This window comes from Streptomyces sp. BA2 (assembly GCF_009769735.1).
GTDB lineage: Bacteria > Actinomycetota > Actinomycetes > Streptomycetales > Streptomycetaceae > Streptomyces.
Genome location: NZ_WSRO01000002.1, coordinates 1,484,271 through 1,598,071, shown reverse-complemented (window position 1 = coordinate 1,598,071; position 113,801 = coordinate 1,484,271). Strand labels below are relative to the sequence as shown.

The 113,801-nt window shown below is 70.5% G+C and carries 109 protein-coding genes (1 of these 109 only partly in view); 47 read left to right on the top strand and 62 right to left on the bottom strand.

Annotated features, from left to right (window positions below; all coding sequences use genetic code 11):
- Positions 1-85: 85 nt before the first annotated feature.
- Positions 86-1,279: an acyl-CoA dehydrogenase family protein gene (locus E5671_RS09750; protein WP_160503452.1), complete on the top strand. Its 1,194-nt coding sequence runs from the start codon at positions 86-88 to the stop codon at positions 1,277-1,279.
- 55 nt (positions 1,280-1,334) lie between these two features.
- On the opposite strand, the gene E5671_RS09745 is transcribed toward E5671_RS09750, so the two are convergent.
- Positions 1,335-1,682 carry a VOC family protein gene (locus tag E5671_RS09745; RefSeq protein ID WP_160503451.1) on the bottom strand — a complete coding sequence of 116 codons (348 nt, stop codon included), beginning with the start codon at positions 1,680-1,682 and terminating at the stop codon, positions 1,335-1,337.
- A gap of 159 nt (positions 1,683-1,841) precedes the next feature.
- Between E5671_RS09745 and E5671_RS09740 the strand changes: the two genes are divergently transcribed.
- Both E5671_RS09740 and E5671_RS09735 read left to right on the top strand, forming a co-directional pair.
- A complete protein-coding gene (locus E5671_RS09740; protein ID WP_160503450.1) occupies positions 1,842-2,408 on the top strand; it encodes a tellurite resistance TerB family protein in 567 nt (188 codons plus the stop codon).
- A 120-nt stretch (positions 2,409-2,528) separates the two neighbouring features.
- Positions 2,529-4,121: an amidase family protein gene (locus E5671_RS09735; protein WP_160503449.1), complete on the top strand. Its 1,593-nt coding sequence runs from the start codon at positions 2,529-2,531 to the stop codon at positions 4,119-4,121.
- Positions 4,122-4,139: 18 nt separating this feature from the next.
- On the opposite strand, the gene E5671_RS09730 is transcribed toward E5671_RS09735, so the two are convergent.
- Genes E5671_RS09730 through E5671_RS09720 form a run of 3 tightly spaced genes read right to left on the bottom strand, consistent with a single transcriptional unit; the run spans position 4,140 to position 6,114 of the window.
- Positions 4,140-4,685: a pyridoxamine 5'-phosphate oxidase family protein gene (locus E5671_RS09730; protein WP_160503448.1), complete on the bottom strand. Its 546-nt coding sequence runs from the start codon at positions 4,683-4,685 to the stop codon at positions 4,140-4,142.
- A 34-nt stretch (positions 4,686-4,719) separates the two neighbouring features.
- Positions 4,720-4,965, bottom strand: coding sequence for a hypothetical protein (locus E5671_RS09725; protein ID WP_202121066.1), 246 nt, complete (start codon positions 4,963-4,965; stop codon positions 4,720-4,722).
- A 27-nt stretch (positions 4,966-4,992) separates the two neighbouring features.
- Positions 4,993-6,114: an amidinotransferase gene (locus tag E5671_RS09720; RefSeq protein WP_160503447.1), complete on the bottom strand. Its 1,122-nt coding sequence runs from the start codon at positions 6,112-6,114 to the stop codon at positions 4,993-4,995.
- Between the two features lie 309 nt (positions 6,115-6,423).
- Between E5671_RS09720 and E5671_RS09715 the strand changes: the two genes are divergently transcribed.
- The 7 genes from E5671_RS09715 (at position 6,424) to E5671_RS09685 (ending at position 13,359) form a co-directional block, all read left to right on the top strand.
- Positions 6,424-7,554, top strand: a complete 1,131-nt coding sequence (locus E5671_RS09715; RefSeq protein ID WP_160510086.1) for an LLM class flavin-dependent oxidoreductase — start codon at positions 6,424-6,426, stop codon at positions 7,552-7,554.
- Positions 7,554-8,561, top strand: coding sequence for an alpha/beta hydrolase (locus E5671_RS09710; RefSeq protein ID WP_160503446.1), 1,008 nt, complete (start codon positions 7,554-7,556; stop codon positions 8,559-8,561). The genes E5671_RS09715 and E5671_RS09710 overlap by 1 nt, the downstream gene beginning before the upstream one ends.
- An 81-nt stretch (positions 8,562-8,642) precedes the next feature.
- On the top strand, positions 8,643-10,058 hold the full coding sequence (locus E5671_RS09705) for a DUF6421 family protein (RefSeq protein ID WP_160503445.1): 1,416 nt from the start codon (positions 8,643-8,645) through the stop codon (positions 10,056-10,058).
- Positions 10,055-10,825 (top strand): SDR family NAD(P)-dependent oxidoreductase, encoded by a 771-nt coding sequence (locus tag E5671_RS09700; protein WP_160503444.1) that lies wholly within the window; start codon positions 10,055-10,057, stop codon positions 10,823-10,825. The genes E5671_RS09705 and E5671_RS09700 overlap by 4 nt, the downstream gene beginning before the upstream one ends.
- A gap of 47 nt (positions 10,826-10,872) precedes the next feature.
- Positions 10,873-11,943, top strand: a complete 1,071-nt coding sequence (locus E5671_RS09695) for a beta-eliminating lyase-related protein (RefSeq protein WP_160510085.1) — start codon at positions 10,873-10,875, stop codon at positions 11,941-11,943.
- 86 nt (positions 11,944-12,029) lie between these two features.
- On the top strand, positions 12,030-12,623 hold the full coding sequence (locus tag E5671_RS09690; protein ID WP_160503443.1) for a transglutaminase-like domain-containing protein: 594 nt from the start codon (positions 12,030-12,032) through the stop codon (positions 12,621-12,623).
- A 28-nt stretch (positions 12,624-12,651) separates the two neighbouring features.
- The gene (locus tag E5671_RS09685) at positions 12,652-13,359 is read left to right on the top strand and encodes a B3/B4 domain-containing protein (RefSeq protein WP_160503442.1); all 708 of its coding nucleotides are present in this window, start codon (positions 12,652-12,654) and stop codon (positions 13,357-13,359) included.
- A 5-nt stretch (positions 13,360-13,364) separates the two neighbouring features.
- Here the strand turns inward: E5671_RS09685 and E5671_RS09680 are convergent, their stop codons facing one another.
- Positions 13,365-14,093, bottom strand: coding sequence for a lysophospholipid acyltransferase family protein (locus E5671_RS09680; RefSeq protein ID WP_160503441.1), 729 nt, complete (start codon positions 14,091-14,093; stop codon positions 13,365-13,367).
- 223 nt (positions 14,094-14,316) lie between these two features.
- Between E5671_RS09680 and E5671_RS09675 the strand changes: the two genes are divergently transcribed.
- From E5671_RS09675 to E5671_RS09660, 4 genes are all read left to right on the top strand, one after another.
- Positions 14,317-14,655 (top strand): thioredoxin family protein, encoded by a 339-nt coding sequence (locus E5671_RS09675; protein ID WP_160503440.1) that lies wholly within the window; start codon positions 14,317-14,319, stop codon positions 14,653-14,655.
- 253 nt (positions 14,656-14,908) lie between these two features.
- Positions 14,909-15,418, top strand: coding sequence for a flavin reductase family protein (locus tag E5671_RS09670; RefSeq protein ID WP_160503439.1), 510 nt, complete (start codon positions 14,909-14,911; stop codon positions 15,416-15,418).
- Between the two features lie 230 nt (positions 15,419-15,648).
- A complete protein-coding gene (locus E5671_RS09665) occupies positions 15,649-16,434 on the top strand; it encodes an electron transfer flavoprotein subunit beta/FixA family protein (RefSeq protein WP_160503438.1) in 786 nt (261 codons plus the stop codon).
- A 59-nt stretch (positions 16,435-16,493) separates the two neighbouring features.
- Positions 16,494-17,456, top strand: a complete 963-nt coding sequence (locus tag E5671_RS09660) for an electron transfer flavoprotein subunit alpha/FixB family protein (protein ID WP_160503437.1) — start codon at positions 16,494-16,496, stop codon at positions 17,454-17,456.
- A 58-nt stretch (positions 17,457-17,514) separates the two neighbouring features.
- Here the strand turns inward: E5671_RS09660 and E5671_RS09655 are convergent, their stop codons facing one another.
- A complete protein-coding gene (locus E5671_RS09655) occupies positions 17,515-18,411 on the bottom strand; it encodes an endonuclease/exonuclease/phosphatase family protein (RefSeq protein WP_160503436.1) in 897 nt (298 codons plus the stop codon).
- A 228-nt stretch (positions 18,412-18,639) separates the two neighbouring features.
- On the opposite strand from E5671_RS09655, the gene E5671_RS09650 reads away from it, so the two are divergent.
- A complete protein-coding gene (locus E5671_RS09650; RefSeq protein WP_160503435.1) occupies positions 18,640-19,932 on the top strand; it encodes a DUF6986 family protein in 1,293 nt (430 codons plus the stop codon).
- Positions 19,933-20,007: 75 nt separating this feature from the next.
- Positions 20,008-21,711, top strand: coding sequence for a protein kinase domain-containing protein (locus E5671_RS09645; protein ID WP_160503434.1), 1,704 nt, complete (start codon positions 20,008-20,010; stop codon positions 21,709-21,711).
- A gap of 60 nt (positions 21,712-21,771) precedes the next feature.
- Here the strand turns inward: E5671_RS09645 and E5671_RS09640 are convergent, their stop codons facing one another.
- On the bottom strand, positions 21,772-22,818 hold the full coding sequence (locus E5671_RS09640) for a LacI family DNA-binding transcriptional regulator (protein ID WP_160503433.1): 1,047 nt from the start codon (positions 22,816-22,818) through the stop codon (positions 21,772-21,774).
- 174 nt (positions 22,819-22,992) lie between these two features.
- Here E5671_RS09640 and E5671_RS09635 point away from each other — a divergent pair, with 174 nt between their 5' ends.
- On the top strand, positions 22,993-23,958 hold the full coding sequence (locus tag E5671_RS09635) for an ROK family protein (RefSeq protein ID WP_160503432.1): 966 nt from the start codon (positions 22,993-22,995) through the stop codon (positions 23,956-23,958).
- A 67-nt stretch (positions 23,959-24,025) separates the two neighbouring features.
- Here the strand turns inward: E5671_RS09635 and E5671_RS09630 are convergent, their stop codons facing one another.
- A complete protein-coding gene (locus E5671_RS09630) occupies positions 24,026-26,185 on the bottom strand; it encodes an NPCBM/NEW2 domain-containing protein (RefSeq protein WP_237330142.1) in 2,160 nt (719 codons plus the stop codon).
- A 267-nt stretch (positions 26,186-26,452) separates the two neighbouring features.
- Here E5671_RS09630 and E5671_RS09625 point away from each other — a divergent pair, with 267 nt between their 5' ends.
- The 5 genes from E5671_RS09625 (at position 26,453) to E5671_RS09605 (ending at position 31,208) form a co-directional block, all read left to right on the top strand.
- The gene (locus E5671_RS09625; RefSeq protein ID WP_160503431.1) at positions 26,453-27,721 is read left to right on the top strand and encodes an ABC transporter substrate-binding protein; all 1,269 of its coding nucleotides are present in this window, start codon (positions 26,453-26,455) and stop codon (positions 27,719-27,721) included.
- Positions 27,722-27,785: 64 nt separating this feature from the next.
- Positions 27,786-28,700, top strand: coding sequence for an ABC transporter permease subunit (locus E5671_RS09620; protein ID WP_160510083.1), 915 nt, complete (start codon positions 27,786-27,788; stop codon positions 28,698-28,700).
- Positions 28,697-29,623 carry a carbohydrate ABC transporter permease gene (locus tag E5671_RS09615; RefSeq protein WP_160503430.1) on the top strand — a complete coding sequence of 309 codons (927 nt, stop codon included), beginning with the start codon at positions 28,697-28,699 and terminating at the stop codon, positions 29,621-29,623. Before E5671_RS09620 ends, E5671_RS09615 begins: the two co-directional genes overlap by 4 nt.
- A 111-nt stretch (positions 29,624-29,734) precedes the next feature.
- Positions 29,735-30,847, top strand: a complete 1,113-nt coding sequence (locus tag E5671_RS09610; protein ID WP_160503429.1) for a hypothetical protein — start codon at positions 29,735-29,737, stop codon at positions 30,845-30,847.
- A 184-nt stretch (positions 30,848-31,031) separates the two neighbouring features.
- Entirely contained in the window at positions 31,032-31,208 is a 177-nt protein-coding gene (locus E5671_RS09605; RefSeq protein WP_160503428.1) for a hypothetical protein, read from the top strand.
- A gap of 163 nt (positions 31,209-31,371) precedes the next feature.
- On the opposite strand, the gene E5671_RS09600 is transcribed toward E5671_RS09605, so the two are convergent.
- A complete protein-coding gene (locus E5671_RS09600) occupies positions 31,372-31,749 on the bottom strand; it encodes an anti-sigma factor antagonist (protein WP_160503427.1) in 378 nt (125 codons plus the stop codon).
- A 261-nt stretch (positions 31,750-32,010) separates the two neighbouring features.
- On the opposite strand from E5671_RS09600, the gene E5671_RS09595 reads away from it, so the two are divergent.
- A complete protein-coding gene (locus E5671_RS09595; protein ID WP_336605718.1) occupies positions 32,011-33,054 on the top strand; it encodes an NUDIX hydrolase in 1,044 nt (347 codons plus the stop codon).
- Positions 33,055-33,057: 3 nt separating this feature from the next.
- Here E5671_RS09595 and E5671_RS09590 read toward each other — a convergent pair whose 3' ends face one another.
- Positions 33,058-34,413, bottom strand: a complete 1,356-nt coding sequence (locus E5671_RS09590) for a dipeptidase (RefSeq protein WP_160503425.1) — start codon at positions 34,411-34,413, stop codon at positions 33,058-33,060.
- A gap of 135 nt (positions 34,414-34,548) precedes the next feature.
- Here E5671_RS09590 and E5671_RS09585 point away from each other — a divergent pair, with 135 nt between their 5' ends.
- Positions 34,549-35,751 carry a geranylgeranyl reductase family protein gene (locus tag E5671_RS09585; protein ID WP_160503424.1) on the top strand — a complete coding sequence of 401 codons (1,203 nt, stop codon included), beginning with the start codon at positions 34,549-34,551 and terminating at the stop codon, positions 35,749-35,751.
- 45 nt (positions 35,752-35,796) lie between these two features.
- Here the strand turns inward: E5671_RS09585 and E5671_RS09580 are convergent, their stop codons facing one another.
- On the bottom strand, positions 35,797-36,285 hold the full coding sequence (locus E5671_RS09580) for a nitroreductase family deazaflavin-dependent oxidoreductase (RefSeq protein WP_160503423.1): 489 nt from the start codon (positions 36,283-36,285) through the stop codon (positions 35,797-35,799).
- 174 nt (positions 36,286-36,459) lie between these two features.
- On the opposite strand from E5671_RS09580, the gene E5671_RS09575 reads away from it, so the two are divergent.
- The 3 genes from E5671_RS09575 to E5671_RS09565 all read left to right on the top strand — a co-directional run bounded on the left by E5671_RS09575 (position 36,460) and on the right by E5671_RS09565 (position 39,208).
- Entirely contained in the window at positions 36,460-37,158 is a 699-nt protein-coding gene (locus E5671_RS09575; RefSeq protein WP_160503422.1) for a TetR/AcrR family transcriptional regulator, read from the top strand.
- A gap of 131 nt (positions 37,159-37,289) precedes the next feature.
- The gene (locus E5671_RS09570) at positions 37,290-38,546 is read left to right on the top strand and encodes a sensor histidine kinase (protein ID WP_160503421.1); all 1,257 of its coding nucleotides are present in this window, start codon (positions 37,290-37,292) and stop codon (positions 38,544-38,546) included.
- Entirely contained in the window at positions 38,543-39,208 is a 666-nt protein-coding gene (locus E5671_RS09565) for a response regulator (RefSeq protein WP_160503420.1), read from the top strand. The genes E5671_RS09570 and E5671_RS09565 overlap by 4 nt, the downstream gene beginning before the upstream one ends.
- Here E5671_RS09565 and E5671_RS09560 read toward each other — a convergent pair.
- Positions 39,169-39,444 carry a DUF6332 family protein gene (locus E5671_RS09560; protein WP_160503419.1) on the bottom strand — a complete coding sequence of 92 codons (276 nt, stop codon included), beginning with the start codon at positions 39,442-39,444 and terminating at the stop codon, positions 39,169-39,171. The genes E5671_RS09565 and E5671_RS09560 overlap by 40 nt on opposite strands.
- A 76-nt stretch (positions 39,445-39,520) precedes the next feature.
- On the bottom strand, positions 39,521-41,011 hold the full coding sequence (locus tag E5671_RS09555) for an MFS transporter (protein WP_160503418.1): 1,491 nt from the start codon (positions 41,009-41,011) through the stop codon (positions 39,521-39,523).
- Between the two features lie 89 nt (positions 41,012-41,100).
- Here E5671_RS09555 and E5671_RS09550 point away from each other — a divergent pair, with 89 nt between their 5' ends.
- Positions 41,101-41,505: a MarR family winged helix-turn-helix transcriptional regulator gene (locus tag E5671_RS09550; RefSeq protein WP_160503417.1), complete on the top strand. Its 405-nt coding sequence runs from the start codon at positions 41,101-41,103 to the stop codon at positions 41,503-41,505.
- Positions 41,506-41,518: 13 nt separating this feature from the next.
- On the opposite strand, the gene E5671_RS09545 is transcribed toward E5671_RS09550, so the two are convergent.
- A complete protein-coding gene (locus E5671_RS09545; RefSeq protein ID WP_160503416.1) occupies positions 41,519-42,253 on the bottom strand; it encodes a maleylpyruvate isomerase family mycothiol-dependent enzyme in 735 nt (244 codons plus the stop codon).
- 48 nt (positions 42,254-42,301) lie between these two features.
- Positions 42,302-42,751: a cupin domain-containing protein gene (locus E5671_RS09540; RefSeq protein WP_160503415.1), complete on the bottom strand. Its 450-nt coding sequence runs from the start codon at positions 42,749-42,751 to the stop codon at positions 42,302-42,304.
- Positions 42,752-42,923: 172 nt separating this feature from the next.
- Here E5671_RS09540 and E5671_RS09535 point away from each other — a divergent pair, with 172 nt between their 5' ends.
- Positions 42,924-43,589, top strand: a complete 666-nt coding sequence (locus E5671_RS09535; protein WP_160503414.1) for a phosphatase PAP2 family protein — start codon at positions 42,924-42,926, stop codon at positions 43,587-43,589.
- A 39-nt stretch (positions 43,590-43,628) separates the two neighbouring features.
- Here E5671_RS09535 and E5671_RS09530 read toward each other — a convergent pair whose 3' ends face one another.
- From E5671_RS09530 to E5671_RS09430, 21 genes are all read right to left on the bottom strand, one after another.
- Positions 43,629-44,993: a glutamate-1-semialdehyde 2,1-aminomutase gene (locus E5671_RS09530; protein ID WP_160503413.1), complete on the bottom strand. Its 1,365-nt coding sequence runs from the start codon at positions 44,991-44,993 to the stop codon at positions 43,629-43,631.
- A gap of 7 nt (positions 44,994-45,000) precedes the next feature.
- Positions 45,001-45,552, bottom strand: coding sequence for a dTDP-4-dehydrorhamnose 3,5-epimerase (gene rfbC, locus E5671_RS09525; protein ID WP_160503412.1), 552 nt, complete (start codon positions 45,550-45,552; stop codon positions 45,001-45,003).
- Positions 45,549-46,742, bottom strand: coding sequence for a polysaccharide pyruvyl transferase family protein (locus tag E5671_RS09520; RefSeq protein ID WP_160503411.1), 1,194 nt, complete (start codon positions 46,740-46,742; stop codon positions 45,549-45,551). The genes rfbC and E5671_RS09520 overlap by 4 nt, the downstream gene beginning before the upstream one ends.
- Entirely contained in the window at positions 46,739-47,686 is a 948-nt protein-coding gene (locus E5671_RS09515; RefSeq protein WP_160503410.1) for a glycosyltransferase family 2 protein, read from the bottom strand. The genes E5671_RS09520 and E5671_RS09515 overlap by 4 nt, the downstream gene beginning before the upstream one ends.
- On the bottom strand, positions 47,683-48,957 hold the full coding sequence (locus tag E5671_RS09510; protein WP_443032782.1) for a hypothetical protein: 1,275 nt from the start codon (positions 48,955-48,957) through the stop codon (positions 47,683-47,685). The genes E5671_RS09515 and E5671_RS09510 overlap by 4 nt, the downstream gene beginning before the upstream one ends.
- A gap of 5 nt (positions 48,958-48,962) precedes the next feature.
- The gene (locus tag E5671_RS09505) at positions 48,963-50,252 is read right to left on the bottom strand and encodes a DUF4910 domain-containing protein (protein WP_202121062.1); all 1,290 of its coding nucleotides are present in this window, start codon (positions 50,250-50,252) and stop codon (positions 48,963-48,965) included.
- The gene (locus tag E5671_RS09500; protein WP_160503407.1) at positions 50,249-51,274 is read right to left on the bottom strand and encodes an NAD-dependent epimerase/dehydratase family protein; all 1,026 of its coding nucleotides are present in this window, start codon (positions 51,272-51,274) and stop codon (positions 50,249-50,251) included. The genes E5671_RS09505 and E5671_RS09500 overlap by 4 nt, the downstream gene beginning before the upstream one ends.
- A 3-nt stretch (positions 51,275-51,277) precedes the next feature.
- Complete coding sequence (locus E5671_RS09495) at positions 51,278-51,940, bottom strand: PIG-L family deacetylase (protein WP_160503406.1); 663 nt, start codon at positions 51,938-51,940, stop codon at positions 51,278-51,280.
- On the bottom strand, positions 51,937-52,734 hold the full coding sequence (locus tag E5671_RS09490) for a glucose-1-phosphate cytidylyltransferase (protein ID WP_160503405.1): 798 nt from the start codon (positions 52,732-52,734) through the stop codon (positions 51,937-51,939). The genes E5671_RS09495 and E5671_RS09490 overlap by 4 nt, the downstream gene beginning before the upstream one ends.
- Positions 52,731-53,975 (bottom strand): class I SAM-dependent methyltransferase, encoded by a 1,245-nt coding sequence (locus E5671_RS09485; RefSeq protein ID WP_160503404.1) that lies wholly within the window; start codon positions 53,973-53,975, stop codon positions 52,731-52,733. The genes E5671_RS09490 and E5671_RS09485 overlap by 4 nt, the downstream gene beginning before the upstream one ends.
- Positions 53,972-55,183, bottom strand: a complete 1,212-nt coding sequence (locus E5671_RS09480) for a glycosyltransferase (RefSeq protein WP_160503403.1) — start codon at positions 55,181-55,183, stop codon at positions 53,972-53,974. Before E5671_RS09480 ends, E5671_RS09485 begins: the two co-directional genes overlap by 4 nt.
- 2 nt (positions 55,184-55,185) lie before the next feature.
- Positions 55,186-56,487 carry an O-antigen ligase domain-containing protein gene (locus E5671_RS09475; protein WP_237330141.1) on the bottom strand — a complete coding sequence of 434 codons (1,302 nt, stop codon included), beginning with the start codon at positions 56,485-56,487 and terminating at the stop codon, positions 55,186-55,188.
- A gap of 1 nt (position 56,488) precedes the next feature.
- On the bottom strand, positions 56,489-58,027 hold the full coding sequence (locus E5671_RS09470) for a right-handed parallel beta-helix repeat-containing protein (protein WP_160503402.1): 1,539 nt from the start codon (positions 58,025-58,027) through the stop codon (positions 56,489-56,491).
- Between the two features lie 13 nt (positions 58,028-58,040).
- Positions 58,041-60,020, bottom strand: a complete 1,980-nt coding sequence (locus E5671_RS09465; protein WP_160503401.1) for a heparinase II/III family protein — start codon at positions 60,018-60,020, stop codon at positions 58,041-58,043.
- On the bottom strand, positions 60,020-62,218 hold the full coding sequence (locus tag E5671_RS09460; RefSeq protein WP_160503400.1) for a Gfo/Idh/MocA family oxidoreductase: 2,199 nt from the start codon (positions 62,216-62,218) through the stop codon (positions 60,020-60,022). Before E5671_RS09460 ends, E5671_RS09465 begins: the two co-directional genes overlap by 1 nt.
- Positions 62,219-62,243: 25 nt before the next feature.
- A complete protein-coding gene (asnB, locus tag E5671_RS09455) occupies positions 62,244-64,172 on the bottom strand; it encodes an asparagine synthase (glutamine-hydrolyzing) (protein WP_160503399.1) in 1,929 nt (642 codons plus the stop codon).
- Between the two features lie 3 nt (positions 64,173-64,175).
- On the bottom strand, positions 64,176-65,702 hold the full coding sequence (locus E5671_RS09450) for a Wzz/FepE/Etk N-terminal domain-containing protein (protein WP_160503398.1): 1,527 nt from the start codon (positions 65,700-65,702) through the stop codon (positions 64,176-64,178).
- Positions 65,699-67,066 (bottom strand): Wzz/FepE/Etk N-terminal domain-containing protein, encoded by a 1,368-nt coding sequence (locus E5671_RS09445; RefSeq protein WP_160503397.1) that lies wholly within the window; start codon positions 67,064-67,066, stop codon positions 65,699-65,701. Before E5671_RS09445 ends, E5671_RS09450 begins: the two co-directional genes overlap by 4 nt.
- Positions 67,063-68,283: a glycosyltransferase family 4 protein gene (locus E5671_RS09440; protein ID WP_160510081.1), complete on the bottom strand. Its 1,221-nt coding sequence runs from the start codon at positions 68,281-68,283 to the stop codon at positions 67,063-67,065. Before E5671_RS09440 ends, E5671_RS09445 begins: the two co-directional genes overlap by 4 nt.
- A gap of 79 nt (positions 68,284-68,362) precedes the next feature.
- Positions 68,363-69,694, bottom strand: a complete 1,332-nt coding sequence (locus E5671_RS09435) for a nucleotide sugar dehydrogenase (RefSeq protein ID WP_160503396.1) — start codon at positions 69,692-69,694, stop codon at positions 68,363-68,365.
- A gap of 82 nt (positions 69,695-69,776) precedes the next feature.
- Positions 69,777-71,255, bottom strand: coding sequence for an exopolysaccharide biosynthesis polyprenyl glycosylphosphotransferase (locus E5671_RS09430; protein ID WP_160503395.1), 1,479 nt, complete (start codon positions 71,253-71,255; stop codon positions 69,777-69,779).
- Between the two features lie 351 nt (positions 71,256-71,606).
- On the opposite strand from E5671_RS09430, the gene E5671_RS09425 reads away from it, so the two are divergent.
- Positions 71,607-72,020: an SsgA family sporulation/cell division regulator gene (locus tag E5671_RS09425; RefSeq protein ID WP_160503394.1), complete on the top strand. Its 414-nt coding sequence runs from the start codon at positions 71,607-71,609 to the stop codon at positions 72,018-72,020.
- Between the two features lie 27 nt (positions 72,021-72,047).
- Here the strand turns inward: E5671_RS09425 and E5671_RS09420 are convergent, their stop codons facing one another.
- On the bottom strand, positions 72,048-72,275 hold the full coding sequence (locus E5671_RS09420) for a DUF5133 domain-containing protein (protein WP_160503393.1): 228 nt from the start codon (positions 72,273-72,275) through the stop codon (positions 72,048-72,050).
- Between the two features lie 415 nt (positions 72,276-72,690).
- Between E5671_RS09420 and E5671_RS09415 the strand changes: the two genes are divergently transcribed.
- Positions 72,691-73,563 carry a short-chain dehydrogenase/reductase gene (locus E5671_RS09415; RefSeq protein ID WP_160503392.1) on the top strand — a complete coding sequence of 291 codons (873 nt, stop codon included), beginning with the start codon at positions 72,691-72,693 and terminating at the stop codon, positions 73,561-73,563.
- A gap of 2 nt (positions 73,564-73,565) precedes the next feature.
- On the opposite strand, the gene E5671_RS09410 is transcribed toward E5671_RS09415, so the two are convergent.
- The 4 genes from E5671_RS09410 to E5671_RS09395 form a co-directional block, all read right to left on the bottom strand.
- The gene (locus tag E5671_RS09410; RefSeq protein ID WP_160503391.1) at positions 73,566-75,143 is read right to left on the bottom strand and encodes a phytoene desaturase family protein; all 1,578 of its coding nucleotides are present in this window, start codon (positions 75,141-75,143) and stop codon (positions 73,566-73,568) included.
- Positions 75,144-75,208: 65 nt separating this feature from the next.
- Positions 75,209-75,664 (bottom strand): SRPBCC family protein, encoded by a 456-nt coding sequence (locus E5671_RS09405; RefSeq protein ID WP_160503390.1) that lies wholly within the window; start codon positions 75,662-75,664, stop codon positions 75,209-75,211.
- A 187-nt stretch (positions 75,665-75,851) separates the two neighbouring features.
- Positions 75,852-76,286 carry a DUF2267 domain-containing protein gene (locus E5671_RS09400; RefSeq protein ID WP_160503389.1) on the bottom strand — a complete coding sequence of 145 codons (435 nt, stop codon included), beginning with the start codon at positions 76,284-76,286 and terminating at the stop codon, positions 75,852-75,854.
- A gap of 124 nt (positions 76,287-76,410) precedes the next feature.
- The gene (locus tag E5671_RS09395) at positions 76,411-76,842 is read right to left on the bottom strand and encodes an Hsp20/alpha crystallin family protein (RefSeq protein ID WP_160503388.1); all 432 of its coding nucleotides are present in this window, start codon (positions 76,840-76,842) and stop codon (positions 76,411-76,413) included.
- Positions 76,843-76,981: 139 nt separating this feature from the next.
- Here E5671_RS09395 and E5671_RS09390 point away from each other — a divergent pair, with 139 nt between their 5' ends.
- Positions 76,982-77,635 (top strand): type III effector protein, encoded by a 654-nt coding sequence (locus tag E5671_RS09390; RefSeq protein WP_160503387.1) that lies wholly within the window; start codon positions 76,982-76,984, stop codon positions 77,633-77,635.
- 117 nt (positions 77,636-77,752) lie between these two features.
- A complete protein-coding gene (locus tag E5671_RS09385; protein ID WP_160503386.1) occupies positions 77,753-78,439 on the top strand; it encodes a UdgX family uracil-DNA binding protein in 687 nt (228 codons plus the stop codon).
- Between the two features lie 62 nt (positions 78,440-78,501).
- Here the strand turns inward: E5671_RS09385 and E5671_RS09380 are convergent, their stop codons facing one another.
- Positions 78,502-79,251: a TetR/AcrR family transcriptional regulator gene (locus tag E5671_RS09380; RefSeq protein ID WP_160503385.1), complete on the bottom strand. Its 750-nt coding sequence runs from the start codon at positions 79,249-79,251 to the stop codon at positions 78,502-78,504.
- Between the two features lie 94 nt (positions 79,252-79,345).
- Here E5671_RS09380 and E5671_RS09375 point away from each other — a divergent pair, with 94 nt between their 5' ends.
- From E5671_RS09375 to E5671_RS09360, 4 genes are read left to right on the top strand one after another with little or no spacing between them, the layout of a single operon-like run.
- Complete coding sequence (locus E5671_RS09375; RefSeq protein WP_160503384.1) at positions 79,346-80,569, top strand: oxygenase MpaB family protein; 1,224 nt, start codon at positions 79,346-79,348, stop codon at positions 80,567-80,569.
- A 48-nt stretch (positions 80,570-80,617) separates the two neighbouring features.
- On the top strand, positions 80,618-81,850 hold the full coding sequence (locus tag E5671_RS09370) for an oxygenase MpaB family protein (protein ID WP_160503383.1): 1,233 nt from the start codon (positions 80,618-80,620) through the stop codon (positions 81,848-81,850).
- 4 nt (positions 81,851-81,854) lie between these two features.
- Entirely contained in the window at positions 81,855-84,143 is a 2,289-nt protein-coding gene (locus E5671_RS09365) for a molybdopterin cofactor-binding domain-containing protein (protein ID WP_160503382.1), read from the top strand.
- Between the two features lie 15 nt (positions 84,144-84,158).
- Positions 84,159-84,632, top strand: a complete 474-nt coding sequence (locus E5671_RS09360) for a 2Fe-2S iron-sulfur cluster-binding protein (RefSeq protein ID WP_160503381.1) — start codon at positions 84,159-84,161, stop codon at positions 84,630-84,632.
- A gap of 23 nt (positions 84,633-84,655) precedes the next feature.
- On the opposite strand, the gene E5671_RS09355 is transcribed toward E5671_RS09360, so the two are convergent.
- The gene (locus tag E5671_RS09355) at positions 84,656-85,297 is read right to left on the bottom strand and encodes a transglycosylase SLT domain-containing protein (RefSeq protein ID WP_443032587.1); all 642 of its coding nucleotides are present in this window, start codon (positions 85,295-85,297) and stop codon (positions 84,656-84,658) included.
- A gap of 323 nt (positions 85,298-85,620) precedes the next feature.
- On the opposite strand from E5671_RS09355, the gene E5671_RS09350 reads away from it, so the two are divergent.
- Positions 85,621-86,073 (top strand): SRPBCC family protein, encoded by a 453-nt coding sequence (locus tag E5671_RS09350; protein ID WP_160503379.1) that lies wholly within the window; start codon positions 85,621-85,623, stop codon positions 86,071-86,073.
- A gap of 97 nt (positions 86,074-86,170) precedes the next feature.
- Here the strand turns inward: E5671_RS09350 and E5671_RS09345 are convergent, their stop codons facing one another.
- The 4 genes from E5671_RS09345 to E5671_RS09330 form a co-directional block, all read right to left on the bottom strand.
- The gene (locus E5671_RS09345) at positions 86,171-86,947 is read right to left on the bottom strand and encodes a metallophosphoesterase family protein (RefSeq protein ID WP_160503378.1); all 777 of its coding nucleotides are present in this window, start codon (positions 86,945-86,947) and stop codon (positions 86,171-86,173) included.
- Positions 86,944-87,198, bottom strand: coding sequence for a hypothetical protein (locus E5671_RS09340; RefSeq protein WP_160503377.1), 255 nt, complete (start codon positions 87,196-87,198; stop codon positions 86,944-86,946). Before E5671_RS09340 ends, E5671_RS09345 begins: the two co-directional genes overlap by 4 nt.
- Entirely contained in the window at positions 87,195-87,896 is a 702-nt protein-coding gene (locus E5671_RS09335; RefSeq protein WP_160503376.1) for a nucleotidyltransferase family protein, read from the bottom strand. Before E5671_RS09335 ends, E5671_RS09340 begins: the two co-directional genes overlap by 4 nt.
- Before the next feature lie 148 nt (positions 87,897-88,044).
- On the bottom strand, positions 88,045-88,854 hold the full coding sequence (locus E5671_RS09330; protein ID WP_160503375.1) for an SDR family oxidoreductase: 810 nt from the start codon (positions 88,852-88,854) through the stop codon (positions 88,045-88,047).
- A 189-nt stretch (positions 88,855-89,043) separates the two neighbouring features.
- Between E5671_RS09330 and E5671_RS09325 the strand changes: the two genes are divergently transcribed.
- A complete protein-coding gene (locus tag E5671_RS09325) occupies positions 89,044-89,334 on the top strand; it encodes a DUF6480 family protein (protein ID WP_202121059.1) in 291 nt (96 codons plus the stop codon).
- Between the two features lie 56 nt (positions 89,335-89,390).
- Here E5671_RS09325 and E5671_RS09320 read toward each other — a convergent pair whose 3' ends face one another.
- Complete coding sequence (locus tag E5671_RS09320; protein ID WP_336605717.1) at positions 89,391-90,581, bottom strand: MFS transporter; 1,191 nt, start codon at positions 90,579-90,581, stop codon at positions 89,391-89,393.
- A 235-nt stretch (positions 90,582-90,816) separates the two neighbouring features.
- Here E5671_RS09320 and E5671_RS09315 point away from each other — a divergent pair, with 235 nt between their 5' ends.
- Positions 90,817-92,049, top strand: coding sequence for an ROK family protein (locus E5671_RS09315; protein ID WP_160503373.1), 1,233 nt, complete (start codon positions 90,817-90,819; stop codon positions 92,047-92,049).
- Here the strand turns inward: E5671_RS09315 and E5671_RS09310 are convergent.
- Together E5671_RS09310 and E5671_RS09305 are read right to left on the bottom strand one after the other, a co-directional pair.
- A complete protein-coding gene (locus tag E5671_RS09310) occupies positions 92,046-93,314 on the bottom strand; it encodes an MFS transporter (RefSeq protein ID WP_160503372.1) in 1,269 nt (422 codons plus the stop codon). The two genes, E5671_RS09315 and E5671_RS09310, sit on opposite strands and share 4 nt — an antisense overlap.
- Positions 93,315-93,517: 203 nt before the next feature.
- The gene (locus E5671_RS09305; RefSeq protein ID WP_160503371.1) at positions 93,518-94,114 is read right to left on the bottom strand and encodes a TetR/AcrR family transcriptional regulator; all 597 of its coding nucleotides are present in this window, start codon (positions 94,112-94,114) and stop codon (positions 93,518-93,520) included.
- 116 nt (positions 94,115-94,230) lie between these two features.
- On the opposite strand from E5671_RS09305, the gene E5671_RS09300 reads away from it, so the two are divergent.
- Positions 94,231-95,058 carry an alpha/beta fold hydrolase gene (locus E5671_RS09300; protein WP_160503370.1) on the top strand — a complete coding sequence of 276 codons (828 nt, stop codon included), beginning with the start codon at positions 94,231-94,233 and terminating at the stop codon, positions 95,056-95,058.
- Between the two features lie 12 nt (positions 95,059-95,070).
- Here E5671_RS09300 and E5671_RS09295 read toward each other — a convergent pair whose 3' ends face one another.
- Genes E5671_RS09295 through E5671_RS09280 form a run of 4 tightly spaced genes read right to left on the bottom strand, consistent with a single transcriptional unit; the run spans position 95,071 to position 97,617 of the window.
- A complete protein-coding gene (locus tag E5671_RS09295) occupies positions 95,071-96,018 on the bottom strand; it encodes a phosphotriesterase (RefSeq protein ID WP_160503369.1) in 948 nt (315 codons plus the stop codon).
- A complete protein-coding gene (locus tag E5671_RS09290; protein ID WP_160503368.1) occupies positions 96,012-96,611 on the bottom strand; it encodes a DUF4865 family protein in 600 nt (199 codons plus the stop codon). The genes E5671_RS09295 and E5671_RS09290 overlap by 7 nt, the downstream gene beginning before the upstream one ends.
- A 19-nt stretch (positions 96,612-96,630) precedes the next feature.
- Positions 96,631-97,029, bottom strand: coding sequence for a (R)-mandelonitrile lyase (locus E5671_RS09285; RefSeq protein ID WP_160503367.1), 399 nt, complete (start codon positions 97,027-97,029; stop codon positions 96,631-96,633).
- A gap of 15 nt (positions 97,030-97,044) precedes the next feature.
- Positions 97,045-97,617 carry a TetR/AcrR family transcriptional regulator gene (locus E5671_RS09280; RefSeq protein WP_160503366.1) on the bottom strand — a complete coding sequence of 191 codons (573 nt, stop codon included), beginning with the start codon at positions 97,615-97,617 and terminating at the stop codon, positions 97,045-97,047.
- Positions 97,618-97,830: 213 nt separating this feature from the next.
- Between E5671_RS09280 and E5671_RS09275 the strand changes: the two genes are divergently transcribed.
- The 3 genes from E5671_RS09275 to E5671_RS09265 are packed head-to-tail and all read left to right on the top strand — an operon-like array spanning position 97,831 to position 101,536.
- Complete coding sequence (locus tag E5671_RS09275) at positions 97,831-98,130, top strand: SHOCT domain-containing protein (RefSeq protein ID WP_160503365.1); 300 nt, start codon at positions 97,831-97,833, stop codon at positions 98,128-98,130.
- Entirely contained in the window at positions 98,127-98,912 is a 786-nt protein-coding gene (locus tag E5671_RS09270; protein ID WP_160503364.1) for an ABC transporter ATP-binding protein, read from the top strand. The genes E5671_RS09275 and E5671_RS09270 overlap by 4 nt, the downstream gene beginning before the upstream one ends.
- A gap of 53 nt (positions 98,913-98,965) precedes the next feature.
- On the top strand, positions 98,966-101,536 hold the full coding sequence (locus E5671_RS09265) for an ABC transporter permease (RefSeq protein ID WP_336606041.1): 2,571 nt from the start codon (positions 98,966-98,968) through the stop codon (positions 101,534-101,536).
- Positions 101,537-101,574: 38 nt separating this feature from the next.
- Here E5671_RS09265 and E5671_RS09260 read toward each other — a convergent pair whose 3' ends face one another.
- Positions 101,575-102,114 (bottom strand): ATP-binding protein, encoded by a 540-nt coding sequence (locus tag E5671_RS09260; RefSeq protein ID WP_160503362.1) that lies wholly within the window; start codon positions 102,112-102,114, stop codon positions 101,575-101,577.
- Between the two features lie 203 nt (positions 102,115-102,317).
- Positions 102,318-102,647, bottom strand: coding sequence for a hypothetical protein (locus tag E5671_RS09255; protein ID WP_160503361.1), 330 nt, complete (start codon positions 102,645-102,647; stop codon positions 102,318-102,320).
- A 342-nt stretch (positions 102,648-102,989) separates the two neighbouring features.
- Between E5671_RS09255 and E5671_RS09250 the strand changes: the two genes are divergently transcribed.
- Positions 102,990-104,084 carry a PLP-dependent cysteine synthase family protein gene (locus tag E5671_RS09250; protein ID WP_160510079.1) on the top strand — a complete coding sequence of 365 codons (1,095 nt, stop codon included), beginning with the start codon at positions 102,990-102,992 and terminating at the stop codon, positions 104,082-104,084.
- 24 nt (positions 104,085-104,108) lie between these two features.
- Here E5671_RS09250 and E5671_RS09245 read toward each other — a convergent pair whose 3' ends face one another.
- On the bottom strand, positions 104,109-104,597 hold the full coding sequence (locus E5671_RS09245) for an SRPBCC family protein (RefSeq protein ID WP_160503360.1): 489 nt from the start codon (positions 104,595-104,597) through the stop codon (positions 104,109-104,111).
- Positions 104,598-104,660: 63 nt separating this feature from the next.
- Entirely contained in the window at positions 104,661-105,590 is a 930-nt protein-coding gene (locus E5671_RS09240) for a DeoR/GlpR family DNA-binding transcription regulator (protein WP_336605716.1), read from the bottom strand.
- Positions 105,591-105,890: 300 nt separating this feature from the next.
- Here E5671_RS09240 and E5671_RS09235 point away from each other — a divergent pair, with 300 nt between their 5' ends.
- The gene (locus tag E5671_RS09235; RefSeq protein ID WP_202121656.1) at positions 105,891-108,167 is read left to right on the top strand and encodes a hypothetical protein; all 2,277 of its coding nucleotides are present in this window, start codon (positions 105,891-105,893) and stop codon (positions 108,165-108,167) included.
- Here E5671_RS09235 and E5671_RS09230 read toward each other — a convergent pair.
- From E5671_RS09230 to E5671_RS09215, 4 genes are all read right to left on the bottom strand, one after another.
- Entirely contained in the window at positions 108,127-110,541 is a 2,415-nt protein-coding gene (locus E5671_RS09230; protein WP_160503358.1) for a right-handed parallel beta-helix repeat-containing protein, read from the bottom strand. The genes E5671_RS09235 and E5671_RS09230 overlap by 41 nt on opposite strands.
- A gap of 175 nt (positions 110,542-110,716) precedes the next feature.
- Positions 110,717-111,322, bottom strand: coding sequence for an Rv1733c family protein (locus E5671_RS09225; protein ID WP_336605715.1), 606 nt, complete (start codon positions 111,320-111,322; stop codon positions 110,717-110,719).
- 148 nt (positions 111,323-111,470) lie between these two features.
- Positions 111,471-112,295, bottom strand: a complete 825-nt coding sequence (locus E5671_RS09220; RefSeq protein WP_160503356.1) for an MOSC domain-containing protein — start codon at positions 112,293-112,295, stop codon at positions 111,471-111,473.
- Positions 112,296-112,341: 46 nt separating this feature from the next.
- Positions 112,342-112,770, bottom strand: a complete 429-nt coding sequence (locus E5671_RS09215; RefSeq protein ID WP_160503355.1) for a DUF6643 family protein — start codon at positions 112,768-112,770, stop codon at positions 112,342-112,344.
- A 319-nt stretch (positions 112,771-113,089) separates the two neighbouring features.
- Here E5671_RS09215 and E5671_RS09210 point away from each other — a divergent pair, with 319 nt between their 5' ends.
- On the top strand, positions 113,090-113,801 hold the 5' portion of the coding sequence (locus E5671_RS09210; protein ID WP_160503354.1) for a TerD family protein. 593 nt of this gene lie beyond the right edge of the window; only the first 712 of its 1,305 coding nucleotides appear in the window; it begins with the start codon at positions 113,090-113,092; its stop codon lies beyond the right edge, outside the window.

Below are 113,801 nucleotides of genomic sequence, written 5' to 3'. Positions count from 1 at the left end.
GCAAGGAGTTCGAACACTCCTTGCCTTTGTCATGTCTGGCCTTTGTCATGCCTGGCCACTGGTACGCGACGAGGAGCGTCACGGCATGAGCACTCTCGACATCCTGTCCGAGGACGAGCAGTCCGTCGTCGCCACGGTGCGGGCCTTCGTCGACAAGGAAGTGAAGCCGGTCGTCCAGGAGTTGGAGCACTCCGACACCTACCCCGAAGCCCTGATCGAGCAGATGAAGCGCCTCGGCATCTTCGGCCTCGCCGTCCCCGAGGAGTTCGGCGGCACACCGGTCTCCACGCCCTGCTACGTCCTCGTCACCGAGGAACTCGCCCGCGGCTGGATGAGCCTGGCCGGTGCGATGGGCGGCCACACCGTGGTCGCGAAGCTGCTGCTCCACTTCGGTACGGAGGAGCAGAAGCGCCGCTACCTGCCGAAGATGGCCACCGGCGAGGTTCGCGCGACCATGGCGCTCACCGAGCCGGGCGGCGGCTCGGACCTCCAGGCCATGCGCACCTCCGCCCGCAAGGACGCGGACACGCACACTGACTCGGACACGGCCGGGTACGTCGTCAACGGGACGAAGACCTGGATCACCAACTCCCGCCGGTCCGGGCTCATCGCCCTGATGTGCAAGACCGACCCGGCCGCCAGCCCCGCCCACCACGGCATCTCGATCCTGCTCGTCGAGCACGGCCCCGGCCTGACGGTCTCGCGCGACCTGCCCAAGCTCGGCTACAAGGGCGTGGAGAGCTGCGAGCTGTCGTTCGACGACTACCGGGCGCCGTACGACGCCGTACTGGGCGGGGTCGAGGGCGAGGGCTTCGCGCAGATGATGAAGGGCCTTGAGACCGGGCGGCTCCAGGTCGCGGCGCGCGCACTCGGGGTCGGCAGGGCCGCTTTCGAGGACTCCCTCGCCTACGCCCAGGAGCGCGAGACCTTCGGCGAGCCGATCTGGAAGCACCAGTCGATCGGCAACTACCTGGCCGACATGGCCACTTCGCTGACCGCGGCCCGCCAACTCACCCTGTACGCGGCCCGGGAGGCGGACGCGGGCCGCCGCGTGGACATGGAGGCCGGCATGGCCAAGCTCTTCGCCTCCGAGACGGCCATGCAGATCACCCTCAACGCCGTACGTATACACGGAGGTTATGGCTACTCCACCGAGTTCGACGTGGAGCGCTACTTCCGCGACGCCCCCCTGATGATCGTCGGCGAGGGCACCAACGAGATCCAGCGCAACGTGATCGCACGCCAGTTGGTGAAGCGCGGAGGTCTCGATTCCACGTGACTCGACGCACGCGGGGCGTCGGGATCACCCATGGCTCACCACACCACTGACCACATCACCGATGGCTCACCACATTGACGACCCGCCCGTTCGGGTCCCGCACGAAGAACCGGCGCACTCCCCATTCCTCGTCCCGCAAGGGATGCACGATCTCCGCGCCGCTCCCGCGCACCGCTGTGTAGACCGCGTCCACGTCGTCCACTTCGACACTCATGTCGGGTACGACGGGCGCGGTCTTGTCGTGGCTCATGAAGGTGATCTGGGCCGTGGGGTTGGAAGGAGAGCCGAGGGTCATCACCCAGCCGAGGTTCATGACTTCTTCGAACCCCAGAAGGCCGTAGAAGTCCCGGCTCTCCTCCATGGCTTCGGTTCGGATGTCGGGCATGGCTCGGCGAATGGACATGGGGGCTCCTGCGGGCAGACGGGATCGAACGTGTCCCTGATTCTGTCTGAGTTGCTTCTCGGCACCGCCCGTGACGGAACTTCGAGGGGCGGGGAGGCGTTGGCAGGAGGACGCGTGGATTGCGCGCGGACGAGCTAACAGGTAGCCGAGGTGGCACGGATGGCGATGTGGGACCGGATCAAGGACCAGGCCAAGGGTCTGCAGCAGTCGCAGGGGGCGCGGAGCTCCGGCGGTCAGGGACGGCCGGGATCGGGATCGGGATCGGGGTCAGGATCCGGAGGGGGGTCGAAGGCGCAGCTCGTGGGCGTGCTCAAGTCCCAGCTCGCCTCCCTCAAGACGGAGCTCAAGAGCGGCGCCTACCGTGACGCCAGCATGGCCATGTGCGCCCTGGTCGCCGCAGCGGACGGCTCCGTCGACCCGGCCGAGCGACAGCACGTGGAGTCACTGATCCTGCAGAACGACGTCCTGAAGAACTTCCCGCCCGAGCAGCTGCAGCAGCGGTTCAACAAGCACGTCGACCAGTTGACGTTCAACTTCCAGCAGGGCAAGACCGAGGCCATGCAGGAGATCGCCAAGGCGGCGAAGAAGCCGATGGAGGCCAAGGCGGTCGTCCAGACCGGCTTCGTCGTCGCAGGCGCGGACGGGTACATCGCCCCGGCCGAGGAGCAGGTCCTGCGCGAGGCATGCGCGGCGCTCAGCCTCTCCCCGCAGGAGTTCGGCCTCTGATCGAAGGCGGACTTCGCTGCCCGAGCTGGGGCCCGCACCTGAGGTGCGGGCCCCTCCAGGCAGCCGAAGGAAGCCCCGCACCCTTGCGCCGGACGATGCCCGTGTAGTCCGCTGATCCGCATGGGGAAGAGGAGCATTGCCGCAATGACCGCCGCCCTTGTCGCGGGGTCCCTTCTGACGGGCGTGACGAACGCACCGAACGCCGGTGCGCAAGCCGCCGAGCATGGCACCGGCAGCTCGGCGCCGCCGACCGGGGCACCTCTCGTGGCCGGGGTCGATCTGGACACCGTGACGATTCCGGAGTTACAGGCGCGCATGGCGGCCGGTTCGCTGAGTTCGTCGACGCTGACCCGCGCCTACCTGCGGCGCATCGAGAGCGTCGATCCCAAGATTCACTCGGTGCTTCGCACCAGCCCGACGGCCCTGCGCCAGGCGGCCGCCAGCGACGCCAGGCACCGGCGTGGCGAGGCACTCGGGCCGCTGGACGGCATCCCCGTACTGCTCAAGGACAACGTGAACACCCGTGACATGCCGACGACGGCCGGGTCGCTCGCGCTCGCCGGCAGCCCGCCCGACACCGATGCCGCGCTGGTGACCCGGCTGCGCAAGGCGGGGGCGGTGATCCTCGGCAAGACCAACCTGTCCGAGTGGGCCAACTTCCGCGCGGCCAAGCCGACATCGGGGTGGTCGGCGGTGGGCGGGCAGACCAACAACCCCTACGTCCTCGACCGGAATCCGTGCGGTTCCTCCTCCGGCTCGGCCGCCGCGCTGGCCGCGTCGCTGTCGCAGGTGGCGATCGGCACCGAGACGGACGGTTCCATCGTGTGCCCGGCCGGGATGAACGGCGTCGTCGGCCACAAGCCAAGCCTCGGCCTGGTCAGCCAGTCGGGCGTGGTGCCGATCTCCGCCGAGCAGGACACGGCCGGGCCCATGGCGCGCAGCGTGATCGACACCGCGCTCACGTTCTCCGTGCTGAGCGAGGGCAAGGCCAAGGAGGCGGCGGCAGGCCACGGCAGCAGTCTTCGCGGCAAGCGGATCGGCCTGTGGCGACTGCCTTCGCTCGGACCCGACGTGGACGCGGTGATGACCCGTACGGCGAAGAAGCTGCGCAAGGCCGGAGCCGTGGTCGTCGAGGTGACACCCCCGTACCAGGCGCGGCTCGCCGAGCTCGAATTCCCGGCGCTGCTCAGCGAGTTCCACCGGGACATCGACGCCTACCTCGGCACACGCGAAGGCCCCCGGAACCTCGCCGAGCTGATCGAGTTCAACCGCGCCAGCCCCGAGGAACAGGCCTGCTTCGCCGGCCAGGAGCTGTTCGAGCAGGCACTCGACGCGCCGTCCACCACCGACCCCAAGTACCGTGCCATGCGCGCCGAGTTGAAGGACCTCTCGCGGCGCTCCCTCGACGAGACCATGGCCGCCCATCACCTGGACGCCATCGCCGCGCCCACGAACCCGCCCGCCTGGACGAGCGACTGCGCGCGCGGCGACAACGACGTCATCCCGTCCTCCACACCAGCGGCCGTCGCCGGATACCCGTCTCTCTCGGTGCCCGCCGGGTCCGTGAACGAACTGCCGGTCGGCCTGCTCCTGATGGCCGGTGACCACCAGGACGCCAAACTCCTGTCGCTGGGCGCCGCGGTGGAGCACCGGCTGAAGGCCTGGCGAGCACCGCGCTACCTGCCGACGGCCGGGTCCGGAGCGCCGCGGTGAACACCGGCTCCGGGCGCGCTAGAAGGTGTAGCGGGTGTGGCTGAACACCTGGCCGTCGTGCCCGAAGCCGTACGCCGTGCCGGGGGCCACCGCGAACAGCAGATCGTTGCCCTTGCGGATGCTGTCGCCGAAGCCGTGGAAGAGCCCCTCCGGCGAGGTGATGTGGTCCCCGTACTGCGCCTCGAACGCGGCGATGACCTCGCCCTGGCGTGCCGGATCCGTGACCCGCTGCGCCGTGCCCTCGACCACGACGTCGAGACCTTCGGAGAATGAGTTGTGCCCTGTGGTGAGTGCGCAGTGGGCGTTGCCGGCCAGGTTCTTCGCCTTCTGCTCGCCCACCCCTGTGCTGAAGTGCAGCGCCCCGTCGTGCCAGGCGGCGATCAGCGGCGTGATGTGCAGCCGGCCGTCCGGCCGGACCGTGGTGATCCAGAAGACCTCGGCGGCCCGCAGCTGGCGCTGGGCCTCGGCCCAGTCGGTCGCGGTGACGTTCTCCGCGCCCGGTTGCGGGTTGAGCGCGGAGCTGTAGCGGGCGTCGAGCTCGGTCTTGGGCTGCTTCGGCGTCATGGGGGGCTCCTCTCCCTCTTCCCTGTAACGAAGGCTACGCAGCCCAGCGGCTCACGGCGGTCTCCCGCGCCACGCGTGACAGCTTCTCGGGGTTGCGGACATGGTAGGCACCGGTGACCCGGCCGTTCTCGACCCGCAGAGCGACGACGCCGTCGACCTCCCCTTCGACCCGGACGAGCAGCCCCGGCCCGCCGTTGATCTGAACCGGCTCGACCGACCTCTCGGCGTCGCGCTTCCACCAGCCGGCGGCCAGCAGTCGGGCGACGTTGTCCGCGCCCACGATGGGCCGCAGCAGGACCGCAAAGGGTCAGTCGAAATACGATTCGAGCGTGCCGCGGCGCCGGACATCGAGTGTCGCGCAGTGGAATGAGCCGCCGAAAGGCGCGTAGTGCAGCAGGTCGCACGGGATCGGCTCGAACCCCCATCCCTCAAGGGCGCGCAGGGTGTCGGTGTGGTGCCGCTCCGCGATGACCCGCTTGTCGTCGACCATGAGCACGTTCATGTTGAGCCACTTGCCGCACATCGAGGTCATCTTGAGCAGACGCTCGTCGAGGGGGTTGGGCTCGGGGGCGACCAGGACGTCCCATGAGTTCAGCACGTCGGGCAGGCGGTCGACGTCGATGTACTCGGGATTGACCAGCACCTTTCCCGGTGCGAGCAGGAGGAACGTCGTGTCGATGTGCATAGGCGTCCGGCAGCGGCTCTCGATCTCGTGGATGCGGTATCCACCTCCGAGATGGCGGCGCAACCAGTCGATGCCCATGCGGTTGGTGACGTTGCTCCGCGTCACGAACAGGTCGCGTCCCGCGCGGACGAAATCCGCCGCGTCGAAGACCGGCTCGAACTCGGTGAGGATGTAGCGCATGGGCTCGTCGTCCTCGGGGGCGCTGAAATCCTCGTCGAACAGCTCGTCGGTGAGCTGCGGCCTCGGCGCCGCGGTCCAGCGTGCGCCGCGCCGGAAGTAGTCCTTGAGGACCGTGCGATACGAGTGCGTCTCGAAGTACCGGCACGGCCACGCCATCGGTGTCTCGATGATCTCGTCGCCGATCACGAGCATGCTGTCGCGCGGACAGGTGTTGCAGAATCCGCGCGACGACCAATCGGGGGTGCTGAAGCGTTTCCTGTGGTCGACCTCGTCCGGGCGCGTGACCGTGATGCCGAGGGACTGCAGGAGAGCGATGAACTGATCGAGCTCCTGCTGTGCCGGCTCGATCAGCAGACTCGGGTACTCGAAGCCGCCGGCTAGCCCCTGCAGCCGCGCCGCCCACGGCGGGATGTTGCAGGCCACGACCGGATGGTTGGAGGGGATCGTGGCGCCTTCGAGACGCCCGACGATGACTTCCTCCAGCGGATCCCACTCATTGTGCGAACTGACCGGCGAAACGGGAGACCCCCCGGCGTCACCGGTCGTATCCGTCGACGTCGCCATGTTCAACCGCTTTCGATCAGGGCAATCGGCAACGGGCCGCGCCGCCCGGTGCCGATTGCCTCATCCAGGGATGGTGTGCCAGAAAAGGTGCCAGCAGGCAGGTGTGAATGCAATCGCACTGCATTGAATGGCGCTTCGCGTCTGCCGAACGAGGTACGGAGCGCCGGCACCTCGCCCTCGCGCGGCCTTGACCGAAAAGAGCCCACGCGGAAGCCCTTGCCACTTCAGCACCTGACGACTAGTCATATGACTGATCGAAACAAGGGCGCCCACACCCACACCGCAGCGGCTCAACTCCCTGGAGGGCACGTGAAGTTCTCCGTCATCTTCGAAGCGCAGCTGGCCGACCCCACCGTCGAGCGCGAGCATCAACTCATCCGTGACAGCGTCGAACAGGCCGTCCTGGCCGAGCAGGTGGGGTTCGACCGCGTCTGGGCGGTCGAGCACCACTCCCTCAAGTGGTACGCCCACATGAGCGCACCCGAGATCTTCCTGACCTGGGTAGCGGCACGCACCAGCACCATCCGCATCGGGCACGGCGTGGTCTGCATGCCGTTCAAGTTCAACCACCCGGCACGGGTGGCCGAGCGCGCCGCCATGCTCGATCTGCTGTCCGGGGGACGGCTCGACCTCGGGGCGGGGCGTGGCGGGACGCTCCAGGAGACCTCGCTCTGCGGCGTCGACAAGGAACGTACGACCCAGGAGGTGGAGGAAGCCCTGCAGATCATCGGGAAGGCCTGGGAGGGGGAGGAGCTGGAGCACCACGGTGCTCTGCTCGACATCGACCCCCATCCGATCCTGCCCAGGCCGCGGCAGACCCCCCACCCCCCGCTCTTCCTCGCCTGCAGCAGGACCGAGACCCTGACGCAGGCCGCCGAACTCGGCGTCGGCGCACTGGTGATGGGCTTCGCGGGGCCCGAGTCGATCGCCGAGATGCGCGCGGCGTACGACGCGGCGATCGCGGGCCGCGGCGACGCGCGCTTCGTGTCCGGCGTCGTCAACGACCACTTCTCCGTGCTCTGCCCGACCATCGTGCTTGACGACCGGGACGCGGCCCGGAGCGTCGGCATCCGCGGCCAGCGGTTCTTCGCGCAGTCCATCGGGCACTGGTACGGCGGCGCCGGCATTCCCGACGAGGCCGTGGTCGAAGGCGCCGACGAGGCGGCCGCGATGCGTGAGGCCGCCGAGCAGGTCGTCGCGCGGCTGCACGAGCACGACATCCCGGTACGGCCCACCTCCACGGCCACCTTCAACGCCGATCACGCCTATGGAACCGCCGACGACGCCATCGCGTACGTGGAACGGCTCCGCGACGCGGGCGCCGACGAGATCATGTGCCTGATCCAGATGGGCACCGTCCCGCAGGAGGCCTGCATGGAGACCCTGCGGCAGTGGGGCGAGAAGGTCATCCCGTACTTCCGCGCCCAGGAGGCGGGGTGATGGCGGCCGGCGGCACGTACGGCGATCGGCTCGCCCCGGAGGCGCGGCCCCTCGCCGATGCCCTCAGCGCCGCCTTCCCCGACCTCGGCGGCACGGTCACCGACGCGGCCGAGGCCCGCCGCATCCTCGCCGCGACGCCCCCTTCCGGCAAGGCCGCGCCGCCTGTGGGGACGGTCGAGGACCGGAGCATCCCTGGTCCCGCCGGGGCACCCGACCTGCCCGTACGCGTCTACCGCCCCGAGGGGCTGAGCCGCCCCCGCCCCACCGTCGTCTTCTTCCACGGCGGTGGCTACACCCTCTGCGGCCTCGACACCCATGACGCCACGGCCCGCACCCTCTGCGCGGAGTCCGGCGCGGTCGTGGTCTCCGTCGCCTACCGCCTCGCCCCCGAGCACCGCTTCCCCGCGGCCACCGAGGACGCGTACGCGGCCCTGTGCTGGGCGGCGGCCGAGACCCGGGCGGGTGCGCTCGGCGGTGACCCGGGCGCCGTGGTGACGGCCGGGGACAGCAGCGGGGGCGGCCTCGCCACCGTGGCGGCCCTGATGGCGCGGGACCGGGGCGGGCCCGCCGTGGCGCTCCAGGTGTTGATCTACCCCGTGCTCGACGCGGGGCAGGGCAGCGACTCGTATACGTCGAACGCGACCGGCTACTTCCTCACCGCCGCGCACCTGCGCTGGTTCTGGGAGCAGTACCTCGGCCCGGACGGCGACGGTACCCACCCCTACGCCTCTCCGCTGGGCGCGGACGTCACCGCGCTGCCGCCCGCGCACATCGTCACGGCGGGCTGCGATCCGCTGTGCGACGAGGGCGCCGCGTACGCGGACAAGCTGCGTCTGGCGGGGGTTCCGGTGACGCGGGGGCACCATCCGGAGATGTTCCACGGTTTCCTGGGCTTCCCGCTGCTCCTGGACGATGCGCGGGCCGCGGTGGCAGAAGTGGCAGAAGCCGTCGCCTTGACGGTGTCCGGCAGGAAAATCGGCGGTGATGTTGGGGGTATCACAGGATAATTTCCCGAACCCCCTCTTGTGGTGGAGAACCTCGCGCACATACGGTGTTCTAACGCGAGGTTCTCCCGTGGAGGTTGACAAGTGACGGAAATTCTTGTGCAGAGGGTTACGGAAGGGGCAGTTCCTCCCGCGAGTGGGGGTGCCCCAGTGGGAAGGGTCGTGGAGCACCCGGCTTGGCCGATGCTCAAGGACGCCGTGGAAGAGATCCGCCCGTGGCAGTCCGCGGACGGCTCGATCGACTTCGACGCGGAGGACGCCCCGGCGAAGTCCGTGGCCGAACTGGCCGTGGACCGCGTGATATCCGCGATCGACCAGCTCGCCCCGCTCCTGCCGCACGACGCCGCGTACCACCAGGCGCTCGGCACGGACCTGCGGCGCTGGGCCGACGGCGGCTTCGAAGTGCCGGACTTCCTCGACTCGCTGCTCGCCTTCCAGCCTGCGGCGCACCGCGAGGACGGCCTGCAGCACCTCGTGGTCTTCCCCATGTACACGCAGAACGGCAACCCGGACCGCAACCTCGAAGCGGTCGTGCTGCGCATGGTCTGGCCGGAGTGGCTGGCCGAGCTCGAGCGCACGCGCTACGACAACCCGCTGTTCTGCGGCATCACCTTCGAGGACTTCACCGCCGGGTACGACACGAACTCGGCCGTGCTCTTCCCGGAGACCATCGCCGTGCGCGAGGCCCCCGAGCGCTTCAGCTGGGGCGGCATCTTCTGCGACCGCGAGGCGGCCCGCTTCCGCCGCGTCACCGAGGCCTCCGTCGACATCCTCGGGCTCGAACTGCCCGACGACATCCGCGAGATGATCGGCGACCAGGACCGCTGCCAGCAGGCGTTCGTCCTGTGGGACATGGTCCACGACCGCACCCACAGCCACGGCGACCTGCCCTTCGACCCCTTCATGATCAAGCAGCGGCAGCCGTTCTGGATGTACGGCCTGGAGGAGCTGCGCTGCGACCTCACCGCCTTCAAGGAGGCCGTGAAGCTGGAGGGCGAGGGCATCCCGCAGGCCCGCGACGTGCAGTACGCCGTCCTCTTCGACCGGATGTTCCGCTTCCCGGTCACCGGCGACCGCGTCAAGAACTACGACGGCCTCGGCGGCCAGCTGCTCTTCGCGTACCTCCACAAGCACGACGTCGTCCGCTGGACCGACAACAAGCTCAAGATCGACTGGGAGCGCGCGCCGCAGGTCACCAACCAGCTGTGCGCCGAGATCGAGGAGCTCTACCGCGCGGGCATCGACCGCCCCAAGCTGGTCCACTGGTTCGCCGCGTACGACCTGGTGTCCCAGTACCTCGCGCCGCACCCCGGATCGCGCTGGGCCAAGGGCCCCGACGCCCTGGATGTGCAGCTTCCGCCAAGGAAACTCGTCGACGACGTGCTTCCTGACGAGTTTCCGCTCAGCATGTTCTATGAGGCGCTCTCCAAGAAGCTCAAGCACGTGATCGCCTCCACCAAGGGGATCACCGCGGCGCGCGCCGAGCAGGTCGCCGCATGAGCGACCGCACCAAGGAGGCGAGGACGATGTCCGCACTCGATGGAGCCGTGGTCGCGGTCGCGGGGGCAGCCGGTCCTGCGGGCCGTGCCACACTGCTGAGGCTCGCGGAGGCCGGTGCCACGGTCGTGGCGTCCGACGCCGACGCGGCCCGCCTGGCGGAGGCCGTGGACGCCGCGCGGTACGCGCACGGCGGGGCCACCGTCATAGGCGACACGGTCGACCTCCTGGACCTCGACGCGACCCGGGAGTGGGCCACCCGCACCGAGAAGGAGTTCGGGCGGATCGACGGCCTGGTCCACCTCGTCGGCGGCTGGCGCGGCAGCGCCACCTTCGCCGAGACCGACCTCGCCGACTGGGAGCTGCTCGAGAAGCTCCTGATCCGCACCGTGCAGCACACCTCGCTCGCCTTCCAGGACGGCCTGCAGCGCAGCGACCGCGGCCGCTATCTCCTGATCAGCGCGGCCGGCGCCTCCAAGCCGACGGCGGGCAACGCGGCGTACTCCGCCTCGAAGGCCGCCGCCGAGGCCTGGACCCTCGCCCTCGGCGATGCCTTCCGGAAGTCGGGGGGCGAGCAGGGCCCGAGGTCGGCGGCTGCCATCCTGGTGGTCAAGGCGCTGGTGCACGACGCGATGCGCGCGGAGCGGCCCAACGCGAAGTTCGCGGGCTTCACGGACGTCAAGGAGCTGGCCGAGGCCATCGCCGGAGTCTGGGAGCGGCCCGCCGGAGAAGTGAACGGAACCCGCCTGTGGCTGACCGAGAAGCCGTGACCGCTCGCGACACCCGCGACAGAGAAGCCGTGAACCCTCCGAAGACGGTGAACCCTCCGAAGACCGACGCGCGCCGTCACCACGACCCGGACGTACGGGGGTTCGCGAGCGACAACTACGCGGGCGCCCACCCGGAGGTGCTCGCCGCCATCGCCCTCGCCAACGGCGGTCACCAGATCGCGTACGGCGAGGACGACTACACGGCCAACCTCCAGCAGGTCATCCGCGGACACTTCGGCCCCACGGCCGAGGCGTTCCCGGTCTTCAACGGCACAGGGGCCAACGTCGTTGCGCTCCAGGCGATCACCGACCGCTGGGGCGCGGTGATCTGCGCCGAGTCCGCGCACATCCACGTGGACGAGGGCGGCGCCCCCGAGCGCATGGGCGGCCTGAAGCTGCTCACGGTGCCGACACCCGACGGCAAGCTCACGCCCGAGCTGATCGACAAGCAGGCGTTCGGCTGGGACGACGAGCACCGGGCGATGCCGCAGGTCGTCTCGATCGCGCAGAACACCGAACTGGGCACGCTCTACACGCCCGACGAGATCCGCGCCATCTGCGACCACGCGCATGGCCTCGGCATGAAGGTGCACCTCGACGGCTCGCGCATATCGAACGCCGCTGCCTCTCTCGACGTCCCCATGCGGACGTTCACGAACGCGGTCGGCGTGGACATCCTGTCCCTGGGCGGCACGAAGAACGGCGCGCTCTTCGGGGAGGCCGTCGTCGTCCTCAACCAGGACGCCGTCAGCCACATGAAGCACCTGCGCAAGATGTCCATGCAGCTCGCCTCCAAGATGCGTTTCGTGTCGGTGCAGTTGGAGGCCCTGCTCGCCAAGGACCTCTGGCTGCGCAACGCCCGGCACGCGAACGAGATGGCGCAGCGCCTGGCGGAGGGCGTGCGCGCCGTCCACGGCGTGGAGATCCTCTACCCGGTGCAGGCCAACGCTGTCTTCGCGCGGCTTCCGCACGACGTGAGCGAGCGGCTGCAGAAGCAGTACCGCTTCTACTTCTGGGACGAGGCGGCGGGCGACGTCCGCTGGATGTGCGCGTTCGACACGCGCGAGGAGGACGTGGACGGCTTCGTCGCGGCGCTCAAGGAGGAGATGGCGCGCTAGCCGACACCTTCATCTTGCTGCATAGGTATGCGGTCGACCGTAAAAGCATTGACGTGCGGTCGATCGCATTTCTATGCTCCCGTGGCATGCAGCTGACCCAGGAAACCCCTGACCTGTCCGCCTACTTGGCCGCCGACGACGTCATCGATCACCACCATCCGCTCGTACGCGAGACGGCCGCACGCATCGCCGCGCAGGCCGAGGATTCATACGCATACGCCCGCGCGGCCTACGAGTTCGTTCGGGACGCCATCCCGCACTCCGCCGACAGTGGCGATCTGCGCGTGACGTGGCGCGCCTCCGACGTCCTTGAACAGCGCACCGGCATCTGTCACGCCAAGGCCCACGCGCTCGCCGCGCTGCTGCGCGCCGAGGACATCCCCACCGCGCTCTGCTATCAGCGGCTGGCGTACGACGCGGGTACGGGGTACTGCGTACACGGTCTCGTCGCGGTCCGTTTCCGGGGAGCCTGGCATCGGCAGGACCCCCGTGGGAACAAACCCGGAATCGACGCCCAGTTCTCCCTCGACGGGGAACGGCTGGCCTTCGTGGCGGATGTGGAGTCCAGTGAGATGGACTATCCGGTACTCTTTGATGTACCGCACCCGGTGGTCCTCCGCGCCCTGAAAGACGCTCCGGACCGGCCGTACCTGTGGGAGCACCTCCCCGACACACTCTGAACCGCCGCACCCGAACGCAAGGCAGACGATGACCTTCCAGATCACCGTGACCGACGAAGTGCGCGCCCTCGCGCCCGGCTTCACCCACGTGGCCATCGAGGCCCACGGGCTCGTCAACGGCCCGAGCACCGACGAGACCTCGGCCCTCCTCGACGAGGCCGCGCGCCGCCTCGCGGAGCGGCTCGACGGCCGCGCCCCGCATGAGGACCCGCACATGGTGGCCTGGCGCGCGGCGTACACCGCCTTCGGCGCGAAGCCGTCCCGCACGCGCAACTCCGCAGAGGCGCTGGCCAAGCGCGCCCTCGCCGACGGCGGCCTGCCGCGGATCAACACCCTCGTCGACGTCTACAACGCGATCAGCGTCGCCCACCTGATCCCGGTCGGCGGTGAGGATCTGGACCACATCAAGGGCGGCATGCGCCTGGTGCGGGCCGACGGCACGGAGGACTTCGTCACCATGGCCGCCGGGGAGCGGGCCGTCGAGCACCCGGACGCGGGCGAGGTCGTGTGGTGCGACGACGAGGGCGTCACCTGCCGCCGCTGGAACTGGCGCCAGGGGCCGCGCACCCGCCTCACGGAGGAGTCGGTCAACGCCATCTTCCTCCTTGAGGGGATGGGGCCGGACTCCGGCGTCGAGGAGGCGGGCGCCGAACTGGCCGAGCTGCTCGCGAAGTTCAGCCCCGGCGCGCGGATCACCGTCCGCGCGCCGGAGCGGGCGTCCGAGCGCCCGGAGTAATCGATTCAGCTCGCCTCGGCGGCCTTCACCTCGGCCGGAGTCGGCGCGGTGCCGCCGAGGTGCGCCGGCATCCACCAGGTGTCGTCCGGGCCCTTGGGGCGTACGGGATAGGCGCGCTGCGCGGCTTCGAGGAGCTCCTGGCAGCGCTCACGAAGGCGCCTGGTGATCGCGCCCGCGAACTGGTCCTTGGGAGCCTCGAGCGGCTCACCGACCCGGATCGTGATCGGGATGTGGCTGCGCTTGAAGTTGCGCGGCTGCCCCTTGGTCCACAGCCGCTGCGTGCCCCACAGGGCCATCGGGATCAGCGGGACCCCGGCCTCCTGCGCCATGCGCGCGGCCCCCGACTTGAAGGACTTCAGCGTGAACGACGGAGAGATCGTCGCCTCGGGGAAGACGCCGATGATCTCCCCGGAGCGCAGCGAGTCGAGCGCGTGCTGGTAGGCCGCCTCGCCCTGCTTGCGGTCGACGGGAATGTGCTTCATCCCGCGCATCAGGGGGCCGGAGATCTTGTGCCGGAACACCGACTCCTTGGCCATGAAGCGCACCAGACGCTTCTGCGGCAGGGCCGCGAGGCCGTCGAAGATGAAGTCGAGATAGCTGATGTGGTTGCTGACCAGCACCGCGCCGCCGGTGCGAGGGATGTTCTCCGAGCCCTTGCAGTCGATCTTCAGGTCCCATGCCTTGAACAGGGTTTTCGCGGCACCGATGACCGGACGGTAGACAAGCTCTGCCATGGGTGGGGATGACCCTTCGTTTCTGCCTGGGGAGGGGGTTCCCGGCGGGAAGTTACGCCGCCGTAGGTTTTTCGGCGTTGCGCAGATCGTGCCCCAAGAACGGACGGCTGGCCACCCATCGTGCCCGGCGGGCGCGAGATTCTCGTCACGTTGGGAATGTTCGCGGGCGCCAGGACGCTGAAGCCGAGGACGGTTGGATCATGACGCGGGGCGGGAGGCTGACGTGCGGATACGCGAGACGGGAGACCGGCTCGATACACCGGCGCCGGACACATGGGCGGGGTACGGACTGGGGGAGCGCGCCACGCTCGTGCAGTTCTCCAGCGCCTTCTGCCAGCCCTGCCGTGCGACGCGTCGCGTCCTGTCCGAGGTGGCTGAAATGGTCCCCGGCGTCTCCCACGTGGAGATCGACGCCGAGGCGGAACTCGATCTCGTACGGGACCTGCGCGTCCTCAAGACGCCGACCGTGCTGGTCCTCGACGCGGACGGACGGGTCGTGCTGCGCGCGGCCGGGCAGCCACGCAAGGTCGATGTGATCGCCGCCCTCGGCAAGGCCGTGTGAGATCCAGGGGCACGGGGGAGGAGGGGCATGACCCAGGGAATGACCCAGGGACGTCTTTCGCATATTTCACATATTTCACATCGCGGAACGGACTTGACTGCGCCCCGCATCTATCGCCAGCCTGCTCCCATGCCTCCGGAGCTCCTTCTCTACGAGCGCGTCCACGTGGACCTCGCCCGTCATGCAAGTGCGCGCTGTCCGGGCTGCTGAGCAGCCACGGAACCGCTCGTACCTCCTGCAGAAGGACAATTCCATGACGGCCACGCCCGATCTCCGCACTCCCCAGCTCGCCTCCCCCGACCTCCTGCGCTCCGTCTTCCGGCAGCACGCGGCGGGGGTCGCTGTGATCACCGCTCAGGGCCGCTCCGGGCCCGTCGGCTTCACCGCCACCTCGCTGGTCTCGGTCTCCGCCGAGCCCCCGATGCTCTCGTTCGGCATCGGTACGGGGGCTTCCAGCTGGCCCGCGGTCTCCGAGGCCGAACACGTCGGCGTCCACATACTCGGCGAGCACCAGCTCGACCTCGCCACGACGTTCGCGCGCAGCGGCGCCGACCGCTTCGGCGGGGGCACGCGCTGGTACGAGGGGCCCGAGGGGGTCCCGGTGCTGGATGGCACGCTGGCCTGGCTGGTCTGCAGGGTCGCGGCGCGCGTGCCCGCCGGTGACCACCGGATCGTTCTCGCGGAGGCGGTGGTGGGCGACCCCGCGGGCGCCGGCCGGCCGCTGCTCTACCACCAAGGGCGCTTCAACGCGCTGCGCGACTGAGAGTTCCCGAATGCCCCGCTCCGCGCCCGATTACGGAGCGTTGGGAAGGTCACAGTTCAAAGCGCTTGCTTAGTGGGAATGTACTGGGTGTACTGGCGAGTAATATTCTGGTCGGAGCGCGGGCCGCCCCGACCGGGATCCGCCCCTTCAGGCGCCTATGCTGCCTGCAAGAAGGCAGTGGCCAGAGCAAGGCAGCAGCCCAGTAAAGACGATGCAGTAGGAGAGCCGGCGTGAGCTTGAGGATCGTTGTCACCGTGAAGTACGTGCCTGACGCCACCGGCGACCGGCACTTCGCCGATGACCTGACCGTCGACCGTGACGACGTGGACGGCCTGCTGTCGGAGCTCGACGAGTACGCGGTCGAGCAGGCCCTGCAGATTGCCGACGAGGCGGACGACGCGGAGATCACCGTGCTGACGGTGGGTCCTGAGGACGCCAAGGACGCGCTGCGCAAGGCGCTGTCCATGGGCGCCGACAAGGCGATCCACGTCGAGGACGACGACCTGCACGGCACCGACATCATCGGCACCTCGCTCGTCCTGGCCAAGGCGATCGAGAAGGCCGGTTACGACCTGGTGATCTCCGGTATGGCGTCCACCGACGGCACCGCCGGTGTGGTCCCCGCGCTCCTCGCCGAGCGCCTCGGCGTCCCGCAGGTCACGCTGCTCTCCGAGGTCTCCGTCGAGGACGGTGTCGTCAAGGGCCGTCGCGACGGCGACGCCGCCTCCGAGCAGCTGGAGGCCTCGCTGCCCGCCGTCGTGTCGGTCACCGACCAGTCGGGCGAGGCGCGTTACCCGTCCTTCAAGGGCATCATGGCCGCCAAGAAGAAGCCGGTGGAGTCCTGGGACCTCTCCGACCTCGGCCTGGAAGCCGAGGAAGTGGGCCTGGAGGGTGCCTGGACGAAGGTCGAATCGGCCACCGAGCGTCCCGCGCGCACCGCGGGCACGATCGTCAAGGACGAGGGCGAGGGCGGCAAGCAGCTCGCCGAGTTCCTCGCGGGCCAGAAGTTCATCTGAGCTTCAGCCACCCCTGAAATCCGCCCAACTTCTTCGTAACCGCAGGAGATTGAAGTCCCATGGCTGAAGTTCTGGTCTACGTCGACCACGTGGACGGCGCCGTCCGCAAGCCCACCCTTGAGCTGCTCACGCTGGCCCGCCGCATCGGCGAGCCCGTCGCCGTCGCCCTCGGCAACGGCGCCGCCGACACCGCCGCCGCGCTCGCCGAGCACGGTGCGGTCAAGGTCCTGACCGCCGATGCCCCGGAGTTCGCCGAGTACCTGGTGGTGCCGAAGGTGGACGCGCTGCAGGCCGCCTACGACGCGGTGTCCCCGGCCGCGGTGCTGGTGCCGTCGTCCGCCGAGGGCAAGGAGATCGCCGCCCGTCTGGCGGTGCGCATCAAGTCCGGCATCATCACCGACGCCGTCGACCTGGAGGCCTCCGACGAGGGCCCGGTCGCCACGCAGTCCGCGTTCGCCGCGTCCTACTCGACCAAGTCGCGTGTCTCCACGGGCACTCCGGTCATCACGGTCAAGCCGAACTCGGCCGCCGTGGAGGCCGCCCCGGCAGCGGGCGCCGTCGAGGCCCTCGCCGTCTCCTTCTCGGAGCAGGCCACCGGCACCAAGGTGACCGGGCGCACGCCGCGTGAGTCGACCGGGCGTCCGGAGCTGACCGAGGCCGCGATCGTGGTCTCCGGTGGGCGCGGGGTGAACGGCGCGGACAACTTCCACCTCATCGAGTCCCTGGCCGACAGCCTGGGCGCGGCCGTGGGCGCCTCGCGCGCCGCGGTGGACGCGGGCTGGTACCCGCACTCCAACCAGGTCGGCCAGACCGGCAAGAGCGTCTCGCCGCAGCTGTACATCGCCTCGGGCATCTCGGGCGCGATCCAGCACCGGGCGGGCATGCAGACCTCCAAGACGATCGTGGCGATCAACAAGGACGCCGAGGCCCCGATCTTCGACCTGGTCGACTACGGCGTGGTCGGCGACCTCTTCGACGTTGTCCCCCAGCTCACCGACGAGGTCAACACCCGCAAGGGCTGATCTCATCGATCGTACGAGGCCCTCACCCCGCACCGAGCGGGGCGAGGGCCTCGCTCGTTCACAGGGTCAGCGAGGCCTGCACCGGCAGATGGTCGCTCGGGAACTGTCCGCCCTGCGAGAAGGTGTTGATCACCGCCGAGTGGACACGCACCTCGGGCGTCGCCAGGATCCAGTCGATCCGGTCGCCGTCCGGCACCAGTGGCTTGTAGCCGTGGAAGGTGGCGTACGCCTTGCTGCGCTCGTCCGCCGCGTCCCACGTGTCGACCAGACCGGCGCCCAGCATCGTGTCGTAGACCGGGTTCTTGTGCGCCGCGACGTTGAAGTCACCCGTGACCAGAAGCGGCAGGGACGGGTCGAGGGCGGCGATCCGTTCGGAAATCAAACTCGCGGCACGCGTGCGTGCGTACTGACTCGCGTTGTCGAGGTGGGTGTTGAGGACGTACAGCTCGGTGTCCGTGCGCAGGTCGTGGAAGCGGACCCAGGTGACCATGCGGATGGAACCGCCGCCCCAGGTGTTCGAACCGATGACGTCCGGGGTGTCGGAGAGCCAGTAGTGGTCGTACTCGATCGGCGCGAGCCTGCGGGTGTCGTAGAAGACGGCCATGAACTCGTCCCGGCTGCCGCCCGCCCGGCCGGTGCCGATCCAGTCGTAGTGCGGGCCCAGGTCCTCGGCGATGTCCCTTACCTGCTGGTAGAGGCCTTCCTGGGTGCCGATGACATGAGGGCGCGCGCGGCGAAGGAGCTCCCGGGTCACCGGGCGGCGGTCGGCCCAGGTGTTGGGCGGCGTGGTGCTCGCGTAGCGGAGGTTGAACGACATGACCTCCAGGCGGCGCCCCGCGCGCTCCACCGCGTGGGCGGGCGAGGCGGCCAGCGCGGTGGTGAAGAGGGGCAGGGCCACCGCGGCGAGCGCGGTCTGCAGGCCGAAGCGGCGCGTTACTCGGGTGTCATTCGGCACGCGGTCTCCTTCAGTGGGTGGCGGTCAGGATGAGGTGCGGGCACGCGAGTGCGGAAGCAGGATCTGAGACATGGATGAACGGACGAGGTCCGGCAGACGAGAGGGTGTTGACCAGCGGGAAGGTCGACGGATAACTTCGCCATGCGGATTGTTGATTCCGTGAAGCGGAAACTCAGCAATCCAGTGTGGTCCTGAGTGTGTGGTCCTGAGTGTGTGGAGGGTGCAGGAATGGGTCAGCAAGAGAAGGTGGCAACGAGCCTCGCCGGCGCGGTCAGCGAGGGCATCAGCGCTTCCCTCGCCCCGGTGGACGCGGAGCTCGAGCGCCGCTACCCCGGAGACCCGGGCACCCGCCAGCCGGTCCACACCGTGTACGTCCCCGGTGAGCTCTTCGGCGCCGACACCATCCGCACGTGGGGCGACCAGGCCCTGAAGGCCCTCGACGAGCACGCACCGGACGCCGCCTCCTTCGCGTCCGTCCTCGGCCTCGCCGACGACCTGGCCGCGCCCGTCTACGACCGCGTGCGCGCCAAGCTGGAGCGCGAGCCGATCGAGGACCTGCGCATCGACTTCGAGGACGGCTACAAGGGCGCGGACGAGGACCAGGACGCCGCCCGCGCGGCCCGCCTGGTAGCCGAGGCCTACAAGAACGGCACCGCCGCCCCGTACATGGGCATCCGCATGAAGTGCATGGAGGAGGCGGTGCGCGACCGCGCCATCCGCACCCTCGACATCTTCCTGTCCGGCCTCATGGAGGCGGGCGGGCTGCCGGACGGCCTCGTCCTCACGCTGCCCAAGGTCACCTACCCCGAGCAGGTCACCGCGATGGTGCGCCTCCTGGAGGAGTTCGAGAAGGTACGCGGCCTGGAGGCAGGGCGGATCGGCTTCGAGATCCAGATCGAGACCAGCCAGTCCATCCTCGCCACCGACGGCACCGCCACCGTGGCCCGCATGATCGGCGCCGCCGAGGGCCGCGCCACCGGCCTGCACTACGGCACCTTCGACTACAGCGCCTGCCTCGGTGTCAGCGCCGCCTACCAGACCAGCGACCACCCGGCCGCCGACCACGCCAAGGCGATCATGCAGGTCGCCGCGGCAGGCACCGGCGTACGCGTCTCGGACGGCTCCACCAACGTCCTGCCCGTCGGCACCACCGAGAAGGTCCACGACGCCTGGCGGCTGCACTACGGCCTCACGCGCCGCGCCCTGGCCCGCGCCTACTACCAGGGCTGGGACATGCACCCCGGCCACATCCCCACGCGCTACGCCGCCGTGTTCGCGTTCTACCGCGAGGGCTTCGAGCAGGCCGCCGCGCGCCTGTCCGCGTACGCCGCCCACCGCGAGGGCGGCGACGTGGCGGACGAGCCCGCGTCGGCCAAGGCGCTCGCCGGGTACCTGCTGCGCGGCCTGGACTGCGGCGCCCTCGACGTCGGCGAGGTCACCCGGCTCACCGGTCTGACGCTGGCCCGCCTGCAGAGCTTCTCGGGCCCGCGCCGCGGGGACCTCACGCCGCACGGCAAGTAACTCCCGGCACACGCTGTCACCCCTGCCCCGTAGTCTGTGAGCCACGAAAAGTGGTGTCACAGGAACGGGGCAGCGGTGACTTCGGGGGATCAGGAACAGACGGGCGGTGCCGGCCGCCTTCTTGCCGGGCGCTATCGCGTGACCGCGCAGCTCGGGCGCGGCGGCATGGGCGTCGTCTGGCGCGCCGTCGACGAGGTGCTCGGCCGCGAGGTCGCCGTCAAGGAACTGCGGACGTACACGGACGCGGCCGGGCCCGAACTGGCCGACCTGCGCGTACGGATGCAGCGCGAGGCACGCGCCGCCGCCCGCGTGCGCCATCCCGGAGTCGTCGCCGTGCACGACGTGGCGGAGGTCGACGGGCGTCCCCTGATCGTCATGGAGCTGGTCGAAGGACCCTCCCTGGACGACGTACTGCGTGATCGCGGCACCCTCGACCCCCACGAAGCGGCGGCCATCGGCGCCAAGGTCATGGACGCGCTCGCCGCCGCCCACCGCGCCGGAGTCCTGCACCGCGACGTCAAGCCAGGCAACATCCTCCTGGAGACCGGTGGCCGCGTCGTCCTGACCGACTTCGGCATCGCCACGATGGACGACCCGGGGGACGGCTCGGCCACGCACCTCACGCGCAGCGGCGAACTCGTCGGTTCCCTGGACTACTTGGCGCCCGAGCGCGCCCAGGGCCAGGACCCGGGCCCCGCGTCCGACGTGTGGGCCCTGGGCGCCACGCTGTACGCGGCGGTCGAGGGCGCGTCCCCGTTCCGCCGTACGTCGACGTGGTCCACGCTCACCGCGATCGTCACCGACCCGCTGCCCGAACCGCAGCGAGCAGGCCCGCTGATCCCCGTGCTGCGACAGCTGATGCACAAGGACCCGCAGGCACGCCCGGCCGCGGAGCAGGCCGCGCTGATCCTCGCCGACGCGGCCGGCGGCGCCGTCACGGCCGCCCTGCGCGAGCCGGCGCCGCGGCAGAGGGAGGCCACCGAGCGGAGCATCCCGAGCGCGCCACCGCCGGGCTTCGGGCCGCCGCTCTCCAGTGGTGTGGTGCCACCCGGGCCGCCGCTCTCCAGTGGCGTGGTGCCACCCGGGGCGGTGGCGCCCGCCACGCCCCCCGAGCGGCGGCCCCGCCGCGGGCGTGCGCTGCTCGCAGCTGTGGCCGTGGTGGTCGTCCTGGCGGCGACGGGCGTCACCGTCGCCCTCCTCAACGGCCAAGGGGACAGCGGAGACCAGGCCCAGCGACCCGCCTCCTCCGGGGGCGCTGCCGAGCCGGAAGCCGACAACAGCCGCGGCGCCCTGGAGGGCACGGACGGCCCCGAGCCCTCGAAGCAGGGCGAGGAGAAGTCCCGTAAGCCTGACGCGAAGGAGTCTTCCTCCGGCAAGGAAGACGACCCCAAGTCCACGGACAGACCGGCGACCCGCCCCAAGCCCTCCGCCGAGCCCACCTCCAAGCCCACCGGGGACGGTGGTACATCGGGCGGCGGCGACGATCCGGCCCCCGAAGCCGCCTGCCACGCCGCGGGCGGCGGCAAGTACAACTGCTCGGTCTGGCGCACGGCGAAGTCGTACACCGCGGCGGGCGCCGAGGCGGGCGTACTGAACGCGGGCACGAACTACTTCTACTGCCAGCAGAACCTCGGCCGCCGCGAGACGCACGGCGAGTGGACGAACGTCTGGTGGGCCAAGACGGACGACGACAGCGGCAACAGAGACGTCTTCGTCAGCGACGTCTACATCAAGGGCGGCGACAACGACCAGCCGCTGCCCGGCCTCCCCGTCTGCTGACGGCGCTCGCACCACCGACCGCGCTCGCACCACCGACTGCCAAGCGTCGACCGCCAACCGTCAGCCCGCGGGCGGCAGTTCGCCCGACCCGCGCTTGATGAGCCGCGTCGGGAGCTCGATGCGCTCCGGGGCGTCGGACGCGCCGTCCAGCTGCCGGAACAGGCGCTCGGCGGCGGTCCTGCCCAGCTGCGCGGCGTCCTGGGCGACGACGGTCACGCCCGGCTGCAGCAGGTCGGCGAGCTCGATGTCGTCGAAGCCGACGAGAGCAACGGGGCGGGGGAGCCCGGCGAGGACGCGGACGACGGTCACGGTCACACGGTTGTTGCCCGCGAAGATCGCCGTGACGGGTTCGGAGCCGCCCAGCATCGTCCTGGTGGCCTGCTCGACGCGGTCCGGGGCGGTGGGGCCGAGGGACATCCACTCGTCCTCGACGGGGATGCCCGCGTCCTCCATGGCCGCGCGGTAGCCGCGCAGGCGCTCTATGGCGGTGTGGATGCGCGGCTGGTCACCGATGAAGCCGATGCGGCGGTGGCCGTGGGCGATGAGATGGGCGACGCCGTCGCGCGCGCCGCCGAAGCTGTCGGAGAGCACGACATCGGCGTCGATCTTCCCGGCGGGACGGTCGACGAAGACGGTAGCGACACCGGCGGCGATCTCCGGCTCCAGATAGCGGTGATCGTCACCGGCCGGGATGATCACGAGCCCGTCGACCCGGCGGGCGCACAGCGCGAGCACCAACTCCTGCTCGCGGTCCGGGTCCTCGGCGCTCGACCCGTTGATGAGGAGCGCGCCGTGGGCGCGGGCCACTTCCTCCACTGCCCGGCTGAGCGGGCCGTAGAAAGGGTCGGCGAGGTCTTCCAGGACGAGGCCGATGCTGGCCGTGCGGCCCTTGCGCAGGACGCGCGCGCTGTCGTTGCGCCGGAAGCCGAGGGCGTCGATGGCCTCCTGCACGCGGCGCTCGGTGTCCGGAGTGACGCCCGGCTCGCCGTTGACGACACGGGAGACCGTCTTGAGGCCGACTCCGGCGCGGGCGGCGACGTCCTTCATGGTCGGACGGTTGCCGTAGCGGGGTTCGGGTCGCTCGGGTCGGCTGGCGGTCTCGGCCACGGTGCGCTGTCCTGTCGTCGACGAAGGTGAGCTGAAAGTGTGCGTAAGTGATGTGGCGTCGAGCATAGAACCTGGACAACGTTGTCAGATGCAAGAGAGACTGTCCATCGCATTCTCCGGCTTGCCCTCTCACAGGGAGAGCGGCCTGCCCATTCACCAGGAGATCTGACACTGATGCACACGGACCTCGTCGCCGCACTCGACATCGGCGGCACCAAGATCGCCGGCGCCCTGGTGGACGGGCGCGGCCGGATCCTGCTGCGCGCCCAGCGGCCCACGCCCGCGCGCGAGGACGGCGACACCGTGATGCGGGCGGTCGAAGAGGTTCTCGGCGAGCTCACGCGTTCCCCGCTGTGGGGCAGGGCGCGCGCGGTCGGCATCGGCAGTGCGGGCCCCGTGGACGCGTCGGCGGGGACGGTCAGCCCCGTCAACGTCCCTGGATGGCGCGGTTACCCGCTGGTCGAGCGGGTGCGTGCGGCCACCGGCGGGCTTCCGGTCGAGCTGGTCGGGGACGGCGTCGCGATGACGGCGGCCGAGCACTGGCAGGGTGCGGCCCGTGGCCACGACAACGCGCTGTGCATGGTGGTGTCCACGGGAGTCGGGGGAGGACTGATCCTCGGCGGCAAGCTGCACCCCGGCCCCACCGGGAACGCGGGCCACATCGGCCACATCAGCGTCGATCTGGACGGTGACCCCTGCCCGTGCGGGGCGCGCGGATGCGTGGAGCGCATAGCCAGTGGCCCGAACATCGCGCGGCGTGCGCTGGAGGGCGGCTGGCGTCCGGGGGCCGACGGCGACACGTCCGCCGCCGCCGTCGCCCTCGCCGCGCGGGCCGGGGACCCGGTCGCCGTCGCCTCCTTCGAACGGGCGGCGCAGGCGCTCGCCGCGGGCATCGCGGCCACGGCGACGCTCGTCGAGATCGACGTCGCCGTGATCGGAGGCGGGGTGGCGAAGGCGGGGAACGTGCTCTTCGACCCGCTGCGGCGGTCCCTGCGGGAGTACGCCACGCTCTCGTTCGTACGTCATCTGACCGTGGGCCCAGCCTTGATGGGGACGGACGCGGGGTTGGTGGGGGCCGCGGCTGCCGCGCTCAGCCAGGAGGACAGGGCCGTGGACTTGCGTCCGGCTGTGGGGAGTTGACCGCTCTGGGGGCCGGGCCGCACGACGTCAGCCCGGCCCCCAGCTCTCGATCAACGGTTTACGCGGCTCAGCAGCTGAGGACCGGGTCCGCCCAGTCCGCGTGGTCGGAGTCCCTGCCGTCACCGCCGTCCGTGACGACGAGACGGACGACCTGGGCGCCGGTCACATCGGCCGAAAGGCCTTGCGCGGCATGGGCGTTGGTGAGGACGCCGGTCGACGCGGCCTTCTTTCCGTCCGCCCAGATCTCGAAGGCGACCGTTCCCTTCAGGCCCTTCTCGTCGTCGACGCCCACCTGCGCCGTGACCTTCTCGCAGGACGCACCGGTGTAGTACTCGACGGCGCTCTCGGCATGCACCCCGAGCCCCTTGGCGTAGACGGCCCCGCCGATGGTGATCGGATTGCCGTCGCCCGCCGCCTCCTCGCCGTTGCTGGTGTCCTTCTCGACCGGGCCCCAGCCGTTGACCGTGGACATCCACGGCAGGCCACTGACCGCCGAGTTGCCCGCGGGCGGCGCCACCACGACATGAGCCGTCAGCGGCAGCACGCTCTCGGCGCGCGTGCCCGCGGGGGAGCGGTAGCCGGCCCTGAGCGTGAGGTCGTACGCTCCCGGAGCCGCGCCCCGCGGTGCGGTCACCGACCACGACGTACTCAGCGACTTGCCCGTAGGCAGGGAGCTCGCGGTCGAGGGTGACGTCGCCTTGATCCGCCAGCCGGAGGGGCCCGTGAAGGTGGCGGACACCTTCTGCGCGGGGGTGCGGCCGAGGTTGCTGACCTTCGACGTCAGCTTCGCGGGCTTGCCCGCCTCCACCAACGGGGCACCGTCCAGGCCGAGTTCGACGGCGGGCGGGTTCTTGGCCCACTCGCCGTCCGCCGAGACGCGCAGCAGTACGGTGCCGTGCGCGGGGACGGTCGCCGAGATCTTGCCCGCCGTGTTGTAGCTCTTGTGCTTCCACAGGTCCCGCAGCGTGTATCCGTCGGCGTCCGGGAGCCCGACAGCCTTCGCCGATGTGGTGATCGACTGGGCGGTGCCCGTCTCGTTGAAGAGCGCCACCGCCCGGCTGCCGTCCTTCATCTCCTTGGCGACGACCCAGCGGCCGCCCTCCGACGACAGCACATCGCCCTGCTTGCCCAGCGGGTCCTGGTCGACGGCGATGACTTCCTTGTTGCCGATGATCTCGAAGGTCTCGGGTGAGACCTTGCGCAGGTCGGAGCCGATGAGCAGCGGCGCGGCCATGACGGACCACATTGAGAAGTGCGTGCGGTACTCGGTGTCCGTCATGCCGCCGTTGCCGACCTCCAGCATGTCCGGGTCGTTCCAGCGGCCCGGGCCCGCGTACTTCGCGAGCGGCAGGTTCTGCTTCATGATCGACAGCATCGATGACCAGTTGTCGCTGATGTCGCCCGTGGTGCGCCACAGGTGGCCCACGTCGGCTGCCCACTCCCAGGGCTTGTTCTCGCCCCACTCGCAGATGCTGTAGACGATGGGGCGCCCGGTGGCCTTCAGCGCGTCGCGCATCGCGATGTACCGCTTCTTGGCGTCGACGCCTTGGTTGTTGCAGTTGTCGTACTTGAGGTAGTCGACGCCCCAGTCGGCGAACTGCCCTGCGTCGCTGGCCTCATGGCCGAGTCCGCCGGGGAAGCCCGCGGTGTTGCAGGTCTTGGTGCCGGCGCTGGTGTAGATGCCGAACTTGAGCCCCTTGGCGTGCACGTAGTCGGCAACTGCCTTGATTCCGTTGGGGAATCGCTTGGGGTCGGGCACCAGTTTGCCGTTCGCGTCCCGTTCGGGAAGCGCCCAGCAGTCGTCGAGGTTGACGTACTGGTAGCCGGCGTCCTTGAGGCCCCTCTCGACGAAGATGTCCGCGATCCCCTTGACCATCGCCTCGTCGAAGTCGGCCCTGCAGTGGGTGGAGTTCCAGTTGTTGAAGCCCATGGGCGGGGTGAGGGCGAGACCGTCGGGGAGCTTCGTCCCGGAGGCGTCGTTGAGCTTCGCCCCATCGGTGGAGGGCCTTGCGGCCGTGCTCCGTTCGCCCGTGTCACTCGCGCCGCCCGTGTCACTCGCGCCGCCCGCGCCGTTCGCGCCGCCCGCGCCGTTCGCGCCGCCCGCGCCGTTCGCGCTGCCCGCGTCGCGTGCCGCCGCCGGGGCCGCGAGCCCCGCGGCGCACAGCAGTGCGGCGGTCAGCGATCCGACGACTCTTCGACGCGTGGAGCGGGGTGAGAGATGACGCATCGTTACATTCCTCCGTACTCGCAGAAGTTGGGGGCTGCATGTACGTGTCAGAGGTGCGCGCTTACGGTAGGCCGTGTTGGACTCTGTTGGAAGAGGAGCCGTAACGGTTCGAGCACCCGGACGCCGAAACCCTTGACTGTGGTGGCGCTTGGGAGTGGGATCGCAACCCTTGCGTTCGGTTGTGTTCGTTTGCACCCCGAGGAGGGGGACATGGCACAGTCATCGTTCATGGGTCCTACCACGCCTCGCAGCATGTCAGGACATCGGATGTCCCGGCGGAACGTCCTGCGAGGTGCCGCCGCCGGAGCCGGAGCGGTCACCCTTCCGGCCCTGCTCACGGCCTGTGGTGAAGGACCGGGCGGCAACAAGGACGAAGTCACGATGGGGTCCAATTCCTCGGACGCGGTGCCCAAGAAGGCGTTCGCCGCCGCCTTCGACGCCTATGAGAAGAAGTCGGGGAAGACCGTCAAGGTCAACACGACAGAGCACAACGAGTTCCAGCAGAACATCACGCGCTATCTCCAGGGGACGCCGGACGACGTCTTCATGTGGTTCGCCGGATACCGCATGCAGTACTTCGCCGAGAAGGGGCTGCTGATCGACATCAGCGATGTCTGGAAGGGCTTCGATGGCTTCTCGGACGCGCTGCGGGAGCAGTCCACACACGAGGGCAAGCAGTACTTCGTGCCGTATTACTACTACCCATGGGCCGTCTTCCACCGCAAGAGCCTCTTTGAGAAACAGGGCTACGAACAGGCCAAGACGTGGGACCAGTTCATCGCGCTCGCCAAGAAGATGAGCAAGGACGGCATACCGGTCGCCTTCTGCGACAAGGACGGCTGGCCCGCCATGGGCACCTTCGACTACATCAACATGCGCTTGAACGGATACGAGTTCCACAAGAGCCTGATGGCCGGCGAGGAAGCCTGGACCGACACCAAGGTCAAGAAGGTCTTCGACCTGTGGCGCGAACTCATGCCGTACTACCAGAAAGGCGCGCTCGGCCGTACCTGGGAAGAGGCAGGGCAGGGGCTCCAGCGGCGCAAGACCGCCATGGCCGTCTTCGGAATGCCGCACCCGGGCCAGCAGTTCCCGGCGAACGAACGTGACGACATCGACTTCTTCGCCTTCCCCGAGATCGATCCGGCGCACGGTCAGGACGCCGTCGAGGCGCCGATCGACGGATTCCTGGTGGCGAAGAAGTCGAAGAACCTCGACGGCGCCAAGGAACTTCTGAAGTGGCTCGGGACACCGAAGGCCGAGGACACCTACCTGGCCGGCGACCCCAACAACGTCGCGGTCAACGACGGCGCCGACACCAGTAAGTACAGCCCGCTCCAGAAGAAGTCGGCCGAACTCGTCGCCGGGGCCAAGCAGATCTCGCAGTTCCTCGACCGGGACACCAGGCCCGACTTCGCACAGACCGTCATGATCAAGGCGCTGCAGGACTTCATCGACAATCCCAACGACGTCGACGGCCTGGTCAACAGCATCGAGCGCCAGAAGAAGGACATCTTCTCCTCGGACGTCAGCTGAGTAGCGGGGGACCGCGCCCGTGCCGCAGAAAACCGTGCCGCAGAAAACCGTGCGGCAGAAACCCGTGCCGCGGAAATCCGCGCGGCGCGCCGGGCGGCGGGGACCACGGCGCTTCACACGCCGTGACATCGTCGTGCTCGGCGTGCTTCTGGGAATTCCCGTCCTCCTTGACATCTTCATCATCTGGGGCCCGACCCTGGCCTCCGTCGGCCTGTCCTTCACGTCCTGGGACGGCATAGGCGACATCGAGTGGGTGGGCGGCAAGAACTACGAGAACCTGGTCGACAACTACCCGGCGTTCTGGCCCGCCGTCCGCCACAACCTGCTGTGGATCGCGTTCCTCGGCCTGGTGGCCACGCCTTTCGGCCTGCTCCTCGCGGTGGTCATCGACCGCGGAGTCCGCTTCAGCCGTTTCTACCAGTCGGTGCTCTATATGCCGGTGGTGCTCTCGCTCGCCGTGGTCGGTTTCATGGCCCAGCTGATACTCGGCACCGACCAGGGCGTGGTCAACACCATCCTCAACAACCAGAACGACCCGATCGACTGGCTCGGGAACTCCGACATCAACATCTGGATGATGATGCTGGCCGCGAGCTGGCGGCACACGGGTTACGTCATGATCCTGTACCTGGCAGGGCTGAAATCCGTCGACCCGGCCCTGAAGGAAGCAGCACAGATAGACGGCGCGAACGCCCGCCAGACATTCTTCCGCGTCGTCTTCCCGACACTCCGCCCGGTGAATGTCATCGTCGGCGTCATCACGGTCATCGAGGCCCTGCGCGCCTTCGACATCGTCTACGCGGTCAACAAGGGCCGCAACGGCCTGGAACTGCTCTCCGTACTCATCACCGACAACATCATCGGTGAGGCGAGCCGCATCGGATTCGGCTCCGCCATCGCGGTCGTACTCCTGACCGTCTCGCTCGGATTCATCGTGACGTTCCTGGTCCAAGAGCTGCGAGGTGCGCGCGACCGATGACAGCCGACATCCACACGACGCCGCTCGACGGAAAGTCCGCACCCCTTGCAGAGAAGCCCGCGGGCCGCAGCCGTCGCCCCGGCCGTTTCGGGGTGCACATCTTTCTGATGGCGGTCACCCTCGGCTTCCTGGCGCCCCTCCTCCTGGCCGTCTACGCCTCACTGCGCCCGTACGAGGAGACAGCGCGGAACGGCTATTTCTCGTTCCCCAAGAGCCTCTCGTTCGACTACTACCGCCAGGCCTACAGCGATTCCGGCATGGGCAAGTACTTCACCAATACGTTGCTCATAGCGGTGCCCGCGGTCCTGATCACGCTCTTCCTGGCGGCGTTCGTGGCCTTCGCCGTGTCCCGCCTGCGGATCCGCGGCGGAATGATCCTCCTGATGTTCTTCACGGCGGGAAACCTGCTGCCGCCACAGGTTCTGGTCACCCCCCTCTACGTCCTCTTCCTCAAGATCCCGCTCCCCTGGTGGATGTCCGATTCCCTCACCCTGTACGACTCGTACTGGGCGATCATCATCGTCAACATCGGCTTCCAGGTCGGTTTCTGCGTCTTCGTGCTCTCGAACTTCATGCGGACGCTGCCGCAGGAAATCCTGGAGGCGGCGATCGTGGACGGCGCGGGAGTGTGGACGCAATTCTGGCGCATCACTCTCCCCCTGTGCCGCCCCGCCCTCGCGGCGCTGGGCACGCTGGAATTCACCTGGATCTACAACGACTTCCTCTGGGCCCTCATCTTCATCTCCAACCCCGACAAACTCCCGATCACGTCATCCCTTAACAACCTGCGGGGCCAGTTCTTCACGGACTACAACCTCCTGGCGGCAGGCTCGGTCCTGGTGGCGCTCCCCACGGTTCTGGTCTTCCTGCTCCTGCAGCGGCACTTCATCGCGGGGCTGACGCTGGGGTCGAGCAAGGGGTGACCTCGTCCCATCCGCCGGGATCATCGTCAGATCACCCGGGAAGACCGCCACACCTTTCGGGCACCGCCGAAATGCGGCGACTCCCAGCCGGCGAGTGCCTACCGTCGGGCCATGAATCTTCTCAGAGCGTCGACGCGACGCGGACTCAGCCCCGGGCGGCTGCTCGGACTCCTCACGCTGTTGTTGGCTCCCGCCCTCGCGGCACCGGCCCTGGCCGCGGCGCCCGCGGAGGCCGGGCCCAACGGTGACCCCGGCTTTCTCCAGGTGTACGACGCCAACGTGGAGAACCTGCCGACCTCGGACGAGCAGCCGCCCGCCACCTGTGCCGGTGACTGGCACGACCTGATGTACTACATGCGCACCCAGGAGTTGAAACCCGACGTCTACCTGGTGCAGCAGCTCAACAACAAGGCCCAGCTCGACCTGCTGCTCGACCGGATGGAGACACACTTCGGCGAACGGTACGCCGGTGTCCTCGCCGAGAACGACCCGGAGCCGTCCAAGGAGAGCGCGGGCGGCGAGTGCTGGGACTTCAAGAAGCGCCAGACCAACGCCGTGATCTGGCGGACCGACCGGCTCCAGCTCGTCAAGTCGCAGTCCCCGGGCAACCGTTGGCAGGCGCAGAACCTCGTGGACGGCCAGTGCGTGAACAACAATCAGCCACGCACCAAGGGCGTCAAGGCCCTCCTCCACGACAAGGTGTCGGGCAAGACGGTCACGGCAGCTTCGTTCCACTGGCCGACGATGGGCCACGGCGGCACGGAGTGCGCCGACGAGAACGCCGTGGAGCTGTCGAACGAACTGACCGAGGACGGATACGACAGCCACGCTCCGTACGGCGCGACCGACTTGTACATCGCGGGCGGCGACACCAACGCCCACGACCGGGAGGACGCAACCTGGCGCAAGTGGTACGCCATGGCCAACGGCGACCTGCCCGGCAGCACCCTCGGGTTCCGTGACGCGGTCTACGCCGACTGTCAGACGAAGCCGGACCCGAGCGCATGCCGCAAGGACCGGTGGACCCTGGTGACGAGCGTGAACCGGCGCGTCGACTACATCCTCGGCCGCAAGCCCGGCGGCGCGCTGCCGCGGATGACGGACGCGGTGGTGCCGACGTTCGACGAAGGGGATCTGGCCGACGAGGCGCTCTCAGGCGACGGCGACAACCGCGACCTGGACTACTCGGACCACAGGGCGGTCGGCACGCGCGTGCATTACTGAGTGCTCGGGAGGCCCCGGACGGCGGCCGTACAGACCGGCGCCGTCCGGTGTGACGAGTGGCCGTGAAGACGGCCGTCCGCATGATCCACTCTGTGTCATGGGGCGTCACATCCCTTACTGACCAGCGGGATTGAGATTGTCGGAGTGTGCACACCGACCACCTCCAGCAGACGGAGCACTCCGCATGAAAGCCCCGAAGTACGCGCGTGACATCCCTGGCCTGTGCTGGGACGAGAGGCCCGGTGATGTCCTGCACTGCACCCTCGGTCAGGACCATGCCGGCGACCACTTCCACGCCTACACGCGAACCCGGTGGCCCAACCGCGCCCGTGCTGCCCGGCCTGCGGCGAAGCCGCGGTGAGTGCGTGTTTCACACGGGGTGTGAACGGAATGCATATATGCATCGTGCGCGCCTCCTCCCGGCAACGGCGTATGCGGGGCAGGCTCTGAGTGCTGCCCGGACCCCGCAGCACCCCTGAGAGCCCACAGCACCCCTGAGAGCCCGCCGCACCCCTGGGGCGGGCTCACTTCTGACGCAGCGCCTCGTCCAGCGTGGAGACCGGTAACAGCATCGGAGCGAGGCCCGTGAGCCGCAGGACGCGCAGCGTCAGCGGGTGGGTGCAGACCACGGAGAGGCGGGCACCTCTTGACTTCGTGCGACGGCGTGCGCGAACCAGCAGGCCTAGGCCGGAGCAGTCGAAGAACGTGGTGTGGGTCAGGTCGATGATCACTGTTGTTGCTGTTCCACCGGTGATGGGGTCCAGGAGCGGGATGATCCGCTGGTAGGCCAACAGGTCGACCTCGCCGTGGAGTTCGACGACGACCGCGCCGTTGCAGCCGTACACGCGCGGCTGCGGGTCGGAGTCCTCGAAGGCGAATTCGTTCAGTGCATCGAGTTGCACGTGTCCCCCAGAGTCGGGCATCGGCCGGAGGTCACCAGGGGCTGGGGCGCCTGGCGGATCACGCTAGCGGGGGTGGGCCTGCCCCGCAGTGAGGGAACGATTCATGCAGGGGCACTGCCACTCGATGGGGTGAAGTGGAAGCAACCCGCTTGACATGTAATGGCGCCTTTCGGTCCAGGCGATGGCCGCCTCATCAGGGCCTGGTTTCCGTGGCAGGGTGTTGCGGGCAAGCCACAGGGGGCCAACAGAAGAGGGGGAACCGTGATCGTCTGGATCAACGGCGCGTTCGGTGCGGGCAAGACCAGCGCCGCACGGGAACTGATCGAGCTGATCCCGAACAGCACACTCTTCGACCCCGAGGTCATCGGCGGCGGACTGCGCGAACTCCTGCCGCCCAAGCGCCTCGCCGAGGTGAGCGACTACCAGGATCTGCCGCTCTGGCGGCGCCTTGTCGTGGACACGGCGGCGGCCCTGCTCGCCGAGGTCGGTGGCGTCCTCGTGGTGCCCATGACCCTGCTGCGGCAGGACTACCGCGACGAGATCTTCGGCGGTCTCGCCTCGCGCAGGATCGCCGTACGACACGTCGTTCTGGCCCCGGACGAAACGATCCTGCGCGAACGAATATCAGGACGCCCCGTCCCGGACCTGCCCAACGGCGAGATGCGCGTGCGGCAGTGGTCGTTCGACCACATCGATCCGTACCGCGCCGCGCTCGCGGGCTGGCTCGGCGCCGACGCCCACCGCATCGACACCGGCGCGCTCACCCCCTGCGAGACCGCCGAGCGCATCGCCGACGCCGTACGCACCGGGGCCGCGTCCGTGTGCGACATCGTGCAGACCCCGGAACCCACCGCGGAGACACTCGCGGCCGGCGTGCTGCTCTTCGACGAGCGGAACCGGGTGCTGCTCGTCGACCCGACGTACAAGGCCGGCTGGGAGTTCCCCGGCGGCGTCGTCGAACGGGGCGAGGCGCCCGCGCGCGCGGGCGTGCGCGAGGTGGCCGAGGAGACCGGCATCCAACTCGCCGACGCCCCCCGGCTCCTCGTCGTCGACTGGGAGCCGCCGAGGCCGCCCGGCTACGGAGGGATGCGGTTCCTCTTCGACGGCGGGAGCCTCGACAGCGGCGAGGCAGGGCGGATGCTGCTGCCAGGCCCGGAACTCCGCGCCTGCCGCTTCGTCACCGAGGAGGAGGCGGCCCGGCTGCTGCCCTCCGTGCGCTACGAACGGCTGCGCTGGGCCCTGCGCGCGCGGGAGCGCGGGGCCGTCCTCTACCTGGAGGCGGGGGTGCCGGTCGGCAGCCAGTGACGGTCAGCGCGTCGCGTACTTCTGGAGGAACAGTGCCTCGGCCACCGAGAGCCGCTCCAACTCCTGTGGCGACACGCTCTCGTTGACCGCGTGGATCTGCGCCTCGGGCTCGCTGAGACCGATGAGCAGGATCTCCGCCTCGGGGTAGAGCGCGGCGAGGGTGTTGCACAGCGGGATCGTGCCGCCCTGCCCCGCGTACTGCATCTCCTCGCCCGGGAACGCCTCGCCCATCGCCTCCGCCATCGCCGCGTACGCCGGGCTCGTGGTGTCAGCGCGGAACGCCTGGCCCTGCCCGATCTGCTCGGTGGTCACCCGCGCGCCCCAGGGGGTGTGCGACTCCAGGTGCGCCTGCAGGAGCTTGGTGGCCTCGGCCGCGTCCACGCCCGGCGGCACCCGCAGGCTGATCAGCGCCCGCGCTGCCGCCTGTACGGACGGGGTCGCGCCGACCACCGGCGGGCAGTCGATGCCGAGCACCGTGACCGCGGGACGCACCCAGATGCGGTCGGCGACCGTGCCCTTGCCGACGAGACGGACGCCGTCGAGGACCTTGGCGTCCTTGCGGAAAGTGTCCTCTTCGTACTGAAGCCCGTCCCACACCTCGTCGCCCGTGAGCCCGTCGACCGTCGTCGAGCCGTCCTCCGCGCGCAGTGAGTCGAGCACCCGGATCAGTGCCGCGAGCGCGTCGGGGGCCGCGCCGCCGAACTGTCCCGAGTGCAGATTGCCCTCAAGGGTGTCGATGCGGACGCGCATGAGGGTCATGCCGCGGAGCGTGGCCGTGACCGTCGGCAGGCCGACGCGGAAGTTGCCCGCGTCGCCGATGACGATGGTGTCGGCCGCGAGGAGGCCGGGGTGCTGCTCGGCGTACCGCTCGAGACCGCCCGTGCCCTGCTCCTCGGAACCCTCGGCGATCACCTTGACGGTCACCGGGACACCGCCGTTCGCCTTCAGGGCGCGCAGCGCGAGCAGGTGCATCAGGATGCCGCCCTTGCAGTCGGCGCTGCCGCGTCCGTACCAGCGCCCGTCGCGCTCGGTCAGCTCGAACGGCGGGGTGGTCCACGCCGACTCGTCGAGCGGCGGCTGCACGTCGTAGTGCGCGTAGAGCAGCACGGTGGGAGCGCCCTCGGGGCCCGGCAGCAGGCCGTACACCGACTGCGTGCCGTCCGGGGTGTCGAGCAGGGCCACGTCCTGGAACCCCTCGGCGCGCAGCGCGTCCGCCACCCAGTTCGCGGCGGCCTCGCTCTCGCTCTTGGGGAACTGATCGAAGTCCGCCACCGACTTGAAGGCCACCAGTTCGGTGAGCTCCGCCTTCGCCTCCGGCATGAGCGAGGCGACGGTCTCGGCGATCGGATTCGGCGACATGGGCACGCTCCTCGTAGGTGCGACGTTGTACGGATGTGGGTGGTGTGATCCTCCCACAGGAGGGTGGCCGAGGTGCCCGCCGTAGGATGCTTTGGAAAGCGCGGCCAACAGCTGGATCGGGAGCGGTAGACCAACGTGAGCAGCGAGAACTCAGCGGACGACGCGCAGTACGTGTGGGACGTCGTCGTGGTGGGAGCAGGGCCGGCGGGGGCGTCGGCGGCCTATGCGGCAGCCGTCGCGGGACGCAGTGTCCTCGTCCTGGAGAAAGCCGAACTGCCCCGGTACAAGACATGTGGCGGCGGCATCATCGGCCCCTCGCGTGACGCGCTCCCGCCCGGGTTCGAACTGCCCTTGAGGGACCGGGTGCACGCGGTGACGTTCTCCCTGGACGGCAAGTTCTCCCGCACCCGCCGCTCGAAGCAGATGCTCTTCGGGCTGATCAACCGCCCCGAGTTCGACCAGCAACTGGTCGAGCACGCGCAGAAGGCGGGCGCCGAGCTGCGCGTCGGCGTCACCGTCGCGCGCGTGGAGCAGCACGGCTCCGCGGTGCCCGACCGGCGGACGGTGGCGGTGGTCCTTCAGGGCGGCGAGACGGTGCTCGCCCGCGCGGTCGTCGGGGCCGACGGCAGCGCGAGCCGCATAGGTGCACATGTCGGCGTGAAGCTCGACCAGGTGGACCTGGGTCTTGAGGCCGAGATCCCGGTGCCGCAGAGCGTCGCCGAGGACTGGGCGGGCCGGGTCCTCATCGACTGGGGCCCGATGCCGGGCAGTTACGGATGGGTGTTCCCCAAGGGCGACACCCTCACCGTCGGTGTCATCTCCGCACGCGGCGAAGGCTCGGCCACCAAGCGGTACTTGGAGGACTTCATCGCCCGCCTCGGCCTCGCGGGCTTCGAGCCGAGCATCTCCTCCGGGCATCTGACGCGCTGCCGGAGCGACGATTCGCCGCTTTCGCGCGGCCGGGTCGTGGTGTGCGGTGACGCGGCGGGGCTGCTCGAACCGTGGACGCGCGAAGGCATCTCCTTCGCGCTGCGCTCGGGGCGGCTCGCGGGGGAGTGGGCGGTGCGGATCGGCGAGGCGCACGACGCGGTCGACGCCCGCCGCCAGGCCCTGAACTACGCGTTCGCCATCAAGGCGGGCCTCGGCGTCGAGATGAGCGTCGGGCGGCGCATGCTCACCGTCTTCGAGCGCCGTCCTGGCGCGCTGCACGCGGCGATCACGGGGTTCCGTCCCGCGTGGAACGCGTTCGCGCGGATCACCCGTGGCTCGACGACGCTCGGCGAGCTGGTGCGGAACCATCCGCTGGCGGGCCGGGCGCTGAGCGCGCTGGACCGGTAGGCCGGGCGGGGCTGGTGGACTGGCTCCGCTCGTGGCAGCCCGGCCTCACTTCGTGAGGGTGACGCGGAAGACGGGGTGGTCGCCCGCGGCCGCCTCGATCTCCGCGTCCGTGGACTTGGCGGTGACGCCCTTGAAGTACTGGTTGACCTCCCAGCCCCACTTCTCCAGATAGCCGCGCAGCAGCGGCAGCTTCTCGGCGTCCGGGACCTCCTCGACGGTGAACGCGCGGACCTTGCGTCCCACGCGCAGCTCACCGCCGCCCGCCACGCGCATGTTGCGCACCCACTGCGAGTGCCCGCGGGCCGAGATCAGGTACTGGGCGCCTTCGTACGTGAACGGGTTGACCGGGATGCGCTGCATCTGCCCGCTCTTGCGCCCCCGTACGGAGAGCTCGGCCGACCCCGCAAGGCTGATTCCGCGCCGCGCCAGCCAGCCGATCACGCTGTTGAGCCGCACGGCGAGCGGGCTGCCCTTGAGGTAGTAGGGGGTGGGGGAGCCGGAGGAGGACGACGCCGAGGGGGAGGAGGAAGACATGGTGACCGCCAGAGTCGGGAGGGATTCCGAGAGCACTGCTCTCGCTTAAGAGCAGTGTGCACGAGATGGGTGCTCCATTTCAAGAGCAGTGCTCTCGAAAGTGTGCGGCGCTCACATCGAGGTGCGCCGATCTCGTTTTGGTGCACCGCTCCGAACGCATGGCACACTGCCCGTATGAGCAGCGCCACCAGCGGGGCCAGGGCCCGCGCCCGAATCGAAGTCACCGCCGCCATCAAGGACGAGGCGCGCAGACAGCTGGCCGCCGACGGCGCCGCCAAGCTCTCGCTGCGCGCCGTCGCCCGCGAGCTCGGCATGGTGTCCTCCGCCCTCTACCGCTACTTCCCCAGCCGCGACGAACTCCTGACCGCGCTCATCATCGACGCCTACGACTCCCTCGGCGCCGCCGCCGAGCAGGCGCACGCCGAGGTCGCGTCGGCCGAACCTGTGCGTCGCTGGACGGTCGTGTGCGAGGCCGTGCGGTCCTGGGCGCTCGCGCATCCGCACGAGTACGCCCTCATCTACGGCTCGCCCGTCCCCGGTTACAGCGCGCCCGCCTCCACGGTCGAAGCCGCCGCCCGCGTCGGGCAGCTGCTCATCGGGATCCTGCGCGACGCCCATCAGAGACGTGGCGTCGCCGTGCGGCCGCTGCCGGGCGGGCTGCGTACCGAGGCCGAGCGGATCGCGGCCGATCTCGCGCCCGATCTGCCGCCGGCGGTGATCACGGCGATGGTCGCGGCGTGGGCCCAGCTGTTCGGGCTCGTGGGCTTCGAGGTGTTCGGGCAGTTCAACCGCGTCGTCGAGGACCGTGCGGTGTTCTTCTCGTACGCGGCCACTCAACTCGCCCACGGAGTCGGGCTGTTGGAGCAGAGCTGAGCCTTCGGTCTCAGAGCCTCGCCCCCGCGGGTGCGGGCCTCGGGTGCCTTCGAGGTACTCCCGCGGGAGTACGCGTGATCGCCCCGTCCGGCTGACGCCCGCCGCCCGCCGCGCGGTTTAGCGTGGCCGACATGGATGAGCAGCGCGAACACAGGCGCGGCGGTCCGCCCCTGCCCTGGGGCGGACCGGCGATGTGGCGGCAGGGGCCGCCGTGGTGGAACCAGCGCGACGAGACGGGGAACGTCAGCAGGCTGCCGTGGCTGACGACCCTGGCGATCACCGTGTTCGTGCAGATCGGCTCGAAGTACGCGGCGGAAGGCCAGCTCGACCGCGAGCCGCTCGACACCTACGCCCGGCTGCTCCTCCTCGCGGGCACGGTCTCGCTCCTGCTGCGCCACCGCCACCCGGTCCCGGTCGCGTACGTCACGGCAGGGACCGCCCTCGTCTACCTCGGGGCCGGGTACGCGTACGGCCCGGTCCTCATCACCGTCGCCGTCGGCTGCTTCGCCGCGGTCGTCGCTGGGCACCGGCGCGCCGCGTGGGGCGCCGTCGCGATGCTGTGGGCCGGGCATCTGCTGGTCGCGCACTGGCTCTACCGGTGGCTGCCGCCGGACGGTGACGGACCGCGGACCTGGGGCGAGGAGACCGTCGTCGCCGTCTGGGTCGTCGCCATCATCGCCGTGTCCGAGCTGGCCCGCGTACGACGCGAGCAGTGGATGAAGGAGCGTGCCGAGCGCGCGCAGGCCGCCAAGCGGCGGGCCGACGAGGAGCGTCTGCGCATGGCCCGCGAGCTGCACGACGTCCTCGCGCACAGCATCTCCGTGATCAACGTCCAGGCGGGCGTCGGCCTCGCGCTCCTCGACTCCGACCCCGAGCAGGCCCGCACCGCCCTGACCACCATCAAGGCCGCGAGCAAGGAGGCCCTTGGGGAGGTCCGTCAGGTACTCGACACGCTCCGAGCACCCGGTGACGCGCCGCGCGCCCCTGCTCCCGGGCTCGACCGGCTGCCCGAGCTCGTGCAGCAGGCCGCCAGTACGGGGCTCACGGTCGACGTCGACACGCAAGGAACCGGCAGGAAGCCGGCGCCCGGCGTCGACCTCGCCGCCTTCCGCATCATCCAGGAGGCCCTCACGAACGTCGTACGCCACTCGGGATCGCGGCACGCGCGCGTGCTTGTGCGGTACGAGGCCGCGGCGCTCACCCTGCGGGTGGACGACGACGGCCCCGCGACCGGCGCGGACGCGGGCGGCAGCGGCAACGGTCTCGCGGGAATGCGGGAGCGCGCCGCGGCCCTGAATGGCACGATCGAGGCGGGCTCGCGCCCGGACGGGGGATTCCGGGTCACCGCCGTACTGCCCACCCGCACGTCACCTCAGGAGGACCAGTGATCCGCGTACTGCTCGCCGATGACCAGTCGTTGGTCAGGGCAGGGTTCAAGGCGCTGCTCGACGCCCAGCGGGACATCGAGGTCGCCGGAGAGGCCGCGGACGGCGAGGAAGCCGTGCGCATGGTGCGGGAACTGCGGCCCGACGTCGTCCTGATGGACATCCGCATGCCGCTGCTCGACGGGCTCGCCGCGACCCGGAAGATCACCGAAGAGCCGGACCTGAACGACGTCAAGGTGGTCATGCTGACCACCTTCGAGCTGGACGAGTACGTCTTCGAGGCGATCCGTTCCGGGGCTTCGGGATTCCTCGTCAAGGACACCGAGCCCGAGGAACTGCTGCGTGCCGTCCGGGCGGTGGTCGACGGCGACGCGTTGCTCTCGCCCGGTGTGACGCGCCGCCTCATCGCCGAGTTCGCGGCCCGCTCCAAGGAACCCACGGGGCCCGAGCCGCTGGGTGAACTCACCGAGCGGGAGCGGGAGGTGATGGCGCTGGTCGGCATCGGCCTGTCGAACGAGGAGATCGCCCGCCGTCTGGTCGTCAGCCCGCTCACCGCGAAGACGCACGTCAGCAGGACCATGGTGAAGCTCGGCGCCCGGGACCGCGCCCAACTGGTCGTCCTGGCCTACGAGTCCGGCCTGGTACGCCCCGGCTGGCTCGGCTGACGCGTCGCGCGCCGGTGGCGTACGAGGATCGTCACCAGGGAGACGACGAAGACGACGGCCCCCGCGATCACGCCGGCCCGGACCAGCGTGCCCTCGCTGGGTGACGTCACGCCGAAGAAGAACGCCGGTGAGGCCACGGCCAGCGCCGTGCAGCCCGCGAAGGACGTGGCGGCGAAGAGCGCGAAGCCGATCTCCACAGTGTCCGCGTCGCGCTCGGCCTGCGTCCTTCGCCCCATCCTCAGAGTGTGCGGTGCGCGCTCCCGGCGGGCAAGCAACCGCGCGCCGGGAGCGGCCTGTTGATCGGTCGGGCAGTCAGTCGCGGGCGGCCACCGGCTCCCTCTCCGCCGCCTCCTGGGGCTGCGACTTCGCGACGACGACCGTCTCCCGCGTACGCCGCGTCCGTACTCCGGTGAGGGTGATGAGCAGCCCCGCGACCGCGATGGCCGTCACCACGATCAGGCCGGGCCGGTAGCTGTCGAGCACGGCCTGCGGCGAGGCGTCGGCTCCGTGGGAGGCCGCGGTGATCACGGCCGTGACGACGGCGAGGAAGATCGCGCCGCCCACCTGGATCGAGGTGTTCAGGAGGCCCGAGACCATGCCCTGCTCGTCGTCGTCCACGCCGTTGGTGGCCTGGATGTTGAGCGAGGGGAAGACCAGGGCGCACGCGAAGCCGAGCAGGATCATGGAGGGCAGCACCATGGACGCGTACGACGGGGTGAGGCTGACGCGCAGGAACAGCACGTACGAGGCGACGAGCAGGACGAAGCCCGCCACGATGACCCGCGGAGTGCCGAACCGGTCGATCACCGAGCCGACCTTCGTGGACGACAGGGCGACCAGAGCGCCCGCGGGCAGGAAGGCGAGCGCGGTCTCCAGGGCGGACCAGCCGAGCAGTGTCTGGAAGTACTGCGTGGCCAGGAACTGGAAGGAGACATAGCCGCCGAAGAACGTCATCGCACCGATCTGCGCCCGGAGTTGGGGCCCTGAGCGCAGGACGCCGAGGCGGATCAGGGGGCTCGCGGTGCGCAGTTCGATGCGTACGAAGACGGCGAGCAGCACGGCCGCGGCGAGGAACGACAGGAGGGTGCGGGCCGAAGCCCAGCCGGCCTCCGGTGCCTCGACGACCGTGAACACGAGGAGCAGCATCGCCGCCGTGCCGGTGACGGCGCCCGGTACGTCGTAGCCGCCGGCGTTCTTCTCGCGGGCGCTGCGCGGGATCAGCTTGAGTCCGGCGATCAGCGCGATGACGGCGATGGGTGCGGGCAGCAGCATCGTCAGGCGCCAGCTGGCCTCGGTGAGCAGTCCGGAGAGGACGAGTCCCATGGAGAAGCCGGTGGCGGCGCAGGTGGTGTAGATGGTGAGCGCGCGGTTGCGGACCGGGCCCTCGGCGAACGTCGTCGTGATGATGGACAGGCCCGCGGGCGCGGTGAACGCGGCGCTCAGGCCCTTGATGAAGCGGCTCGCGATGAGCAGCGGACCCGAGTCGACGAACCCGCCGAGCAGCGAGGCGAGGGCGAAGACGGCGAGTGCGATGAGGAAGACGCGGCGCCGGCCGAGCAGGTCGGCGGCCCGGCCGCCCAGGAGCAGGAGGCCGCCGTAGCCGAGGATGTAGCCGCTGACGACCCACTGGAGGGTCGAGGTGGAGAGGTTCAGTTCCGAGCCGATGGAGGGCAGCGCGACGCCGACCATCGATACGTCGAGTGCGTCGAGGAACATCGCGGCGCAGAGCACGAGGAGAGTGCCCCACAGACGCGGGGACCAGCGCTCCGGGGACGCGGAGGCGGCTGTGAGCGGAGAAGTCATGCGGAGCACAGTACATGCACGTGCATTGACTGCAAGTGCATTTAATTCCGATGCAACGAAGGGGGCTTTTTCTGCTACCGTGCGATGTCATGGCGGCGAAGAAGGCCGAGCAAGGGCTCGTGGACCAATGGCGCGACATCCTCGCGGTGCACGCGCGCACCCTGTGCGAACTCGACAACGCCCTGCGTGAGCACGGCCTCGGGGCGAGCGACTTCGAGGTCCTCGACGTCCTGTCCGAGGGCGCCGCGGCGGACGGCGACTGCGCCTACCGCGTGCAGGACATCGCGGGCCGGGTGCATCTGAGCCAGAGCGCGCTCTCGCGCCTCATCGGCCGTCTGGAGAAGGACGGCCTCGTGGAGCGCGCCATGTGCAGCGAGGACCGGCGCGGGGTGCGCGTCGTGCTCACCGACAGGGGGCGCCGGCTGCACGCGGAGGTGCGGCCGTTGCAGCGTGCGGTCCTTGAGCGGATGCTGGCGGAACCCAGCTCCAAGTAGCCCTCCTCGGGTCTCACACGCCCGACGTCTCGCTCCACAGCGCGCTGAGCGCGCTGTCCCCGCTGACGTGGGGGAACGGCGCGCGATTCCACAGCGCGAGATAGAGGCCCTCCGCTGGCCCCGACACCTCGCAGTCGGCCGGGCCTTCGTCGCCCCGCTCCGTGGCGGGCGGCTCCTGGGACAGGCGAACGGTCCACACGGCGTCCGCCCCGGCGTCCGTCGCCCGCACGCGCAGGACCCGCGGCTCCGGCGTACGCACCCTGCTGCGTGAGCGCGCGTGAAACCCGCGGAGCAACTCGTCGATCCCGTCCGCGGCGAACTCCGTGCCGATCGGCGACGGAGCGCCCCCGCGCGCGGACTCGGCGTCCACGCGGTGGATCGTCGTCTCGTTCGCCTGCCGCCGCGCCCAGAACGCGAGCGGGGACGGCGCGGGCAGGAACGCCCAGCACCGCACGTCGGGCGCGGCGGCCCGCAGCGTGGCGACCAGGTCGGCGTGCGCCTGCCGGTACCAGTCGACCAGCGCGGCACCGTCGAGCTCCGGCGGGTCGCTCAGCGGTCGCGGCGAGGCGTGCTCCTCGGCTACGAACGCCCCGGCCCAGCGGTGCACCGCTCCCGTGTGCCGCAGCAGATCGCGCACCACCCAGCCGGGGCAGGTGGCCACCTCGGCACCCGTCCCGGCCGCATCGGCGGCGCGGGCAAGCAACTTGCCCTCCGCGTCCAGAACTTCAAGGTGCTCGGAGATCTCCATGTGCGGGATTGTGCCCGATGGAGTGCGCTCCAGGGGGGCCGGGGTCCGCTACTCCTCCTGCGCTTCTCTCTCGTCGAGTTGATACAGCTCGGGCACGGAGACCTTGATCGGCTCCTGCGTGGTCCGGGCGATCACGACGACCGCGGGCTCGTTCGGATCCGGGTTCTCCTCCCGGTGCGGGACGAACGGGGGTACGAGGAAGAAGTCACCCGGCTCGGCGGCGAGCCGCACTTCCTCGGTGCCGTCGTGGTAGACGAACACAGGGTGACCGCTGACCACGTAGATGCCCGCCTCCGAGTCTCCGTGATGGTGGTTGTCGGTCGCGCTCAACGGCGGGTTCTCCACTATCCCCATCCAGAGCTTCTTCGAACCGACCGTGCCGCCACTGATGGCGGCGAAGCCGTCCAACTCGCCGCATCCGACGTGGTGGACGCGGTTGTTCAGCGGTGCGTTGTCACCGGAGCCCGGCGCGGTTTTGACGCTGTCGTGGATAGTCATCGTGCAGCCTCTCGGTTTCGATCTCCTTGACGTGGACCAGGCTGCGACACCAACTCCGCCTGCCGCAAACGTTGTTGCGGTTATGGCAAAGAAGTGGGTCTCGTTCGTTAGGGTGGCGGAGAGAGACTGATCCGAGGCCTTCGGCCAGGGGGAAACGGGGAGCCGCTGCGTCATGACCGCCTCTCAGCCGGCGCCCGCGGTGCTGCCCCCAACCCTGCGCGTGTGGCTCGGTCTTACCGCCGCCCTCGCCACGCTGGTGGTGGTCGTGCTCGGGGTCCTGTACGCAGGCCACAGCGAGCCCGGCACGGTGGACAGGTGGGTCATCGAGCCGACGGCGGACAGTGTGCGGCCCCCGTGGCGGCAAGTCGCCCTGGCCACGGACTTCCTGGCGGAGCCCGTGGGGGCGGCGTTGCTGGTCGTCGCCGCCGTGGCGGGCTGTCTGCTGCTGCGTCATCGCCGCGCGGCCGTGCTCGTCGTTGTCGGCGCCGGCCTCACCGTGGCAACGACGACGCTGCTCAAGCACCTCGTGGGACGCACCATCCACGGCGACGGCAACCTGTCCTATCCCAGCGGCCACACCGCCTTCCTCACCGCGCTCGCCCTCGTGGTGGCGCTGCTCGCGACCGGCCGGCTCGGCCTCGGCAGGACGGCGGGCACGCTGCTCGTGCTCGCCGCCGCGCTGGTCGCCGGTGCCGCCATGGGCTGGGCGCAGGTGGCCCTGGGCGCGCACTACCCGACCGACGTCTTCGGCGGCTGGTGCACCGCGCTGGCGGTGACACCGGCGACCGCGTGGCTGGTCGACAAGGCGGCTGACGCCAGGCGGCGGGAGCCCCGCTGACGTCACGTCACGTCACGCCACGCCCGCGCCCCCGCCGCGTCACGCCAAGGGGCGGAACACCGGCTTCACCGGCCGCCCCGCCATCCACGGCGTGGGATCAGCGGCGTCAAGTGCCTTCCGGTACACCGCACATGCCTCGGCCACCACATCGACGGTGCGGTCGATGTCGGCGGCGTCGAGCGCGCTGCTCACCACGAACGACGGGGCGAGCACCCCGCCCGCGAGGAGCCTGCGCAGGAACAGGGTGCGGTACTCCTGCGACGGCTGCCGGTTCTCGTCGAGGGTGGCGTAGACCAGATTGCTGGCCCGGCCCCGGACCACGACGTGCTCGCCGACGCCCATACCCGCCGCGGCCTCGCGGACACCGGAGGCCAACCGCTCGCCGAGAGCGTGCAGTTGCGCCGTGACGCCCTCCTCGGCGTAGGTGGCCTGCACGGCCATCGCGGCGGCCAGGGAGTGCGTTTCGGCACCGTGCGTGGTGGACAGCAGGAACACCCGGTCACCGGAGTGACGAAGCCCGCCCCGCTCCATCAGCGCGCGGCGCCCGGCGAGCGCGGAGACGGCGAATCCGTTGCCCAGCGCCTTGCCGAACGTGGAGAGGTCGGGGGTGACGCCGTACAGGCCCTGGGCTCCCGCCTCGGACCACCGGAAGCCGGTGATCATCTCGTCGAAGACCAGTACGCAGCCGTGCCGGTCGGCCAGCTCGCGGAGGCCCTGGAGGTAGCCGGGAGTGGGGTCTCCCCTGCTCGAACGAAGTTGAGAGCTTGGGGAAGGCTCGGCGTGTCCGGCGGGCTCCAGGATCAGGCAGGCGACCTCGCCCTGGTACCGGGTGAGCAGCTCCTCCGTGGCGGCCAGATCCCCGTAGGGGAAGGACACGGTGAGCTCGGTGGTCGCCGCCGGAACGCCGGCCGACATCGGCGTCGTACCGATGAACCAGTCGTCGACGGAGAAGAACGGATGGTCGGCGCAGATGGCCACCCGCTCGCGCCCGGTGGCGGCGCGGGCGAGGCGTACCGCGGCGGTGGTGGCGTCGGAGCCGTTCTTCGCGAACTTCACCATCTCGGCGGTCGGCACCGTGGACAGGAAGCGTTCCGCGGCATCGACCTCCACGATGGAAGGACGGACGAAGTTGCTGCCGCGGTCGAGCTCCCGCCGCACCGCCTCGATCACGCGGGGGTGGGCGTGGCCCAGGCTGACCGACCGCAGCCCTGACCCGTACTCGATGTAGCGGTTGCCGTCGACGTCCCAGACGTGGGCCCCGCGTCCGTGGCTGATGACCGGGGCCAGGTTCTCGGGGTACTGGTCGTCGCCCTTGGCGTAGGTGTGCGCGCCCCCGGGGACCATGGCGTGCAGCCGCTCGTTCGCCGACCGCGACATGGGCAGGGCGAACTCTTCGGTGTCCACGGTGAGTTCAGCTCTCCTTCTGCTTCAGGGCCTGCGCGAGGCTCGGCGCCTCCCGGTCCCGCTGGGACATCGATGTGGGCGGCAGCGGCCAGGGAATGGCAAGCTCCGGGTCGTCGAAGGCGATCGTCACGTCCTCGGCCGGATCGTGCGGCCGGTCGATCCGGTACGAGGTGTCGGCGGTGTCGGTCAGCGCCTGGAAGCCGTGCGCGCATCCTGCCGGGATGTACAGGCTCGTCTGCGTCTGGCCGGACAGCTCGAAGGTGGCGACGTGGCGGTACGTCGGTGAGTCCGGCCTCAAGTCCACGACAACATCGAAGATCTTCCCGTACGAGCACCGCACCAGCTTGGCCTCGCCCGCGCCGGAGCGCAGGTGCAGGCCGCGCAGCACGCCCCGCACCGAGCGGGACACGCTGTCCTGGAGGAAGGCGTACGGGTCGAGTCCCACCGAGCGGACCACGTCGGCGTCGAAGGTGCGGCAGAAGAAGCCGCGCTCGTCGGCGTACGGGGTCGGCTCGAACAGGTACGCGCCTGCGATCGCCGGGACTTCGGTCGCTTTCATGGAGTCTCCTGCCGGGCGTTCGCCTTGAACAGGGTCGTACTCAAGGCGGTGAACTGGTGGGCGAGTTGCCGCGCGACTTCCTGGTTCCGCTCGGTGAGGATCCGGCGCAACTCCGCCGATCGCTTCTCCAACTCCCGGAACTGTTCGAGGAGTGTGCCGGCGTCGACCTCGCGAGCCGGATGGCAGTACGCGCCGAGGCCCATCCTCGCCATGAGCGCGTCGCTCTTGGCGGCATAGCTGAGTGCGAGGGTGGGCGTGCCGACCTTCAGCGCGCAGATCAGGTTGTGGTAGCGGGTGGCCACCACGGCGTCGGCGGCCGCCGTCTCCTTCATCAGGCCGGCAAGGGAGCCCACTTCGGCGGCCGTGACCAGGGGCGAGTCCACCGCTTCGAGGATCGCGGCGACCACCGTCGCATCGCAGTCGTCGCCGGTGAGCAGGCGGACCTGTCTGCCCTCCTCGACCAGTGCGCGCACGAACCGGGTGGTTCCTTCGAGGTAGCGGCGGTGGATCTCGTCGGCCCTCGCGCGGTCGTCGTCGCCCCCGTGGAAGTCCATGACGCCTACGCAGACCTGGCCGGTCGGTCCTGGCGGCGGCGTCGGCAGGGCGAAGGCGAGGTCCGGGTAGACCTCGTCGCGCGCGGTGTCCACGCCCATCGCCCGCATCGCGTCGCGGGATTGGGCGTCCCGGTACGAGCGGTACGCGGCGAGGCGTGCCGACCAGCGCACCAGGGCCCGGGTCGGACGGTTGCCGATCTCGGCGGCGCCGACGCCGACCAGGGCGACCTGGGTGCGAAGCAGCTTGCCGCTCGCGCAGAGCAGGAACAGCGAGTACGGGAAGCCCCACGGCCGCAGCGGCAGCGTGGCCTCCAGGACGCCCATGCCCGGCACGATCACCACGTCGTGCCGGCGCACCCAGGCCGCGGTACGGACGGCGTCGACGAGTTTGCCCAGGCCCTTCCCCGCGATCGCGCCCGCACGTGACGCGGTCCGGTACTCCCCGCGGTACCAGTGCAGCCGCGTCGCGGGGATCCCGTACCGGGCCTCGACGACCTCGGGACCGCCGCACAGCGCGTCCACGACCGCCTCCGGGTGCTCGGCGCGGAGGTAGCCGAGCACGGCCTCGAGCGACCCGTCGTTGCCGAGGTTGCCGGAGCCGAGCAGGCCGAACACCCCGACGCGGGCCGCGGTCACCCCTGCCTCCCCTCGCGGCCCGCGACGAGGGCGTCGACGGAGACAGTGAGCAGGGCCGGGTCGACCGGGGCGCGGTCCTCGACCCGTTCGCCCGCGCCGGGCCGGACCCGGCTGGTCATCCACGAGGCGAGGTGGCGGTAGCAGGCGCGCCGGTCGGCCGCCGACAACGGCGCCCGCCGGACCGCCGCGACGAAGCCCCAGACGTACTCGGCGAGCAGCCGGGGCGTCGGGTGCAGCGGGCCCGCCCGGCGCGGGTCCAGGTTGACGCACCGGGAGCGCTTGGAGGGGTTCGCCCGCTCGGCGCGGGTGGGGTGGTCGCGGCGGAAGTACAGCAGCTCCGGCACCTGGTGGAAGGGCCCGTGCAGGGTGATCTCGGCGACGAAGGTGCGGTCCGCGTGGTGGTAGCTGTCGTGCGGCTTCACCCGGCGCAGCACGTCGGCCCGCATCACCCCGTAGAAGTCGTCGCCACCGGGCTCGAACAGCAGGCTGCGAAAGCGCTCCGGCGCGCGCGGCGCATCGGTGGCGAGCCCGTACGTGTACGGGACCTTCACCTGTCCGTCGCCGTCGATGACCGCCTGGCCGGAGTGCGCGAGGACCACGTCCGGCCGCTCGTCGAGGGCGTCCACGCAGCGCCGCAGCAGTTCCCGCGCGTACAGGTCGTCGTGCGACGCCCACTTGAACAGTTCGCCGCGGCACTCGGTGAACACGTAGTTGTGGTTCGGCGCGGCGCCGATGTTCCGGGGCAGCCGGATGTACCGGATGCGTGAGTCCCGCGCTGCGTACGTGCGGCAGATGTCCTGGGTTCCGTCGGTCGAGGCGTTGTCCGAGATGACCAGCTCGAAGTCCTCGTAGGTCTGGCCGAGCAGGGCGTCGAGCGCCTCGGCGAGGTACTCCTCGCCGTTGTAGACGGGCAGGCCGATGCTCAGCCGGGGTTGGGCGGTCATGACGTCCTCACTTCGGGGATGGAATCGCGGTGGCGCTCGCGCAGGGCGGACCGCAGCTGCAGCCACCACACGGCCGAGCCGCAGACGGTCGCGGCGGCGACGCCCCAGGCCGAGCCGACCGTGCCGGCCACGGCCGCCCCGCCGAGCCCGCCGCTGACGTAGAAGGTGGAGGCGATGAGCTGGCAGCGCAGGCTGCGCCGGGCCGCGGCGAGCGCGCGCAGGCCGGCCGCGGCGCCCGTGCCGAGTCCCGAGCCCGCGACGCCGAGCGCGGCCGGCACGATGAGCTCCGACGCGGAGCTCCAGACATCGCCGAGCACGAGCTCGCCGGCCCGGTCCGGCACAAGCAGCAGTGCCGCGCCCCAGAGCAGGGCGGCGGCGGCCTGCCCGCCGCCGAGCAGGAGGCAGAACCTGCCGAGCCGGTGCGGGGCCCGCCGCAGCACCCGGGCCGCTTCCGCGACGGTGACCAGCGACAGGCCCATCAGCACGGCGAGGAACGGTCCGAGCAGGAGCTCGGCGCCCCGGATCGCACCCACCGCGCCGACCCCGACGATCGCGCCGAGCCCGTAGGCCCGCAGCTGGCTCGCGCCGCTGAGGCTGACGTTCTCGACCAGGTACCGGTAGCCGAGGTCGCGGTGTTCGCGAAGCCACCCGCGCGCTCGGGTCACCCGGGGCCGGATGCCCGACTGGAGGCAGCCGTACCCCGCGGCCACCGTGGCGGACGCGCCCCAGGCGAGCACGAAGGCCGCCACGCTGCCCACGTGTGCCGCCACGACCATCGCCGGGACGAGCGCGACGCCCCAGACGAGGTCGTTGACGAACGCCTTGCGCCCTGCGCCCGCGGAGAAGAACGCGTACCGCCAGGCGTCCTGGAGCAGCAGCCCCGGCAGCACGACGCCGAGGCACGCGAACGCGGGCCCCACGCGGCCGCCGACCGCGAGACCGGCCACCAGGCAGGCCGCGCCGATGGCGGCGCCGACGCCGAGCGCGGTGCCCGACGACCGGGCCACCGCAGCGCGCCAGGGCGCGTCCGGCACACCGCTGAAGCGCACCACGAGCGGATCGGTCGCAAGGCCGCGGGCGACGTTGAGCACCACGCCGTAGGTCAGCCAGGCGAGGCTGAACACGCCGAACGCGGTCACCCCCAGCGAGCGGGCCACATAGATCCCCACCGCGAAGTTGGTCATGCTGGAGGCCGCCTGGTCGGCGAGCCCCCAGGACAGCCGGCCGGCCATGGCCCGTCTGGCGGTCCGCTTCTCCCCCTCGGTGGTCATCTGGGTCATGCCTTGATCAGCCCTGCGCCGTGCAGGGCGTCGGCCGCGGCGGCGACGGCGCCGAACGGCAGCCCGGACCGCTCGGCGACGTCCAGCAGACCGTGCTCGCCGTCGGACAGGTTGAGCACCCAGAGCATGGCCATCTGGGCCTGCTTGGTGTCGCTGCGGCCCCCGAGCGCGTCGTACAGCCCGCGCCGTCCCAGCTGGGGTTCGCCGTAAGGGCTGAGGTTGACGTACCGCCGGTTGCGGTCAAGGACGGCGAACGCCTCGCGGCAGACCGCGAGGGTGTCCGCCATCGCCTCCGGGGAGACGAAGTCCGGGTTGTCCGCCGAGGTGTGGTACTCGGGGTAGCCGGCGTACGGGGTCCTGCTGAGCGAGCCCACGCCGAGATCGAACCCGGGGGAGCAGTACTGCCGCTCGTCGTAGCCGTACGGAGTGAACTCCGTGACGTGGTGCGGGCGTTCGGACGCTGCAAGGACGTGCCGCATCACCCGGTCGATCTCCGCGTCGCCGCGCTTGCTCTGCTTGTACGTCAGTTGGCCCGAGTCGCCCGCGCAGGCAAGGACAAGGCCGTGCTTGACCTGCTCGATCCGCTCCTGGTTGCGGGCAAGCCAGGTGATCGCCCCGATGGTGCCGGGCGCGAAGATGAACCGGTAGGTGTAGTACGGCGTCGTCTCCGCCAGCGCCCGGGCCAGGAACGTCGCCACCGCGATGCCCGCCAGGTTGTCGTTGGCAAGCGACGGGTGGCAGACGTGACAGGAGACGATCACCTCGTCGGGGACCTGCCCGGGGACCACGTGCTCGGCGTAGGTGAGGTGGCCATCGGCGAGCGTGGAGTCGACACGCACCTCGTAGTCGCCGTCCGGCAGCGCGTCCAAGGTCTCCTGGGCCAGGCAGAACCCCCATTCCGGTTTGTAGTAGCTGGTGCGGTACGGCACCCAACTCGGGTGGTCCGGCAGCGTGTGCAGGTGTTCACGCAGCTCGGACAGCGGCAGGGTCTTCGACACCGGCACGCTGTAGCCGAGCACGTGCAGGCTGGACGCGGCGAAGTCGACGACGCGGTTGCCCGCGGCGTCGGCGACGTACGCGTCCCGGATGTTCCACTCCTGCGGCACCGTCCAGTCGAGCACCTGCGTCCCGGTCGGCACCTCGTGCACCTGCAACGGGACGTACTCGCCGACGATCTCCAGAGTGGCGCGCACACCGTCGCCGGTGATGCTCCGGCAGATCGGGTAGAGCCGCTCCACCAGCGCGTGCATCTGCTCGCCGGCGCTTCTTGTCACACGTGCGGTCATCGGCGCCACCGCAGGGTGTCGTCGACCGTGCCGGACTCGGACGCCGCGCGCAGCACGGCGAGGCGGGTGAAGCGTCGCTCGAAGTCCTCGCGGGTCAGGCCGAACTGTCGGTAGGCGTCGGCGAGTTCGAGCGCGCCTTGCTTGACCGTCCACTCGCAGTCGAAGCCGGGAATCGCGGCGCGGAACCGGGAGAAGTCCACCCGGTACGAGCGCGGGTCGGCGCCGGTCTCGCCGGTGATCACCACCTTCGAGCCGGACACCGCCGCGGCGACCTGCTCGGCGATCTCGGCCACCGTGACGTTGTTGATCTCGCTGCCGATGTTGAACGCCCGGTCGTGCACCGCTTCTTGGGGCGCGGTCAGCGCGGCAGCGAAGGCCCGTGCGATGTCGGCCGCGTGTACCAGTGGGCGCCAGGGGGTGCCGTCGGAGAGCACCAACACCTCGCCGGACAACAGCGCGTGGCCCACCAGGTTGTTCAGCACGATGTCGGCGCGCAGCCGGGGTGAGAAGCCGAAGGCGGTGGCGTTGCGCATGAACACCGGGCTGAAGTCGCCGTCGGCCAGCGCGTGCAGGTCGTCCTCCACCCGCACCTTGGACTCCGCGTACGGCGTCACCGGGCGCAGCGGGGCGTCCTCGGTCACCAGGTCGCCACCGCCCGCGGCGCCGTACACCGAGCAGGTCGACGCGTACAGGAAGCGCCGCACTCCGGCCTCGCGGGCGAGCCGGGCAAGGCGTACGGACGCATGGTGGTTGATGTCGTAGGTGAGCTCCGGCGCAAGCGATCCCAGCGGGTCGTTGGACAGCGCGGCCAGGTGGATCACGGCGTCCACCCCGGCCATGTGTTCGGCCGTGACGTCGCGCAGGTCCACCTGGTGTCCGGACGGGTCCGCGGGCGGCGGGCCGAGCACGCAGTCGGCGAACAGGCCGGCGTCAAGACCGACGACTTCGTGTCCGGCGGCCGCGAGGACCGGGGCCATCACGGTGCCCAGGTACCCCTGGTGTCCGGTGAGCAGTACGCGCAAGGTTCATTCCCCCAGATCGAAAGTGCCGAGATTGAGCGTGAGTTTCGTGGCGGCGAACGCCTCGGCGTAGCGCGCGTGGCATTCGATGCCGCGGATCCGCGCGAGACCGAGGAAGGCCTCCCGGTCGTACCAAGGGCGGTGCCGCTGCGAGGGGTAGTGCTCCTGCAGCAGCCGCACCTTCCGCTCGGCGATCTCCGGCGCCAGCGGCTGGTACGCCGACGGGCGGCCGAGATCGCCGTCCCACTTGACGATCTCGTAGCCGAGCACGAGGTGATCGCGGAACGCGGTGGGTATGAGCCGCGCCAGGCCGCGGTGGTCCTGGTGCGCGTCGTCCGTGCGCGGGGCCAGGATCAGATCCGGCTCGGTCTGCCCGCGCAGCTCCTCGACCGCGGCCTTGGCCTCGTCCCAGTGCACGGGCATCCGGCCGTCCGGCAGCTTGAGCACGGTCAGGCGCAGGTCGGCGCCCGGGCAGAAGGCTTCGAGCGCGGCCCGCTCCTCCTGCTCACGCTCGCTGCCACCGCCGGAGAGCACGAGCGCGTCGACGCGGATACCCGGCCGCGCGAGGCACAGCATGAGGAGCGTGCCGCCGGCGCCGATGGCGATGTCGTCGCAGTGCGCGCCGACCGCGACGATCCGGTTCAGGGGCCCGGCCCCGAGCCCGATCACGCGGACCCCACCGCGGCGCGGTCCCGCTCCCACACAGCCCACGGGCGGTCGCCCCGCGCGTGCGCCTCGTCGAGCGCTGCCCGCTCCTTGACGGTGTCGGTCGGCTTCCAGAAGCCGCGGTGCTGGTGCGCCACGAGGCGGCCCTGCTTGGCCAGTTGGGCGCATCCGTCGGCGACCAGATCCCCGTTCTCCGGGATGTGGTCGAAGACCTCCTGGCGGAGCACGAAGTAGCCGCCGTTCTCCCACATCGGCAGTTCGCTGACCGGGGTGATGCCCCCCACCAGGCCGTCCTCGCCCAGGTCCACGCAGTGGAACGAGGACTGCGGCGGCACCACCATCATCGACGCACCCGCGTCGCGCCGGGCGAACTTCTCGATCATCTCCGGCAGCGGGGCGTCGGTGAGCACGTCGGCGTAGTTGGCGAGGAACATCTCGTCGCCGTCCAGGTGGTGCCGCACCCGGCGCAGCCGCTCCCCGATCGGTGACTCGATGCCGGTCTGCGCGAACGTGATCGTCCAGTCGGAGATGTCGGTGGAGAGCAGCTCGGTCCGCCCGCCCCGCAGCACGAAGTCGTTGGACGTCGTCTCCTCGTAGTTGAGGAAGAAGTTCTTGATGTGGTGGGCCCCGTAGCCGAGGCACAGGATGAACTCCGTGTGCCCGAAGTGCGCGTAGTAGCGCATGACGTGCCAGATCAGCGGCCGCGGGCCGACCATCGCCATCGGCTTGGGCACATCGTCAGCGGCGCCGCTGCGCATCCGCATCCCGTAACCGCCGCAGAACAGTACGACCTTCATGATGTGCCCTCGACAATGCTCAGTTCCGGGATGGGAAAGACAAGGCGGCCGCCCCAGTCGTGCACGAAGGACAGCTGCTCGACCAGCTCGTCCCGCAGGTTCCACGGCAGGACGAGGACGTAGTCCGGCCTGTCGGCGGCTATCTGCTCGGGCGGCAGGATCGGGATGCGGGTGCCCGGGGTGAACCTGCCGTGCTTGTAGGGGTTCCGGTCGACCGTGTACGGGAGCAGGTCGGGCCGGATGCCGCAGTGGTTGAGCAGGGTGTTGCCCTTGCCCGGGGCGCCGTAGCCGACGACCGTCTCGCCGCGCTCGGCCGCTGTGATGAGGAACTTGAGGAGCTCCCGGCGCACCTTGGCCACCCGGGCGGAGAACTCGGTGTACCCGGACAGCTCCTGCAGCCCGGCGGCCTTCTCCCGGGCCAGCACGTCGGCCACCCGCTGTGCCGGCTCACCGGCCATCTCGGTGGGCCGGGCCCACAGCCTGATGGAGCCGCCGTGCGTGGGCAGCAACTCGACGTCCACGAGCGTGAGTCCGCCGCCGGCCAGAGCGCGGATCGCGGACGCCACCGTGTAGTACTGGAAGTGCTCGTGGTAGATCGTGTCGTACTGGTTCTCCTCGATCAGGGTCAGCAGGTGCTGCACCTCGATGGAGACCCAGCCGTCGTCGGCCACCAGGGCGCGCAGCCCCTGGGTGAACCCGACGACGTCGGGGATGTGCGCGTACACGTTGTTGGCCACGACCAGGTCCGCCGGGCCGTGCTCGGCGCGGACGGCCGAGCCGGTGTCCGGGCTCAGGAACTCCGTGAGCGTGGGCACACCCGCGTCCCGCGCCGCGGCACCGACGTTCACCGACGGCTCGATGCCGAGGCAGCGGATCCCCCGGTCCACCACGTGCCGTAGCAGGTATCCGTCGTTGCTCGCGACCTCGACCACGAAGGCTTCTTTTTCCGAGGGTCCGAGACCCACCCGCTCTACGGCGTCGGCGACGAACGTACGCGCGTGCTCCACCCAGGAGGTCGAGAAGGAGGAGAAGTACGCGTACTCGCTGAACGTCTCCTCCGGCGTGATCAGCGGCGGTATCTGCGCGAGCCAGCAGTCCGTGCAGACCCGCAGGTGCAGCGGGTACGCGGGCTCCGCCCGGTCCAGTTGGTCCGCGGCGAGAAAGCTCTCACATGGCGGCGTCGCCCCGAGGTCGACGACGCTCGCCATCGATTCCGAGCCGCAGAGTCGGCATCGTGTCATCTACTGTCCCCCCATAATTCCGTCCGACCCGCGATCGCGGTGCGGTACCCCTCCACCAGGCGCTCAAGGCCGACGGCCGGGCTGAAGCCCTGCTCGTAACGGCGCCGGGCCGCCCGGCCCATCTCCTGGTTGCGGGCCTGCTCGGCCGCGATCCGGCGTATGCGCTCCGCGAGCGAGGCTGCCTCGCCCGGCCGGTGAAGCAGCCCGGTCACGCCGTCCTCGACGAGTTCGACGAAGGCGCCGTGACCGGCGGCGACGGTCGGAACCCCGGCCGCCATCGCCTCCACGACCACCAGGCCGAACGCCTCAAGCCACGTCGAGGGAGCCACCACCGCGACCGAGCGCGCGATGGCCTTGCGGCACTCCGCCGCGTCGTACAGACCGACGTAGCGCACGTCGTCCCGGCCCGCGGCCCAGGCGGTCACCTCTTGCTCGAGCGGCCCCGTGCCGGCGATCACGAGCGGCACGCCCACACCGCCGTCGGCGGCTATCTCGTCCCACGCGGCCATGAGCAGCCGCACGCCCTTGGCCTCCGCGAGCCGGCCGAGATAGAGCAGATGCTCACCGGCGCCTTCACGGCGGGTGTCCGGTTCGGGCACGAAGTTGTGCTTCACCACCAGGCGTTCGGCCGGCATGCCGGACCGCACCAGGACGTCGCGCTGCGCCGCGGAGATGCAGAAGAACCGCTCCACCCCGGACCACCACCGGCGCCGGTTGACGAGAAGGCTGACCGCGAGCGGCACCGTCGCGAGCCGGGAGTTCCGGTAGCAGCCGTGCCGGACGGCGGGCAGCGGCGCCGCAGCCCCGACGCACTCGGTGCACGGCCGGCCGTCCCGCTGCAGCGTGCCGGGCGGGCAGACCTGGGTGTAGTTGTGCAGCGTGGCGACGGCGGGCACACCGGCGTCGGCGCAGGCGGCAAGCACCGCGGGGGAGAGGAGCGGGAAGACGTTGTGGACGTGCACCACGTCCGGCCGCTCGGCGCGGAGCCGGGCGGCGAGCTCCTTGCGGACCGCCGGGTTCCACGGCACGAGGAGCGCCACCGCGGCCTTGGCGGGCAGGGACCGGGCGGCGATGTCGTCGCTGCGCCGCTCGAACACCTCGACCCGGTGGCCGGCCGCGCGCAGCAGCTCCACCTCCTGGTCGACGACCTTGTTCTCGCCGCTCGGCTGCGCCGAGGCGTAGCGGTTGTGCACCACGAGGACGTGCATGCTCAACTCACCTCCGTATTCCGGGCCCATCGCGGCACACGTCGCGGGGCACGTCGTCGCGGGACCGCGGGCGCCGGCAGGTGCGAGGCCGCCGCAGGCGCCGCGAGGAGCGAGGCGGCCAGGGCCAGATGCAGCAGATAGGGCGAGGCGTCGCCGAGACCGGCCTCGGTGTACGACGCGATCGCGCAGTAGCTGATCAGGAAGATCGCGCAGGCCCTCGACAGGGACGGCGGCCGCAGCAACGCGACGCCGGCGAGCACGATGATGACCGTCGCCACCAACGCGATGCCGATCAGGCCCTGTTCGTGGTAAACGGCAAGCCAGCTGTTGTCGATCGGAAGCCCGCCGAACGACTTGTCGCCCAGGCCCGTGCCGAACACCTTCTCCGCGGTGGTGCGGGGCGCGGCGAGCAGGGCGTCCCAGACCTTGGCCCGACCGGTGAGACTGCTGAGGTTCTCCTCGTCCTGTCCGCGCAGGAACCAGACCTGCAGCGCGGAGCTGAACCCCACCGCGGCCACCGCGGCGCACAGCACCGCCCAGGTGAAGAACCGCCGGGCGGCGGCGCTGGTCAGTATGAGTGAGCCGATCGCCAGCGCAAGGCCGACGAACAGGCCGAGCGTGGCCGTACGGGTATGGGTCAGCACGAGCAGGACGAGCGACGGCACGATGACCACCGCCGCGCTTGCCCTGTCGGTCCTGCGGCCCAGTACGAGCAGCACGGTGAGCCCGATGATCACCGCGGCGTACTGACCGATCTGCGGTGGGGTGAGCGGCCACAACGCGCCGACAAGGCGCCCGCCGTAGAGCTCGGGCATGGCCGCGCCCGGTGAGATGACCAGGCCTGCGGCCACCGACCCGAGCACCGCGAAGTACATCCGGATGTGGTGCCTGACGAACGTCAGGCTGCCGTCCCACCAGCGGCCGAGCAGCCACAGCGTGCCGACGAAGAGAGCGAGCCGGGCGCAGCGGAACAGCGCGCCGAGCCCGGACTCCAGGTCCGCGCTCGCGATCACGCTCGGCACGAGCAGCAGGGTGAGCAGGAACACGAAGGCGCTGGCTCGGATGCGCAGCCGGAGATTGACCGCGAGCGCCAGCGCGAACGCGGCGACCAGCGCGCCCATGGTGACCATCTGGATGAGGGAGCGGGGCAGCGGGACGATGGTCTGCGCCCCGGCGGAGCCGAGAGTGTTGAGGATCAGCAGCCCCCAGACCGTCCCGATGACCTTCGGCGTGCGGTCCGTGATCTTCGGCGTGTGGTCCGCGTGCTCCGTGTGGTCCGCGTGCTTCGTGTGGTCCAGGCTCATCTCAACCACCGACCCGCGCGCGGAAGGTGCTGCCCGCGTCCTGCCGGTACGGCGTGCCCTGCCACTGCCCGAAGTCGAGCTGTCCGCTCGGGTCGTGGGCGATGAAGCTCCATGGCCCGCGATAGACGTTGTCGTGCCAGCGGTTGTTCTGCTTCCCGGTGATCGCCTCGGACACGCGCTCGCCCTTGTACGGCGACCAGTCCGGATAGGTGCCGTAGTTGGCGAGGACCGCCATCCGGCCGCACTTCGCCGCGCACTTGACGACGGACGGGTCGAGCACGAAGCGGTTGTGGTGGATGTCCACCCGCTGGGTCTTCCACCGGCAGTCGGCGTAGAGCGGTGCCTTCGCGATCGCCGGCTTCGCGCAGCGGTCGGTGTTCTTCACCAGCAACGTGCAGTCACCGGACGAGGTGTTGGCCGGGCTGTTGCAGAACCGGTCGGCGTTCTCCCACAGGGTGATCCCGGACCAGTTGTTCTCCAGGAGGTTCCGGTCGATCTCGATCTTGTCGGTGCGAGCCCGGACCCGTGGTTCGCCACCGGACTCGGACAGGTAGATGGTCGCGAACGGGAAGTTGTCGCCGCGGTCGGCGTACCTGCGGCCCTCGACCCAGTTGTTCTTCCTGACCGTGTTCTTCCGGATGACCGCGTTGTAGCTGGTCTCGTAGATCAGCGCGGCACCGTCGTTGGCCTCGAGCACGTTGTTCTCGATGCGGAAGTCGTTGTTGTTGGTGTCCGCCCACAGCCCGGTTCCGCGGTTGTCGTGCACCCAATTGCCGCGCACGTCGGCGCCGTTGACCGCCCAGAACTTGATGCCTCCGGTGCAGCCGCAGCCCTCCCGCTTCCGCTCCCAGTCGTCGGTGTTGTTGCCCACGATCTCGTTGCCCTCGACCACCAGGCCGGTGATACGGCCCCCGGCCTTGTACGCGTTCATGCCGTACTGACCGTTGTCGCGCAGGCAGCTGGCGCGGACCCGCTGGCGGGCACCGGCCATCAGCCCGGCACCGGAGTTGTTCTGGATCGTCGCGTGCTCGATCACCCATCCGTCGGCCGAGTCGTGGTTGACCACGCCCTCGTCCGGCGGCGCCACGAAACGCTGCACGGTCAGGTGGCGGATGGTGACGTCGCGGGCGCTGCCGCCGAACGCGTACTGGTTGGTCTTCCGGCCGTCGAACACCGCGCCCGGCGCGCCGAGGTAGCGGTTCCCCTTCTTGGGGATGACCTGGGCGTAGCGGTCCGGATCGAGCCTGTGCTTGCCCGGTCGGAGCCAGAACGTGGTGTTCGGGGGGCTGCTCTTGGTCTTCGCGGCCAGGTCACCGACCACGGCGGGATCGACCGTCACCGCCCCCTTGGGCGCCTTCGCGGGGCCGGGCGCGGGTTTGGCGCACACGCGGGCCACGGAGGTGGAAGGCGCGCCGGAGGCCGACGGCGCACCGGTCGGCTTCGCCTGGGCGTCCGGCGTGCTCGTACAGCCGGTCGCCGCGAGCAGGGCCAGCGCCAGCGGTGCCGCCGGCAACGTCAGGCGCCGCCACTTGATCCCCACGTGTCCTCCTCTCCTAGCCACGGAACTTGAGCACGGTGGTGAGCTCCCCCGACAGCGCCGTGCCGTCGGCGAAGCCGGTGCCGACCAGCGTGGTGGCGGGTTCCTTGCGTCCGAAGCCCGCGGAGTACCAGCCCAGCGGTGGCTCGGTCTCGCCGCGGTGCGCCTGCCAGGACAGCTGCCCTGGCAGGTCGAGCACCGCGGAGCGCTCCTCGCCGTCCCGGGTCCAGGTGAGCAGCGCCCAGTTCCCCACCAGGTCCGCGGCGATCGCCGGGCCGAGGTGGAACGCCAGGCGCACGGTCCGGTGCGGGCCGCGCACCTCGTCGACCACCCGCAGCTCCTGGCTCGCGGCGGTCAGCTCCACCCGGCGGCGGTGCACGGAGCGCTGGTAACCGTCGTGCTCGGCGCACCAGCGGGCCGTGCCCCCGTGGGAGGCGCCGGATGCGTCCGCGACCAGGACGCGGCTGCGGGCATGCCGGGTCCACAGGAACGGGCCGCCGGAGACCGACTGGTCACCGCCGTCCAGCTGCAGGGTGTTGTGGCCGAGGGTCGACCGGAAGTACTGCCGCCACGCGGGCTGCCCGTGGTAGCAGAACGTCCCCGGGTCGGCGAGCACGTCGACCCCGTCGTGCCGGACCTCCACGGACAGCGCGTCCGCGTGGGCGTGCGCGGCGATGGACAGGAAGCCGTGCGGCCCGCCGTCGCAGCGGCACCAGATCTCCTCCGCCGGATCGCGCAGGATGGTCATGCCCGCGTCGGCGAAGTGGCCTGGCCTGCTTGCCGGGCGGGTCACGGCCGGTGCGGACGCACTTTTCGCGTACGGCTGGATGAGCGCGGCAAGGAGCGGGGTGCGCACGTCGGTTCCGGTCACCGCCGGCCACCAGGCGAGCCGGCCGAACACGGCGTCCCCGGTGGACAGGAGCGAGGCCCAGCGGTCGGTGCCCGCGCCGTCCACGATCAGACCGTGCCCGTCGTCCGCGTCCCCCTGACGCGGGGGCCGCAGGTGACTGTCCACGACGGCCGCGAGCGCGTCGGTCATGCGCAGCAGCACGAGGCGGACCGACGCGGGAACCGGCACGCGGGCGGCGTCCGCCTCGGCCACCGCGGCCAGGCCGAGCTCAAGGACGAGTCCGTGATACTCGGTGGCCAACTCGCGGTTGAGCCCGGAGTCGAAGGTGTTGCCGCGCAGCTGCCGGTCGAGCGACCGCAGGGCGCCGGCTCGCCAACGCGCCGACGAGGGGAACCACCCGAAGGCGCAGGCCGCGGCGAACTGCCCGGCGGCCTCGGCGATGACGTGGTTGTTCGCCGAAGAGCCCCGGCTGGGGAAGGCGGCAAGCCAGCGCTGGTGGTGCCAGATCTGGTTCAGCGCCACCGGGTTGCCCTCGAAGAGGCCGGCCGCGCCCTGCCAGCCGTCGAGCAGCCGCCGTACCCATACCCAGGAAAGCAGCCGGATCCCCAGCTCGATGCCGCTGATCCAGTGCACCCCGCGCAGCGGCGGGTTGGCCGCCCACCACAACCGCAGGTGCTCGGCCACGCGTTCGGCGTACCGCTCGTTCCCGGTGATCGCGTAGGCAGCGGCGAGCACGGTGAGGTACTGGTGCCGGGACAGCTCCCAGATCTGCTTGATGTCGCCGACCGCTTCCTCGTTGCGGTACGGCACGTCGAAGGCGTAGCCCCACGGAGCCCGGCGCCCGGTCTTCGGGTCGTACCACCAGTCCGGGTCGGCCAGGTCGTCGCGGTCGACGCCGAAGTACTCGGCGTGCCCGGCCATCAGCCGGTCCGCTTCGGCGACGAGACGTTTCGCGGCGTCCGGTGGCACCGCGGCGATCGTCCCTGCGGGCAGTACCGCGGTGAACCGGGCGCCGGTCACGCTCGGACACTCCGGCCGCGCCGACCGCCATTGCCGCCTGCGCAGCGCGTCGCCCAGCCGGCCGCCGACCTCCCGCGGTCCCATCCGGGACAGCCGCCGCAGGTACCAGACGGCGCTCATGGTCATCACGCCCTCGCCAGCGTCACCGGCACGCCGCCGGCCAGGCCGGTCTGCACGGCGAGGGTGGCCGCCGTGGTGGCGACGAGCGACTCCAGCGGCACCGGCATCGGCCCTCCGCTCCGCACGGCCTTGATGAACGCGGCCAGCTCGGCGTTCTGGCCCTTGTCCCGGGCCTTGGGCAGCCGTGAACTGACCCACCGCTTGCCGCGGCCGTCGTAGACAGAGGCACGCACGAAGTCGTCGAGCCGCAGCGCACGGCCGTCCGCGACCAGGTCGAGGGTCTCCTTGGGAAAGCCGGCCGGGCCGGTGGTGACATAGCTGATGGTGGCAGTGGATCCGTCCGGGTAGCGCAGCACGACCTGGAGGTCTTCGTTGCCGGACGTGGCGACCGCGTACACCGATTCCGGGTCGGCGTCGAGCAGCCAGCTCGCCGTGTCGATGAAGTGCCCGCCCTCGCCGGCGAACCGCGAGCCCTCGGTGCCCTGTTGGAGGTACCAGCTGCCGTGCTGCAGGCGGCCCGCGTTGACCAGGTAGCGGAGGTTCGCAGGGCCGCTCCGGGTGCCGAACCGCTTCCTGGCCTCCTGGAGCAGCGGCGCGAACCGGCGGTTGAAGCCCACTTGCAGCCGGTCGTTGCCGGACTCCTCCACCGCCGCGAGCACGCCGGCCAGGTCGTCCTCGGTGAGGGCCAGGGGCTTCTCCACGAACACCGCCTTGCCCGCGAGGAGTGCCCTGCGGGTCAGTTCGGCGTGCGAGCTGTGCCGGGTGACCACGAACACCGCGTCGATGGACTTGTCGCCGAGCACGGCGTCGAGATCGGTGGTCGCGTCGGCGAAACCGAACTTCCGCTGCGCGTTGGCCGCCGACAGCGCCGTCGTGGTGACGACTGTCGACAACTCGACGCTGTCGCGCTGTGCCAGGTGCGGCAGCAGCATCGACGTCGCGTAGTTTCCCGCGCCGACGAACGCGAGCCGTACGGGCGCCTTGGCGGCCCGAGCCGGACCCCGCTTCATGTTTCTGGTGGACACAGCCACCGCGGGCACGGCCACCTGCGGGGCCTCCGTGTGCCCGGCTTCCCCCGCGTGCTCGGGGTACCGGAACAGCACGGCCACGGCCTTCAAGTCGCCGTCCTTCAGGCGCTGGTACGTCTCGACGGCGTCATCGAAGTCGGCGATGTGGGAGATCAAGGGCTCCACGTCGACGCGGTCGCGGGCCAGGAGATCGAGGAAGCACGCCAGGTTGCGGCGCTCCGTCCAGCGCACATAGCCGATCGGGTAGTCGCGCCCCTCCAGTTCGTACGCCGGGTCGTAGCGCCCGGGGCCGTAGCTGCGGGAGAACCGGACGTCGAGCTCCTTCTCGTAGTACGCGTTCCACGGCAGGTCCAGGCGGCACTTGCCGATGTCGACGACCCGGCCGCGGTCCCGGCAGAGCCGGGCGGCCAGCTCGACGGGCTGGTTGCTGCCGCCGCCTGCGGCCAGGTACACCTGATCCACGCCGTGGCCGTCCGTGAGCTCGGCGACGGCGGTCTCCACGGCCGTGGACGCCGGATCACCGCAGGCCACCGCGCCCAGGCGTTCGGCGAGCTCGCAGCGCGCCGCGTCGGGGTCGGCCCCGACGACGCGGACTCCCGAGGCGGTGAGGAGCTGCACCACCAGCTGCCCGATCAGGCCGAGGCCGATGACAAGGGCCACTTCGCCGAGCTGCGGCTCACCTTGGCGGACGCCCTGCATCGCGATCGAGCCGACGGTGCCGAAGGCCGCGTGCCGTGGCGCGAGGCCGTCCGGCACCGGGACGTAGAGGTTCTTCGGCACCCAGTTCAGCTCGGCGTGCAGCGCGTGCTCGTTGCCGGCGCAGGCCACGACGTCGCCGACCTTCACGTCGTCGATCCCGGCGCCGACCTGCTCGACCACCCCGCACAGCGAGTAGCCGAGCGGCGTGTAGGAGTCCAGCTTGCCCATCACCTTGCGGTACGTGGCGGGCACCCCGTTGGTGGCCACGCTCTGCATGACCTTGGCGACCTGGTCCGGCCGGGAGCGGGCCTTGCCCACCATCGACATGCCGGCTTCGGAGACCTTCATGAGCTCGGTTCCGGTGGATATCAGCGAGTAGGCGCTCCGGACAAGCACACCGCCCGGCTTGCACCCCGGCACCGGCACGTCGAGCAGCGCCAGTTCGCCGCTCTTGTAGTTCTGCACAACCTGTTTCACCCGAGCTCCTCTTGTTTCCACTCCGTCAAGCCGCCCGGCTCTGGCCGGAGCCAGAGGTCGCGCCGCGATACCAGTACTCGAGGGTCAGCACATGCCACAGATGCTTGGAGAAGTCCCGGTGCCCCGCGGCGTCCTCGGCGACCATCCGGGCCAGCGCGTCGCGGCGCAGGATCCCGGAGTTGACGAGCACGCCGTCGTTCACCACCTCGCGTACCAGCGGCGCCAGGTCCCGGCTCATCCAGGCGCGCAGCGGGGCGCTGAACAGGCCCTTGGGCCGGTACACGATCTCCCGGGGCAGGACCGAAGTGGCCGCCTCCTTGAGGGCGGCCTTGCCCTGCCGTCCGGCGATCTTGCGATCGCCGGGCACGGCGAACGCCGCCTTGACCACCTCGACGTCCACGTACGGCACGCGCACCTCCGTCGACGCGGCCATGCTCGACCGGTCCGTGTACGCGAGGTTCAGGCCCGGCAGGAACATCCGGGCGTCGCCCAGGCACATGCGGTTGACGAAGTCGTCCAGGTCGTTGTCCTCGTAGATGTCCGCGTGCTCGGTCAGCACGTCGTCGACCGTCCCGGCCAAGTCCGGGTTGACCAGGGCGAGCAGCTCGTCCTGGTCGTACATGGTGTAGCTGCGCCGGAACGCGGTCTCCTCCGGCAGATCGGCGAAGGACAGGAACCGCTTCGCGAAGCGCACCGACCGGTACCCCCGGCGGGCCGTGGCGACCGGCAGCCGGTCCACGGCCCTTGACAGGCCGCGCCGCAGGGGCCGCGGGACGCGCTGGTAGCGCAGTGCGAGCAGGTTGGCCAGGTGCTTGCGGTATCCGGCGAACAGCTCGTCGGCACCCATCCCCGAGAGCATCACCTTGACCCCGGCCTCCCGGGCGGCCTCGCAGATCAGGAACGTGTTGATCGCGGCGGGGTCGCCGATCGGCTCGTCCAGGTGGTACGTCATCTTCGGCAGCATGTCGAGGACGTTCGGGGCGATCTCGATCTCGTGCAGATCGACGCCGAACCGCTCGGCCACTTGCCGGGCGTAGCGCAGGTCGTCCGGCATCGCCTCGAACTTGGCGTCCTCGGCGCGGAACCCGATCGTGTAGGCGGAGATCCCGGGTTGGTGGCGGGCCGCGAGCGCGGTCAGCCAGCTGGAGTCGAGTCCGCCGGAGAGGAAGGTCGCAACGGGTACGTCGGAGAGCATGTGCTGCCGGGTCGATTCCTCGACGATGGCGGCCAAGTCCGGCTGCTCGCCGCTGCGCGCCCGCTCCTGGCCCTCGGCGGCGACGTCCTTCAGGTTCCAGTACCGGCCGCGCTCCACCCGGCCGTCGGGCCGGCACCTGAGCCAGCTCCCCGGCGGCAGCTTCTCCGCCTCACGGAACGCGCACCGCGAGTCCGGCACCCAGTAGTACAGGAGCGAGGCCACCAGCGCCCCGTGGTCCACCTGCAGCGACCCGCCGGTCACGGCGGCGAGCGCCTTGAGCTCGGAGGCGAACACCAGGCCCTCGCCGCGCCGGAGCAGGAACAGCGGCTTGATGCCCAACTGGTCGCGGGCGAGCACCAGTTCACCGGTCCGCTCGTCGAAGATCCCGAACGCGAACATGCCGCGCAACCGGGGCAGGCAGTCCGTGCCCCAGCGCCGCCAGGCCTCGAGGAGCACCTCGGTGTCGGACGTACCGCGAAAGCGCACCCCGGCGGCCGTCAACTCGGCCCGCAGTTCGGGCGCGTTGTAGAGCTCGCCGTTGTACGTGAGAGAGAGGCCGTCCGAGACCATCGGCTGGGCGCCGGTCTCGGACAGGTCGATGATGGCCAACCGGCGGTGCCCGAGGTGCACTTCGCCGTCACCGGCACGGTGGCCGTACCGGCCCGCCCCGTCCGGACCGCGGTGGGCGAGGGTGTCGGTGAGCCGGTCGGTCACGGCCTTCCCGTCCGGCCATCGATAGGTACCTGCGATGCCACACACTTCTTAGCGCGCCTCCTGGTCGGTGTCCGGGACTCGTACGGCCCGTGACGGCCGTTCCGTCCGCAGCTGGCCCATCTCGTTCTGCCGGGCGAAGCGCTCGCTGTGACCCCGCAGCGCGATGTGCAGCCCGTCCCACAGCGTGCCGTCGGTCCGGTCACGCGGATCGGGGTCGATCAGCACCACACCGATCACCGGAATGCGCTGGTCCGCGAGCTGCCGCGCCACGGTGTGCAGCCAGCCGGCGCTGCCGTGCCCGGCACGCACGACGAGCACGGTCTGTCCTCCGAGGTACTGGAGGTCGGTCCACGCCGTGCCGGGCGCGACCGAGCCGACGCCGAGCCGGCGCTCCCGGCGCTCCACGGCCGCGGCACGCTCGCCGCTGACCACGGCCGGGTCGCCCGGCTTCCGGCGGCTGTCGGCGAGCTGCGGTCCTGGCAGACCGTCGACGATGACCACCGGCCCTTCCGCCGCCAGCGCCCTGGCGACGTCCAGGGCGATCACGCTCGTGCCGCGCGCACAGCCCAGTTCGAGCAGCGACACCGGTTCCGCGCAGCCGCGCACGGTGCGGGCCAGGGTCGTGGTGAGCCGTTCGCGTGCCGCCCGGCTCCGTCGCCGCCGCCACGGCCCGGCCCGCCAACGGGGCACAGGGCGCAGCTCCGCGATGACCGAGGCGCCCAGGTGCGCCGCGATCTCCCGGCGCAGCACGGGTCGGCCCGCCACCACGGCGCCGACCGCGGCCACCGCGAGTCCGAGGACGAGCCCGAGGAGCAGCCCGATCGCGGCGTTGGTCACAGCGGCCTTGGGCAGGGAGTGCCGCACCGCGCGAGGCGCGTCCACGATCTGCGTGCCGGCGACGATCTGGGGCGTGCCGGTGCGCGCCTCCGCCGCGCGCTGGTCGAAATCGGCGATCCGCGAGTTGAGCTCGGCCCGGCGTGCGAAGAGCGACTCGACGCTCGCCGACGACTTCGGGTCGCTCTCCGGCGATCGGTCCCCGATCTCCTTGTTGACCTCGGCGAGTTCGTCCCGCATGCGGTCACGCTGGTCGATCAGGGCCTTGGACTTGGCTTTCGCGGTCTCCCGCATCCGCCTCACATGGTCATCGACGAACGCGTCGGCCAGGGCCTTGGCCCGGGCCACCGCATCCGCGTCGCTGTCACCCGTCACATCGATCTGCAGCAGGTTGTTGGTCAGGCCGGTGCCGCGGTAGTCCCGCATGAAGTCCTCCGGTTTCTCCGGGGACTTGAGGGACTGCAGGGCCTTGCCGGCGATCCGCGTCGTCCCGAGGAGTTCGACGTCGGTGCGGATCAGCGTCCCGGTGTCGTTCGGCTGGTCCTCCTCGTGCGTGACAAGCACCTTGGTCACGGCGGACGGTGGCGGCGGCAGCAGGACCGCCACCGCCGCGCCGACCAGCAGCCCGAGGAGCGCCAGGGAGCACCAGAGGCGCCTGCGCCTGCGCACCGCAGCCACCAGCGCCTGCAGGTCGAAGAGCGGAGTGGTCGTCGACGACTCCGAAGTCTCGCTCGTCGTCACGCTGAACCTCCCCTCGCGTCGTCGCCGCCCGCGAGCGCCGGTGCGGCGTGTTGCGCGGGACGGCCGGCGGTGCGCGTCGGGCGGGCCAGGACCGTTCCGGCGACGACGATGCCGGCGATCTCGTGCCCCGCGTCCGCACAAGCCTCCGCGATGCCGGTGAGCTCCGCCGCGGTCCAGCTGCCCGCGCTGAGCACGACCAGGGCACCGGACTCGGTGTCGCGGTCGGGCACCATCGGCCGCTCCGCCGAGACTTCCGCCACCCGCAGCAGCGGGTCGCTCGCGGCCTCGGTGGCCAGCTGCCCGGCGGCCCGGCGGGCGATCTCGTCGCTCTCCGGTACGACGACCAGCAGCCGCCGGGGGGACGGCAGTTGATTCCTGAGGCGAGCGCACACCCGCCGGTAGCGGATCCGCCTGCCGGCCTCGTCGCCGGACGCCTGCGGGGCCGGAACGTCCCACCGCGTGTCGACGCCGAGGAGCCGGCGGATCCGGGCGCGCGTGCCACGGTCCTTTGGCCCGTGAGCGGGCCGTTCATCAAGTACGTCGACGGTGCCGATGAGCGTGGAGCCCAGGGCCGCGGCGATCTCCGGTTCGGTGCGCAGCCGGCGATTCGTCCGTGCCGCGGCGAGATGGCCGATGACCGTGAGCAGGAAGAACAGCAGTGCCCCTGCCACGATGAGCTGCGTCCTGGTCGGCGGTGCCTCGCCGGTCGGCCGGGCGGCCGACCCCATGACGACCATGCTGGCCTTGTCGGTCGCCGGGTCGGCCTGGTCCAGCTTCTTCATGGCCTCCGCCAGCGCGGTGCGCAACTTCTCGAGCTCGGTGCGGACCTGCACGCTCTCCACGGTCTGCCCCGGATCGGCCGCATTGGCGAGGTCGGTGATGCGGCGGTTGGTCTGCACCACCTTCTCCCGCAGCGCCTCGGGCCCCGTCGCCTCTTCGGGGTCGGTGGTGTCGCCTGCGAGCCGTGCGGCGAAGGTGACGAATTCCTTGGCGACTTGGTCGGAGAGCCGCTGCGCGCGGCCCGGCGTCTCGGCCGTACCCGAGATCTTGATGATGTTCCCGTCGGCGGCCTCGGCGCTCACCTGATCCCGCAGTTCGGTGCCGCTGACGCCGGACCAGCTGAGCGTGGCGGCCGCGCGGTCGACCACCTCCGAACTGGTCGCGATCTCCGCCTGGGTCAGCAGCTCGCGCTCCTCCCACTGTCCCGGCAGGAGCACCGAAGCCGACGTCGTGTAACTCGGCGGGAACACCAAAGAGGCGCCGTAGCCGACGAGCGCGCCCAGCACGGCGACGACGGCGAGAAGCCGCCGGCGCCGACGGAAGATCCGCCCGATCGTGACCAGACGTATCGTGTCATCGCTCAACGGCGTGGCCTCCGCACTGTCCGGGCCGAGCCATCCGTGGACACCGGAGTGTGCTCGCGGCAGGCCGCGGCGTAGGCGGCGAGCAGCGACGCCTGCGAGTTCCGCCAGGAAAGCTGCCCGTTGATCCGCTCCTGGCCGATCTCGCCCATCCGGGCCCGCTGCTCCGGATCGTCCAGGAGCAGCGCGATGAGCTTGGCGAACTCGGCCTCGTCGTTGGCGGGCGCGTAGAGGGCGGCGTCACCGGCGGAGACTCTCGCCTCCCGGAGGTCGAACGAGACGATCGGCCGGCCCATCACCATGTACTCAAGGACCTTGTTCATGGTCGACACGTCGTTGAGCGGATTGCGCGGGTCGGGGGAGAGGCACACGTCAGCGGAGGACAGATAGCGCACCAGGTCGGCGTCCGGAACGCGCCCGGTGAACTGCACCTGCTCCGCCAGGCCGAGCCGCCGGGACAGCTCCACCATCGCGTCGAAGGTGTCGCCGCCGCCGACGAACACCGCGTGCCAGTCGGTACGTCCGAGCTCGTCACGCAGCTTCGCGAGGGCCCGCAAGGCGTAGTCGACGCCGTCCTGCGGGCCCATGACCCCGAGGTAGCACAGCAGATGGGGCTTGCCGCGCTTCAACTCCTGCTCGGGCGGCACCGGTTGGAACCGGTCGGTGTCGGGCGCGCTGCGCACCACGAAGACGTCCTCGGGGCGGCGGCCGCCACGGCGCACCGCGACGTCCCGGTAGCTCTCGTTCGTGGCGAGCACGACGTCCGATGCCTTGTAGGTCAGCCGTTCAAGGGCGCACACCGCGCGGTAGAGCTGGTCCTTGCCGCGGTCGAACCGGGAGAGGTACAGCTCGGGCACCAGGTCGTGCTGGTCGAAGACGAACCGCGCGCCGCGCCGCTTCATCCACAGCGCGGGCAGGAACAGCAGGTCGGGCGGATTGCAGGCGTGGACCACGTCGACCGGGCCGACCTTCCGGGCAAGGCGGACCGTGTGCCACAGCGCCGATCCGTACTCCCGCAGATAGCCGGCAGGGCCTCCGGTGGCCGCGCGCAACGGGTAGCGGTGGATCCGCACCCCGTCGATCACCGCCTCCGACTCCGTGTCCCGCTTCTCCCCCCGGGGACAGATGACGTGGACCTCCCAGCCCGCGTCGCGCAGCGTCGCGCACTCCTGCCACACCCGCCGGTCGAACGGCACGGACAGGTTCTCCACCAGGATCAGCGCGCGCCGGTTTCGCCGGTCGCCGCCGGTTGTGCCACCAGACGATGTGCCACCAAGCGATGTGTCACCAGACGATGTGTTACCAAGCAAGGCCTATGTACCCCGGTTCGGTCCGGCGCGCCTCCGCGTCGGGTAGGTGGATGAGGTCGACGATCACCGGACCCTCGCCATGGGGCAGCGCCGAGAGCACGTCCGGGTCCCTGGTTCCGACCAGGCACACCTCGGCGTGCTCGAGCACCTCCTCGACGGAGTTCGCGAGGAGCTGCGCGAGGTGCGGCAGCCGGGTCTCGATGTACTCGCGGTTCGCGCCGAGCAGCCGGGACAGGCTCACGTTGGCGTCGTAGATCTTCAGGTCGTAGCCCTTGCCGAAGAGTCTCTCCGCCAGCTCGACGAGCGGGCTCTCGCGGAGGTCGTCGGTACCGGGTTTGAAGGAGAGACCGAACAGGCCCGCCCGGCGCTTGCCGGTGCGCTCGACCAGGTCCACCGCGCGTTGCAGATGGTCGGAGTTGGAGGGCAGTACGTGGGAGAGGATGGGCACCGAGACGTCGGCCCGGCGCGCCGCGTGGACCAGGCTGCGCAGGTCCTTGGGCAGGCAGGAGCCACCGAAGGCGAAGCCGGGCCGCAGATAGGCGGGGCTGATGTTCAGCTTGCGGTCGGCCAGGAACACGTCCATCACCTGGTGCGAGTCCACCCCGAGCGCCTGGCACACCGCGCCCAGCTCGTTCGCGAAGCCGATCTTGAGGCCGTGGAACGCGTTGTCCGCGTACTTGATCGCCTCGGCCGTCGGGACCGGCACGCGGAACACCTCGCCGGGCAGGCCGTCGTACAGCGCCGCCACCACGTCGCCGCTCGCCGGGTCGAGCTCGCCGATGACGGTCTTGGGCGGATCGAAGAAGTCCTGCACGCTCGTGCCCTCGCGCAGGAACTCCGGGCTGACCGCGACCCCGAAGTCCACCCCTGCCGTACCGGCGCTCTTCTCCAGGATCGGTACCAGCAGGTTCAGACAGGTGCCCGGAAGCATGGTGCTGCGGAACACGACGGTGTGCCGGCCCCCTTGCCCGGCCCCCTCGGCCCTCTCGGCGAGCGCGGCGCCGATCTGCTCGGTGACCCGCTCCAAGTACGTGGTGCACAGGCTGCCGTTGGGCTCCGACGGCGTGCCCACGCAGATCAGCGACACGTCGCTGTTCATGACCGCCTCGCGGACGTCGCCGGTGGCACGCAATGCTCCGGTCCGCACGGCCTCGGCGACGAGCTCGCCGATCCGCTCCTCGACCACCGGGGCCTTGCCGTCGTTGACCAGGTCGACCTTCACCTGGTTCACGTCGACCCCGATGACCTCGTGACCCATCCCGGCCAGGCACGCGGCCGACACACAGCCCACGTAGCCGAGCCCTAAGACACTGACTCTCACAACCCGTTCCTCCCCCCAGGCACGCCCTTGCGGCCTGCCTTCCGTGCGTCGGCCGGACAGTTGGGCCGCAGCCCCCCGCGCATCAGTAGGCCCCCTGCCCGTGGAGCACCGCACGCAGCGTCTTCCACAAGATCACTGTGTCCAGGGCGAGCGACCAGTCCTCCACGTACCGCAGGTCGAGCCGGATCGCCTCCTCCCACGGCAGGTCGCTGCGCCCGCTGATCTGCCACAGCCCGGTGAGGCCGGGCTTGACCAGGAGCCGCCGCCGGATGTCCGGGCCGTACGCCGCGGACTCCTCCGGCAGCGGAGGCCGCGGGCCGACGAGCGACATCGACCCGATGAGTACGTTGAATAGCTGCGGGAGTTCGTCGAGCGAGTACCGGCGCAACACCGTTCCCACCCGGGTCACCCGCGGATCCCGGCGGAGCTTGAACAGCAGGCCCGCGCCCTCGTTGCGGTCGGCCAGCGCGTCACGTGCCGCGTCGGCCCCGACGACCATGGTGCGGAACTTGAAGATGGTGAACTCGCGGCCGTCCTTGCCGACTCTTCGCTGGCGGTACAGCGCCCCGCCCCGGCTGTCCATGAGCACGAGCAGCCCGACGAGCATCATCAGCGGCGCGAACAGCAGCAGCAGGACCGCCGCGCCCAACCGGTCGACGACCCCTTTGACCACCCGGCGGCCCCCGGAGAAGGTCGGCATACTGACCCGGAGCAGCGGGATCCCGAGCACCGCGTCGACGTGCAGCCGCGGTCCCGCCACCTCCATGAGCACGGGCGCCACGACCATCTCGGCATCGCTGCCTTCGAGGTTCCAGGCGAGCCGCTGCAGGCCGTCCGGTGACCAGTCAGGGTCCGATGTGACCGCGACGACACGGTAGCCGTCGCGGCGGACGTGGCCCGCGACGTCCGTCAGCCTGCCGACGACCGGCACTCCGTCCAGTTGGTCACCGTCGATCCCGAGACCGTCCGGCGTGCACACCGCCTCCACCCGCCAGCCGAGGTGCGGGAACTTGCGGGTCCGGGCGATCAGATCGCGTACGGTGGCCGGGCTCCCGGCGGCGAGCACCGGGCGCAGACACTGCCCTTCCTTCCGCTGTTTGTGCAGCCAGAGGCGCAGCAGGTACCGCTCGGTCATGGTGATGAGCGCGATCGCCGGGATCGCGACGAAGATCCAGAGCTTGATGTTGCGCGAGGTGAGGGCGATGCCTCCCAGCGCGAGTACGACGGCCGCGGTGAACAGTGAGCGTCCGAGCCGGCGGAATTCCTCGGCGCCCTGGCCGAGCGTGGGCGGAGCCCACGCCCTGCTCATCGCAAGCGCTCCCAGCACGAGCAGCTCGGTGCCGAAGGCGAGAATTCCCCACTTCTCGTGCCAGTTGGCCGCGTCCCTGGCCCCGAAGAAGCTGCCGATCGCCGCCACCACGACGGCGGTGGCCGCGGTATCGCTGACGATCACGGTACGGCGGTACCGCTGCTCCCAGTCGATCGCGGGCCGCCTGATCGCCCCGCTCGCCAGACGCCCGCGCTCCGACGGTAACGGGCTGACTAATTCCCCCTGTTGCACGGGACCCCCCAGGTCGCCAGTGGTTCGACGTGCTCGCCCAACACTGTTCTCGGGAAGCCCCCGCCCCCCGCCGCGCTGTTCCTCCCCCTCGGGAGGCCCCCCGGCCTCCCGCGTATGACAACTCCTGCTGTGTCAGCGCCACTTGAAAAAGATCATTGCTGGTCGCTTTGTGCCTGAACAGCTGAAGCACGGTCAACTTAGACCATGGGAATGAGTATGTAGAGGGGTTGTGTGTAATTTGTGCTCAAGGTTTGATGCTGGAGCCACCTATCGGCCACGGCCGACGGGGGCCTCGACGAAGACGCGCTGTTGCCCTGCATGCATGGGCGTCTGCCGGGAACCCCGTTTCCCATGGACTCCAGCCTCACCTGCCCCATCGCGTCCCACCTGTGCGTGGACGCCCTCGACCTCGTGATCGAAGCCGAGTTGAGCCTCACGTACACCACCAAGGACCCGCTGTCCGTCACCCTCACCTTTCCGCCGCCCGCGGCGGAAAGGGCCCCGACGACCTGGGTGTTCTCCAGGGATCTGCTGGCCGCGGGGCTCCGGGCGCGAACGGGCGAAGGCGATGTCGTGATCCGGCCGAACGGGCCTCACCGGGTGCTGGTGACTCTCACGTCCCCAGGCGGACGCGTCCGGGGGGAACTTGAGCGGGAGCAGGTCGAGGCGTTCGTCCGAGAGACGTACGCTCTGCTGCCCGTCGCCGAGGAGAGCGCGGCGCTGGGCCTGGACGAGCTGGTCGCAGCTCTCCTCTCGGCACCCTGAAACCCGGCCCCGGCGGCCCCCATGCCCTCACACGGGCTGCGGGGCCTCCGGCTCACCGTCAGCCATGGCCAGGCGCGCTCGGGCGGCCGCGAGCGCCGCCTCCACCTCACGGGTGCCGGTGGTGACGCAGAGGGTGTATGCGATGTCCTCGAGCCTTTGGCGGGCCTCAAGGGCGCCGTTCCTCGTATGCAGCGCACTCAGGGCCTCGTACTGCTCCAGCAGGTCGCGCAGTATCCTCGGGTCGGCCATCAGCACGGCAGGGTCTCCTTCGCTCTCGACGAGCAGTGGTGGGCTCCCTCGACAGGAGTCTCAACAGGCCGTGGCACAGGGGGACTTCGGCCCCATCCTGCGCGCGCGTGCACGCGCCACCTCACGCGTCACGGCAGGCGGAATTACGCGAGGCGCGTTTCGTGTGGATGGCGGTCGAGGAAGAACAACACTCGCTCCATGGAAGCAGGGCTTTTGGGCGCGGCCGCTTCCTGACCTCAGGTTCAGTGTGCCCACGAGAGGACGCCGGACGCCACCCGGCGCTGTGACGTGCGCCGCACGCACCCGGTGTTTGGGCCCTCCGCCGCCTGGTATGCGGCCATCGACGCCGCCTGCCACCATGACCCTGTGCGTCCTGGCGGGTGGATCGCCCGTCGCCGCTGTCCCACCCGGAGGAGTTCTCGTGACCGACCGGAAGCACGTCCTGCGCGGTCGCACAGCTGTCGTGACCGGCGCCGCACGCGGTGTGGGCGAGGCCGTCGCCAGAGAGCTCGCCGCCCGGGGAGCCGCGGTGGCACTGCTCGGCCTGGAGGAGGAGTCACTCGCCCGTGTCGCCCATGAGCTTCCTACGCCGTCGCGGCACTGGCACGTGGATGTCACCGACGCCGAGGGGATGGCGCGCGTGGCCGACGAGGTACGCGAACGTCAGGGCCCCGCATCGGTCGTCGTCGCCAATGCGGGGGTCGCCGAGGGCGGGCCGTTCGTCGACTCGGATCCCGCCGTCTGGCGACGCGTCATCGACGTCAATGTCGTGGGCAGCGCCAACACCGCGCGGGTCTTCCTGCCCCAACTGCTCCATACCCGCGGCTACTTCCTGCAGATCGCCTCGCTTGCCTCCATCGGCGCCGCACCGCTGATGAGCGCCTACTGCGCCTCCAAAGCGGCCGTGGAGTCCTTCAGCCACTCTTTGCGCGCGGAACTCGCCCCGCGGGGCGTCAGAGTGGGCGCCGCCTATCTGGGCTGGACCGACACGGGCATGGTCCGCGGCGCCGACCAGCACGCCGTGCTGCGCGAACTGCGTGCGCACATGCCTCCGGCGGCCCGCAAGGTCCATGCCCCGGACCACGTGGCCCGCTGTCTGGTGGACGCCATCGAACAGCGGGCGGCCACCGTGTACGTGCCGGGCTGGCTGCGGGCCCTGCAAGTGGTGCGGGCCGGTCTGCCGCCCCTGGTCAGCAGGTACGCACGCCAGGAGCTGACGCGCTCGGAGTTCACGTCCACGGGCCTGCTCGGGCCCGGCGGGCGTGCCGCGGGGACCTCGACGAGGCCCCGCTGAGGTCAGCCCCGTCGAAAACGCCGGGCGGTCCGGCCCCGCAGCGCGGCGCGGGCGGCGTTGGCTCCGGGAGCACCGTGGACGCCGCCACCGGGGTGAGCGGCGGCCGACGCGAGGTAGAGGCCCTTGACCGGGGTCTCCGGGCGGCCCGTGCCCGGGGTGGGGCGGAACACCAGCTGCTGGTGGGCGGAGGCCGTGCCGCCGTTGATCGCGCCCCCGTGCAGGTTGGCGTCCATGGCCTGGAGGGTGTTCGGGGCGAGGAGACGCCGGGACCTGATGCGGGAGCGGAATCCCGGCGCCCAGCGTTCCACCTCGTTCTCCATGCGGTCCGCCATCGCTTCCTGTTCCCGCCGGTCCCAGGAGCCGGTCAGGCTGTCGTCACCCGCGTCGCCCTTGATCCGCTGCGGGACATGCGTGTAGGCCCAGGCCGATTCGGTGCCCGCCGGTGAGCGTGAGGCGTCGGCGGTGGTCATCTGCCCAAAGAGCAGGAAGGGACGGTCGGGCACCTGCCCCATCGCGATCTGTGCCGCGAACCGGGTGAGGCCGTCGACGCCGTCGGCCAGATGGACCGTCCCCGCCGTGGCCGCATCCCGCGCCGTCCACGGCACCGGGCCGCTCAGCGCCCAGTCGATCTTGAAGGTCGCGAAGTCCCAATGGAACCGGCGCAGATCCCCGAGGAGCCGCGCCGGCAGGTGCCGTGCGTCGACCAGGCCGCCGAACAGCGCCGGTGCGGAAACGTCGGCGAGCACCGCACGGGACGCCGGCACGCTCTCGCCGCCGGCGGTGCGCACACCGACAGCGCGCCCGGAGCGTACGACGACCTCAGTCACGCGCTCTTTGCACCGGACCACGCCTCCGTACCGTTCGAGCCGCTGCACCAGGGCCGACGTGAGCGCGCCCGCCCCGCCGACCGGGACGGGGAAGCCGTACGTCTGGCCGAGCATGGACATCAGCCAGCCGAAGCCTCCGCTGCCGGCCGCTTCCGGGCCGAGGTCCGCGTGCAGCGCGTTGCCCGCGAGCAGCAGCCGGCCGCCCTCGCCGCGGAACTCCTCCTCGCCGAGGCGCCGGACCGGCAGCGCCAGGGTCCGGGCCATCCGCACACCGCCGGCGCCCCGGAGCTTGGCGGCGAGGCGGATCCCGGACCGTACGGGCGGGAAGGGGGTGAAGAGAGCCCCGAGGATGTCGGGGCCCACCCGGTTCCAGGTGGCGCAGAGGCTGAGCCAGGCGGCCCCGTCGCCCGCCGCGAAGGCGTCAAGGCCCGCCGCCGTGTCCGCGGCCCCGCGGGCGAGGACCGCGCACCGGCCGTCCGGCAGGGGGTGCGCCAGGACGCGGGGAGCGTGGCTCCAGCTGAGGCCCTCCTGCTGGAGCTGCAGGTCAGCGAGGACCGGGGAGGCCGCGGCCAGCGGATAGAAGGCGCTGAAGAGGTCGTTCACGTAGTCGGGATGAACCCCGCGGTCGCTGCGGACCGCACCGCCCGGCTCCTCCTGTTCCTCGAGAACCTCCACACTCCATCCGGCGTCGGCGAGCAGGTTCGCCGCGACGAGACCGTTGGGCCCCGCGCCGATGACCACCGCGTCCGGCATCCCTGACTCCTGACGTTCGCGCGAGCTGGTCGAGCGGCCACTCCGGCAACCCGCTCGACCGGCTCTCAGGCCGACTCGTACGCACGCTGCGAAGACTTCTCCACGACGTCCGCAAGGCGGGCGAGCATGGCGCGGTGCCGCAGTTGGATCAGTGCGTCCACGGCCGCGTTGTGGAGCGCCCCGCCGGGTCCGTCCAGCGGGTGTTCGTCGACGATGACCAGGGCGTACTCGCCCCAGGGCCGTACGTCGACGGCGATCCGCGCGGCGCCGAGCCAGCCGCTGTCGGCCTCGAGCTCCAGAATGCCGGGCTCCTCGCACCGCCGGACGGTCGTGGTCCCCGACAGGGTCCGCCACCCCACACGCACCGTGTACGTGATGCTGGAGCCGACCTCGGGCCAGCGGCCTTCCCCGGGCTCCGAACGGGACGTGCCGACCACCCAGTCGCCGTAGCGCGACCCGTCCGCGAGGACCGACCAGACGTCGGCCACGGACCGCTTGATCAATCGGTGTCGTACGGCCATTCGGCTCTCCAGCCCTCGGTGGACGCGGCAGTCCGCGTCGAATGCGGCGGCTTTCCGGTACCCGGCCCGCCCGTTCTCATTCCTGCTCACCCTCGCAGGCGTTCGAGAGGTTCGCCGCTTGCCGGACGCCGAACCGGGTACGTGCGCGTGAAGATCCCCCTTAGCCCCGTGCGGTGCCTTGCGCGGCCTACGCCGCCTGGATCAGTTCGGCTCGGCCGAACAGGAGGGCGTAGCCGGAGGGGAGTTGGGCCAGGATGCGCGTCAGGAGATCGGGGCCCGCAAGCACGGCGACGGCGGCCAGGACAGCGCCGGTGTCCCAGCGTGTGGTGGCGGGGCTCGCGCCGGCTCGGGTGGCGAGATCCTTGACGAAGCCCCAGCCGGTGAGGGGCTGGGTGGCGGGGATCTGGGCGGTGAGGACGCGCGCGGCCTCGAAGGGCAGGCGGGCGGCCAGTTCGACGCGTTCGTCCCCGGTCAGCTGTCTGCCCAGACCGCCGAGGACCAGCTGGACGGCTTGCTCGGCCCGCTCCCGTGTGGGGTAGGCGCCTTCGAGGCGAACCTTCTCCAGCATCTGCCGGAAGGTCATCGCGGGGTGGGGCCGGGTGGGTTCAGGCCGTTCGGACATCGCTGACATGGCTGAGTGCGCGCCTTTCTCGTCGCAGGGGTGTCGGGCCGGGTGCGGAGGACGGAGGACGGAGGCAAGGGGGGAGGTCGGCCCGTCCTCCGCACCACTCGTCCGCGGCTCAGGATCAGCCGCTGATTTGCTGGCGGGACGCTTCGTTCCCGATGGAGATCTTGCGGGGCTTGGCACGCTCGGCGATCGGGATGCGCAGGGTCAGTACTCCCGCGTCGTAGTCCGCCTGGATGCGCTCGGTGTCCAGCGCGTCGGCCAGCACGATCTGGCGGGAGAACACGCCAAGGGGCCGCTCGGACAGTTCCATCTGGACGCTCTCGGACTTGGTGACCGGCCGGCGCTCGGCCTTGACGGTCAGCATGTTCCGTTCTACGTCGATGTCGATCGCCTCGGCGGTGACGCCGGGCAGATCGAAGGCCACCACGTACTCATCGCCTTCGCGGTAGGCGTCCATGGCCATCGCGGACGGCCGTGACCACGTGCCGGGGCCGACCAGCTGCTGGGCGAGGCGGTCGAGTTCGCGGAAGGGATCGGTGCGCATCAACATCGCGAAACACCTCCTGAAGGTTCGGGCAGTACCTGCCAATGCGCTTCACCTGCTCCCCGTTGTAGCATGTCGTCCAATGGATGACAAGCAAGATGTCATCCAAGTGATGACAGCGATGGCATCGACGAGGGAGGCCCTCATGGCAGCAACCGGCCCGCCGAACCCACCCCACGCCCAAGGCCGGAATCCGGCGTCCTTCCCGGCCGCGGCCTCGGCCCTGGAGGCCATCCGCGACGCCATGCGGGTCGCCGGGCGGGAGGGCGCGGACGCGTCACCCGCCGGCGACACCGACCCGGAGCAGGCCCTGGCCTCGCTGCTGTTGCTGCGCGAGGTCCGTGAACAGCTCGCCGCGTGGGAAGCCGGCCTGATCGAGACCGCCCGCCACGCGGGAGCCAGTTGGGCCGATCTCGCCCAGCCTCTGGGGGTCGCCAGCCGCCAGGCCGCCGAACGCCGCTACCTGCGCCAGCGCCCCGGGCCGACCGGAAGCACCGGCGAGCAGCGCGTACAAGCCACCCGTCAGCGCCGTGCCGCCGACCGCACCCGCACCGCCTGGGCCCGGACCAATGCCGCCGCCCTGCGCCGCCTCGCCGGCCAGGTCACGGCTCTCAGCGGACTTCCGCCGAAAGCCCGGGTCCCGGTCGGCCATCTCGACGCGGCTCTCGCCGACGACGACCCCGCGGCCCTGATCGAGCCACTGAACGCGGCCCGTCCGTACGTGGAGCGCACCCGCCCCGACCTCGCCGCCCAGCTCGACGCCCTCGTCGGCAACCTCGACGAGAACGGCCCCGTCTGACCGCCGCCGTACCGGCCGTGGACGTCGCGGCTGCCGACGCCCGTCCTGACCAGGAACGGATTGCGGGGCCTAGCGCCCTGGGGCACCGTTGACGCAGGACGTTCTCCAGGAGGCGCTATGCCTGGCTCGCGCGACGTGGCTTCCGGCGGGGCGCTTCCCTACGTGCCCGCACGCGGCGGGATCCCGGCCCTGCGTCGCGCCGCCGCCGATTGCCGCGGCTGTTCCCTGTACGAGGACGCCACCCAGACCGTGTTCGGTGCCGGTCGCGCCCGCGCGCGCCTCATGCTCGTCGGAGAGCAGCCCGGGGACCAGGAGGACAAGGCCGGTGAGCCCTTCGTGGGCCCGGCCGGGCATCTGCTCCGTAAGGCACTCGGCGAGGCCGGCATCGATGAGGAGCAGGCCTACTTCACCAACGCCGTCAAGCACTTCAAGTTCGCGCCCGTCACCGAGGGCCGCAAGCGTCGCATTCACAAGGCGCCCAACCTCCGGGAGCTCACCGCCTGTCGCCCCTGGCTCGCCGCCGAGGTGAGACGGGTGAATCCGGAACTTCTCATCGCGCTCGGAGCGACCGCGGGCAAGTCCTTGCTGGGCAATTCCTTCAAGGTGACCGAGTCGCGGGGCGCTCTGCTCTCCCTGGCGTCGGGCCGGGACCTGCCCCTGGCTGTCGACGAGGAGGAGGGCGACGGCCACCGCCGGCTCCTCGCCACCGTGCACCCTTCGGCGGTACTCAGGGCGAAGGACAGAGAAGAGGCGTACGGGGGGCTCGTGTCGGACCTGCGGGTGGCTGCCCGATTTCTTGGCTGAGGCAGACTGACTTCTTGGCTGAGGCAGACCGCCGAGCACGCGCTGAAGACGGACCGCTCACGTCACGGATGGTCAGGTGCCTGGACCGGCGGTGAGAGCATCGGGACCAGGAACTGCCGTGCCAGCGCCCGCAGTTGATCCTCGTCGTCCAGGTCGATGAGCTGGCTCGGGACGACCAGGAAGGATGTGGAGACCCGGACCATCATCTCCGCCACGAGGTCCACGTCCACCTCGCCGGACACGTTCCCCGCGCGCTGCTCCTGGCGAAGCCTGCCCGCGACGAACTGCCGGACAACGGCCAGCGTCCGGCCCCCGTCACTGGTCATCGACGGCACGACGGCGTCCGGTTCCACGGCCAGCAAGCCGCCGATGAGCGGGTGGGAGCGGATGGCGCGCAACGAGCTCACGAATCCCAGGACGACCCGGTCGGCGACGGACCCGGCGTCCTTGATCTCGACGATGAACTGGTCGAAGTACCGGCGGAACTCACGCCGTACGACCTGTTCGACCAGCGCCTCCTTGGAAGCGAACCGGCGGTAGACCGTGATCCGGGAGAGCCCGGCGAGGCGTGCCACGTCCGCCATGGTGGAGCGCTTGATGCCCATGCGGCAGAACTGCTCGTAGGCGGCGTCGAGCAGGCGCGTGGTGACCTCGTCGTCCGGGGTGAGGCCTTCGGCGCCTCCACGGCCCTCGACGGCTTCAAGGCCCTCGATGCCTTCGACGGCCTCGGTGAAGGCGAGCTCAAGCAGCGACCGGGGGACCGTGGGGTTCATGAGGGCCTCGCCTGATTCTGTGCGGCCTCTGGCGTTCATGGTTCGACTGTGCTCCTCTGTGGATACACAGATACTCAATATGTTTCACAGTACCAGGCCGGCGACGTCAGGGCTCTAGGAGGAGTTCGGAGCAATGGACCGACTCAGCAGGCGCAACGTATTGATGGCGGGCGGAACGCTGGGCGCGCTCGGCGCTCTTGGCGCCGCGGCACCCGCGCAGGCGCGCGCACCGTGGACGTGGTCCCCCAGGGGCTCGGTGGCGGGCGCCGGTGCGGGCGAGGACCCGCGGTGGGTGTGGGACGAGGAGGCCGACCCGCTGGTCGCCTCACTGCTCGACCGGGGCGATGTCCCCAAGGTCAACGAGCTGTTACGCACCTGGACCAAGAACGGCCAGCCGCTGCCGGCCGGACTGCCCGCGGACCTGCGGGACTTCATGGAGAAGGCGCGTCAGCTGCCGTCGTGGGCCGACAAGGGCAAGCTGGCCACCGCGGTCGAGTTCAACGAGAAACGCGGACTGTACCTCGGCGTGCTGTACGGCCTGGCCAGCGGCATGATGAGCACGGTCATCCCCAAGGAGGCGCGCGCGGTCTACTACTCCAAGGGCGGCGCGGACATGAAGGACCGCATCTCCAAGACCGCCAAACTCGGGTACGACATCGGGTCCCGCAACGCCTATCAGCCCGACGGCGAAATGATCGTGACCTGCGTCAAGACCCGGCTCGTGCACGCGGCCGTGCGCCACTTGCTGCCGCAGTCCCCGCATTGGGCTGACGTCGCCGACGAGGAAATCCCCATCAGCCAGCGGGACATGATGGTCACGTGGCACAGCCTGCCCACGACGGTCATGCAGAAGCTCACCGCCTGGAAGGTGCCGATCCCCGCCGCCGAGTCCGCGGCCTTCCTGCACTCCTGGCAGCTGGGCGCGCACCTGCTCGGCATCAAGAACGAGTACATCCCCGCCTCGTGGGACGAGGCCAACTCCCAGGCCGAGCAGGTCCTCGACCCGGTCCTCGCGCCGACACCCGAGGGCATCAAGCTGGCCGACATCCTGCTCAACCTCGGCTCCGAAGTCGACGGCGGCATCGTCAGCAAGCACGCACTCGGCGCCTTCACACGCTTCATTCTCGGCGACCGGATCGCCGAATGGCTGGAGATCCCCAGAGAGTTGATCTGGGACTCGCTGCTCAAGACGGCCTGGGGCCCCTTCATCGCCGTACGCGAAGGTCTGCTGCCCCTGCCGCACGCACCGAAGGCCTACTGGACCTTCGACGAGTTCCTGCGCAAGGCGGCCCTGCTCTTCCTCTCCGAAGCGCGGCCGATCAGCATCGAGATCCCGCAGGCCAACCGCCCGTCCTGAGCAGGGACACAACTCAAGAGGGACACAACTCAAGGAGGAGTGCAGGACATGGCAGAGCTCAGCAGGCGCAGAATGCTGGCCTCGGGTGGGGCCTTGGGGGCGCTCGGAGCGCTGGGCGCGGCGACCCCGGCACAGGGGCGCGTCCCGATGAACTGGACCTGGGCGCCCAGTGGTTCGGTGGCGGGCACCGGCGCCGGCAGCGATCCGCGGTGGGTGTGGGACGAGGAGGCCGACCCGCTGCTCGCCTCACTGCTCGACCGGGGGGCCGTGCCCGAGGTCAACCGTCTGCTCTGGGACTGGAACCGGAACGACCAGCCGCTGCCGCACGGTCTGCCACAGGATCTGCGGGCGTTCATGGAGAAGGCGCGGCAGCTGCCGTCGTGGGCGGACAAGGGCAAGCTGGAGACCGCGGCCGAGTTCAACAAGACCCGGGGGCTGTACCTCAACCTGCTCAATGGAGTGGGCGGCGGCATGCTCAGCACCGCCATACCCAAGGAGGCGCGCGCGGTCTACTACTCCAAGGGCGGCGCCGACATGGAGGACCGCGTCGCCAAGACCAGCATCCTGGGATTCGCCGTCGGAGCCCTCAACGCGTACCGCCCCGACGGCAATTGCATCGTCAACGCGGTCAAGACCCGCCTGGTGCACGCGGCGGTTCGGCACCTGCTCCAGCAGTCTCCCCACTGGGGCGACGACATTCCGATCAGCCAGAACGACATGTTGGTCACCTGGCATACCCTGCCGACCTTCGCCATGCGTAAGATGCGCGACTGGAAGGTCCCGATCACCGGGGCGGAGTCCGCGGCGTATCTGCACGTCTGGCAGGTGACAGCGCACATGCTCGGCATCAAGGACGAATACATTCCCGCCACTTGGGACGCGGCCGACGCCCAGTCGGACCAGATCCTGCCGCCCGCCATGGGGCCGACCCGCGAAGGCGTCGAGCTGACCGACATCCTGCTCGGCCAGCTCGCCGAGCAGACCAGCCCCGGCAGCATCAGCAGACCGCTGTGCAACGCGCTCGCACGCTACCTGGTCGGTGACGAGGTGGCCGACTGGGACGAGATCCCGCGTGAGCCGGTCTGGGGCCCCGCGATGAAGATCGCGTGGCCGGCCCTGGTGAAGTTCCGCGAGGGCCTGATTCCCCGGCCGCTGGTGCCCGAGGTCGCCTGGGCCATCGACGAGGCCGCCCGGCAGTACATCCTGTTCTACCTCACCAAGGGCAAGGAGACGAAGATCGATATCCCGGTCGTCAACCGCCCTGAGCGAGCGGGACGTTGACGCGATGACTGAGGCACTCGGGCGGCGGCGGTTCCTCGGATACGTCCTCGCGGCTCCGACCCTGGTGACCGCGGCCGAACTCGGCCCCGCCCCGGCGGCCGACGCCGCCTCCGCCGCGGACGCGGGAATCCCGTCGCCGGACGTCACGGAACTGTTCGACCTGAACGACATGATGACCGCGGCGGCGCTGCCGACCTCGGGTCTCATCACGGTCGAGGTCCACCAGGACGGCACGGTGTCGTTCGCCCTGCCGCGGGCCGAGGTCGGGCAGGGCATCACCACGTCGACGGCCATGCTCATCGCCGAGGAACTGTCCGTGCCGCTGGAACGGGTGCGCGTCACGCTGGCCGACGCCCGCCCGGAGCTGGTGTTCAACCAGCTCACCGGCGGATCGAACACGACCATCGCGACCTACACCCCGATCCGGGTCGCCGCGGCCATCGCCCGACGGCGTCTGCTGGAGGCTGCCGCCGTCCAACTGGACGCTGAGGAAGCCGACTTGACGCTGGAGGCCGGGGTGATCACCGACCGCTCCGGCAACAGCGTCGGCATCGGCGCGCTCGCCGAGAAGGCCGCGAGCACCCGGACCAGGAAAGTGCCCGTCGAGCTCACGGCGCGCGAGGACTTCACCGTCATCGGCAAACCCCACAACAGGATCGACGCCCTGGCGGCGGTGACCGGACGCAAGAAGTTCGCGATGGACCTCGACGTCCCGGACGCGAAGCCGACGATGGTGTGCCGCCCGCCGACCATCAACGGCAAGGTCGGCTCGGTCGCCAACCTCGCCGAGGTCCGCGCCATGGCGGGTGTCACCGATGCCGTGGTGATCTCCACCGGTGTCGCGGTGCGCGCCGAGACCTTCGGCCAGTGCATCGACGCCGTACGAGCACTGCGCGTGGCCTGGAGACCGGGCAGCGCCGAAGGGAAGTCCGACGAGACCGTGCTCAAGGAGTTGGAGGCGGCGGAGCTGCCGCTCGGACTGCGGCCGCCGACTCCGACCGTCGAAGGGAAGTTCACCTTCTACTTCCGCGGCAACAGCGCTCTGGAGCCCAACTGTGCGATCGCCGACGTGCGTTCGGACCGCGCCGAGATCTGGGCGTCGCTGAAATCGCCGATCGTCGCCAAGCAGGCCATCGCCGCCAGGCTCGGGCTGCCTCCCGGCAAGGTCACGGTGCACGTCACCGAAGGCGGTGGGTCCTTCGGCCGCAAGCTGTTCTTCGACGCGGCCCTGGAAGCCGCCGAGGCCTCCCGGAAGACCGGCAAGCCCGTGAAGCTCATGTGGCACCGCGCCGACGACTCCCGGCAGGGCCGCACCCACCCGATGGCCACCTCGCGAATACGCGTCGCCTACGCGGGCGACACCGTGCTGAGCTACAAGCAGCGGCACACCAGTGTCTCCACGGATCTCGGCCACGGGCTCGGCGAGATCATCACCGCCATGGCCGCGCGGCTGCCGGTCGGCGACATCGGCTTCTCCGAGACGTTCTTCCAGCTCAGCCAGACGATGTCGTACGACTTCGGCGTCAACAGCCGCCTGCTCAGCGAGACCGACAAGGGCTTCAACACCGGCAGCATGCGCAACGTCTACTCACCCGACGTCACGTGTGCCCGGGAACTCATCGTCGACCGGCTGGCCGCGAAGATGGACAAGGACCCCTACCGCTTCCGGCACGATTTCCTGCGGGACGAGCGCTCCCGTGCGGTCCTGAAGAAGGCCGCCGAGGCAGGCGGCTGGGGGCGGCCGATGCCGGCCGACACCGCGCAGGGCATCGCCTTCCACGCCGAGTACAAGGCGGCCAGCGCCGCCCTCGTGGAGATCGACTGCCGGCCCGAGACCGTCGACCGGCCCATCCGTGACGGTGTGAGCGGGCCACGCGTCACCAAGGTCGTCTTCGTGGTGGACGTCGGTCTCGCCGTCAACCCCCGCGGCCTGGAAGCACAGATGATGGGGGGAGTCATGGACGGCATCGCGCTGGCCCTGACCTCCAGTCTGCACCTGCGTGACGGGTACTTCCTCGAAGCCAGCTGGGACAACTACTTCTACACCCGGCAGTGGAACACTCCGCCCGAGCTCCAGATCATCGTCATGCCGAGTACGTCCGAACGGCCAGGCGGTGCGGGGGAGTTGGGCGTCGCCGCGTCGATGGCAGCGGTCGCCTGTGCGTACGGTCGCGCGACCGGCACGATGCCCACCAGCTTCCCGATCAACCACGGAAAGCTCTCCTTCACCCCCAAGCCCACGGTCCCGCCGATCCCTCCGTCCCCGACCGACGGTCTTGACCACAGCCGCTGAGAGCTTGGAGACTCCGTGCCTGAGCACACATTCCGCGTCAACGGCGAGCAGGTCACCGTCAGCGTCGCCGACGACGTACGCCTGCTGTGGGTGCTGCGCGACATCCTCGGCATCACCGGGCCGAAGTACGGCTGCGGCATCAACGTATGCAAGGCCTGCACCAGCCACCTCAACGGCGAAGCGGTCAACCCCTGCGCGATCCCGGTCAAGGACCTCGATCCCACCGACGAAGTGACCACCATCGAAGGGCTCCCGGCCACGGTCGGCAAGGATCTGCACCCGATGCAGCAGGCGTGGCTCGATCACGACGTCGTCCAGTGCGGCTACTGCCAGCCCGGCCAGATCATGGCCGCCGTGGCGCTGGTCCGCCGTGTCGCCGCCGAAGGCCGCGACATCACCGACGCCGACCTCGACGGAATCCGCAACATCTGCCGCTGCGGCACCTATTTCCGCATCCGCGAAGCCATCAGAGCGGGCGCCGCGGGCTGACCGGCGTAATACCTCGAACCGACTCAGTAGGCGGAGTCGACGTTGTCGATCGAGCCGTACTTGTCGGCGGCGTAGTTGGCGGCCGCGGTGATGTTGGCGACGGGGTCGGTGAGGTTATTCGGCGTGCCCTTGACGTGGTAGGCGTCGAAGGTCGGCTGAATCACCTGGAGGAGCCCCTTGGAAGGGGTGCCGTTCTGCGCGTTCACGTCCCAGCCGTTCTGGGCGTTGGGGTCACCGGCGGACTCGCGCATGATGTTGCGGTGCAGACCCTCGTAGGAGCCGGGGATGCCCTTGGATTTCATGATGTCCAGGGACTCCTTGATCCAGCCGTCGAGGTTGTCGGGGTACTTCTTGTCGGCCGCGGCGGCCTGGGAGACCTGCTTGCTCGCCGCGGTCGGCTCGGCGGCGTGGGCCTGCGAGGGGACCAGCGTGAGGGCGGCGGCAGCGGCACCAGCGGTGGCGATACCGGCGACGGAGAACGAACGGATACGGGCGGTGCGGGTGGTGCTGATGCGCGTGGGCATACGGGAGTGAACCTTTTCCGTGGGGGACGTGGCGCGGGGGCCGGTGCGGTCGAATGGCGATGTCTGGCGATCTCTTCGCGCTGTCCGACTTCCGGCCCCGCGATGTCGACCATGGTTAGCGGTGACGGGAAAGGGACGCAAGGATGTGACGTACTACCCGACTACGCAGAAGTCATTTCCGCGGGCGCCTTCGAGGCGATTCCAGGGCCTGCAAAGGCTTAATACCGTCTACTACCGCCAATAGCGTGTGACGTGGCCCCTATGGGCGGGCTCACAAACAAGGGTCCGAGTATTACCGGAAAATGCCCGCCTATTCCTGATCGGACCCCTGAATTCGACCGCGAGCCGCCGGACAAGGCAGGAGTGGCAGCGGACGCACTGGGCACTCGCTGGGGAGAAAGTGCTCCGCCGCCCGGCCCGGGCGGACAAGGGACCGGGCGAGCACACGAAGAAAGGTGTCATCCGTGTCGCAAGTCGAACAGTCCATCGAAGTCAATGTGCCGGTCCGCTCGGCGTACAACCAGTGGACCCAGTTCGAGGCGTTCCCCGAGTTCATGGAAGGCGTGCAGCGGATCGAACAGCGCACTGACACACTCACCCACTGGGTGACGAAGATCGACGGTGTGGAGCGGGAGTTCGACGCCGCCATCACCGAGCAGATACCGGACGAGCGCGTGGCATGGACCACGGTGGAGGGTCAGGCCAAGCAGGCCGGTGTCGTCACCTTCCACCGCCTGGACGACGCGCGCACCAAGGTCATGCTGCAGATGAACTACGACCCCGACGGCCTGGCCGAGACGGTCGGCGACAAGCTCGGCTTCATCAAACGACAGGTCAGCGGTGACCTGGGACGGTTCAAGCAGTTCATCGAGCAGCGAGGTGGTGTGGAGACCGGCGCCTGGCGCGGCGAGGTCTAGTCCGACTCCTCACAAGGCGAGCGAAGGCCCGGACCCCTCGGGGGCCCGGGCCTTCGCCATCGCGGGCCCTGACCTGTGGCTCATCCGGACCTGTCGCTCATCCGAGCCGTTCGGCAGAGGCCGCGGCGGGCGCTGTCTCCGCCGAGTGTCCATGGCCCGGCAGGTGGTACACGTTGAACGCCTTGCGGATGACCGGCTGGGCGACGTTGCGCACCGGTACGCCGCCGCTGGTCATGCCGTGTTCGGTGCCCGCGTGTGCGTGGCCGTGGACGGCCAGGTCCGCGCCCGCCTCGTCGATCGCCTCGGCCAGGAGGTAGCTGCCGAGGAACGGGTAGATCTCCAGGGGTTCGCCCGCCAGGGTGTCCGGCACGGGCGCGAAGTGCGTCAGCGCCACCCGGACCTCGCAGTCCTGCTCCGCCAGATCGAGCAGCGACACTCGTAGCCCCTCGGCGTGGCGGCGGGTGTACCGGATGAACTCCTTCATCAGGGGTTCGCCGAACTCGCTGCCGCTCCGGCCGACGAATCCGCCCCCGAAGCCCTTGGTGCCCGCGACGCCCACCCGCCTGCCGTCGACCTCGACGACCGTGCCCTCCCCTTCGAGCACGTGCACGCCCGCCTCGCGCAGGATGGCTGTGACCTCCTCGGGCCGCTCGTCGTGGTGGTCGTGGTTGCCGAGCACCGCGACGACGGGGACCGGCAGCCCGGTGACCTCCTGCGCCACGACGCGCGCCTCCTCCGGTGTGCCGTGGCGGGTGAGGTCCCCCGCGAGGAGCAGCAGGTCCGCACAGTCCGGGAGGGTCTCGAAGGCGGGCCGGAGCACGCCGTGACTGTCGAGGCCCATATGGATGTCCCCCACGGCTGCGACGCGGATCATGCGAGCTCCTCCGGGTGGTCGGGGGCGGACGAATCGGCCACCACGATGTCGAAGTGGACCGTCAGGCCGGCCATCTCCTCGTGCACGGTACGCAGCAGTTCCTCGCGGCAGTGCGCGGTGGGCACGGTCCCGGCGACCATCACGGACGATCCACGGTTCTCGATGCGAATGCCCAGTTCGCCCAGCTCCTCCGCGGCGAGCCGCTCCTTCAGATGGGCGATGCGATAGTCGGCATGTGCCTGGTCGTTCATCGGTCTCCTCCTTTCGGTGCGATGACCTGCAGGCGCTCCAGCAGATAGAGGAAAGCGGCCGGCATCGGCGCGTCCCCGCTGTCACGGCGGACCGCCTCCCAGTCGATCTTCTCGCGCAGTAGCCGGGCGATCGGCAGGACGGCGCCGAAGTCGCAGTGATGCTCGGAGAAGGCGGCGAGCAGGGCCCGCATCAGGTCCGTCGGCGCCAGGACCGGCATCTGCACCGAGTCCACCGGCAGCTCCGATGCCCGCCCCAGCAGCTCGGCGTTCACCGGCTGGTGGGCCAGCTCGAAGATGAGGTCGATGTCCTGCCCCAGGCACTTGGCCTTGAGCAGCCAGTCCTCCGGCGGCGCGTACACCGTGAGGCCGGCCTCGTCCAGGGTGGCCGCGACCGCTTCGGCGTCCTCCGGCTTGATGCAGAAGTCGGCGTCGTGCTGGAGGTTCCCGGCCCCGCCGTGCGCGTGTACGGCGACGCTGCCCGCGAGGGCGAAGTCGTGACCGCCCCTCTTGAGTACGGCGCCGACCTGCTTGGCCGCCTCGAGAATGGCCTGGTGGAGGTCAGGGGGGAGTTCATCCGCGGGGGAGTCGTGCTGTGTTCTCACCCCGATGGGATCTCCCGCCGGAGGCAGCTCGGTGACCGGCTTCCGCCGGTCGCCGGCGGTGTGGCCTGGGGTGGCGTCTTCTGCGTTCCGCGTCACCTGCTGCTCCGTTTCCGGACATCGGCTGCCGCACCGCTCGTGCGGGCCGGCCGTCTCCGACGATTTCTGATCCAGGCATTCCTGGTACCCGGCGGGCCGGACTCGACCCGGACCAGTTCGCTGTGGGGCGCCGCGGCGTACCGGAGTCTCAGGGCCGCCGCCACTCGTCGCTCCGGAGGTGGGAACCGGCCTGGGGCCCCATCCGCACCATGCCGCCGTCCGCGACCCAGGACGCGCCGGTCACGTACGAGGCGTCGGACCCTGCGAGGAACGCGATGACGGCGGCGATCTCACGGGCGTCGCCCGGGCGGCCGAGCGGGATGCCGGGGCGGCTCTCGGCGTGCACGTCCGTGTCCTCCTGCCCGGTCATGGGTGTGGCGATCTCGCCGGGGGCGACGGCGTTGACGGTGATGCCGTGCTCCGCGAGTTCCAGGGCCATCACCTGGGTCAGCAGCCCGAGCCCGCCCTTGGCGGCACAGTAGGGGGCCGCGCCCACGCGGGGCTGGTGCTCGTGCACCGAGGTCACGTTGACGATGCGACCGCCTTCGCCCTGCTGGATCATCCGCCGCGCGGCGAGCTGGCCGCACAGGAAGGGGCCGACGAGGTCGACGTCGAGAACTCGTACGACGTCTTCGTGCTTCAGATCGAGGAAAGGGGTGGCGGTGCCTGTGCCGGCGTTGTTGACCAGGATGTCGATACGGCCCAGCCGATCGGCGAGCTCGTCGACCACCCGTGTCGCATCGGGCAGCCGGGAGAGGTCCATTTGGGCGACGGCCGCGCGCCGTCCATGCCCGCGCACCTCCTCGGCCGTCCTCTCGGCGCCCTCCTGATCGCTGTGCCAGGTGATCCCTACATCCACCCCGGCCTCGGCGAGACGGACGGCCGTCGCCCGGCCGATGCCGGAATCAGCGCCCGTGACGACGGCCGCTCTGGCGGTGGCGGCGGTGCGGTCGGTCATGGAACCTCCTCCTGTGCGGGGCCCCGGCCGGTCTGGCGCCCTGAGTCCAGGTTCGGCCATGCACGCTTCCGGGTCTCCTTGAGAGCGCGGGCCAACCATCTTGAGGGCGCGGGCCAACCATCACGCGTGGTCCCCGTATCGGTCGCGGTGGAGAGGTGAGTGCTCGGACGGCATGCGAACTTGGATCACATGACTCCTTCGCACCCGCCGGACTCGAACCCGGACCCCCGCATCCCGGACCCGGACCCCCGCATCCCGGACCCGGACCCCTACCCCGGCAACGCCACAGGACCGCAACCCGGCGGCGGCGTGCCCCCGGGGGAGACCCCACCCGACGAGAGCGGCATGTCGGGGGCGGGGCCGGAAGAAACGCACAATCCGCCGAAGGGATGGTCGAAGGGACCAGTGACCGTGATCCTCGGCCTCGCCGTGCTGATCGCTGCGTTCTTCCTTGTCTACGCGCTCGTCCTGCTGCTGTGACGCGGTGCGGCGCTCACGGAGGGTGAGAGCGGGGGACCACGGGTGAGGGTGCTCTGTCAGTGGCGGGTGGTGTAGCCGATGAGGGCGGCGAGGCCCGCGAGTACGGCGACGCTGGTGAGGGCGATGGGGAGGGTGAACCAGTCGGCCATGAAGCCGATGGCGGGCGGGCCCAGGAGCATGCCGCCGTAGCCGAGGGTGGAGGCGGTGGCGACGCCGCTGGGTCCCGCGTGGGCGCCGGCGCGTTCGACGGCGACGGGGAAGATGTTGGCGAGGCCGAGGCCGGTGATGGCGAAGCCGATGAGGGCGAGCCAGACGGTGGGGGCGAGTGCGCCGAGGAGCATGCCTGCGGCGGCGGTGGTGCCGCCGGCGACGAGTATGGGGGTCTGGCCGAGGCGTTCGAGCAGCGTCGTTCCGCTGAGTCGGCCGATGGTCATGGCGAGGGCGAAGCAGGAGTAGCCCGCGGCGGCGATGCCGGGATGGGCGTTGAGGTCCTGTTCGAGGTGGAGGGCGCCCCAGTCGGCGAGCGCTCCTTCGCCGAAGGCGGTGCAGAGGGCGATGAGGCCGAAGACAATCACGAGGCCGCGGGTACGGGTGTCGAGGCGCCGCGGGGCGCTGTCATCGCGGCGGACGTCGCTCGGCGGGGCCGGGGGTTCGAGGCGCAGCAGGGTGCGTCCCGCGAGGGCGGTGACGATCAGGCCGATCACGGTGAGGCCGAGCAGGTGGCGGGTGGGGGACAGGGAGCCTGCGATCAGGCCGCCGAGCCCGGCGCCGACCATGCCGCCCAGGCTGAAGGCGGCGTGGAAGCTGGGCATGATCGGACGCCGCAGGGCGGCCACGAGGTCGACGGCGGCGCTGTTCATCGCCACGTTGATCCCGCCGTAAGCGGCACCGAACACCAGGAGCACGAGCCCGAGCGCGAGTGCCGAATGCGTCAGCGGCGGCAGCGCGATGCTCAGCGGCATCAGGACCCCGCAGGCCACGGTCACCGGATGGCTGCCGAAGCGGCGGCACAGCCGTCCGGTGAGCGTCATCGTGATGACGGCACCGGCGGAGACCCCGAGCAGCGCGAGCCCGAGGTCGCTTGCCGATGCGCCGGTCTGTTCCTTGATGGCGGGGATGCGGACGACCCATCCGGCGAAGATGAAGCCGTCGAGCGCGAAGAAGACGGTGAGTGCGACACGGAGCCGGACAAGGCCCGGGGGAGTGGCCCGCGACGCTGCGGACGTGGTTTTGTTTAGTAGCGGCACAAAGTCAGAGTAGAGGTGCGTCCCCGTGGCGTACAAGACAGTTCCTGTGAGGCGGCGGTCACCGGCGGGCGGAGGGCCATCGGTGAGGCGGTGGGCACGGGTGGGGCGGAGGGTTCTCATGAGGTGGCAGTGGAAGTGCAGGGGAAGGACAGTGGACGGGCAGTGGACGGACGGTGCACGCGCGGATGACGACTGAACGGCGAGGCGGCGTACGGATCATGGGAGACTCGCCCTCATGAACGGCAAGGCTGCCCCCCGCGTTGAGGGGGATCTGTCCACGCGTACGCGCCTGGAGCGAGGGCGCGGCGCGCTCGGGCCCGCCCTCGAGCTCGTCCACACCGGGCGCGCCCCGACCCGTGCCGTGCTCACCGCCGAACTCGGCGTCACCCGCGCCACGGCGGGCGCCGTCGCCGCCGAGCTGGAGGCGCTCGGCCTGATCAGGATCGACGCGAGGCCGAGCGCGCCCGCGGGTTCGCAGGGCCGCCCCTCGCACGGGCTCTCAATCGCGGAGGACGGCCCTGTGGCGCTTGCCGCACAGGTGCACTCCGACGGTTTCCGGGCCGCGCTCGTCGGGCTCGGCGGACGGATCGTCGCCACCGCACCCGGCTGCGAGACGATCGACGCCGACCCGGCACAGGTGCTCGGCTCGGTCATCGACGCGGGCGCGCAACTGCTGCGGGAGACCGGCAGGCGGTGCGTGGGCGCAGGACTCGCGGTGCCCTCAGCCGTCGCCGAACCGGAGGGCACCGCGCTCAACCCGCTGCACCTGGCGTGGCCCGCGGGCTCACAGGTCCGCCAGATCTTCGCCGACTGTGTACGGGAAGCGGGCATCGCCGGACCGGCGTTCGCCGCCAATGACGTGAACCTCGCCGCGCTCGCCGAGCACCGGCACGGCGCCGGGCGCGGCGCCCGCGATCTGCTGTGCGTCGCGACCGGGCACCGGGGAGTCGGCGGCGCGCTCGTCCTCGACGGGCGTCTGCACACGGGCAGTTCGGGCCTCGCGCTGGAGGTCGGCCACCTCACCGTCAATCCGGAGGGCCGCCCCTGCCACTGCGGCAGCCGGGGCTGCCTGGACGTCGAGACGGACCCGCTGGCCTTCCTCACGGCGGCGGGCCGCGAGCCGGGCCCCGAAGGGCTGTTGCTGCAGGCCCGCGAACTGCTCCGGGACGGGGGCGGAGATCCGGCGGTGCGTGCGGCGGCCGAGGAACTCATCGACCGACTCGGCCTGGGGCTCGCGGGCCTGGTGAACATCCTCAACCCGGACCGCATCATCCTGGGCGGCCTGCACCGAGCGCTCCTCGAAGCGGACCCCGAGCGGTTGCGCGCCGTCGTGGCCGACCGGAGCCTGTGGGGACGCAGCGGCGGCGTACCGATCCTTGCCTGCACGCTGGACCACAACAGCCTGGTGGGGGCCGCCGAACTGGCCTGGCAGCCAGTGCTCGACGACCCCCTCGCGGCGTTGGGCTAGACGCGGGCGCACTCCTTCGCGGTCTCCGCCGTGGTCTCCGTCGCGGGCTTCTGCTGGTCAACTGCCGTGGCCGCAGGCGTGGTTCGGGCAGGCGTGGTTCCGGCAGGCGTGGATCGCCCGTTACGCAGCCGCTTCAGGTCGGGCAGCAGCGTGACGAGGCCGAGTGCGGCGAGGGCGGCGCCGATCCAGAGCGGCGCCCGCAGGCCGAACGTATCGATGGCGGGTCCGCCCACGGACGTCGCGATGATGATGCCGAGGGTGATGAACGAGGAGTGGACGGTGTTCACCAGCGGCCTCGCGTTGCCCGTGCGCTGGACGCGGGTGACCAGGGCAGGGTTCATGGTGACTCCGACCAGGCCGATGCCCATCATCAACACCACGGCGGCAACGCTCAGTTGGGCGAAGACGGCGAAGCCGGCGAGGAACGCAAGGTTGAGCAGCAGGCCCGTCAGCAGGACCGGCACGGTGTGCTTGTCGGCGAACCGGCCGACGACGGTGTTGCCGATGACGGTGGCCGCTCCGTACGCGATGAGCAGCAGCGGGACGGTGCCGGTGGAGAAGCCGGTGACCTCGGTGAGGATCGGGTTGAGGTAGCTGAAGGCGGAGAATGTGGCGCCGATGACGAAGGTGCTGGTGGTGAGCGTGAGCCAGAGCCTGGGGTTCCGGAAGGCGCCCAGTTCCTGGCGCAGGTCGCCTCCGCCGTCGTCGCCGTCGGCGCGCTCCATGCGGGGTACCCCGGCGAGGGTGGCGAGCGCGGCGATCACGGTCAGGCCGGTGATGGCCCAGAACGCGGCGCGCCAGCCCAGGTGTTCACCGATGACGGTGGAGATCGGCAGTCCGAGAAGCGTGCCGAGCATCAGGCCGTTGAGGGCCACCGCGATGGCCCTGCCCCGGACTTCGGGGCGGGTGAGCTGGGTGCACATGGAGATGGAGACGCCGAAGAAGGCCTGCGACGCGACGCCGGTGATGACGCGCGCCACCAGCATGGTGCGATAGTCCGGGGCCAGGGCGGCGAGGACGTTGCCTGCGAGGAAAACGCCGAACAGGACGATCAGAGCTGACTTCTGACGCATCTTCAGCAGTGCGATCGTGAGGAACGGCCCGCCGAACGCCATCGCTGCGGCGAAGGCGGTGATCAAATAGCCGATCTCCGGGATCGTGGCGTCGAGTCCGTCGGCCATTTGCGGCATCAGGCCGGCGACCACGAACTCGCTGGTCACCATGGCGAAGATGCCGAGGGCCAGGAGATAGACGGCGCGGGGCATGGGGGCTCCTGTCGATGAGTTATGAACTGGTCGGTACAAAACGCGGGCGTGCGGGGATGGGGGGCGTAGGCCGGGGCCCGGGGGGAGTGGGAGGGCAGGGGTGATCGCCTTGCCGACTGTGGTGGGGCGACAGGCGTGACGGGGGTGTACGGACCAACGGGCCGGCGAGGCCGGCGAGCTCGGCGCGTCAGTGCGTCAGAGTGTCACCGCGTCAGAGTGTCCAAGGCGGTGTCGGCGATGGTCGTCAGGGCCGCGCGATCGGCGCCGCCCTGCGCCGCGATCCGCATGCCGCCGATGACGGCGTTCAGGAAGCGGGCCAGGTCGCCCGCGTCCCGAGTGGAGGTGATGTCACCCCCGCTCTGCCCTGTGCGGATGACGGCGCTGATGGCGGCGAGCCGCACAGCCAGGTCGCGGGCGAGCATCTCGGCGGCCTCGGGGTCGCGCCCGGCGAGCTCCACCGTCGTGTTGACGGTCAGGCAGCCGATGCTGTGTCCGTCCTCGCGGCACTCGAACTCGGAGTCGAGGACTCGGGTGAACAGGGCGCGGAGGCGCTCCATCGGGGGCCGCTCCTCGTCCTCCAGGATCTCGACCTGGACGGACGTCATGGAGTCCATGTAGCGGGCCAGGGCGCGCTGGAACAGTTCGTGCTTGCTGCTGAAGGTGTTGTAGATGCTGCTGCGGCCCAGGCCGGTGGCTTCGCACAGATCCTGGGTCGAGGTGGCCTCGTAGCCGTTCACCCAGAAGGCGCGCATCGCCGCGTCCAGGGCCCGTTCCTCGTCGAAGGTTCTCGGTCGGGCCATGCCGGAAACCGTACAGGTTTTGGAACGGCCAGTGCAATACGCGTATAGGAGTTGCTTCGTTACCCCTTAATCACATCTACTGGTAACACCGGATTCGAATCAGCGGGAGGTATCCAGTGACTTGGCACTTGGCGGAGAAGTTCGGGACGCCGGACGGTTACGTGAGGTGGGCGTCGTTCGGGGAGGGCGACCCGGTGGTCCTCCTGCACGGATCGCCGTTCTCGTCGTACATCTGGCGCGAGATCGCCCCCGCCCTCGCCCGGACCCGCAAGGTCTATGTCTGGGACCTGCTCGGCTTCGGGCAGTCCGAGCAGCGGGAGGGCCAGGACGTCGGTCTGGCGGCGCAGGGAAGGATCTTCGCCCGCCTGCTCGCGCACTGGGGCCTGTCCCGCCCCAGCGTCGTCGCGCACGATGTGGGCGGAGCGGTGGCGCTGCGGGCGCTGCTCCTGGAGGGCGCGGAGTACGGGGACCTCACGCTGGTGGACGCGGTCGGCGGCGGTGCGTGGGGGACGGGCTACTTCAAGCTCATCCGCGAGAACGCCCACGTCTTCGAGCAACTCCCCGACTACGCCCACGAGGCGCTGGTGGCCAGCCACCTCCGTCACGCGACTCACACCGGCTACAGGCCCGGCGTTCTGGACGCGTACATCGACCCGTGGCGCGGCCCGGACGGCCAGGCGGCGTTCTACCGCCAGTACCGCCAGTTCGCACAGTCCCAGACGGACGAGCTTGAGCCCCTCCTCCGCGAGGTGACCGTGCCGACCCGCATCATCTGGGGTCGCGAAGACCGCCTGCTGCCAATGGAGTTCGCCGAATTTCTGCGGACGCGGATCCCCCACGCCGAACTGGCCTGGGTGGACGCAGCGGGCCACACGATCCAGGACGACGCGCCTGCGCGGCTCCTTGCGCACTTGGCGGCGGGCTTCCACACCGCGAGCGTCTGAGCGGCCGGGCCCCTATGCCCACTCCACCGCCCACTCCGCTTCCCACTCCACCGCGAACGCCCGCGCCGGATTTTCCTTGAGCATCCGCCCCACCACATCTCCCCCCAGGGCGAGTTCGAGCCGTGGTCGCACCCTGCGCAGCAGATACGGCAGACCGGGGCCGCCGTTCACCGCGCGGGCACCGGACGTCGTCGTGTCGCCGCCCAGGAGGAGCTGTTCCGTGAAACCTGCCTCGGCCAGGGCCTGGACGGCTTCCGGCATGCGCCAGTCGGTGGCGTGGTTGGCGCGGGAAGGGCCGTCGAAGGCGAGGTACGCGCCGGCTTCGGCCGCCTGGTGGTGGATCGCGAGGTCGGGGGAGCGGTTCAGGTGACCGAGGATGAGACGGCCGGGCGGTACGTTCAACTCGCCGCACAGCAAGTCGAGTACGTCCAATGCGCCTGTGCCGAGCTCCAGGTGGACGGCGATGGGCGCCCCCGTCGCGTGGTGGGCCTCGGCCGCCGCTTCCATCGTCCAGCGGGCGTGCGCGTCCAGGCCGTGGAATCCGCCCGCGACCTTGATCAGCCCTGCCCGCACGCCGGTGTCGGCGATGCCCTCGGTCACCTCCCGTACGAAGAGGTCCGCGAGTCCGTCGGCGCGGAGGCGGCTCAGCAACTCCGGTGTGTAGTGGGCCGCTTGGTGGAGCCCTGTTGCCGCGACGATTCGTACGTCCGACGTCCGGGAAAGCTCCGGCAGGTCCTCCGCGCGGCGTCCCATCCCGTGCGGGGTCCACTGGATCAGGCTCTCACCTCCGGCATCCCGGAAGGCCGCGAGCTCCTGGGTGGCCGATGTAGGCGAGTCCAGCTCGTGGCCCGGGAGTTGAGGGCTCGTCAGGAAGAGGTGGTCGTGGGCGTCGCAGGTCCCGAGGTCCGCCGGATCGATGTCTCCGAGGACCGTGCGGACCGTGCGGACCGCGCTCACCACTGCTGCCCCTTGGGGAGCGTGTGCCGCTCCGGGGCGGACAGGTGCAGCACCTGGAACACGTCACCCTGTCCCTTGGGCGACGCGTGATCCCAGACGGAGAAGTGCAGTGCCTCCCACGTGCGCGGGTCGATGGCCACGGCAGCGTAGAGCGCTCCGTCCTGGCGCGCCAACTGCTTGGCTTCGTAGACGAGTTGGGTCGCCAGCGCGCCGACGGGGGTGCCGGGCGGGATGCGCCTCCGGCACCGTATCGCCGCCTTCGCCACCTTTGTGGATGGGGCGGCACCCGAGGCGACCCCCTCCACGAACGCCATCCCCGTCCAGTGCTGCACCTCCGGTCGCCCGAAGTCGTCGACGATGCCCTGGAACCCGGGGCCCCAGAGGAAGGAGTTCATGCCCTCGGGGGTGTTCCAGAGGTAGAACGGCGCGTACTGGTTGACGGGGGAGTCGTCGACGCCGCGCTCGCGGATCAGGTACGCCTTGGCGCCGAGGCCCGGGTAGTTGTCCAGCAGATGGCCTTTGGTGGCGACCCTGTAGCGGATGATTCCCATGTCGTAGTCGGCCGGAAGCGTGATCTCGTACTGCATCGCATGCATGGTGCTTCGCTCCTCGGGCTCAAGCCGCTGGGTACTCGTCCGCGCCCACATGGGCGGCCCAGTGCGTGGTCGTGTCGTCGTCCGTCGCCTCGACGACCGCCAGATGCGTCATGAAGGTGCGGGGCGCGGCGCCGTGCCAGTGCCATTCGTCCGGCTCGATCCAGACGGTGTCGCCCGCGCGGATCGTCTCCGCCTCACCTCCCTCGCGCTGCACCAGGCCCTCTCCCTCCATGACGTGCAGGACCTGGCCGTGCGGATGACGGTGCCAGGCGGTGTGCGCCCCGGGGGCGAAGCGGACGTTGAACATCCGTAGCCGGGAGGGGGACGGGGGCGCGGCGATCTCGTCCAGCCATACCGTGCCGGTGAAGTTCTCGGCGGGGCCCGCCTGACTTTCGGGGCGGTTGCGCGTGATGTGCACTGCTCTTCAAGTCCTTTACGGAGAAGGGGTGGTGGCGGCGAACAACAGGGCGAGCAAGCCGCGTACGCCGGTGTCGAAAGCCGCGGGTGACCCCGATGCGCGGGCCAGTACATAGCCGCCCTGGACCGTCGCGACGACCGTCGCTGCGATCGCCCGCGCGTCGAGCGTGGCCGCGAACTCGCCCCGCTCCTGGCCCTCTTCGACGATCCCGGCGATGCGGTCCCGCAGCCAGTCGAGCATCTCGGTGACGGGCGCGCGCAGCTCGTCGCTCGCGATGACGTCCGGGTCCATCGTCAGCCGCCCGACCGGACAACCGCGCAGTACGTCACGCTCCCGCAGCAGATACGCCTCGATGCGTTCGTACGCCGACCCGGTGCCGCCCAGTACTCCCTCGGCCGTGGCGCGCATCTCGTCTGCCGTACGCCTGATCGCGGCGAGCGCCAGGTCGGGTTTCCCGGCGAAGTGGTGGTACATGCTGCCCTGCCCGGCGCCCGCGTGCTGCTGGATGGCCTTGGGGCTCGTGCCGACGTAGCCGCGCTCCCACAGCAGTTCGCGGGTGGACTCGATCAGGCGCTCCGGGGTGCTCATGAAGCCACTGTACATACTAGTAGGTACAGCGGTCCAGGGATGCGGAGGCCAGCCGGTGCGCGCTGCGGGAGCAGCCCCGCGGCCCCCACGTACTCCCGGAGTGGTACGCGCGGTGCCGCTGGCCGTACGACGACTCGGACCCCCTCGGAGCGCGAGTCTCGAGACATCGCACGAGACCCCGCAGAACAGACAGCTTCCGAGGAGATGGACACCATGAACACCCTGGCTCACTTCGACGGCGGGCCCGGCCCGTGGATCCTGTTCTTCCCGCTCATCTGGGCCGCCGTCGTGATCGGCGGCATCACCCTCCTGCGCCGCACCGTGTGGCGGGGCCGCCGCGCACCGTGGCAGCGGGGCGGCGCCGAGCGGAACGTACGCATCGACGAGAACTCGCCCATCGCCGTGCTCGGCCGTCGCTTCGCCTCCGGCGAGATCGACGAGGACGAGTACTGGCGTCGTCTTTCCGTCCTGAACGAGGAGTTCGGGCGCACGTCCAAGGGCGGTGCGGCATGACCACCGCGACCGGACACCGAAGCGGTACCGACACCGTCGACGCCGCCCGCGTCACCGAGGCTGTCAAGGTCTACGGCAGCGGCGACACCGCCGTGCGGGCCCTGGACGGGGTGAGCGTCGGCTTTCCCGCCGGACGCTTCACCGCGATCATGGGTCCGTCCGGCTCGGGCAAGTCCACGCTGATGCACTGCGCCGCAGGCCTCGACACCCTCACCTCGGGGTCCGCCCACATCGGCGACACCGAGCTTGGCGCGCTCGACGACCGCCGTCTCACGCTGCTGCGCCGCGACCGCATCGGCTTCGTCTTCCAGGCCTTCAACCTGGTGCCGACGCTGACCGTCGCCGAGAACATCACGCTCCCGATGGACCTCGCCGGCAAGCGCGGTGACGCGGCGTCAGCCGAGTGGACCGACGCCCTCATCGACGTGGTGGGGCTGCGTGACCGGCTCCACCACCGGCCCGCCGAGCTCTCCGGCGGACAGCAGCAACGCGTCGCCGTGGCAAGGGCGTTCGCTGGCCGGCCCGACGTCGTCTTCGCCGACGAGCCGACCGGCAACCTCGACTCGCGCTCCGGCGAGGAGGTCCTGCGCCTGCTCGGCCGCGCCGTACGGCAGATGGACCGCACCGTAGTCATGGTCACCCACGACCCGGTGGCCGCGGCCCACGCCGACGAGGTCGTCTTCCTGGCCGACGGCCGCCTCGTCGACCGGATGGCGGACCCGACCGCCGACAAGGTCCTCGACCGGCTCAAGGCCTTCGATGCCAAGGGGGCACCGTCATGAGTTCCCAGAGTGGTAGTTCCCAGAGTGGTAGTTCCCTGAGTGGTAGTTCCCAGATTGGTTCCCTCAGGTCGTCCGCGCGCATCAGTCTTTCCTCGCTGCGCGGCCACAAGCGGCGCTTCGCGGGTACGTTCCTCGCGGTCATGCTCGGTGTCGCCTTCCTGGCGGGCACGCTCGTCATGGGCGACACCCTGCGCGGCAGCTTCGACACGATGTTCGGCAACGCGACGAGCGGCACCGACGCCGTCGTCCGCAGCGCCGACACGATCACCACCCCCGACGACAGCCAGGGCACCCGGCAGCCCGTCAAGACCTCGCTCGTCGAGAAGATCGAGCAGACCGACGGCGTCGCCGCCGCCGCGCCCAGCATCCAGGGCGCGGGCCAGCTCCTCGGCAAGGACCGTGAGCCCATCGGCGGCGAAGGCCCGCCCACCCTCGCCGGCAACTGGATCGACGACAAGGAGCTGAACGCCTACCAGTTGGCCGAGGGCCGCGCCCCCGCCAAGTCAGGCGAGGTCGTCATCAACCGAGGTGCCGCCGAATCCGGCGATCTGAAGATCGGTGACACGACCACGCTGCGCACCCCCGACCCCGTCCAGGTGACGATCGTGGGCCTCGCGACCTTCGGTGGCGAGGACGGCATGGCGCAGACCACCTTCACCGGCATGACGCAGGCCGACGCCGAGAAGTACCTGACGCCGAAGCCCGGCGAGGCCGCGACCATCCAGGTGCGGGCCGGACCCGGCGTGAGCGAGCAGGAACTCGTCGACGCGCTGAGTCCCGTACTGCCCAAGGGAGTTGAGGCGATCACCGGCGAGGCGTCGACGGCGGAGAACACCGACAACATCTCGGGGCAGTTCCTGTCGCTCTTCACCAGCTTCCTGCTGGTCTTCTCCGGGGTCGCTCTGCTCGTCGCCACCTTCAGCATCCACAACACCTTCGCGATCGTCGTCGCCCAGCGCACCCGCGAGAACGCCCTCCTGCGCGCGCTCGGCGCCTCGCGCAGGCAGGTCACCGCGGCCACCCTGATCGAGGCGAGCGCGGTCGCCGTGGTCGCGTCCGTCGCGGGCCTCGCGGGCGGCATCGGGATCGCTGCCGGGCTGCAGGCACTCTTCCCGGCCATCGGATTCCCCTTCCCCGAGGGCGACTTGGTGATCAGCGGTCTGTCGATGCTGCTGCCGCTCGCCGTCGGCATCGTGGTCTGCCTGGGCTCCGCCCTGCTGCCCGCCGTACGCGCCGGGCGTACCGCACCCCTGGCCGCGCTGCGCGAGACCGCGGTCGACCACTCCGGGGCCTCGCGGACGCGCGCCGTCGCAGGCGCGCTCCTCGCGCTCGCCGCCGTCGGTCTCTCGCTGACCGGCGTTCTCGTCAGCCCGTCCGTGTGGCTGGCCGGGGCGGGGGCGGCCCTCGCGCTCGTCGCGTTCGTGGTGCTGGGTCCTGTCGCTTCCTCGCGAGCGGTACGTATTCTCGGCGGGCCCCTCGACCGGATGCGCGGTGTCACGGGCGGGCTCGCCCGGCGCAACGCCCTGCGCAGCCCCAAGCGGACCGCCGCCACCGCGAGCGCCCTGATGATCGGCGTCGCCGTCGTCTCGCTCTTCACGGTCTTCGGCGCCTCCCTGAAGGCGACCATGGACCAGACGGTGAACCGCTCCTTCGCCGGCGACCTCGCCATCAGCACCCCCGGCTTCGGCGCGGGCGGCAGCGGACTCAGCCCCAAGCTGGCCCCCGTGCTGGCCGAGCGGCCGGAGGTCGCGACCGCGGTCGGTCTCGGCAAGGGCGCCGCGGAGGTCGAGGGGGAAGGGCGTGCCCTGACGGTCACCGACCCCGGCCCCTTCGCCAAGTCCTTCGACCTCGGCAAGGTCGACGGGTCCCTGGACGGCCTCGGCACCAACGGCATCGCGATCACCCGCGCGGAGGCCGAGAAGCAGGATCTGAAGGTCGGCTCCAAGACCGAGCTCGCCTTCGCCGACGGCAAGAAGGCCACCTTCACCGTCCGTGCGCTGTACGGCCAGTCGGAGCTCGCGGGGGACTACGTCATCACCCGCGAGGCCTGGGCGCCGCACCGCATGCAGGACGCTGACAGCCTCGTCTCCGTCAGCTTCAAGGACGGCGTGAGCGCGGACGATGGCAAGGCCGCGGTCTCCAAAGTCGCCCAGGAGTACGGAAATCCGGATGTGCAGACCCGTGGTGAGTACGCGCAGTCGGCCGCGGGCGGCATCGACATGATGCTCACGCTGGTCTACGCCCTGCTCGCGCTCGCCGTACTGATCGCCCTGCTCGGCATCGCCAACACGCTGACCCTCGCCATCCACGAACGGACCCGTGAGCTGGGCCTGTTGCGTGCCGTCGGCCAGACCAGGGCGCAGCTGCGGGCCATGGTCCGCTGGGAGTCGGTGCTCGTCGCCGCCTTCGGTACGGCCGGCGGCCTGGCCCTCGGCGGCTTCCTCGGCTGGGTGCTCGTCAAGGCCTCGGACGGCGCGACCGACAGTGCTTTCGCGTTCGCGGTGCCACCCGTGCAACTGGCGGTGGTCGTCCTGGTGGGCCTGACGGCGGGAGCCCTCGCGGGTCTGCGTCCGGCACGGCGGGCCGCACGCCTGGACGTGCTGCGTGCCATCGCCACCGAGTGACGTAGGACGCCCGCTGCGCGGAGCCTGTCACCGCCCGGTCAGCCGACAACGGCCGACCGGGCGGGAGCATGTCCGGGCGCGTGCCCGTCGGCGAGGGACTGCGGCCCGGGGGCCAGGTCCGCGAAGGGACCCGTGGTGGCCGCGCCGTACGCCGGGTACGCGGACGGCAGTGCGGCGGCGGAGGCGGGGGCCGGAAGGGTGAACCAAACGACCTTGCCCGTGTCGCCGTGGGGGCGCACCCCCCAGCTCTCGCTGACCGCGGCGACCATGGCGAGCCCGCGGCCGCAGGTCGCGGACGCCTCGGCGTCGTGGACCTCGGGAAGGCGGGGGTCGTGGTCGTGCACGGAGACCGTGAGACGGTCGAGCAGCAGCTCGATCTCCACGGTGCACACCTTGTCCGGCTGTGCGTGCCGGTGCACGTTGGTCAGGAGCTCGGTCACACCGAGCGCGGCCTGGTCTATCAGCGGATCGAGACGCCAGTAGCGCAACTGCGCCGATACGATTCTGCGTACCTGGCCGATCCGCGACGGCAGGGCCTGAAGCTCTACCGTGCAATACCTGCTTGGCTGGCTGATCACGGCTGCGACTCCCCGAATTGCGGTCCGGAAGAAGACGACGATCGGATCCAGCAGCGGCCGCGGGGTCTGCCGGCTGCTGTTCGCGGCCGGCGGGCTGGTTCGCAGCGTCATCGCCGGTGAACCCAGAGTGATGTGAGACCAGAGTGACTCAGGGGGTGCGGGCGTGCAACTCGCACCGCTCCGGCCGGGAGCGCGAGGGCTCCTCAGGCAGGCGCCCTGCGGCCTTTGGCCCTGCGCACCGCGTCGATGAACTTGCGTACCGTGGGCGGCCCTGCTTTGCCGGGCGCCGGGTCGTGATCGGCGAGGGTGAGCCGATAGCGCGTGCCGTTCAGTTCGGCGAGGGCCCGGTCGTCGGCGGCGAACCATGGTTTGCCGGCCCGCACGGTCTGCACCGGCGCGCTGTCGATCTCACTGCCGTAACTGGTCAGTAGCTCGAACCTGCCGTCGGTGATGCGGATTTGACCCGCCCGGGTGAGGGAGCGCAGCCGTCGTCCGATCCGCACGCCTGTGGCCGTGAACTCCGGCTCCGCCATGACGTTCCGCCCCCTTGAGCGCTTCGGTATGTCGTTCCGTACGGGACCGCCTTCCCGTGCGGTGCAGTCTGCACGCACTGGACGTCGAGCACCAGTGCGTATGAAGACGTGGTCACAACTGGGGTCACAACTGGACGACGTCCCCTCCACAGTGTGCCGTGCCCTTGCCGCCACTGGCTGCGCCAGGTGTGCCTTTGAGGTGCTCAAAGGTGTGTTTATGCAGGTGAGAAGCGTGCGGAAGGTGCCTATGATCGAGGTGTCCTGCCCGCTCCGAGCGCGGCCAGGTTGACGCCAAGGAGCCGCGCGGTGAGCACCACACAGCAGGATCAAGCCGACGAGCCGATGACCACGCTCGACGTGGACCGCAGCGACGCGGAGTACCGGGCCTGGCTCAAAGAAGCCGTACGCAAAGTGCAGGCCGATGCCAACCGTTCCGCCGACACGCATCTGCTGCGCTTCCCGCTGCCGGAACAGTGGGGCATCGACCTGTATCTCAAGGACGAGTCGACCCACCCGACCGGCAGCCTCAAGCATCGCCTCGCCCGCTCGCTCTTCCTCTACGGCCTCTGCAACGGCTGGATCCGGCCAGGGCGACCGGTCATCGAGGCCTCCAGTGGCTCGACAGCCGTCTCCGAGGCGTACTTCGCGAAGCTGATCGGGGTGCCCTTCATCGCGGTGATGCCCCGCACCACCAGCGCCGAGAAGTGCCGACTCATCGAATTCCACGGCGGCCAGTGCCACTTCGTGGACGACTCACGCATGATGTACGCCGAGTCGGCCGCCCTCGCCGTCGAGACCGGCGGGCACTACATGGACCAGTTCACCTACGCGGAACGGGCGACGGACTGGCGGGGCAACAACAACATCGCCGAGTCGATCTACCAGCAGATGAGGCTGGAGCGCTATCCGGAACCCGCGTGGATCGTCGCCACGGCGGGCACGGGCGGCACCTCGGCGACCATCGCCCGCTACGTCCACTACATGCAGCACGACACCCGGCTCTGCGTCGCCGACCCCGAGAACTCGTGTTTCTTCGACGGCTGGACCCACCACGACCCGGATGCCACCAGCGACTGCGGATCCCGCATCGAGGGCATCGGCAGGCCGCGGATGGAGCCGAGCTTCGTGCCCGGCGCGATCGACCGCATGATGAAGGTGCCGGACGCGGCGAGCGTCGCCGCCGTGCGCGCCCTGGAGCAGGCGATCGGCCGCAAGGCGGGCGGCTCGACCGGCACCGGCCTGTGGAGCTCCCTGAAGATCGTCGCCGAGATGGTGGCCGAGGGCCGCACGGGCAGTGTCGTCACGCTCATCTGCGATCCGGGCGACCGCTATCTGGACAAGTACTACTCGGACGCGTGGCTGGCCGAACAGGGTCTGGACATCACGCCCTACGCGGCCGCGATCAAGTCGCTGCTCGCGAACGGCACATGGACCTAGTAGACCTCAACCGCAGTACGGGACTCAGGCGTTGGCCGCGGCCAAGCGCCGGTCGAGGGCGGTGACGGCGTCACGGAAGGCGCGGCCCATGCCCGGCCTGCCGAGCTTCAGGGCGAGGCGGAAGGGGGCGGCGCCGTCCGCGGCGAACGTCCACTGCACGCGGGTGCCGGTCCCGGACGGGGTGAGCCGCCACTCCTCGAGCAGGGCACGCAGGCCCGGGGCGTTCGACTCGTCGATGCGGTAGGCGTACCGCTCCGCCGCGTCGGCCGCGACGATCGTCTCCTGGAAGCGCGTGCCGCCCTTGAGGCGGACCTCGCGGCCCTTGCCGCCGTCCGCGCCCTCCGTCGGCCGGCACAGCGTGACCGCCGTGAACCACTCGGGCCAGCCGGCCATGTCGTCGGCGAGCGCGCGGTACACCGTCTGGGGGGACGCGCTCACCTCACGTGCGAAGACCAGGCGCAGCGGAGCGGACTCGGCGAACTCCAGCCCCACGGGCCTCAGTCGGCGTGCCATCGAACTCAGCCCCCAGCGGAATCGGGTCGTTGACCGGGCACCGTCACCATAGCTGGCGGCCCGTCAGATGTCTGCGGTGCTCCCGGCGTTCCCTGCCGGACCGACACCCGCGCCCTGCCCGACGCCCTCACCCTGCCCGACGCTCTCGCCTTGCTCGCCCTGCCCGTCGGTCCCCGGCTCCTCGGACTCGCCCGTGACCACCAGGCGCCGCAGATGCTCGGAGATCTCCACCCGTGCCTCCGCGGGCAGCCCCGCATCCGTCACCAGCGTGTCGACCTGCTCCAGGGTGGCGAACGAACTGAGGCCCACCGTGCCCCACTTGGTGTGGTCGGCGACCACGATGACCCGCCGCGCCGACTGCACCAGACGCCGGTTGGTCTCCGCCTCCGCGAGGTTCGGTGTGGACAGACCGGCCTCCGCCGATATGCCGTGCACGCCCAGGAAGAGCACATCGAAGTGCAGCGCGCCGATCGCCTGGTCGGCGACCGGGCCGACCAGCGAGTCCGAAGGAGTGCGCACACCGCCCGTGAGGACGACGGTGGCCGCGCCCTGACGCTGGCCCGAGGTGCGCTGCGCGGAGTGGAAGACATCCGCGACCCGCACCGAGTTCGTCACCACCGTCAGATCAGGCACGTCCAGGAGATGGTGCGCGAGCGCGTACGTCGTCGTGCCGCCCGAGAGCGCGATCGCCGTGCCCGGCGCCACCAGGGAGGCCGCGGTGCGCGCGATGTCCTCCTTGGCGTTCAGCTCCAGGCCCGACTTGGCCTCGAACCCCGGCTCGTGCGTGCTCGCCTCGACCACCGGGACGGCGCCGCCGTGCACCTTCTCCAGGACGCCCTGGCGGGCGAGGGCGTCGAGATCGCGGCGGACCGTCATGTCCGACACACCCAGCTTGCGGGTCAGTTCATTGACACGGACCCCGCCCCGACGGCGTACCTCATCGAGGATCAAGGCGCGGCGCTGCTCCGCGAGGAGGTTCTGATTCTCACTCACGTCCGTCCCGGCCCTTCTGCCTCGTCACACCCGTCGCGCTTGTCAATTGCGCTGCCTCATCCTCGCATGCGCCACCGACAGGCGGCCCACTGCCCGAGGCCGTGCGTTCACCCGGAACGGGGAGATTACGTGAGGGGAGGTGTGGACAGGGCCGTGAGCGGAGATCCTTGTGGCCTGACCACGCGCACGTTCGGGGGAACACGCGCACATCGGGGGAAGCGAACAGTGGCAGCTGACCACAGAGAAGAGACAGCTCTCGAACTCCTCGTCCATGGAGTGGGGGGCACCACATCCGAGGAGATGCTGGGCGATCCCAGGACCGTCCGGATCTCCGGCGACGAGACGGCGGCCGTGTTCCGCCGCACCGAGGACGCCGACGCCGAGAAGCGCCCGGACGACTACCGCGGCAAACCGGTCCCTGAGGCGTACGTCTGGTGCAATCTGACCTCCGGGAACGGCTCGCGGGCCCTATGGCTCCTGCTGCTTCCGTTCATGGTGGTCAACCTCGCGCACTGGATGCGCCCCACGTCGCGGCGCATGCGCAAGACGGTCCGTACGTACGGCCTCCTGGTGCGCCTGACCGGGCTCAGCCTCACCGTCCTGCTGGTCGCCGCCGCCTGCGAGGTCGCCATCGACCTGACGGCCTGGCAGTGCGCCGGCACGCCCGCGTGCGCCGCCGACCGCTCCTGGCTCGGCTTCCTGGCGACCGACGCCTCCGGACACGGCGGCTGGTGGAGCCAGCCGGGACGCCGCCTCGCGTTCGCCGCCCTGCTGCCCGCCGCACTCACCGGGCTGCTCTGGTACCTGTCCCAGCGCACCTGGAGCGCGTACGAGTCGCAGACACCGCTGCCCCACCAGGCCGACCCGGAGGAGGAGCCCGGACGCACCGCACTCGGCAAGCCCGGCTTCTGGTACGGGCGCCGCCTGGTGGCCCGCCTGCGCGCCGCGCACACGGCCGCCGGGTTCCTCACGGTGGCCGCCGCGGTCGGCACATCGGCCGCGCGCCACGACCGGCGCGCCGGCGGGCCCGCGCTGCTCGACGCCCTCGGCTGGATCCTCGACGTGACGCTCGTCCTGGGCGGGGGCATCGTCGTCCTGGTGGTCTGGCGCAGGGGCCGCAGCGAGAACAAACTCGACCGGCACCTCGACGAGAAACTGATCCGCAGCCTGCCCCTGGGAGCCCTCACCCTGCTCGTCCTGACGCTCCTGTACGCCGGGTGGTCACGCCCCGACTGGACCTCCCAGGGCAGGCTGCCGGGCAACGCGACCTTCGGAACCATCGCCCTCGGCCAAGGGCTCCTGGTCATCGCCCTCGCGGTGGTCGCCCGCCTCCTCTACCGCACGGCCCCCGACCCGCGCACCGCCCTGCGGGGCTTCGCCGGCCCCGCCGTCGCGATGCTGGCCTGCGCGCTCGGCGGTGTGATGTCCGGAGGCGGCGCCCAGCGCGTAGCCGACTGGCTCGACGGCGCGGGGGCACCAGGCTCCGGCGGCACCATCGACGGTCCGCCCGTGCTCCTGACCTGGCAGGCGTCCGTCATCCCGCCCCTCCTCGTGGTCGTCGCGGCACTCTGCGGCTGGCTCGGCGTCCGCACCCTGCGACGGGCACGCCGCGACCGGCCGAACATCCCGGGCGAGTACCCGGGCGAGCCCAAGGACGCGGCCCGCAGCCGCCGCATCGCGGGCACGCGCGCGCGTGCCGCACTCACCGACCGGGCCCCGCTCCTCGTCGGCATCACCTCGGCGGTGACACTGCTACTCGGCGCGGGGGCGCTCGTCGGCGCATGGGTGAGCGAGGAAGTCCCGAGCGAGGCCGCGCAGGGGCTGCCTCTCTTCTTCGAAGGAGCGGCCGAGACCTCGCAGGCGCTCGGCTCCTGGCTGATCGGCTTCGGCTTCATACTGTTCGTGACGTGGGGCCGCCGCGCCTACCGCGACCCCTCCGCGCGCCGCACCATCGGCATCCTGTGGGACGTCGGCACCTTCTGGCCGCGCGCCGCCCACCCCTTCGCCCCGCCCTGCTACGCCGAGCGTGCCGTCCCCGACCTCACCTGGCGCATGCACACCTGGACCCGCGCGACGCGCGCCACGGGCGGCAGGCTCGTCATCTCCGGCCACTCGCAGGGCAGCGTCCTGGCCGCCGCGGCCGCCTGGCAGCTGTGGCCATCCGTCCGCAAGAGGGTCGGCCTCCTCACGTACGGCTCGCCCCTTGAGCGCCTCTACGGACGCTGGTTCCCTGCCCACTTCGGCCCGGCCGCCCTCAGCTCGCTGCACCGCGAGGTCGACTGCTGGCGCAACCTCCACCGCACCACCGACCCCATCGGCGGGCCCGTCCGGGTCCAGCCCGACGGCGACGGACCGCAGGTCGACCGCGAAGCCCTCAAGGACCCCCTGGTCTACGGCCGCACGGAGGAACACCCGCTGCCCGCACCGATCCTGGGCCACGGGGACTACCAAGCCGATCCCGCCTTCGCCGAGGAGCGCGCACGGCTGCTCGCCCGGCTCAAGCCGGCCGTGCCGACGCCCCGGCCGGAGGCGACGCTCACGGCAGCTCCGGCAGATCCTCCGGATACAGCAGGGTGAGGTCGTCCGTGCTCGGCTCATCGAACTGGGCGACACGCCCCGCGTGCCGCTCCACCATCGCCTCGAACGTCTGGCGCGCGGTACGGCCGTTGCCGAACGCGGGGCCCTTCGGAAGCGCCGTGAAGTACTTCAGGAGGGCCTCGCCCGTCCCCGTGTCCAGGCGGTACTCGTGATCGTCGGCCTGCTGCTCGACGATCCGCAGCAGCTCCTCGGGGGAGTAGTCGCCGAAGGTGATGGTCCGTGAGAAGCGGGACGCCACACCGGGGTTGACGGACAGGAAGCGCTTCATCTCCGCGGTGTAGCCCGCGACGATCACCACCACCGCCTCGCGGTGGTCCTCCATCAGCTTCACCAGCGTGTCGATGGCCTCCCGGCCGAAGTCACGCCCGGAGTCCTCGGGCGAGAGGGCGTACGCCTCGTCGATGAACAGCACACCGCCACGCGCCCGGTCGAACGCCTCCTGGGTACGGATCGCCGTCGACCCGATGTGCTCGCCCACCAGGTCGACCCGCGACACCTCGACCAGATGCCCGCTCTCCAGGACGCCGAGCGACGCCAGGATCTCGCCGTAGAGCCGCGCCACGGTCGTCTTGCCGGTACCGGGTGAGCCGGTGAACACCAGATGGCGGCGCACGGACGCGGCCTTGAGCCCCGCGAGCTGCCTGCGCCGCCCCACCTCGATCATGTCGGTGAGGGCGCGCACCTCGCGCTTGACGCTGTCCAGGCCGACCAGCGCGTCGAGCTCACCGAGCACGTCCTTCGAGGAGCGGGACGGCGGCTCCGGGGCCGTGTTCTTCGCGGGCGCCTGGTCCGTGCGCTGACCGGGGATCATGCCGAGCAGCCCCACGGTCTGCGTGGCCGTCTGCGGGGCGGCCTCCTGCGCGGTGGCCGCCGCGGTCCGTACCCCGCCGCTCTCGTCGCTGGTGCAGTCCTCGACGAGCGGGCCGTCCTCCGCGAACTCGAAGCCGCCGCGCGCGCACCGCTCCGTACGGCACTTCTTCAGCGTCGTACGGCAGCCGTCGATGACGTGGAAGCCGTAGCCGCCGCTGTCCGTCACCCGGCAGCCGTGCAAGTTGCCGCGGCCGCCCGCGGAGACGTAGAAGCCCGCCTCCGCGGGGGAAGTGACCGTGCAGCGCTCGATGGTGGGGTCCGCGCCCTTGGTGACGATGACGCCCGTCTGGACGCCGTCGACCGTGCAGTTGGCCAGGGTGCCGCCGCTGCCGTGGTCGCGGAACCACGCGCCGGTGGCCGCCTCGCGGATGCGGCAGTCGTCCAGCTGCGCCGTCGCTCCGTCGCTCACGGACACCGCCGTGTTGCGCACCTGGGAGAGATCGCTGTCGACGACGTCGGCGCGCGAGCCGCGGTCGAGGACGAACAGCGCGTCCGGCACGTCGTGCACCCGGCAGGACTCCAGGACGACCGTCGCGCCGTCGCTGACCCACACCGCGGGGTAGTCGCCCGTGCTGTCGTGGATCTCGCACTGGTTGGCGTCCACGCGCGTGCCCGGGTCCCAGACCGAGAGGCCGTTGCGCCCGAACTGCCGCACGGTGGAACGGGTCAGGGTCAGGACCGAGCGGGAACGCAGGTCGATCGCGTTCTCCGGGATGTCGTGGATGCGGCAGTCGGCGAGCGTGAGCACGGCGTCCGTGTCGAGCGTGACGCCGTCCGACGTCGTGCGGTGCACGTCGCAGTCCGTCAGATGCGCCACGGCCCGGCCGGTGATCTGCACGCCCGAGCCCTTGACCTCGTACACCTCGCAGCCGATCGCCTCGAGCCCCGAGTGCTCACCGGTCACGGACAGCCCCGCTCCGGACGCGTGATGCACGCGGCAGCGCTCAAGACGGGGGTGCGCGCCGCCGCGCACGGCGATGCCCGACTGTCCGGCCGATACGACCTCGCACTCCTCGAAGACACCGCCGCCGCCGTCGAGCACGGCGATGCCGATGCCGCCGGGGTTGTCGACCGTGCAGCGGCGCACCGTGGGGCGCGCTCCGCCGCGCACCTCGATGCCGGTCGCGGACCGCGTCACCACGCGTACGTCGACGAGTTCGGGCGCCCCGTCCTCGACGAGCAGCGCGGGCGCGGCCGAGTCCTGTCCTTCGACGTGCAGGTCCTGGACCACGGCGGACGAACGGATGGTGAGCGGCACCCCGTCCGATGGCGCGATGCGGACGGAGCCGGGGGAGCCGTCGGGGCCGCGCAGCGTCACCGCCCGCTGGACGACGAGATTCTCGCGGTACGTGCCGGGGGCGATGGTGAGGACGTCTCCGTCGCTCGCGGCCTCCAAGGCGGCAGCGAGCGATACGTACTCACCCGTGCGGCGCCGCCACCGCGAGGTGCCGGTGTGCGTCACCTGGACCGTGCCCTGTGCCATGGAGTTGCTCTGCCCCCACCTTGTCGTACGCGGGACCTCACGACCTCGCGCAAGGCGCCGAAGAGTTCGGCCGGTCCACCGTAGCGCGCGCGGCGAGGGCGAGTTGACCCGATCGCCAGGCTCTCACCTGGTCATCGCCGGTCTCTCACCGGCCTCCAGAGCCGGCATCGGCGTCTCAGGAGCCGGTGCCGGTCCGTCCCCAGTCCGGCCCCGCCTTCTCCCAGGCCTGGTCCCAGCGGTCGTAGCGCCGAAGGACGATCCGCCAGACGACGATTCGCCTGGCCCCCTCGACGAGTCCGGTGACCGCCACGGCGGCGCCTATTCCGGCCAGTGCCGCGTGCGTGCTCGCGGTCGCGCCGTCCAGCGGGCGGCCGACCACTTGGCCCCGCTCGTCCGTCCAGAGCCGGAAGCGGTCGCCCGGGTCGGGTGACTCGAGGGCGGCGAGCACCGTGCCGGAGTGCGCCGTGCCGTCCGGAGCGATCCACTCGGCGAGCACACGGCTGTGCCTGTCGCGCGCGGACGACGTCTCGGGATCGGGGTCGACCGGGGGTCTCGACACCTTCCTGACCACCGTGCCGGTGACTTCGTGACGCACCTCGCGCTGTTCCCGCACCGACTGCAGCAGGGCGTCCCGCGAAGCACCGCCGATCGCGAGGCCGGCCAGCGGCGCGGCGACGGCGATGAGCAGTACGGCCGCACAGGCCACCCAGGCTTCGACGAGGTCGGTCTTCCGGCGCAGCGGATTGTGCCGCCAGCGCCAGAGTCCGACGAGCGCTCGCACAGTCCTGCACCCCCTTCCGCCTTCCGCGTCCGTCATAACCGCGTACGGCACGGATCACGCGTCGACGGGGAGAAGAGAGAGGCAGATCACCCTTCTCGTTCCCGCTCAACGACCGTGCCGGGCCTTCGAGTTCCCGGGCGGCGGAGGTTCAATCGAGGACGGTGAACGGGTCGCCGATCCGGACCGATCCGGTCGTCTCCGGCACCAGATTCTGGCCGAAGACCAGCTGGTCCCCGAAGCGCCGGTGCCTGGCGAGCGTCCGCAGCGGCTCCTTGCCGCGCTCCGCGCTGCGCTGGTCGGTGGTGGTCACGACACAGCGACCGCACTTCTTGGCCACCCTGAAGGTGACATCGCCGATCGCGACGCGCGACCAGTCGTCCTCGGCCCAGGGCGCCGTCCCGTCCACGACCACATTCGGCCGGAATCGGTTCATGGGGAGAGGGCCCTCGTCGGAGTGATCGCCCTGCGCGATGAGCGAGTTCAGGGCGTCGAGGGAGGAGAGCGTGGTCAGGAGCAGCGGATATCCGTCGGCGAAGGAGACGGTCTCGCCGTCCTTGGCGTACGCGGGATCGATGGGGCGCCGGGTGGCGGGGTCGTCGAGGTGGACGAGCCGGACGTCCGTGTCCAGATAGGCGCTGAACCAGTCGTGGGCGGCCGCGTCGGCGGGCACCGCGTCGACCTTGTCCTTCCAGATCTCCACCGTGACGGTCTCGCCGGAGGGCGGCACGGCGACCGTCAGCGGCTCCTGGCCGGGTGCGGACATGCGTATGCCGCCGCCGGGCAGGAGCTCGGCGGCGGCCAACGCCAGCCTCGGATGCGGCCGTTGCGTGATGATCCGTCCCGCGCTGTCCACCAGCACCCACCGTCGGTCACCCGCGAGCCCCCAGGGCTCGACGACGGCCTCACGCGGAGCGTGTCCCCCGACCGCCTTGAGCGGGTAGAAGTGGATCGAGTGCAGCGCTGGATTCGGCATGACGCCATCCTGCCAGCAGCCACTGACAGGGACGCATGCGGGCGAATCAGTAGCCGCGGTAGGGGCGGTTGTACGGATCCTCGTACGTCGCCGGGGCGGGGCGGGGCGCCGCGGGGCGCATGGCCTCGTAGCCCGTTCCGGCCGGGGGACGCTGTTGTTGCTGGGGGCCCGGATATCCGCGCGGCGCCGACGGCTGCTGCGGGATGTACGGCGCGGGCGCCTGCTGCAGCGGAGCGGGCTGCTGCGCGTAGCCGTACGCGGGGTTGTGGTGGGACGGTGCAGCCGGCAGTGCGGGCAGGGCTGACTGCAGTGCGGGCAGGTGACTGTGACTGCCCGTGTCGTACGCGGAGGGGACCCGGATCGGGGCGATCTGAGGAGTACCCCGCTCGGCGACAAGGGAGTCGTAGATCGGAGTGTCCGGGAAGGACGGCGCGGAGTAGTAACCGCCGCCATAGGTGGAGCGGGGGGAGGTCATGACACATAAGTTAAGCCCTTGATGTGCTGGTTGGGGAGACCGATAAGAGGGTTGTTTTACGTGTCGGTAGTGACCTGGCATCCCCAATGCGAGCGAACTTAGGAAAAATCGGTCGCGCGGCGGCGTAGGGATCGTGTAAAAGCCAAGCTCCGTACGGGTTACCGGCGGTTGACGCACGGTTGACGGAACGTCCGTGCGGCGGGGTGTCGGCGGTGGACATGGGCCTCCCAGGGGTCCGGGTAATAGGTTGGTCGTGAACGGGACGGCGGTCCGGCCGGACGTGGCGACTTGCGATGCGAACTTGTGATGCGAACTTGTGATGGGGGCGGACATGACAATGTCTAAAGGATCGAATGTTCCCGTGCCGGCACCTGCCGTGCGGGTCGAATTGGGGTGGTCTTCAGGAGCCGGGGTGCCGGACGCCGACGCGTCGGCTCTGCTCCTCGCCACTTCCGGAAAGGTCCGCTCGGACAACGACTTCGTCTTTTACAACCAGGCGGTCCACTCCTCGGGCGCGGTGCGGCACGAGGGGAAGAAGGCCGACGGCGGCCGGGTGACGGACGCGCTCGTGGTGGACCTCGCGCGCGTGGAGCCCGCCGTCGAGACCGTGGTGCTCGCCGCCTCGACGGACGGCGGCACCTTCGGGCAGGTCCCGGGCCTCTTCATCCGGGTCGTCGACGCGGCGAACGGCGCCGAGATCGCGCGCTACGACAGCGAGGACGCCACCGTGGAGACGGCGTTCGTCCTCGGTGAGCTCTACCGCCGCCAGGGAGCGTGGAAGTTCCGCGCCGTCGGGCAGGGTTACGGCAGCGGACTCCAGGGCCTTGCCACCGACTACGGGATCTCGGTGGACGAACCGGAGCAGGCGCCCGCCCCCGCTCCGGCCGCGGTGCAGCCTCCCGCGCCGCCGGTGACTCCCGCGGCCCCCGTTCAAGCCCCGCCGCCGCCCGCCCAGACGCCCGCTGCCGCCCCCGCGGCCCAGCCCGTGCGCCTCACCAAAGTCACGCTCACCAAGGAAGCGCCGTCCGTCT

Coding starts and splice junctions, on each gene's coding strand:
- E5671_RS09330 (WP_160503375.1), bottom strand. CDS start 88,854: ATGACCGACCGCACCGCCGCCACCGCCAGAGCGGCCGTCGTCACGGGC.
- E5671_RS09365 (WP_160503382.1), top strand. CDS start 81,855: ATGACTGAGGCACTCGGGCGGCGGCGGTTCCTCGGATACGTCCTCGCG.
- E5671_RS09375 (WP_160503384.1), top strand. CDS start 79,346: ATGGACCGACTCAGCAGGCGCAACGTATTGATGGCGGGCGGAACGCTG.
- E5671_RS09750 (WP_160503452.1), top strand. CDS start 86: ATGAGCACTCTCGACATCCTGTCCGAGGACGAGCAGTCCGTCGTCGCC.
- E5671_RS09395 (WP_160503388.1), bottom strand. CDS start 76,842: ATGTTGATGCGCACCGATCCCTTCCGCGAACTCGACCGCCTCGCCCAG.
- E5671_RS09345 (WP_160503378.1), bottom strand. CDS start 86,947: ATGATCCGCGTCGCAGCCGTGGGGGACATCCATATGGGCCTCGACAGT.
- E5671_RS09490 (WP_160503405.1), bottom strand. CDS start 52,734: ATGAAGGTCGTACTGTTCTGCGGCGGTTACGGGATGCGGATGCGCAGC.
- E5671_RS09650 (WP_160503435.1), top strand. CDS start 18,640: ATGGGTCAGCAAGAGAAGGTGGCAACGAGCCTCGCCGGCGCGGTCAGC.
- E5671_RS09220 (WP_160503356.1), bottom strand. CDS start 112,295: ATGCCGAATCCAGCGCTGCACTCGATCCACTTCTACCCGCTCAAGGCG.
- E5671_RS09390 (WP_160503387.1), top strand. CDS start 76,982: ATGGCAGCAACCGGCCCGCCGAACCCACCCCACGCCCAAGGCCGGAAT.
- E5671_RS09740 (WP_160503450.1), top strand. CDS start 1,842: ATGGCGATGTGGGACCGGATCAAGGACCAGGCCAAGGGTCTGCAGCAG.
- E5671_RS09545 (WP_160503416.1), bottom strand. CDS start 42,253: ATGGAGATCTCCGAGCACCTTGAAGTTCTGGACGCGGAGGGCAAGTTG.
- E5671_RS09660 (WP_160503437.1), top strand. CDS start 16,494: ATGGCTGAAGTTCTGGTCTACGTCGACCACGTGGACGGCGCCGTCCGC.
- E5671_RS09560 (WP_160503419.1), bottom strand. CDS start 39,444: ATGGGGCGAAGGACGCAGGCCGAGCGCGACGCGGACACTGTGGAGATC.
- E5671_RS09570 (WP_160503421.1), top strand. CDS start 37,290: ATGGATGAGCAGCGCGAACACAGGCGCGGCGGTCCGCCCCTGCCCTGG.
- E5671_RS09680 (WP_160503441.1), bottom strand. CDS start 14,093: ATGGCAGAGCTTGTCTACCGTCCGGTCATCGGTGCCGCGAAAACCCTG.
- E5671_RS09385 (WP_160503386.1), top strand. CDS start 77,753: ATGCCTGGCTCGCGCGACGTGGCTTCCGGCGGGGCGCTTCCCTACGTG.
- E5671_RS09305 (WP_160503371.1), bottom strand. CDS start 94,114: ATGGCCCGACCGAGAACCTTCGACGAGGAACGGGCCCTGGACGCGGCG.
- E5671_RS09245 (WP_160503360.1), bottom strand. CDS start 104,597: ATGGCACGCCGACTGAGGCCCGTGGGGCTGGAGTTCGCCGAGTCCGCT.
- E5671_RS09575 (WP_160503422.1), top strand. CDS start 36,460: ATGAGCAGCGCCACCAGCGGGGCCAGGGCCCGCGCCCGAATCGAAGTC.
- E5671_RS09315 (WP_160503373.1), top strand. CDS start 90,817: ATGAACGGCAAGGCTGCCCCCCGCGTTGAGGGGGATCTGTCCACGCGT.
- E5671_RS09540 (WP_160503415.1), bottom strand. CDS start 42,751: ATGACTATCCACGACAGCGTCAAAACCGCGCCGGGCTCCGGTGACAAC.
- E5671_RS09555 (WP_160503418.1), bottom strand. CDS start 41,011: ATGACTTCTCCGCTCACAGCCGCCTCCGCGTCCCCGGAGCGCTGGTCC.
- E5671_RS09685 (WP_160503442.1), top strand. CDS start 12,652: ATGACCTTCCAGATCACCGTGACCGACGAAGTGCGCGCCCTCGCGCCC.
- E5671_RS09515 (WP_160503410.1), bottom strand. CDS start 47,686: ATGACCGCCCAACCCCGGCTGAGCATCGGCCTGCCCGTCTACAACGGC.
- E5671_RS09550 (WP_160503417.1), top strand. CDS start 41,101: ATGGCGGCGAAGAAGGCCGAGCAAGGGCTCGTGGACCAATGGCGCGAC.
- E5671_RS09670 (WP_160503439.1), top strand. CDS start 14,909: ATGACGGCCACGCCCGATCTCCGCACTCCCCAGCTCGCCTCCCCCGAC.
- E5671_RS09465 (WP_160503401.1), bottom strand. CDS start 60,020: ATGACCATGAGCGCCGTCTGGTACCTGCGGCGGCTGTCCCGGATGGGA.
- E5671_RS09700 (WP_160503444.1), top strand. CDS start 10,055: ATGAGCGACCGCACCAAGGAGGCGAGGACGATGTCCGCACTCGATGGA.
- E5671_RS09690 (WP_160503443.1), top strand. CDS start 12,030: ATGCAGCTGACCCAGGAAACCCCTGACCTGTCCGCCTACTTGGCCGCC.
- E5671_RS09735 (WP_160503449.1), top strand. CDS start 2,529: ATGGGGAAGAGGAGCATTGCCGCAATGACCGCCGCCCTTGTCGCGGGG.
- E5671_RS09485 (WP_160503404.1), bottom strand. CDS start 53,975: ATGACACGATGCCGACTCTGCGGCTCGGAATCGATGGCGAGCGTCGTC.
- E5671_RS09730 (WP_160503448.1), bottom strand. CDS start 4,685: ATGACGCCGAAGCAGCCCAAGACCGAGCTCGACGCCCGCTACAGCTCC.
- E5671_RS09745 (WP_160503451.1), bottom strand. CDS start 1,682: ATGTCCATTCGCCGAGCCATGCCCGACATCCGAACCGAAGCCATGGAG.
- E5671_RS09720 (WP_160503447.1), bottom strand. CDS start 6,114: ATGGCGACGTCGACGGATACGACCGGTGACGCCGGGGGGTCTCCCGTT.
- E5671_RS09235 (WP_202121656.1), top strand. CDS start 105,891: ATGCTGGGCGATCCCAGGACCGTCCGGATCTCCGGCGACGAGACGGCG.
- E5671_RS09425 (WP_160503394.1), top strand. CDS start 71,607: ATGGACTCCAGCCTCACCTGCCCCATCGCGTCCCACCTGTGCGTGGAC.
- E5671_RS09630 (WP_237330142.1), bottom strand. CDS start 26,185: ATGCGTCATCTCTCACCCCGCTCCACGCGTCGAAGAGTCGTCGGATCG.
- E5671_RS09340 (WP_160503377.1), bottom strand. CDS start 87,198: ATGAACGACCAGGCACATGCCGACTATCGCATCGCCCATCTGAAGGAG.
- E5671_RS09400 (WP_160503389.1), bottom strand. CDS start 76,286: ATGTCCGAACGGCCTGAACCCACCCGGCCCCACCCCGCGATGACCTTC.
- E5671_RS09625 (WP_160503431.1), top strand. CDS start 26,453: ATGTCCCGGCGGAACGTCCTGCGAGGTGCCGCCGCCGGAGCCGGAGCG.
- rfbC (WP_160503412.1), bottom strand. CDS start 45,552: ATGAAAGCGACCGAAGTCCCGGCGATCGCAGGCGCGTACCTGTTCGAG.
- E5671_RS09410 (WP_160503391.1), bottom strand. CDS start 75,143: ATGCCGGACGCGGTGGTCATCGGCGCGGGGCCCAACGGTCTCGTCGCG.
- E5671_RS09275 (WP_160503365.1), top strand. CDS start 97,831: ATGAACACCCTGGCTCACTTCGACGGCGGGCCCGGCCCGTGGATCCTG.
- E5671_RS09580 (WP_160503423.1), bottom strand. CDS start 36,285: ATGTCTTCCTCCTCCCCCTCGGCGTCGTCCTCCTCCGGCTCCCCCACC.
- E5671_RS09230 (WP_160503358.1), bottom strand. CDS start 110,541: ATGGCACAGGGCACGGTCCAGGTGACGCACACCGGCACCTCGCGGTGG.
- E5671_RS09370 (WP_160503383.1), top strand. CDS start 80,618: ATGGCAGAGCTCAGCAGGCGCAGAATGCTGGCCTCGGGTGGGGCCTTG.
- E5671_RS09250 (WP_160510079.1), top strand. CDS start 102,990: ATGACCACGCTCGACGTGGACCGCAGCGACGCGGAGTACCGGGCCTGG.
- E5671_RS09635 (WP_160503432.1), top strand. CDS start 22,993: ATGCACACGGACCTCGTCGCCGCACTCGACATCGGCGGCACCAAGATC.
- E5671_RS09475 (WP_237330141.1), bottom strand. CDS start 56,487: ATGAGCCTGGACCACACGAAGCACGCGGACCACACGGAGCACGCGGAC.
- E5671_RS09610 (WP_160503429.1), top strand. CDS start 29,735: ATGAATCTTCTCAGAGCGTCGACGCGACGCGGACTCAGCCCCGGGCGG.
- E5671_RS09255 (WP_160503361.1), bottom strand. CDS start 102,647: ATGGCGGAGCCGGAGTTCACGGCCACAGGCGTGCGGATCGGACGACGG.
- E5671_RS09510 (WP_443032782.1), bottom strand. CDS start 48,957: ATGACCACCGAGGGGGAGAAGCGGACCGCCAGACGGGCCATGGCCGGC.
- E5671_RS09590 (WP_160503425.1), bottom strand. CDS start 34,413: ATGTCGCCGAATCCGATCGCCGAGACCGTCGCCTCGCTCATGCCGGAG.
- E5671_RS09215 (WP_160503355.1), bottom strand. CDS start 112,770: ATGACCTCCCCCCGCTCCACCTATGGCGGCGGTTACTACTCCGCGCCG.
- E5671_RS09270 (WP_160503364.1), top strand. CDS start 98,127: ATGACCACCGCGACCGGACACCGAAGCGGTACCGACACCGTCGACGCC.
- E5671_RS09325 (WP_202121059.1), top strand. CDS start 89,044: ATGACTCCTTCGCACCCGCCGGACTCGAACCCGGACCCCCGCATCCCG.
- E5671_RS09615 (WP_160503430.1), top strand. CDS start 28,697: ATGACAGCCGACATCCACACGACGCCGCTCGACGGAAAGTCCGCACCC.
- E5671_RS09535 (WP_160503414.1), top strand. CDS start 42,924: ATGACCGCCTCTCAGCCGGCGCCCGCGGTGCTGCCCCCAACCCTGCGC.
- E5671_RS09405 (WP_160503390.1), bottom strand. CDS start 75,664: ATGGCCGTACGACACCGATTGATCAAGCGGTCCGTGGCCGACGTCTGG.
- E5671_RS09710 (WP_160503446.1), top strand. CDS start 7,554: ATGGCGGCCGGCGGCACGTACGGCGATCGGCTCGCCCCGGAGGCGCGG.
- E5671_RS09310 (WP_160503372.1), bottom strand. CDS start 93,314: ATGCCCCGCGCCGTCTATCTCCTGGCCCTCGGCATCTTCGCCATGGTG.
- E5671_RS09605 (WP_160503428.1), top strand. CDS start 31,032: ATGAAAGCCCCGAAGTACGCGCGTGACATCCCTGGCCTGTGCTGGGAC.
- E5671_RS09290 (WP_160503368.1), bottom strand. CDS start 96,611: ATGCATGCGATGCAGTACGAGATCACGCTTCCGGCCGACTACGACATG.
- E5671_RS09280 (WP_160503366.1), bottom strand. CDS start 97,617: ATGAGCACCCCGGAGCGCCTGATCGAGTCCACCCGCGAACTGCTGTGG.
- E5671_RS09505 (WP_202121062.1), bottom strand. CDS start 50,252: ATGACCGCACGTGTGACAAGAAGCGCCGGCGAGCAGATGCACGCGCTG.
- E5671_RS09380 (WP_160503385.1), bottom strand. CDS start 79,251: ATGAACGCCAGAGGCCGCACAGAATCAGGCGAGGCCCTCATGAACCCC.
- E5671_RS09480 (WP_160503403.1), bottom strand. CDS start 55,183: ATGCACGTCCTCGTGGTGCACAACCGCTACGCCTCGGCGCAGCCGAGC.